The sequence below is a fragment of the Sphingobacterium sp. UBA6645 genome, from assembly GCF_002455685.1.
GTDB lineage: Bacteria > Bacteroidota > Bacteroidia > Sphingobacteriales > Sphingobacteriaceae > Sphingobacterium > Sphingobacterium hotanense.
In genome coordinates, this window is the sequence record NZ_DKLH01000052.1 from 1 (window position 1) to 115,343 (window position 115,343).

Annotated in this window: 114 protein-coding genes and 1 tRNA gene (1 of these 115 running past the window's edge); 36 read left to right on the forward strand and 79 right to left on the reverse strand. The window is 41.5% G+C overall.

Features of this window, described 5'->3' with window-relative positions; all coding sequences use genetic code 11:
• Positions 1 to 613: 613 nt before the first annotated feature.
• Genes B2400_RS10095 through spt form a run of 5 tightly spaced genes read right to left on the reverse strand, consistent with a single transcriptional unit; the run spans position 614 to position 5,060 of the window.
• Positions 614 to 1,000, reverse strand: coding sequence for a GtrA family protein (locus B2400_RS10095; protein WP_149526937.1), 387 nt, complete (start codon positions 998 to 1,000; stop codon positions 614 to 616).
• An 11-nt stretch (positions 1,001 to 1,011) separates the two neighbouring features.
• The gene (locus B2400_RS10100) at positions 1,012 to 1,707 is read right to left on the reverse strand and encodes a CDP-alcohol phosphatidyltransferase family protein (RefSeq protein ID WP_149526938.1); all 696 of its coding nucleotides are present in this window, start codon (positions 1,705 to 1,707) and stop codon (positions 1,012 to 1,014) included.
• 12 nt (positions 1,708 to 1,719) lie between these two features.
• Entirely contained in the window at positions 1,720 to 2,718 is a 999-nt protein-coding gene (locus B2400_RS10105) for an NAD-dependent epimerase/dehydratase family protein (protein WP_293933093.1), read from the reverse strand.
• Complete coding sequence (locus B2400_RS10110; RefSeq protein WP_293933095.1) at positions 2,715 to 3,836, reverse strand: hypothetical protein; 1,122 nt, start codon at positions 3,834 to 3,836, stop codon at positions 2,715 to 2,717. The genes B2400_RS10105 and B2400_RS10110 overlap by 4 nt, the downstream gene beginning before the upstream one ends.
• Before the next feature lie 15 nt (positions 3,837 to 3,851).
• On the reverse strand, positions 3,852 to 5,060 hold the full coding sequence (gene spt / locus B2400_RS10115) for a serine palmitoyltransferase (RefSeq protein ID WP_149526941.1): 1,209 nt from the start codon (positions 5,058 to 5,060) through the stop codon (positions 3,852 to 3,854).
• A gap of 298 nt (positions 5,061 to 5,358) precedes the next feature.
• On the opposite strand from spt, the gene smpB reads away from it, so the two are divergent.
• Complete coding sequence (smpB, locus tag B2400_RS10120) at positions 5,359 to 5,814, forward strand: SsrA-binding protein SmpB (RefSeq protein WP_149526942.1); 456 nt, start codon at positions 5,359 to 5,361, stop codon at positions 5,812 to 5,814.
• Here the strand turns inward: smpB and B2400_RS10125 are convergent.
• Positions 5,801 to 6,727, reverse strand: a complete 927-nt coding sequence (locus B2400_RS10125; protein ID WP_293933097.1) for a helix-turn-helix domain-containing protein — start codon at positions 6,725 to 6,727, stop codon at positions 5,801 to 5,803. The genes smpB and B2400_RS10125 overlap by 14 nt on opposite strands.
• Positions 6,728 to 6,945: 218 nt before the next feature.
• Between B2400_RS10125 and B2400_RS10130 the strand changes: the two genes are divergently transcribed.
• The 3 genes from B2400_RS10130 (at position 6,946) to B2400_RS10140 (ending at position 10,161) form a co-directional block, all read left to right on the forward strand.
• A complete protein-coding gene (locus B2400_RS10130; RefSeq protein WP_260042449.1) occupies positions 6,946 to 8,448 on the forward strand; it encodes an aldehyde dehydrogenase family protein in 1,503 nt (500 codons plus the stop codon).
• Positions 8,449 to 8,509: 61 nt separating this feature from the next.
• Entirely contained in the window at positions 8,510 to 8,881 is a 372-nt protein-coding gene (locus B2400_RS10135) for a DUF779 domain-containing protein (RefSeq protein ID WP_149526945.1), read from the forward strand.
• A 218-nt stretch (positions 8,882 to 9,099) separates the two neighbouring features.
• Positions 9,100 to 10,161 (forward strand): NADH:flavin oxidoreductase/NADH oxidase, encoded by a 1,062-nt coding sequence (locus B2400_RS10140; protein ID WP_293933100.1) that lies wholly within the window; start codon positions 9,100 to 9,102, stop codon positions 10,159 to 10,161.
• Positions 10,162 to 10,168: 7 nt separating this feature from the next.
• Here the strand turns inward: B2400_RS10140 and B2400_RS10145 are convergent, their stop codons facing one another.
• Positions 10,169 to 10,573: an acyl-CoA thioesterase gene (locus B2400_RS10145; protein WP_293933102.1), complete on the reverse strand. Its 405-nt coding sequence runs from the start codon at positions 10,571 to 10,573 to the stop codon at positions 10,169 to 10,171.
• 110 nt (positions 10,574 to 10,683) lie between these two features.
• On the opposite strand from B2400_RS10145, the gene B2400_RS10150 reads away from it, so the two are divergent.
• The 8 genes from B2400_RS10150 to B2400_RS10180 are packed head-to-tail and all read left to right on the forward strand — an operon-like array spanning position 10,684 to position 13,541.
• A complete protein-coding gene (locus tag B2400_RS10150; RefSeq protein ID WP_293933104.1) occupies positions 10,684 to 10,956 on the forward strand; it encodes a hypothetical protein in 273 nt (90 codons plus the stop codon).
• Positions 10,957 to 10,980: 24 nt separating this feature from the next.
• Complete coding sequence (locus B2400_RS10155) at positions 10,981 to 11,241, forward strand: hypothetical protein (protein WP_293933106.1); 261 nt, start codon at positions 10,981 to 10,983, stop codon at positions 11,239 to 11,241.
• Entirely contained in the window at positions 11,238 to 11,447 is a 210-nt protein-coding gene (locus B2400_RS10160) for a hypothetical protein (RefSeq protein WP_293933108.1), read from the forward strand. The genes B2400_RS10155 and B2400_RS10160 overlap by 4 nt, the downstream gene beginning before the upstream one ends.
• A gap of 10 nt (positions 11,448 to 11,457) precedes the next feature.
• On the forward strand, positions 11,458 to 11,670 hold the full coding sequence (locus tag B2400_RS10165; protein ID WP_293933110.1) for a hypothetical protein: 213 nt from the start codon (positions 11,458 to 11,460) through the stop codon (positions 11,668 to 11,670).
• 19 nt (positions 11,671 to 11,689) lie between these two features.
• Positions 11,690 to 12,505 (forward strand): methyltransferase, encoded by an 816-nt coding sequence (locus B2400_RS10170; RefSeq protein ID WP_293933112.1) that lies wholly within the window; start codon positions 11,690 to 11,692, stop codon positions 12,503 to 12,505.
• Positions 12,506 to 12,543: 38 nt separating this feature from the next.
• Complete coding sequence (locus B2400_RS17890; RefSeq protein WP_414712987.1) at positions 12,544 to 12,873, forward strand: helix-turn-helix domain-containing protein; 330 nt, start codon at positions 12,544 to 12,546, stop codon at positions 12,871 to 12,873.
• A gap of 33 nt (positions 12,874 to 12,906) precedes the next feature.
• Positions 12,907 to 13,143 carry a hypothetical protein gene (locus tag B2400_RS10175; protein ID WP_293933114.1) on the forward strand — a complete coding sequence of 79 codons (237 nt, stop codon included), beginning with the start codon at positions 12,907 to 12,909 and terminating at the stop codon, positions 13,141 to 13,143.
• Positions 13,140 to 13,541: a hypothetical protein gene (locus B2400_RS10180; RefSeq protein WP_293933116.1), complete on the forward strand. Its 402-nt coding sequence runs from the start codon at positions 13,140 to 13,142 to the stop codon at positions 13,539 to 13,541. The genes B2400_RS10175 and B2400_RS10180 overlap by 4 nt, the downstream gene beginning before the upstream one ends.
• A 366-nt stretch (positions 13,542 to 13,907) precedes the next feature.
• Here the strand turns inward: B2400_RS10180 and B2400_RS10185 are convergent, their stop codons facing one another.
• Entirely contained in the window at positions 13,908 to 14,096 is a 189-nt protein-coding gene (locus tag B2400_RS10185; protein WP_293933118.1) for a hypothetical protein, read from the reverse strand.
• 80 nt (positions 14,097 to 14,176) lie between these two features.
• Between B2400_RS10185 and B2400_RS10190 the strand changes: the two genes are divergently transcribed.
• Positions 14,177 to 14,659: a hypothetical protein gene (locus B2400_RS10190; protein WP_293933120.1), complete on the forward strand. Its 483-nt coding sequence runs from the start codon at positions 14,177 to 14,179 to the stop codon at positions 14,657 to 14,659.
• Positions 14,660 to 15,044: 385 nt separating this feature from the next.
• Here B2400_RS10190 and B2400_RS10195 read toward each other — a convergent pair whose 3' ends face one another.
• The 40 genes from B2400_RS10195 to B2400_RS10390 form a co-directional block, all read right to left on the reverse strand.
• Positions 15,045 to 16,883 carry an acyltransferase family protein gene (locus B2400_RS10195; RefSeq protein WP_293933122.1) on the reverse strand — a complete coding sequence of 613 codons (1,839 nt, stop codon included), beginning with the start codon at positions 16,881 to 16,883 and terminating at the stop codon, positions 15,045 to 15,047.
• Positions 16,884 to 16,961: 78 nt separating this feature from the next.
• A complete protein-coding gene (locus tag B2400_RS10200) occupies positions 16,962 to 17,600 on the reverse strand; it encodes a hypothetical protein (protein WP_293933124.1) in 639 nt (212 codons plus the stop codon).
• A gap of 147 nt (positions 17,601 to 17,747) precedes the next feature.
• Positions 17,748 to 18,041 carry a hypothetical protein gene (locus tag B2400_RS10205; RefSeq protein ID WP_293933126.1) on the reverse strand — a complete coding sequence of 98 codons (294 nt, stop codon included), beginning with the start codon at positions 18,039 to 18,041 and terminating at the stop codon, positions 17,748 to 17,750.
• Positions 18,042 to 18,045: 4 nt separating this feature from the next.
• On the reverse strand, positions 18,046 to 18,507 hold the full coding sequence (locus B2400_RS10210) for a lysozyme (RefSeq protein ID WP_293933128.1): 462 nt from the start codon (positions 18,505 to 18,507) through the stop codon (positions 18,046 to 18,048).
• Between the two features lie 42 nt (positions 18,508 to 18,549).
• Positions 18,550 to 21,468 carry a hypothetical protein gene (locus B2400_RS10215; RefSeq protein WP_293933130.1) on the reverse strand — a complete coding sequence of 973 codons (2,919 nt, stop codon included), beginning with the start codon at positions 21,466 to 21,468 and terminating at the stop codon, positions 18,550 to 18,552.
• Between the two features lie 13 nt (positions 21,469 to 21,481).
• Positions 21,482 to 23,722, reverse strand: coding sequence for a hypothetical protein (locus B2400_RS10220; protein ID WP_293933132.1), 2,241 nt, complete (start codon positions 23,720 to 23,722; stop codon positions 21,482 to 21,484).
• Positions 23,719 to 25,800 (reverse strand): hypothetical protein, encoded by a 2,082-nt coding sequence (locus B2400_RS10225; RefSeq protein WP_293933133.1) that lies wholly within the window; start codon positions 25,798 to 25,800, stop codon positions 23,719 to 23,721. The genes B2400_RS10220 and B2400_RS10225 overlap by 4 nt, the downstream gene beginning before the upstream one ends.
• Entirely contained in the window at positions 25,801 to 26,028 is a 228-nt protein-coding gene (locus B2400_RS10230; RefSeq protein WP_293933135.1) for a hypothetical protein, read from the reverse strand. It abuts the gene before it with no gap.
• A 32-nt stretch (positions 26,029 to 26,060) separates the two neighbouring features.
• Positions 26,061 to 26,456 (reverse strand): hypothetical protein, encoded by a 396-nt coding sequence (locus tag B2400_RS10235; protein WP_293933137.1) that lies wholly within the window; start codon positions 26,454 to 26,456, stop codon positions 26,061 to 26,063.
• A 138-nt stretch (positions 26,457 to 26,594) separates the two neighbouring features.
• Positions 26,595 to 27,056 carry a hypothetical protein gene (locus B2400_RS10240; protein WP_293933139.1) on the reverse strand — a complete coding sequence of 154 codons (462 nt, stop codon included), beginning with the start codon at positions 27,054 to 27,056 and terminating at the stop codon, positions 26,595 to 26,597.
• On the reverse strand, positions 27,044 to 27,355 hold the full coding sequence (locus tag B2400_RS10245; RefSeq protein WP_293933141.1) for a hypothetical protein: 312 nt from the start codon (positions 27,353 to 27,355) through the stop codon (positions 27,044 to 27,046). Before B2400_RS10245 ends, B2400_RS10240 begins: the two co-directional genes overlap by 13 nt.
• On the reverse strand, positions 27,343 to 27,834 hold the full coding sequence (locus B2400_RS10250) for a phage tail tube protein (RefSeq protein ID WP_293933143.1): 492 nt from the start codon (positions 27,832 to 27,834) through the stop codon (positions 27,343 to 27,345). Before B2400_RS10250 ends, B2400_RS10245 begins: the two co-directional genes overlap by 13 nt.
• Entirely contained in the window at positions 27,821 to 28,252 is a 432-nt protein-coding gene (locus B2400_RS10255; RefSeq protein ID WP_293933145.1) for a hypothetical protein, read from the reverse strand. Before B2400_RS10255 ends, B2400_RS10250 begins: the two co-directional genes overlap by 14 nt.
• On the reverse strand, positions 28,252 to 28,773 hold the full coding sequence (locus B2400_RS10260; RefSeq protein ID WP_293933147.1) for an HK97-gp10 family putative phage morphogenesis protein: 522 nt from the start codon (positions 28,771 to 28,773) through the stop codon (positions 28,252 to 28,254). The genes B2400_RS10255 and B2400_RS10260 overlap by 1 nt, the downstream gene beginning before the upstream one ends.
• The gene (locus tag B2400_RS10265) at positions 28,773 to 29,111 is read right to left on the reverse strand and encodes a phage head completion protein (RefSeq protein WP_293933149.1); all 339 of its coding nucleotides are present in this window, start codon (positions 29,109 to 29,111) and stop codon (positions 28,773 to 28,775) included. Before B2400_RS10265 ends, B2400_RS10260 begins: the two co-directional genes overlap by 1 nt.
• A 36-nt stretch (positions 29,112 to 29,147) precedes the next feature.
• Entirely contained in the window at positions 29,148 to 29,717 is a 570-nt protein-coding gene (locus B2400_RS10270; RefSeq protein ID WP_293933151.1) for a head-tail connector protein, read from the reverse strand.
• A gap of 49 nt (positions 29,718 to 29,766) precedes the next feature.
• On the reverse strand, positions 29,767 to 30,972 hold the full coding sequence (locus B2400_RS10275; RefSeq protein WP_293933153.1) for a phage major capsid protein: 1,206 nt from the start codon (positions 30,970 to 30,972) through the stop codon (positions 29,767 to 29,769).
• Positions 30,963 to 31,691: an HK97 family phage prohead protease gene (locus tag B2400_RS10280; RefSeq protein ID WP_293933155.1), complete on the reverse strand. Its 729-nt coding sequence runs from the start codon at positions 31,689 to 31,691 to the stop codon at positions 30,963 to 30,965. The genes B2400_RS10275 and B2400_RS10280 overlap by 10 nt, the downstream gene beginning before the upstream one ends.
• Positions 31,692 to 32,263: 572 nt before the next feature.
• Positions 32,264 to 32,488, reverse strand: coding sequence for a hypothetical protein (locus tag B2400_RS10285; RefSeq protein ID WP_293933157.1), 225 nt, complete (start codon positions 32,486 to 32,488; stop codon positions 32,264 to 32,266).
• A gap of 59 nt (positions 32,489 to 32,547) precedes the next feature.
• The gene (locus B2400_RS10290) at positions 32,548 to 32,814 is read right to left on the reverse strand and encodes a hypothetical protein (RefSeq protein ID WP_293933159.1); all 267 of its coding nucleotides are present in this window, start codon (positions 32,812 to 32,814) and stop codon (positions 32,548 to 32,550) included.
• Between the two features lie 35 nt (positions 32,815 to 32,849).
• On the reverse strand, positions 32,850 to 33,338 hold the full coding sequence (locus tag B2400_RS10295; RefSeq protein ID WP_293933161.1) for a hypothetical protein: 489 nt from the start codon (positions 33,336 to 33,338) through the stop codon (positions 32,850 to 32,852).
• A gap of 7 nt (positions 33,339 to 33,345) precedes the next feature.
• Entirely contained in the window at positions 33,346 to 33,621 is a 276-nt protein-coding gene (locus B2400_RS10300) for a hypothetical protein (protein ID WP_293933162.1), read from the reverse strand.
• Positions 33,622 to 33,911: 290 nt separating this feature from the next.
• Positions 33,912 to 34,145: a hypothetical protein gene (locus tag B2400_RS10305; protein ID WP_293933163.1), complete on the reverse strand. Its 234-nt coding sequence runs from the start codon at positions 34,143 to 34,145 to the stop codon at positions 33,912 to 33,914.
• A gap of 167 nt (positions 34,146 to 34,312) precedes the next feature.
• Entirely contained in the window at positions 34,313 to 35,353 is a 1,041-nt protein-coding gene (locus B2400_RS10310; protein ID WP_293933164.1) for a phage minor head protein, read from the reverse strand.
• On the reverse strand, positions 35,353 to 35,586 hold the full coding sequence (locus B2400_RS10315; protein ID WP_293933165.1) for a hypothetical protein: 234 nt from the start codon (positions 35,584 to 35,586) through the stop codon (positions 35,353 to 35,355). The genes B2400_RS10310 and B2400_RS10315 overlap by 1 nt, the downstream gene beginning before the upstream one ends.
• 480 nt (positions 35,587 to 36,066) lie before the next feature.
• The gene (locus tag B2400_RS10320) at positions 36,067 to 36,234 is read right to left on the reverse strand and encodes a hypothetical protein (RefSeq protein WP_293933166.1); all 168 of its coding nucleotides are present in this window, start codon (positions 36,232 to 36,234) and stop codon (positions 36,067 to 36,069) included.
• Positions 36,224 to 36,388, reverse strand: a complete 165-nt coding sequence (locus B2400_RS10325; protein ID WP_293933167.1) for a hypothetical protein — start codon at positions 36,386 to 36,388, stop codon at positions 36,224 to 36,226. Before B2400_RS10325 ends, B2400_RS10320 begins: the two co-directional genes overlap by 11 nt.
• A 2-nt stretch (positions 36,389 to 36,390) precedes the next feature.
• On the reverse strand, positions 36,391 to 36,711 hold the full coding sequence (locus B2400_RS10330; protein WP_293933168.1) for a hypothetical protein: 321 nt from the start codon (positions 36,709 to 36,711) through the stop codon (positions 36,391 to 36,393).
• Positions 36,712 to 36,714: 3 nt separating this feature from the next.
• A complete protein-coding gene (locus tag B2400_RS10335) occupies positions 36,715 to 38,100 on the reverse strand; it encodes a phage portal protein (RefSeq protein WP_293933169.1) in 1,386 nt (461 codons plus the stop codon).
• 14 nt (positions 38,101 to 38,114) lie between these two features.
• Complete coding sequence (locus B2400_RS10340) at positions 38,115 to 39,545, reverse strand: hypothetical protein (RefSeq protein WP_293933170.1); 1,431 nt, start codon at positions 39,543 to 39,545, stop codon at positions 38,115 to 38,117.
• Positions 39,514 to 40,065, reverse strand: a complete 552-nt coding sequence (locus tag B2400_RS10345) for a hypothetical protein (protein ID WP_293933171.1) — start codon at positions 40,063 to 40,065, stop codon at positions 39,514 to 39,516. The genes B2400_RS10340 and B2400_RS10345 overlap by 32 nt, the downstream gene beginning before the upstream one ends.
• A gap of 55 nt (positions 40,066 to 40,120) precedes the next feature.
• Complete coding sequence (locus B2400_RS10350; RefSeq protein WP_293933172.1) at positions 40,121 to 40,972, reverse strand: DUF6371 domain-containing protein; 852 nt, start codon at positions 40,970 to 40,972, stop codon at positions 40,121 to 40,123.
• Positions 40,973 to 41,266: 294 nt separating this feature from the next.
• A complete protein-coding gene (locus B2400_RS10355; protein WP_293933173.1) occupies positions 41,267 to 42,301 on the reverse strand; it encodes an AAA family ATPase in 1,035 nt (344 codons plus the stop codon).
• Positions 42,279 to 42,845 carry a hypothetical protein gene (locus B2400_RS10360; RefSeq protein WP_293933174.1) on the reverse strand — a complete coding sequence of 189 codons (567 nt, stop codon included), beginning with the start codon at positions 42,843 to 42,845 and terminating at the stop codon, positions 42,279 to 42,281. The genes B2400_RS10355 and B2400_RS10360 overlap by 23 nt, the downstream gene beginning before the upstream one ends.
• A gap of 169 nt (positions 42,846 to 43,014) precedes the next feature.
• Entirely contained in the window at positions 43,015 to 43,383 is a 369-nt protein-coding gene (locus tag B2400_RS10365; RefSeq protein ID WP_293933175.1) for a DUF3127 domain-containing protein, read from the reverse strand.
• The gene (locus B2400_RS10370) at positions 43,380 to 44,108 is read right to left on the reverse strand and encodes an AP2 domain-containing protein (RefSeq protein WP_293933176.1); all 729 of its coding nucleotides are present in this window, start codon (positions 44,106 to 44,108) and stop codon (positions 43,380 to 43,382) included. Before B2400_RS10370 ends, B2400_RS10365 begins: the two co-directional genes overlap by 4 nt.
• 101 nt (positions 44,109 to 44,209) lie before the next feature.
• Positions 44,210 to 44,914, reverse strand: coding sequence for a hypothetical protein (locus B2400_RS10375; RefSeq protein ID WP_293933177.1), 705 nt, complete (start codon positions 44,912 to 44,914; stop codon positions 44,210 to 44,212).
• On the reverse strand, positions 44,914 to 45,780 hold the full coding sequence (locus tag B2400_RS10380) for an AAA family ATPase (protein WP_293933178.1): 867 nt from the start codon (positions 45,778 to 45,780) through the stop codon (positions 44,914 to 44,916). The genes B2400_RS10375 and B2400_RS10380 overlap by 1 nt, the downstream gene beginning before the upstream one ends.
• A gap of 17 nt (positions 45,781 to 45,797) precedes the next feature.
• The gene (locus B2400_RS10385; protein ID WP_293933179.1) at positions 45,798 to 46,016 is read right to left on the reverse strand and encodes a hypothetical protein; all 219 of its coding nucleotides are present in this window, start codon (positions 46,014 to 46,016) and stop codon (positions 45,798 to 45,800) included.
• A gap of 86 nt (positions 46,017 to 46,102) precedes the next feature.
• Positions 46,103 to 46,363 (reverse strand): hypothetical protein, encoded by a 261-nt coding sequence (locus B2400_RS10390; protein ID WP_293933180.1) that lies wholly within the window; start codon positions 46,361 to 46,363, stop codon positions 46,103 to 46,105.
• A 406-nt stretch (positions 46,364 to 46,769) separates the two neighbouring features.
• On the opposite strand from B2400_RS10390, the gene B2400_RS10395 reads away from it, so the two are divergent.
• Genes B2400_RS10395 through B2400_RS10415 form a run of 5 tightly spaced genes read left to right on the forward strand, consistent with a single transcriptional unit; the run spans position 46,770 to position 48,839 of the window.
• A complete protein-coding gene (locus B2400_RS10395; RefSeq protein ID WP_293933181.1) occupies positions 46,770 to 47,495 on the forward strand; it encodes a LexA family transcriptional regulator in 726 nt (241 codons plus the stop codon).
• Between the two features lie 2 nt (positions 47,496 to 47,497).
• Complete coding sequence (locus tag B2400_RS10400; RefSeq protein WP_293933182.1) at positions 47,498 to 47,959, forward strand: hypothetical protein; 462 nt, start codon at positions 47,498 to 47,500, stop codon at positions 47,957 to 47,959.
• A gap of 5 nt (positions 47,960 to 47,964) precedes the next feature.
• Positions 47,965 to 48,315, forward strand: a complete 351-nt coding sequence (locus tag B2400_RS10405) for a hypothetical protein (protein WP_293933183.1) — start codon at positions 47,965 to 47,967, stop codon at positions 48,313 to 48,315.
• Positions 48,316 to 48,318: 3 nt separating this feature from the next.
• Positions 48,319 to 48,567: a hypothetical protein gene (locus B2400_RS10410; protein WP_293933184.1), complete on the forward strand. Its 249-nt coding sequence runs from the start codon at positions 48,319 to 48,321 to the stop codon at positions 48,565 to 48,567.
• Between the two features lie 17 nt (positions 48,568 to 48,584).
• Complete coding sequence (locus B2400_RS10415; RefSeq protein ID WP_293933185.1) at positions 48,585 to 48,839, forward strand: helix-turn-helix domain-containing protein; 255 nt, start codon at positions 48,585 to 48,587, stop codon at positions 48,837 to 48,839.
• Here the strand turns inward: B2400_RS10415 and B2400_RS10420 are convergent.
• The 3 genes from B2400_RS10420 to B2400_RS10430 form a co-directional block, all read right to left on the reverse strand.
• Positions 48,816 to 50,018, reverse strand: coding sequence for a tyrosine-type recombinase/integrase (locus B2400_RS10420; protein ID WP_293933186.1), 1,203 nt, complete (start codon positions 50,016 to 50,018; stop codon positions 48,816 to 48,818). The two genes, B2400_RS10415 and B2400_RS10420, sit on opposite strands and share 24 nt — an antisense overlap.
• Positions 50,019 to 50,220: 202 nt before the next feature.
• Positions 50,221 to 52,035, reverse strand: coding sequence for a MutS-related protein (locus B2400_RS10425; RefSeq protein ID WP_293933187.1), 1,815 nt, complete (start codon positions 52,033 to 52,035; stop codon positions 50,221 to 50,223).
• A 71-nt stretch (positions 52,036 to 52,106) separates the two neighbouring features.
• Positions 52,107 to 52,763: a protein-L-isoaspartate(D-aspartate) O-methyltransferase gene (locus B2400_RS10430; RefSeq protein WP_149526949.1), complete on the reverse strand. Its 657-nt coding sequence runs from the start codon at positions 52,761 to 52,763 to the stop codon at positions 52,107 to 52,109.
• A 253-nt stretch (positions 52,764 to 53,016) separates the two neighbouring features.
• On the opposite strand from B2400_RS10430, the gene B2400_RS10435 reads away from it, so the two are divergent.
• Both B2400_RS10435 and B2400_RS10440 read left to right on the forward strand, forming a co-directional pair.
• The gene (locus B2400_RS10435; protein ID WP_293933188.1) at positions 53,017 to 53,880 is read left to right on the forward strand and encodes a DUF4886 domain-containing protein; all 864 of its coding nucleotides are present in this window, start codon (positions 53,017 to 53,019) and stop codon (positions 53,878 to 53,880) included.
• 232 nt (positions 53,881 to 54,112) lie between these two features.
• Positions 54,113 to 54,418 carry a cupin domain-containing protein gene (locus B2400_RS10440; protein WP_293933189.1) on the forward strand — a complete coding sequence of 102 codons (306 nt, stop codon included), beginning with the start codon at positions 54,113 to 54,115 and terminating at the stop codon, positions 54,416 to 54,418.
• Positions 54,419 to 54,532: 114 nt separating this feature from the next.
• Here the strand turns inward: B2400_RS10440 and priA are convergent, their stop codons facing one another.
• Together priA and B2400_RS10450 are read right to left on the reverse strand one after the other, a co-directional pair.
• Complete coding sequence (priA, locus tag B2400_RS10445) at positions 54,533 to 57,013, reverse strand: replication restart helicase PriA (protein WP_293933190.1); 2,481 nt, start codon at positions 57,011 to 57,013, stop codon at positions 54,533 to 54,535.
• A 491-nt stretch (positions 57,014 to 57,504) separates the two neighbouring features.
• The gene (locus B2400_RS10450; RefSeq protein WP_149526952.1) at positions 57,505 to 57,894 is read right to left on the reverse strand and encodes a DUF423 domain-containing protein; all 390 of its coding nucleotides are present in this window, start codon (positions 57,892 to 57,894) and stop codon (positions 57,505 to 57,507) included.
• Positions 57,895 to 58,023: 129 nt separating this feature from the next.
• Here B2400_RS10450 and B2400_RS10455 point away from each other — a divergent pair, with 129 nt between their 5' ends.
• From B2400_RS10455 to B2400_RS10475, 5 genes are all read left to right on the forward strand, one after another.
• Entirely contained in the window at positions 58,024 to 60,648 is a 2,625-nt protein-coding gene (locus B2400_RS10455) for a hypothetical protein (RefSeq protein WP_293933191.1), read from the forward strand.
• Positions 60,649 to 60,766: 118 nt separating this feature from the next.
• Positions 60,767 to 61,774 carry a DHH family phosphoesterase gene (locus B2400_RS10460; RefSeq protein WP_149526953.1) on the forward strand — a complete coding sequence of 336 codons (1,008 nt, stop codon included), beginning with the start codon at positions 60,767 to 60,769 and terminating at the stop codon, positions 61,772 to 61,774.
• 28 nt (positions 61,775 to 61,802) lie between these two features.
• Positions 61,803 to 62,813: an FKBP-type peptidyl-prolyl cis-trans isomerase gene (locus B2400_RS10465; protein WP_260042441.1), complete on the forward strand. Its 1,011-nt coding sequence runs from the start codon at positions 61,803 to 61,805 to the stop codon at positions 62,811 to 62,813.
• Between the two features lie 110 nt (positions 62,814 to 62,923).
• Positions 62,924 to 63,718, forward strand: a complete 795-nt coding sequence (locus B2400_RS10470) for a TatD family hydrolase (RefSeq protein ID WP_293933192.1) — start codon at positions 62,924 to 62,926, stop codon at positions 63,716 to 63,718.
• A 6-nt stretch (positions 63,719 to 63,724) separates the two neighbouring features.
• Entirely contained in the window at positions 63,725 to 64,747 is a 1,023-nt protein-coding gene (locus B2400_RS10475) for an asparaginase (RefSeq protein WP_149526956.1), read from the forward strand.
• On the opposite strand, the gene B2400_RS10480 is transcribed toward B2400_RS10475, so the two are convergent.
• From B2400_RS10480 to B2400_RS10525, 10 genes are all read right to left on the reverse strand, one after another.
• Complete coding sequence (locus B2400_RS10480; RefSeq protein ID WP_293933193.1) at positions 64,734 to 66,035, reverse strand: bifunctional folylpolyglutamate synthase/dihydrofolate synthase; 1,302 nt, start codon at positions 66,033 to 66,035, stop codon at positions 64,734 to 64,736. The two genes, B2400_RS10475 and B2400_RS10480, sit on opposite strands and share 14 nt — an antisense overlap.
• A gap of 15 nt (positions 66,036 to 66,050) precedes the next feature.
• Positions 66,051 to 66,872, reverse strand: a complete 822-nt coding sequence (locus tag B2400_RS10485) for an energy transducer TonB (RefSeq protein WP_149526958.1) — start codon at positions 66,870 to 66,872, stop codon at positions 66,051 to 66,053.
• 62 nt (positions 66,873 to 66,934) lie between these two features.
• On the reverse strand, positions 66,935 to 67,342 hold the full coding sequence (locus tag B2400_RS10490; protein ID WP_149526959.1) for an ExbD/TolR family protein: 408 nt from the start codon (positions 67,340 to 67,342) through the stop codon (positions 66,935 to 66,937).
• A gap of 30 nt (positions 67,343 to 67,372) precedes the next feature.
• On the reverse strand, positions 67,373 to 68,071 hold the full coding sequence (locus tag B2400_RS10495) for a MotA/TolQ/ExbB proton channel family protein (RefSeq protein WP_293933195.1): 699 nt from the start codon (positions 68,069 to 68,071) through the stop codon (positions 67,373 to 67,375).
• A 33-nt stretch (positions 68,072 to 68,104) separates the two neighbouring features.
• A complete protein-coding gene (locus tag B2400_RS10500) occupies positions 68,105 to 69,169 on the reverse strand; it encodes a hypothetical protein (RefSeq protein ID WP_293933197.1) in 1,065 nt (354 codons plus the stop codon).
• 36 nt (positions 69,170 to 69,205) lie between these two features.
• Entirely contained in the window at positions 69,206 to 70,933 is a 1,728-nt protein-coding gene (locus tag B2400_RS10505) for a TonB-dependent receptor (protein WP_293933198.1), read from the reverse strand.
• A gap of 12 nt (positions 70,934 to 70,945) precedes the next feature.
• Positions 70,946 to 73,975, reverse strand: coding sequence for a tetratricopeptide repeat protein (locus B2400_RS10510; RefSeq protein ID WP_293933200.1), 3,030 nt, complete (start codon positions 73,973 to 73,975; stop codon positions 70,946 to 70,948).
• Positions 73,976 to 74,275: 300 nt separating this feature from the next.
• Positions 74,276 to 75,214, reverse strand: coding sequence for an aspartate carbamoyltransferase catalytic subunit (locus B2400_RS10515; RefSeq protein WP_286652249.1), 939 nt, complete (start codon positions 75,212 to 75,214; stop codon positions 74,276 to 74,278).
• A gap of 28 nt (positions 75,215 to 75,242) precedes the next feature.
• Complete coding sequence (pyrR, locus tag B2400_RS10520) at positions 75,243 to 75,788, reverse strand: bifunctional pyr operon transcriptional regulator/uracil phosphoribosyltransferase PyrR (RefSeq protein ID WP_149526964.1); 546 nt, start codon at positions 75,786 to 75,788, stop codon at positions 75,243 to 75,245.
• A 191-nt stretch (positions 75,789 to 75,979) separates the two neighbouring features.
• A complete protein-coding gene (locus tag B2400_RS10525; RefSeq protein WP_293933203.1) occupies positions 75,980 to 79,000 on the reverse strand; it encodes a DUF2723 domain-containing protein in 3,021 nt (1,006 codons plus the stop codon).
• A 258-nt stretch (positions 79,001 to 79,258) separates the two neighbouring features.
• Between B2400_RS10525 and B2400_RS10530 the strand changes: the two genes are divergently transcribed.
• From B2400_RS10530 to B2400_RS10540, 3 genes are all read left to right on the forward strand, one after another.
• Positions 79,259 to 79,329 (forward strand) — tRNA-Gln (locus tag B2400_RS10530).
• Between the two features lie 189 nt (positions 79,330 to 79,518).
• Positions 79,519 to 80,259, forward strand: a complete 741-nt coding sequence (locus B2400_RS10535) for a phospholipase (protein WP_293933205.1) — start codon at positions 79,519 to 79,521, stop codon at positions 80,257 to 80,259.
• A 153-nt stretch (positions 80,260 to 80,412) separates the two neighbouring features.
• Positions 80,413 to 83,580: a TonB-dependent receptor gene (locus tag B2400_RS10540; RefSeq protein ID WP_293933206.1), complete on the forward strand. Its 3,168-nt coding sequence runs from the start codon at positions 80,413 to 80,415 to the stop codon at positions 83,578 to 83,580.
• Between the two features lie 169 nt (positions 83,581 to 83,749).
• Here the strand turns inward: B2400_RS10540 and B2400_RS10545 are convergent, their stop codons facing one another.
• The 5 genes from B2400_RS10545 to B2400_RS10565 form a co-directional block, all read right to left on the reverse strand.
• Positions 83,750 to 84,061: a hypothetical protein gene (locus tag B2400_RS10545; RefSeq protein WP_293933207.1), complete on the reverse strand. Its 312-nt coding sequence runs from the start codon at positions 84,059 to 84,061 to the stop codon at positions 83,750 to 83,752.
• A 24-nt stretch (positions 84,062 to 84,085) separates the two neighbouring features.
• Positions 84,086 to 84,916 (reverse strand): hypothetical protein, encoded by an 831-nt coding sequence (locus B2400_RS10550; protein ID WP_293933208.1) that lies wholly within the window; start codon positions 84,914 to 84,916, stop codon positions 84,086 to 84,088.
• 117 nt (positions 84,917 to 85,033) lie between these two features.
• Positions 85,034 to 88,312, reverse strand: coding sequence for a TonB-dependent receptor (locus B2400_RS10555; RefSeq protein WP_293933209.1), 3,279 nt, complete (start codon positions 88,310 to 88,312; stop codon positions 85,034 to 85,036).
• Between the two features lie 123 nt (positions 88,313 to 88,435).
• Positions 88,436 to 89,593 carry a FecR family protein gene (locus B2400_RS10560; RefSeq protein ID WP_293933210.1) on the reverse strand — a complete coding sequence of 386 codons (1,158 nt, stop codon included), beginning with the start codon at positions 89,591 to 89,593 and terminating at the stop codon, positions 88,436 to 88,438.
• Positions 89,594 to 89,708: 115 nt separating this feature from the next.
• Positions 89,709 to 90,284, reverse strand: a complete 576-nt coding sequence (locus B2400_RS10565) for an RNA polymerase sigma factor (RefSeq protein ID WP_293933212.1) — start codon at positions 90,282 to 90,284, stop codon at positions 89,709 to 89,711.
• Positions 90,285 to 90,815: 531 nt separating this feature from the next.
• On the opposite strand from B2400_RS10565, the gene B2400_RS10570 reads away from it, so the two are divergent.
• Positions 90,816 to 91,772 (forward strand): ribose-phosphate pyrophosphokinase, encoded by a 957-nt coding sequence (locus tag B2400_RS10570; RefSeq protein ID WP_149526969.1) that lies wholly within the window; start codon positions 90,816 to 90,818, stop codon positions 91,770 to 91,772.
• Positions 91,773 to 92,171: 399 nt separating this feature from the next.
• On the forward strand, positions 92,172 to 92,768 hold the full coding sequence (locus B2400_RS10575; RefSeq protein WP_149526970.1) for a 50S ribosomal protein L25/general stress protein Ctc: 597 nt from the start codon (positions 92,172 to 92,174) through the stop codon (positions 92,766 to 92,768).
• Between the two features lie 630 nt (positions 92,769 to 93,398).
• Here the strand turns inward: B2400_RS10575 and ric are convergent.
• The 3 genes from ric to azu all read right to left on the reverse strand — a co-directional run bounded on the left by ric (position 93,399) and on the right by azu (position 96,988).
• Positions 93,399 to 94,121 (reverse strand): iron-sulfur cluster repair di-iron protein, encoded by a 723-nt coding sequence (gene ric, locus B2400_RS10580; RefSeq protein WP_293933215.1) that lies wholly within the window; start codon positions 94,119 to 94,121, stop codon positions 93,399 to 93,401.
• 1 nt (position 94,122) lies between these two features.
• Complete coding sequence (locus tag B2400_RS10585) at positions 94,123 to 96,363, reverse strand: nitric-oxide reductase large subunit (protein ID WP_293933217.1); 2,241 nt, start codon at positions 96,361 to 96,363, stop codon at positions 94,123 to 94,125.
• A gap of 73 nt (positions 96,364 to 96,436) precedes the next feature.
• Positions 96,437 to 96,988 carry an azurin gene (gene azu / locus B2400_RS10590; protein WP_260042375.1) on the reverse strand — a complete coding sequence of 184 codons (552 nt, stop codon included), beginning with the start codon at positions 96,986 to 96,988 and terminating at the stop codon, positions 96,437 to 96,439.
• 496 nt (positions 96,989 to 97,484) lie between these two features.
• Here azu and pth point away from each other — a divergent pair, with 496 nt between their 5' ends.
• Entirely contained in the window at positions 97,485 to 98,048 is a 564-nt protein-coding gene (gene pth / locus B2400_RS10595; protein ID WP_149526975.1) for an aminoacyl-tRNA hydrolase, read from the forward strand.
• Between the two features lie 93 nt (positions 98,049 to 98,141).
• Here the strand turns inward: pth and B2400_RS10600 are convergent, their stop codons facing one another.
• Together B2400_RS10600 and B2400_RS10605 are read right to left on the reverse strand one after the other, a co-directional pair.
• Positions 98,142 to 100,274, reverse strand: coding sequence for a M56 family metallopeptidase (locus tag B2400_RS10600; protein ID WP_293933219.1), 2,133 nt, complete (start codon positions 100,272 to 100,274; stop codon positions 98,142 to 98,144).
• 4 nt (positions 100,275 to 100,278) lie between these two features.
• Entirely contained in the window at positions 100,279 to 100,641 is a 363-nt protein-coding gene (locus B2400_RS10605; RefSeq protein WP_149526977.1) for a BlaI/MecI/CopY family transcriptional regulator, read from the reverse strand.
• A 300-nt stretch (positions 100,642 to 100,941) separates the two neighbouring features.
• Between B2400_RS10605 and B2400_RS10610 the strand changes: the two genes are divergently transcribed.
• Positions 100,942 to 102,228: a citrate synthase gene (locus B2400_RS10610; RefSeq protein ID WP_149526978.1), complete on the forward strand. Its 1,287-nt coding sequence runs from the start codon at positions 100,942 to 100,944 to the stop codon at positions 102,226 to 102,228.
• 285 nt (positions 102,229 to 102,513) lie between these two features.
• Here the strand turns inward: B2400_RS10610 and B2400_RS10615 are convergent, their stop codons facing one another.
• On the reverse strand, positions 102,514 to 102,969 hold the full coding sequence (locus B2400_RS10615) for a T9SS type A sorting domain-containing protein (protein ID WP_293933222.1): 456 nt from the start codon (positions 102,967 to 102,969) through the stop codon (positions 102,514 to 102,516).
• Between the two features lie 208 nt (positions 102,970 to 103,177).
• Between B2400_RS10615 and B2400_RS10620 the strand changes: the two genes are divergently transcribed.
• Positions 103,178 to 105,118, forward strand: a complete 1,941-nt coding sequence (locus tag B2400_RS10620; protein ID WP_149526980.1) for a KUP/HAK/KT family potassium transporter — start codon at positions 103,178 to 103,180, stop codon at positions 105,116 to 105,118.
• A gap of 52 nt (positions 105,119 to 105,170) precedes the next feature.
• On the opposite strand, the gene B2400_RS10625 is transcribed toward B2400_RS10620, so the two are convergent.
• A complete protein-coding gene (locus tag B2400_RS10625) occupies positions 105,171 to 106,865 on the reverse strand; it encodes an amino acid permease (protein WP_293933224.1) in 1,695 nt (564 codons plus the stop codon).
• Between the two features lie 42 nt (positions 106,866 to 106,907).
• A complete protein-coding gene (locus B2400_RS10630; RefSeq protein WP_260041087.1) occupies positions 106,908 to 107,591 on the reverse strand; it encodes an ACP phosphodiesterase in 684 nt (227 codons plus the stop codon).
• Positions 107,592 to 107,683: 92 nt separating this feature from the next.
• On the opposite strand from B2400_RS10630, the gene tyrS reads away from it, so the two are divergent.
• A complete protein-coding gene (tyrS, locus tag B2400_RS10635; protein ID WP_293933227.1) occupies positions 107,684 to 108,967 on the forward strand; it encodes a tyrosine--tRNA ligase in 1,284 nt (427 codons plus the stop codon).
• Between the two features lie 57 nt (positions 108,968 to 109,024).
• Here tyrS and B2400_RS10640 read toward each other — a convergent pair whose 3' ends face one another.
• A complete protein-coding gene (locus tag B2400_RS10640) occupies positions 109,025 to 109,735 on the reverse strand; it encodes a DUF4397 domain-containing protein (protein WP_293933229.1) in 711 nt (236 codons plus the stop codon).
• A gap of 142 nt (positions 109,736 to 109,877) precedes the next feature.
• Here B2400_RS10640 and B2400_RS10645 point away from each other — a divergent pair, with 142 nt between their 5' ends.
• On the forward strand, positions 109,878 to 112,490 hold the full coding sequence (locus tag B2400_RS10645) for an FtsK/SpoIIIE family DNA translocase (RefSeq protein ID WP_293933231.1): 2,613 nt from the start codon (positions 109,878 to 109,880) through the stop codon (positions 112,488 to 112,490).
• 2 nt (positions 112,491 to 112,492) lie between these two features.
• Positions 112,493 to 113,134, forward strand: coding sequence for a LolA family protein (locus B2400_RS10650; RefSeq protein WP_293933233.1), 642 nt, complete (start codon positions 112,493 to 112,495; stop codon positions 113,132 to 113,134).
• 535 nt (positions 113,135 to 113,669) lie between these two features.
• Here B2400_RS10650 and uxuA read toward each other — a convergent pair.
• Both uxuA and B2400_RS10660 read right to left on the reverse strand, forming a co-directional pair.
• A complete protein-coding gene (gene uxuA, locus B2400_RS10655; RefSeq protein ID WP_293933235.1) occupies positions 113,670 to 114,839 on the reverse strand; it encodes a mannonate dehydratase in 1,170 nt (389 codons plus the stop codon).
• A 13-nt stretch (positions 114,840 to 114,852) separates the two neighbouring features.
• Positions 114,853 to 115,343 carry the 3' portion of an SDR family oxidoreductase gene (locus tag B2400_RS10660; RefSeq protein WP_293933237.1) on the reverse strand. It continues 331 nt past the right edge of the window, so only the last 491 of its 822 coding nucleotides appear in the window; the start codon falls outside the window, past its right edge; its stop codon occupies positions 114,853 to 114,855.

Here is a 115,343-nt window from a genome sequence, read left to right on the forward strand (position 1 = left end):
TGCTCTCCCCTATCAGAGCCCTTGCCGTGCGGGTCTGATTGGGTTCTGTATGGGGTCTGTATTGGGAGAGCATGGGTTCTGAGCCGTCGGAGCTGTGTGGCGGGGATTGGGGAGTTGTCTTTGAAACTTTGTTTTAGAAGGGGGATTTTGATTTTTCGGGTTGGTCTTTGAAGGAGGGAAGGATGAAATTTGCTTTGAACCAGGAAAGGAAGGATTTAAGGATGATCAGGATCAGGTATGCCGGTGGATAAAGGAATCAATGATATATCTTTTAGGAAACGTATGCCCGATCCCGTCTATCCTTAAATCCTTCCTTTCCTGGTTCAAGACAAAAAAACGGGCAAGTTATAGAATGTTCCCGCCTGTATAGTTCGAAAATTGTATTAAAGCGAATTGGACGCCAATGCATAGAGACGTTTCACTAAACGTCTCCCATATATAAGTACGCCAGATCCTGCCAATCCTTAAATCCTTCCATTCCTATTTCAAGACAAATTTCCTTTCCCTCCCTGGTTCAAGACAAATGCAGAAAACAACTGATTCATCCCTAATAAAAAAAAGCTAGCAATATTAATTGCTAGCTTTTCGGATTATCTTTCAAAATATATCTATTCTATTTTCTGAACACCCAATATTTCTGTAAAGTGAAATTGAAGCCTAGGGAAACTACAATCTCTACAATTAGCTTCGAGAGCAGGAAATGCCAATGCATTAAATCGACGAATATGTGTATTCCCAATGATTTTAGCCCTATGCTTCCCAGCACTACGATGATAAACTTCCAGAGCTGGCTGCCGATAGATTGTGCGCGGCTATTGAATGACCAATAGCGATTTATGGTGAAATTGACAATTGCGCCTAAGCTACCGCTGACGACGTTTGAGAAAGGTGCCGTATATTTTAGCACAGTATAACAGAATGTGTAGATACCAAAGTCAGACAGGCCGCCGATAAAGGCAGACAGCTGAACCTTCAGAAATTCTCTAACTTTTGCTGTCATCCGCTAAGATCTTAGGCCTCTTGACCTTCCTTTAATTTTGCTGCTTTTTCTTCCGCATCTTTGATATCTCCAAGATCCAATAGTTTCTTGGTATCACCCAGATTGATGAAGAATAAGATAATACAGATTCCTAACACGCTATAATTGATCGATCCGGGGATAAAAACCTCGAGCGCGAGTACTGCTGAAATGATCACACGAATCTCTGTCGGGCCCAAAAGTCCTGCGTCAATCGTGTATTTATCAGTGATGCGATATCTTAACTGCGAAATAATCATCGCCCAGCCATACAGAGCCACCAATGTAAAGCCGAGGTATTTAAAGTCGCCAGGCGCATAAAAAACATAGCCCAATCCGATAAACACCGTACTAACCCAATCCATTACGATGTCTAGCGCGAACCCGTACCACTTTCGCGATTTATTTCGGTAGAACGCAATTCGACCATCTAACGAATCGCCGAACCATTGCACGAAAAAGCCGACAATACCTAAGAGCAGGTAGTTAATGTGAACATATTCTGCCAATAAAAAGCTGCCCAATATCATCAATGATCCAAACAAGCCTATTGCCGTCAACCCATCAGAGGATATCCAATTGGGTATGCGTGGCACTAAATAGGTTATCAGTCTTTGTTCTGGATTGCTTAAGATATTTGTGCGTTTTCTATCTTGAAACAACTTTTTATTGATTTTCTCGTCGCTCATTATTTATATTTTTTATAGCCACTTATGGCTTTTGTACCAATTTAAACTCTCTGTCAACCCTCGTTCCAAATCATATTTAGGGTTGAAACCAAGGGTTTCGACAGCGTGATTGATATTACAACCCCAGTTTTCTGCCGTTAGCTCCCCTAGCCTTTCCGGATAAATCACCGGTGTTTTGCTCGAATTCTTATAGAGCCTTTGAGACAGCTGCGCCACCAATCTAATCAGTGCCAATGGCACATGAATCCTAAACAGACGTTTCTTCAATGTCGATTTAAAGATGTCCGCCATGGCGTAGCGTGAATAAACTAAACCATCGGAGATATTGTAAAACTGCAAACCATCCTGTTTCATGATACAGCCCTGCAATAGAACCTCGCATAAGTCTTTGACATAAATGAAGCTCAACTTCTGCGGGTTTCGTCCGATATATGGATCGAGCCCCTTATTCATCGTATCAAACAAGATGAAAATATCCTTTTCGCGTGGGCCATATACTGCCGTCGGCCGAAATACAGAGACAGGCTTGTCGGCAAATTTTTCTCGAATCATCAATTCCGAAGCGCGCTTACTGCGTCCGTAAACTGTGACAGGGCGGTAAGGAAAGGATTCATCGATCAATTTTTCACTGTTGAAGGCAATGGGTCCTACCGCAGCCAGACTACTCACATACACGACACGTTCCAATGGAATCTGAGCCGTTGTAGCCGCTTCGATAATGGCTTCTGTGTAGTCCACATTCACGGTATTCATCTGCTTCTCATCCTTTGCTTTGGTCATTGCCGCGGCATGGATGATGTAGTGATACTGCTCTTCTTCGAATAACGTTTTAAGATTTTGCGCATCCCCCAGGTTTGGGTAGACGAATTTATCGACAAAAGGTGCTATTTGGTCTGTTATACTGCTAGATCTTACCGCAGCATGCACCTCAAGTCCCAAGTTTTGGGCAGCCTCTACCAGGTGAGAACCTACAAAGCCGCTCGCACCGGTAATGAAGATTTTCTTTTTCATATCGCTTTTTCGTACAGACGATACCGTTTGTAGAAATCTGCATTGATTTGCTCAATAGCGTGATTCATCATGTAATTGTGATCCAGCATCCAGGAGCATTCTGCCTCTACAATACCCGAGGGCATCGCATTTTTGATGATACGACCGTATAAACAGGCTTCAATTCCTAGCTTACGGTAGTTATCCAATACCCCTAGCATGAGCACTCTAAGCGACTTAATATTCTTTTTACCGAAGAGTAATTTGAATATTCCGGTCGGAAATAATCTACCTCGCTTGATATTGATCAAAATCTCATTGATATTTGGAACACCAAGAGCAAAGCCCACGATCTCATCTCCTTTTTGAGCGAGGATACAGTACTTTGGATCGACGATCATCTTCAAATCCTTCGCAACATAGAAAAACTCATCATCGGTCATCGGTACAAAACCCAGGTTCTTATCCCAAGCCTTGTTGTAAACCACCTTGATGCGTTCAGCCTCGTTTTTAAAATCTTTCAGATTGATCTGCCGAAGGATAATCCCCGAACGCTCTAAACGAGCTTCGAGTTTATCCAAAAGTAGCACCGAACGATGACTAGCACCGGCTTTATTAACAAGATAGGCCCTAAGGTCTTCTTTCTTTTCAAAGCCTGCGTTCGAAATCAAGTCGATGTAATAGGGGAAATTATAAGGCATCATGGCCATTGGAGGTCGGTCGAAACCTTCAACCAACAAACCACAAGTGTCGTTTGTCGATAAATTGATGGGCCCCACAATATTGGTGGCGCCTTTAGCTTTTACCCATGCTGTTGCTGTTTCAAGCAATTTATTGGCTATTTCCTGATCGTTAATGCAATCAAAAAAACCGAACTGCCCTTCATTAACATGGTTAAAGTTATTGTGATTTACGTTGTAGATAGCAAGCACGCGCCCCACGATTTTACCGTCTTGATAGGCTAAAAAGGGCTGTGCTTGTGAATGTTTGTAGAAAGGATGTTTCTTTGGATTAAGCATATCATCCTGTCCTAAGAATAACTCAGGAACGTAGTTAGGGTCAGCCTCATAGAGGTCGTGCGGGAAATCAATGAAACTCGCGCGCTGACTCTTCGTTTCTACAGGAACAATCGTAATCACAGGTTTAAAGCTTTATTATCCTATAAAAGTTTCAACTTCCAGCGCTTTGAATACCTTTGCCAACTTCTCAACAGCTTCATCAATCTGATCGAAAGTATGAGTTGCCATCAACGAGAAGCGGATTAAAGATTCTTCAGCTGGGACTGCAGGAGCAACGACTGGATTAACAAATACGCCGTCGTCTTGCAACATTTTGGTAACAATATAAGTTTTTTCGTTATTTCTAACAAAAACAGGTAGAATAGGGCTCTCAGTAGCTCCTAAGTCAAATCCGCTATCTAATAATAATTTCTTAGCGTAATTTGTATTCGCCCATAGTTTCTCGATGTGTTCCGGTTCTGTTTGGATGATTTCCAAAGCCTTAAGAGTAGAAGCGACAGAAGCCGGCGTCATACTTGCACTGAACATCAAAGAACGCGCTCTATGTTTCAAATACTCAATGGTATCTTTATCTGCGGCAACAAATCCACCAAGTGAAGCTAGGGATTTACTGAATGTTCCCATGATTAAATCAACATCTTCAGTAAGTCCGAAATGCGAAGCAGTACCTGCTCCTTTTTCACCAATTACTCCCAAACTATGTGCATCGTCACACAATATCGCAGCATCGAATTCGTTAGCTACTTGAACAAGTTCAGGTAATTTAACGATGTCACCTTCCATACTGAAGATACCGTCCGTAGCGATCAGCTTAAAGCTTTCTTCCGGAAGGCGAGACATCTTATCACGAAGATCGTCAATGTTATTATGCGCGTACTTAATTACTTTAGAGAAAGACAAACGGCTACCGTCGATGATAGATGCATGGTCGCGCTCGTCCAAAAGAATATAGTCATTACGGCCAGTCAAGCATGACAATGGGCCTAAGTTCGACTGGAATCCGGTACTGAAAAGAATAGCGGCATCTTTACCGACGTAATCTGCCAATTTCTCTTCCAGTTCCACGTGAATATCTAGGGTACCATTAAGAAATCTAGAGCCAGCACATCCCGTACCGTATTTCGCAAGAGCATCCTGCGAAGCTTGAATGATACGAGGATCAGTCGTTAAACCTAGGTAGGAATTAGATCCAAACATTAAAACTCTTTGGCCATCAATAATAACCTCAGTGTCCTGCTTAGATTGTATAGGTCTAAAATAAGCGTATAAGTTTTTAGATTTAATATCCCCTAATTCGCCATTTAGAAACCGTGCGGTTCTTTCGTTTAATTTTCCCTTGCTCATTCGTCAGGTATCTATATTCTCAATAATATTTACTTTTTGAACTTTTAACAAAAAACGTCAAAAATCCCACAAAGGTACAAAACTACTCCTAACTACAAATAATATAAGTGTAACTTTTACCTTCTGATACAAAAAATCGTCGCAAACATACAAAACTTAAACCTCAATTTAGTTTTAATTTGACATATAAATATCATAAAATTAAATTAATATTAACAGATTGTTTAGTATTAAAACAGCGATTGTTTTGCTAATTTTCCTAAATTCTTACCTTTGTGCTTCAAACGAAACGGACAAAATGGCAATTTCATCAACAGTTAATATAAAAAACAAACGCGCCTCTTTCGAATTCCACTTGTTGGATCGCTATGTCGCAGGTATTGCATTATTGGGAACTGAGATTAAATCCATACGTCAAGGTAAAGCCAATATTAACGACAGTTTTTGCGCATTTTTCGAAGACGGTCTTTACATTCGTAACATGCATATTGCCGAATATTCTTTCGGATCCTTCTATAATCACGAAGCTAAACGCGACAGGAAGCTTCTGTTGACCAAGAAAGAGCTTAAAAAGCTTCGCGAAAAGGGCGAGGAAAAAGGTTTTACGATCGTTCCTCTTCGTATTTTCGTAAATGAACGCGGTTATGCTAAGATAGAAATTGCATTGGCGCAGGGTAAAAAAGACTTCGACAAACGCGATAGCATTAAAGAACGCGAGTCCAAAAGAGAGCTCGACCGCGCTATGAAACGATAGTTTCTGCGCGACGCTGATAATTCCCAGGAGTCATATTTTCCCGCTTGCGGAATATACGTACGAAGTAATTGACGTCGGAAAATCCGCATGCATAACAGACTTCTTTCACAGAGAGTTTCGTTCGTAGTAATTCCTTCGCTTTGTTCAGACGTTCTTGAATAACCATCTCCATTGGTGTAATGCCTACCTCTTCCTTAAAGACGCGAAATAAGCTAGCCTTACTCATATTTACATGCTGGCTAAGCTGATCAATAGTTAGTTTATCGTTTATATTTGATGTAATGTAATTTCGTAAATGTGCTAGTACGCTACTCCCCTGTTCCTTCGTTGAAGCCGCTACGGTTGAAAGCTTCTGTTGCTGAATGATACGCACTAGAAGCTCCTTAAACAACAAATCCGATAAGACATCCTTTAACGGATCTGAGCTTGTCATCGTGCTGAACAATCGATCTGTAAGCGAGGCAATTTCGCTTGTATTCGCGAAATGCACATTCTCCCAAGATAGATTCCATTGGATATTCTTATTCTCTTTCGGATAGCTTTCGTTAAGATAATTTAGCGTTTGTTCGATCTTATCGGCCGACACCACCAAAGCCGTGCATTGCGTGGGATCCTGCAGTGCAGCCTCCGGGAAGTCGATCTCCATTGGCTTTGATGCCGGCAATACAATCGTCTCTCCAGGAAAATAATCGAAAGCAGGCATATCATTTACATGCATGACTTTCTTGCCCTTCAGCATATTGATAATAACCATATCACTGAACTGCAACGGCACAAGACTGCTTGCTTGATAAGTTTCGTAAATATTCAATTCGAAATTATCAAGGGTAAATGCTCGTCTGTTTTCAACCAAAGTACTCAACTCCTTTTCTTTGGAAAAGGGAAGAGCACGAATTAGATTTTTTCCGCTCATATCATACACATTTTATAATTGGCTGCTTATCAAATATATAAAATCTATCGAAATTCTAAAACCATAGCTTATCGAATACGTATTATAGTAGACAGATATGAATAATAAAACGGCATGATAGAATAATGCTATTGTCTGCGAGGATAATGCTATTGTCAAAATTTCGATTCCCTTAATTTTGGGATAGTACCAAAAAGTAAACTTGAAAAAACGATAATATGAGTGCACTAGCAAGACCATCGTTCAAAGAACGATATGACAATTACATTAATGGAAAATTTGAGGCACCCTCTCAAGGAAAGTATTTTGACAATATTTCTCCCTTAGACGGCAAGCCGTTTACACAGGTTGCTCATTCAACCAAAGAAGACATCGACAAGGCAGTTGCTGCAGCGAAAAAAGCTTTTGAAACTTGGGGTAAAACCTCTGCAACAGAGCGCAGCATCATCTTGAACAAGATTGCTGACCGTATCGAAGAGAACTTAGAGAAGATAGCAATCGTTGAGACGATTGATAACGGAAAAGCAGTTCGCGAGACGCTGAACGCGGATATCCCATTGGCCATTGATCACTTCCGCTATTTTGCGGGCGTTATCCGTGCCGAAGAGGGATCATTATCCGAATTGGATGCGAATACTGTATCGCTGATTGTTAACGAGCCGGTAGGCGTCGTTGCACAGATTATCCCTTGGAACTTCCCAATATTGATGGCGGTTTGGAAACTAGCACCAGCACTAGCAGCTGGCTGTACTGTGGTTCTAAAACCGGCAGAAAGCACCCCTACATCTATCCTCGTTTTAATGGAACTAATTGGAGACCTAATCCCTGCAGGTGTCATAAACATCGTGAATGGATTTGGCTCAGAGTTAGGTCGCCATTTAGTTACCCATCCGGATATTAACAAGGCAGCATTTACAGGATCTACGGCAACTGGCCGCCTAGTTATGCAATATGCGACAGAGAATATTATTCCTGTAACACTTGAACTGGGTGGTAAATCACCAAACATCTTTTTCTCTTCGGTCATGGATGAAGATGATTCCTATTTGGATAAAGCCATCGAGGGCGCTGTCCTCTTCGCTTTGAACCAAGGTGAAATCTGTACCTGTCCGTCGAGATTATTGATTCAGGAAGACATCTATGATAAGTTCATCGAACGCGTGGTAGAACGTGTTAATCAGATTAAAGTAGGTGATCCGTTAGATCCTACAGTAATGATGGGTGCTCAGGCTTCGAAAATCCAAAAAGATAAGATTATGTCCTACATCAAATTGGGTAAGGAAGAGGGCGCTGAGGTATTGACAGGAGGTGATGAGAATAATGTGGGCGAAGGACTGGAAGAAGGTTACTACATCAAACCAACCCTTTTCAAAGGACACAACAAGATGCGCATCTTCCAAGAAGAGATCTTCGGACCAGTGTTGGCTGTGACGACTTTTAAAGACGTAGACGAAGCGATCGCTATTGCAAACGACACAATCTACGGCTTAGGTGCCGGCGTTTGGACACGCGACGCCCATGAGCTTTATCAGGTGCCGCGCGCTATCCAAGCCGGACGTGTCTGGGTAAATCAATATCACTCCTACCCTGCAGGCGCGCCATTTGGAGGCTACAAACAGTCTGGTATAGGCCGCGAGAACCACAAAATGATGTTAGCACACTATCGTCAGGCGAAAAACATGCTGATTTCATACAGCAAAGAAAAACTAGGATTTTTTTAAAAATCAAACATACAATCGGGTAAGGGGTTATTTAGGTAACCCCTTTTTTATACTATACGATATGATTTCAAGAATAGACGCAACAGATAAAGCCAAGGAACTAATCAAGGAATTAAGTGAAAAACATGGCCCCTTAATGTTCTACCAAGCAGGGGGCTGCTGCGAAGGAACACAACCGCAGTGCTTCGAAAAAGGCGGATTCTACCCGCGCATGAACGACGCTATGATCGGACTCGTCGAAGGATATGAATTCTGGATTGATAGAGACCTCTTCGAATATTGGCAGTACTCCCACTTTACCCTCGACGTACTCGACGGATTTGGACCAGGAGGATTCTCCCTAGAAACTCCCCTTGGCAAAACTTTCAAGATCCACTACAAACTGTTCTCCGAGGAAGAACTGAAGAATTTGGAACCGGTGGTCAGATATTGAACTAGTATTTAGTAGTGAGTATTTAGTAGTTAGACCTATGGCGGCCTTCCTAAAGGCAACTAGGCATTTTCTGACTTTCAGAAAATGAATTTATCTTTCTTGATTTAAAGACTACAAACATACTGCTAATACTCTAAAACGAAATGTTATCTTAGCATTATCTGAAAAAACAACGGCCTTTTTTGGGTCTTAATACTAAATACTAACTACTAAATACTATGTTTCGCTCGTTACCCCTAAAAAACATCACAATTTCCAATCGTATTGTCGTATCGCCGATGTGTCAGTATTCTGCGGAGGATGGCTATGCTAATAACTGGCACTTAGTGCATTTAGGGCAGTTTGCTATTGGGAAGGCGGGCGCTGTTATTCAGGAGGCTACAGCAGTTAGTCCGGAGGGAAGAATTTCATACGGTGATTTAGGGATTTGGCAAGATGAACATATTGAAAAATATAGCGAGATTACGGCGTTCGTTAAAGAGCAGGGAAGTATTCCGGGGATACAACTTGCGCATGCCGGCAGAAAGGCCAGCACGGATAAGCCTTGGGTCAGTAGAAATCAGTTTGCTCCCGACGATGAGCATGGCTGGCAGACGGTCTCTTCCAGTGCAATCCCTTATCATGAAAACGATCATCCTCCGAAAGCTTTAAGCGCAGCGGAGATACAGCAGGTTGTGAAAGACTTCGCTGATGCTGCCGAACGGGCGGTGCAAGCGGGTTACCAGATTATCGAAATCCACGCAGCACATGGCTACTTGATCCATCAATTCTTATCCCCGTTGGTTAATAAACGCCATGACGAGTACGGCGGAAGTTTTGAAAACCGCATCCGATTGTTGATGGAAATTGTGGAAGCGATCAGGGTTATACTTGGCGATGAGCATTCGCTATGGGTCAGGATCTCTGCCACAGATTGGGCGGAGGGCGGTTGGGATTTAGAACAATCTACCGCATTGGCGAAGCGATTAAAAGAAGCTGGAGTGGAAGTAATCGATGTTTCTACCGGTGGAGCTGTACACTGGCAAAAGATCCCCGTGGAGGCCGGGTATCAGGTTCCCTTCGCGAGCCATATCAAAAAAGAAACCGGCCTAATAACCGGTTCCGTAGGGCTTATCAACTCTGCTCAGCAGGCAAATCGAATTATTGAAGATGAACATGCTGACTTTGTATTGATCGCGAGAGCTTTCTTAAGAGATCCGCATCTCGTATATCAATGGGCTAAAGATTTATCTATCGACTTCGCTTGGGCGCCTCAATATGAGCGCGCAAAGATTGAATAACAATAACTTAATCCGTCACATCCAGCCCTTCCAACACCGGGATAGGCTTTTTATTATCATCGAGCGCTACTAGCGTAAAACGTCCCTGAATAGCCAACTCTCGGCCGTCATGGTACATGTTTTCTACATAGATCTCTACGAAAACCTTTAAGCTGGTACGACCAATAGACTCTACTTTTGCAATCGCTTCGACAATACTTCCCGAAGGAATAGCTTTATGAAAATCGATCTTATCCGTCGAAACGGTAACTAATTGTTTACGGCAAAAGCGGGTACCACACATAAAAGTAACCTCATCCATCATTGCCAATGCTTTACCACCAAAAAGAGTGTCATGGTGGTTTGTGTGGAAAGGAAACACGGTCATCGCAATGCGTGTTTCACTTGCTTCAATACGTTCTTGAACTGTCAAAACTTATAATATTCTGTAAATTAAATACTTATACTCTTATATCACTTACTTTGTAATATAGGAGTAATACATTGTGTCAAAAAATATTTTTCACAAGTCTATTTGGATTTGTGAAATCTTGTTTATATGTTTGTGTCATCAATACCACACAGAAGATGACAACAGAAGAATTAACCATCGTCCAGGAGGACTACGATAAGCACAAGACTCAGGTCTGCGACTTATGTAGGGGCGAGTATAATCCTCAAATCCGTGTCGTCGAGGAAGAGACTCGATGGGTTCCAGCAGATACCATATTAGTATGCGGCCATTGCGGTAAGGAAACTTATCCCGATGATGAGACCCTTGAGGAGTTCGACCTCCGATATTACAATTTAGTATAAAATTTTCACCCGTTACCACACAGAATGAAAAATCAAAAAATTACTAACGTCGATATAGTATCGGCGTTAGGGCTTCGACACACCAAAGTGTCGCAAAGCGAAGAAGGTCCAACATTACAGGACTTAATCAAGATGCTTATGATGTTGCCGCGCTTGTTCGTGCGCAAATTTAAGACTCTCCCACGAGAAGAGCAAAGAGAGATTATGTTAATCATGCTTTTAATCCTCCTATTGCTTCCGTTAATGTTCCTATTGTTCTACATCCTAATTCAAGTTGAGAAATGAGATTAATCAAATTCATCGAAACACTTGCCAGCCAAGCTGTGCCGAGTGATGACGCTAAGTACTTATGGTTTGACAGCACGGGAATCACAAGCTCTCAGGACATGCTGAGCTATGAAGATGCTAAGCCGTTGATCGGATTCCTTTACGACAGTTGGTTACGTCCGGTATCATTGGACAGAAGGGAGGCGATTGATGAAGCCTGCTAAGTTGAAGTATATGCGTAAGCAGAAGGCGTCAGTTGTAGAGGGGTCGAAGATCCAAACAGGACAATGCAAAGTCAATGTAGGTCAGAAGATATTCAAAACGATAGAACGTGCTGAAACACGCACGGTGCGAATCGACTACAGAACAGAGATCCAGGTTGACGCATCGGACGAACGATCATCAGAACAAATAAGAATCGATTACCTAGCTAAAGTTGCTAGTTAAACCCTTAACGATAAGAAGAATGAAACTATCAAAGCAACAGATAAAACAACATGAAAATGCCGTAAAAATTCTACAAAAGGACAAACTGACTTTTGATGAGAAGCTACAAGTTTATCGCGATTGGATTCCTGCTTATGAGGAAAATATAGGTGTTATAGCTTCATATTTTACACCGTATGAAATGGCTAAAGAATTGTGTGTTGAAATTGTTGGAAGTAGAATCATTGATTTGTGCGCGGGGATTGGGATGCTAGGATTCACATACTACCATTGGCAGAATCAATTCGATACAGAAATTGTATGTGTAGAAAGAAATCACAAATTCGTTGAGGTCGGCAAAAAACTTTTTCCCGAGGCGACTTGGATTTGTGGTGATGTCCTTGATACTACATTATATGATGGTTTACCTACCTTCGATACTGTTATATCTAATCCTCCATTCGGAAAAATCAAAAGCACTCATACCCACGAAATGGATTACAAAGGTTCTGAATTCGAATACAAGGTAATTGAAATTGGAAATATTCTCGCAAGATATGGAGCTTTCATAATTCCTCAACTATCGTGTCCGTTCCAATATAGCGGGAAAAGAAGTGTTGAATTTGGACAGTCCGAGAAGTATAAAAAATTCAATAAAGAAACTGGTTTGGATTTAGAAATGAATTGTGGAATTGACTTATCAATTTATAAAGATGATTGGGTTGGTACTTCCATCGTTTGTGAAATCGCATGTATTGAATATCCAACAATTGAAAGCACTATGCCTCCTCCGTCAATTTCGGCAAATTCAGAGTTAAATAATCCAAATCCTCAATTAGCATTATTCGCATCATGACCCCACTAATATACGCAGGACTAGAACGGCCATTTAGAATGGCCTTCACCAACAGATACCAAGACCCTATAGTCTACACTGTATGCGAACTTTTGAATGTCACACAAGGCGAGATAGCAAGCAAATCAAGACTCCGTAAGCTGTCAGTAGCTAGGTGTCTCATCTCCTATTTTCTAAGGCGTGATACATCAATGTCATTGCTTGAGATTGGTCAGGTTTTCGGGGGTCGCGATCACAGCACAGTAATCTATCAGATTAATCAGTACAAAGACTTATACGCTACTGACAAGCATTTCCGAAGCTTAGCGGATAAGATACAATCTAGGTTAGTGCATTATGACCAAAAACGGTCAAAATACCGAATATGACAGATATAAGTCATAACATATAAGTTAGAACAGATGAAAGAAGCAGAAGAAATATTATTCAACCACATAAGTAAGGATGTGTGTGTTGGATTTCAAACCGGCATGGTCGGTTCAATTGTCAACGCCATGAAAGAATACGCCCAACAAGTTGCCCAACAAGCATTGGAGAATGCAGCGGAGACAATCAAGCACGATAATTTTAGGAGCTTTGATGGATGGAACAACTCTGTCAAAGCAATTACAAACCCTGATAATATACCAACGATATGAAACAAAACAACATTAAGCCCCAAGAGTTGAGGGCAACGGATTTGAGAATCGGTAACTACATAAAAGACACTGACACCAATAGAGTTGGTCAAGTAGTTTGGTTTTCAAAAAAGAAAATAGGTGTAAAATTAGAACATTCTACAATATGGCAAACGGTTGACGAGTATTCGCCCATCCCTCTTTCGGAGGAAGTGCTGTTGAAGTGTGGAGCAGTCCTTCATGGGATTGAATATATCATCAAAGCAAGTGCATTACCTGTTAAAATTAGATTTCATTCTGGAATCGCATATTGCGAAATGGGGAACGTTTATTTAGGCGATCGTATTAAATACTTGCATGAGTTGCAGAACTTAATATATATTCTCTGTGGAAAGGAGATTGAGGTATCATGGACTTAAAAAAGCCTAATTTTTTAATTCGTATATTTGTATTATTAAATTCTAAATGAACCAGTAGCATTTGTATGAAACCATTATTTATTAAAACAATTAACTAAATCTTATTCAGCTACTAATAAGGTGTAAAAAACAATAAATATGGCAAACAAAGCTAAATTTAGAATCCAAAAGTGGTTAAACTCCGCTTGGAAATGGTTCAGAGGTTTTAAGAGAAATCCAAAAAAGACCAACACAACGAGTGAAGAGTTCGTTTCTTTTGTAAGTCCAAGAGAGGATTTACCTGACATAGAAGATTTACAAAAAGATGTCGACATGTATTTTCGAACTCGACACTGGAAACAGTAATTATTCAAGCCTAACCCACGGTTAGGCTTTCTTAATCCTCGCCAACTCCTCATCACTCCACGTCATCAACTCCGACAGCACTAGCACTCCCGAATCGTCGTCCAGGCTATCAAGGTATTCCCAAAGATCGCCTTCCACCACTTCCGGAACTCCTCTGCGGAGGATATGATACCCTTCGTCAATAAGTCGTTGTATTTCTTCTCTTTTCATATCAAGTAAACCTAGATAGAGAAAAATAGTTTGCACCAACCTCTTGACGAATTACTAATATTTTTAGTAAACTTGCAAGAATGGAGCCGTTAATAGTCCACTATAAGAACAAAGTATTACGCATACCAATAGAACACCTCAAAGAAGGCTTTGGCCTTGATGAGTACAAGCTAACAGGTAAGGACGGTATGTCAATCTACTTGTTCCGCAACGAGGGCAATACATGGTCATGCACTTATGGTGATCTCGCGCCGGATTTGATCAATGCTATTATCGACGCACTGATACCTCGCTTCAACAGTAGGGTTGTTAAATTATTTTGGTACCATGGAGAGCGTCAGGTTGTAGAGGTGTCACATCCTGCGGGCAGTGGTGGATGGGTTGTTAACATCAATTACTACTACAAGGCAGGAATAACCTACAACCCGAATACAAAGGAATTTCAATGGTATTACCATAACCCTAGCTGGTTAAAGGATAGGCATATGCTCTACTTCATTGAGTTGATTAAGCAAGGGGTAGTTGAATCGCCAGGATGGTATGAAATAGAAAAAGCCCCGTAGATAGGGGCTTGTTCGTTATTTTCTAATGTTCATGTAACGTGAACAGGTGAACGCTTGTCACAAATTTTGTCAATAATTGTGACAGCAATCGGTTTGTTTCCGATTGCCTAAAAATAATGTGTCAACCTAGCTCCCAGTTCGTACTCATTATGATAAAATAAAGCCTACCCTAAACAGTAGGCTTGTTCATTAAATTCTCTTTAAACAATCTAATATTTCATTTTTAATCTCTCTGGGAAGCATAGAAAATACTTCTAATCTTAAGGATTCAAACTTTCCGTCTATAGTCGAGAAAACATTCCTAAAGTCTTCTAACCACTTACCGTCTTTCTTAAGATACACGGAATAATTGGTATTCAAGTTTTCTATAATTTCATCCATGATTTTATTTATTGATTACCGCACTAAATTTCTTTCCAGTTTTTATTTTATTATAAATCCATTCAGCACCATGCGCAGTTAAATGATCTGCATTAAAATAAATAGGTAGGTTTGATTCATCAAAAGGCGAAATAACTCCATCCTTCCATATTATCGAATTAAAGTCTAAAAACCCTATTTGTTTATTATCTGAGAATAAACTTATGATGCGATCGTTTGCTAATTTATAATTCTCATCAACTTTAATCTCTTTCAAATCAAGATCCGTCCCATACCTTCTTGAGAACAACCATTTTTCAAAGAAGCCCGATTCGGTAAATTTAGGCACTTGGTTAATGATAATTATCTTTTTACCTGAATTGGATAACTCGTCGAAGTAGTCTTTATATTCCTTCAAGAAAACCTCGTCTTCATAAACTACATCATATCTCTTGGCAACAATGATTGTATCAACTTTCTTAAACTCCTCTAACAATGATTCCTTAAGGCTTTCACATGGGCCACTGTAATATTTCTTGGAATAGAAACTACACCCATCAACAGCAAATAATTTTAATGGTTTTCCAATATCATTGAACCATAGCGAAAATAGATTTGAAAAATGGTTTGCATGAGAATCACCAATAAGAATAGTTTTATAATCATTGGTTTGTTTAGTTGTTATAAAGCATCCTGGGCTCAAAGATGGGCAACCTACTGTCGTGGTTACTGTAAACTTCTTTTCTACATCATACCTACTTGGCATCCCTCCTGATTTATAGATTCCTGATGAACTCAATAAAACCAACCCCATTGGGATCAATAAATACATTGTTAGAGCGCCCTTGAATTTAATATCTATTTTGAACCTAAAATAATCTTCAATATAAATTTTTGATAGAAATCCGACCCCTATAATCAATAAGAATAGAAATGCAAATTGAAGCAACGAAAACTCCTTAATTCCAAACAAAGCCTTAACAAAAATTATAATCGGCCAATGCCACATATAGATAGAATATGAAGCTGTGCCAACTGATACAACGGTTTTGTGGGATAATATCTTGCCAAACCCATTCCCACCTGACATAATAATCAACACACTACCAATGACAGGCAATAAGGTTATCAATCCCGGAAATGTACTTTGTTCACTTATCACAAACGAACTAATCACTAGCATCCCTATTCCCGCCCATGAAAATATTGCCCCAAGATTCTTATTCGGAGTGAAGGAAATATATGCTAAAATACATCCAGCCAATAATTCCCAAGCCCTTGTAGGTAATAAAAAATAGGATAATTGAGCATACTTAGGGATTGATGACATATATTCTGAAAGCAGTAGCGAGCTAACAAGGAAGATGATTAGTATTGTTAATATTCCTTTCTTGAAAAATTTATATAGAATAATAAGTAGGGTCGGCATTATGAAATAAAACTGCTCCTCAACCGCCAACGACCAAAAATGAAGTATAGGTCTTAGATTGTCCGAATCGAAATAGTTGCCGCTTACAGCAGATTTAACATTAGCAAGGAATAAAGTCGAAGCAATCACATCTCCCGAGAACTGTCTGTAAACATCAGGGAGAAGAATAAAATACCCTGCAATCATACTGAATAATACAACAGCAAAGAAAAGAGGTAATAACCTTTTAATACGCTTGGTGTAAAATTCCTTGTAGTTGAATTTCTTTTCCTCGATCTGCTTTTTTAGAATACTTGTTATTAAGTATCCTGAGATAACGAAAAAAACATCCACCCCTATAAACCCTCCTTGAAGGTAATGTGGGTTTAAATGGAAAATTAAAACAGTTAATACCGCAAAAGCCCTAAGCCCATCAATATCGGCTCTGTATTTCATAAATAATTGATTTGATAACAGCAAAAGTATGATAAAATGTTGATATGATTACCGTTCACATTCTCAATTATTTAAACTTCATCTTTTTTTAATTTTAAGGAGCCACCAAACAAGAGTTATCAGTATGATTAGAAAAGCAACCCCCAAACCTATGTTATTCATCAGGATAGCCCATACATTAGGTTTGCTTTCGCTTTGCGAGGCACTAGATGACTCCTTTCTCGACTGCTCGGCTTGTACTGCTACCTGTTTATTGGCAGTATCCTTACGTTCCTGTTGACGTTCCTTAGTTTCGTCGCGCTTCTCGGTTATCGTTTCCTTTACCGTGGTTTCTGTTCGTGAAGATGGTGTGTCAAACTCAATGGAAAGCGTCTTGTTTAACGTATCAAGGATAGCCTTAACCATCCCTACCGCACTATCACGTAAGAAGTTTTCGCCGTGCGTCAGGTCGTCTTTCTTAATAATTATTTTCCCCTTACTGCCCTCCTTAGTCGTTACGGTTGTAGTTTCTCGTTCGGTGACTGTAGTTCCTCTATCAATCTCTCGCTCCTGAACCACTACCGAGGACGCAGACTTCTCCAGCTCTGTACGCTCTATCTTTGCCCCCTCCGACACTTCTAACTTAGCTGACTGCTTACTCTTATTGCGCAGTACTCCGCATGATGTTAGGGCGCACACAACGAACGCCACTAACAATAATTTATATCCCCTTTTCATCTATTACCTTGTTTAAGCTATCTAATGACCTTGAAAGATTGTCAAGGCTGTTAATAATATCCGGCTTACTTTGCTCCACCTCATCACTCTGTACTAATGAGGTCACTATCACCCAAAGAATGAGCATCAATAGTATTACTGCCTTTTTCATTTCATTCGCTCCTTTACGTAATTGAATGTAGAATCAGCATTTGCACTAATCGTATCTACTTTCTTTGCAATAGGCTTTATCTGCTCTGTTATCTCTTCTTTCGACTGCTTGCGTACTTCTTCAATGATACGCTCATATAGCCTTGCCTCGCGCTCCATTTGCTCGTCCTTACCTCCGGTGGTGTAATACAGTACGTACCAAAACACAGATACCACTACCACAAGAGCATACGTTATCGGATGCCTAACGATTTGCATGAACGTTGGTTGCTGATTCTCCTTATTTTCCATCCCCTTACTTACTGAAATATAAATCTGCTTCCGCTTTTCTTCTCCGTGTCAACCCAGCATACACCTTACCGCCTGCCTTATTCCATCTCATGAACTGATTTCGAATATCAGCGTCACATGGATTATTGTTTACCCTCTTAGCTAGTGTGGAGCTAGCAAGGTTTGTTCCACCTAAGTTGTAAGTAAAGCTCACTAAGGCATCAAACTGATTTTGGTTTAAAGCAACCTTTATCACACGCTTAACATCATTCTCATACCTCACTAGAATATTGGCAAATAATTCCCTTGCGCGCTGTTCGGTTATCTTATCCCCTTTCTTTACTCTGCTTCCATCCTCATAGTAAGTAGAACCTATGCCGATAGTCCACACTCCCACTACATCCTGATAGGCGGTGAGGTACTTCTTTAAGTTATCCCCAACTTCGAACTCTTCTATCAGCTTTAATCCTTTTTCTCCTGTTCTCATTTCCCCTTATATTAAGCCCCCACCGAAATAGGGGCTGATTAGTTAAATAACAATTACACTTCTTGAATCCAATGCCAATACACTTTTCTTACCTAACGTTATAGTTGTACCATTTGAAATCCTTGTTCCATTTACAAGTTGACAACTTCCTGAACCAGTGACAACGATATCCAAAATGCCATTCGGTTGTAAGCCTGTAAAGGCATTAATTACAACATTGCAATCCTTGACGTGGATAGTTCTTGCGGAATGTACATATAGCTCGGAAATGGATTCGTCATCCGTCAATACGATTACTTCACTTTCCTTACTCAATTCTCTATTATTCGGCAATAGCCTATATATATCCTCACCCTTTGCTAACATCATCCCTTGGTATCGGTCATTTCTGATATAGGAATAGTAAACTTTATATTGGCCATCTACCAATAGGATTGAACCCCTATAAAGCCCTTCGTATTGACTTGGATCTCCTGGCAAGTTATTTATGGATAATATTTTTGATGCTATTAAAGGAGATACCCCATCTTCAAGCATGTAGAACATCCCTGAATTGAAATTGCTCCCCTTTCCTTCTTCCCATCCTTGAATTAGGTACTCTAGGCCTTTTGGGGTACGGATGACATCCATATGCCATGCGTAAATATTGATCGTTTTTTCCAATGGCGTAGACCATCCCGAAGGGTTTACTCCCGAACTTTCCGTGTAATAGATTTTTTTAGAAGCGTTTGGATACCATAGCTTATATTTGCCACCCTCAAATAGTATTGAAGGGGATAAAACGCCATCAATTCCAACTATATCCTCCTGCTGAGACCAATTCACCCCATCGGTTGTCATTCTCCTGACCAATTTAGCTGACGACGTCAAATTATTATAAGGCCTATACCAACATTCTAAGGTCTGGGTATCAGCTCTCCAAACTAAATGTGTATCGCTATTATAACCGTTAGGTGGCGCGTATGCTAATGGATTAATAAGCCCGGGAGGTGTTATCCAGTTTTCACCATCATTACTAACAGCAATACACGGATTTTCGTCTTGATCCCATTCGTATGGGAATGGCGTGTATGCCATCCAAAATTTAAATCCCCATAAACCACTTGCGAAATGCAATACCTTTGGGTGTATGTTTTGAAAATTCCCCTTATAGTTTAGGATTTTCACCGAATCTGGAAAGGGTTGTTTAAGTATCAGCTCTGTTTCTTTAAGGCTCAATCGTATATTGTCCGAATATTCAATTGAGTCGTTAAATGTCACCTCGACTTCAACACCTTCGACTTTTCTCCCCGTTTGAGTTGAAGTCGCTGAAGCTCTGACATATACCGCATTAGTTGGAAAACTTTCTTTCACAACCACGAATTCTATGACGCCGCCCTGATTCGAGGCGTTTACAAAAGAAATGAAATCATAATTCTCATCATAAAATGCACACAATGCAGCGGCATCGTCTCTACCCGAATAACCTGTAATTACAAGATCTTCCGTGCCTTTAAGTTTTAAAAATCTTGTACTTCGAAATGTCTCGTGCTTCTCAATAAACCCATCACTCTTTTTAACGTAACCAAGAATATTGAAATAGTCTTTTTTGCTGTCCACGAAGGAAAGATTATTAAGGTTTCCATGTATAAAATGCTGAATCTCTTGATCGGTCATGAAGTTTATTACTCCATCTACAAAAGGATATTGAGTGCTATTCCTTGTGAATCTAGCGTACACAGCATTACTAGGGATACTTTCGTGTTCGATTATGAAGTCTGACACATTTCCTGACGTCAGCGCATTACCTGAAGAAATATGATTGAAATTTTCATCGTAAAAAGAATATAAAGCGGCGGCGTCATTTACCCCAGAGTATCCTGTAACGACGATATCTTTCCCGCCATCTATCTTAAGAAATATAGATGATCGTAACGAACTATCTGCTTGAAAAGTTCCTCCATTCTTTTCAATATATCCTTTAAGATTAAAATAATTATTTTTATTACGCTCTGATAAAGTTGTGAACCCTTCTTTTAAAACCTTTATTGGTTCATCCACATATTCTTGAGAAATGTTAGGTCTTAATAGTAGGTCGACTCCTGATATAAAAGGAGGTTGAGATGGTAATTTGGTAATTCTAACATAATATGCGTTTGTTGGAATATCTCCTTCAGTAATTACAAAATCGGTAACCCAGCCATGAATAGTTGAGTTAAGATATGAAATATACTCTCTATCAGCAGTATAGAATGTGATCAACGCAGCGGCATCGTCTTTACCCGAATAACCTGAAAGTTTAATATCGGAAGCTTCCTTTATTCGTAGGAATACTGATGATCTAAGCGCAACATCAGGCACGAAGTTTCCTGTACCCTTCTCTATAAAACCTCTAAGGTTGAAAAGGTTATTCTCCACGTCAGCCAAGACCGCTACAATTTCCCAATCACCCCCCACTAGCGATGGGGGTTGAGTTGTTGAAGGCACAGAAGGTTTTACTCGAAACATGACACCATCAGCATCAACCGCAATTTCTTCTCGGACGTAAGTTTTAGAAACTAGATTTGGTATCTTATTGGTATCCGGCAACTCCCCCATGTCTTTTAAAGACCAGGTGCTACCGTTGAAAACTATTTGAGAAAACCTACCCTCGGGAGCAACGACGTTACCGCCAGCATGCGTATAAGTTCCGGGGCCTACGAACGAATAGCCTAATTCTACCGTCGGTGTAGGTAACGCATTACCAACAACCTGCACGTATTGACCTTGATCGTAGCTAATCCACCATGGAAGCTCGCTGAATTTCTTTGTGCCATCACCAATCTTAAAGTTAATCGGAGTACCCCCTCCATCGATCACGAACGCTTGCTCACCTGCCAAAATTGGTTTTGTGTTCGCTTCCCAGTTTGCTAGCGTGTCAGTCTTTTGCTGTACACGCGCTTTGATGGTCTTGCCATCTGCTTCATACTCAACGTACGCCATCTATTCTTCCCTCCTATATCTCGTTGTTATTTTGACTTCCCTTGTGGGTTACGTCCATTGTTATTTCATCGCTCCTGTCCTCAATAGCAATTAAGTAGACCTCGTTCCTGCTTGTGTTGTATGTTGGATTGAGCGGTATAAATTTCTTGCCCTCTAGCGTTGCTATCGTGTAGTTATCGAGGAAACTCCAATCCTTCCCTCGCGTTGATATGCTTCCGTTGAATATCATACTAGGCTTATATCTAGATTTCATCACCGCACGCGCATACAGCTCAGTTAATGAGCCTACATCCGTGCCGTCTGTGTACTTCCAATCAACATTACTGTAGTTGTATCTACGCATGAAGTTGGAAACTTTAAATCCACTAAAAGCAGATGATATGCTGAGTTCGATTTCTTTCTCGTTTGCGTTCTTCGTGTCAGCGTTGGTGATCGAGTAAACGTCAAAGTTATTGTCGACCTTCATCCAAATATCGTCGAATACAATACGCTGTCCTGACTTGATGAAAAACTCAATTGATAGCATCCCAACACCGGTAATCGCTGTTTCATCTAATGGCCCCGGATCAACGATGTACACGTCTAGGCTTGATGCTCCTCGGTAATTAACTGCAATAGCATCGTTTAGCTTTGCCCTATCTTGCGAGAAGTACAAATACCTGTAGTAATCGAATGTTTTCTCCGTCCAAGCCTTATTGTTAGGGCTGTTCTGCGTGTTGTTAATCTGTACGGTCCATGCGTTTGGAGTTGACATGAATCCATCTTGAATCTGACTAACAATGTAGTCTGTGCCACTGTTTACGTCCATTGTTTCGTTGAACACAACCGTAGCACCTCTTAGGACACCACCCCTCATATACTGGATAAATACCTGATCGCCCTCAAAGAAACTCTTTGTTTGGCTGAACTGAATCATAAAGGAACTTGCGCCTGTTTCCCAAGATGTAGCAACTACCTGCTGATTTGCCGGAGTGTTCTTATTGCCCCAATAACCGAACTCATTCAAGTAGTATTCAGTCACTACTCCACCGTCATTGATAGTGTATTTAACCGACGCTTTGATCTTGTTATTAGTCCAATCGATGAAACCATTCGAATCTTGTGCGAATCCCTCCACAGCCATGAAGCTAAATCCCCAGGTTAACCTGCGATACAAGATGTTAGCATCAATAGGAAGTTGGTTTGATAATCTATATCGCTTCTCGTCCACATTGATGTTCTTCACGCTTACAGCATAACCACCTTGCGCAGTTATATCTTCGTGCTGTTCCACTAATAATCCCGAATCCCACGTCCACCAAAGCGGAAACCCCAACGACCACACATCTTGACCTCCATTAGGAAGGATGTTGTCGCGCTGACCGTGCGTATAGACTACGTCGACCTTGCTAAGCGCAGGCACAACAGTCAGTACAGCATCGTTGTTGATGAATTCGTAGTCACTACCAATATGCTGAACGCTTGCTCTCGTATGCTCAGTAACTACCGGTAATCCGGTAGCATTGGCGCATTCTTTATAACTGATGACATCGGCTAAGCTCTCATTTAGTCCGATGAACCACCAAGCACCGTCAGCCTGTACAACGCGACATTGTAATGCTTGCGTAAGACCTTCCAATATGTAACCGCAGTTAGCATATATCGGATCTCCTGTTTTAATATCTGTAGCGTAGAATCCTTCGCCATTGACCGACCACGGAGCATTCATAAATGCATCGCCGGATATCTCAGCTTGAATAGCTTCAACCGTTGGCGTCCATCTGATCGGTAATTCTAACCCTAAATTGATAGAGCTACATAGAATACGTCGGAAGTAATTTAACGGCACACGCGCGCCCAAATCAGCTCCAAATCCCATGTAATCGATAGATGACAGTAAGTTTAATCCGCTTGTCGCTGATATCTGTACGTTATACGGTACCGCCCTAAACTGACGTTGCATTCTGTCAGATATCAAGTAGCCTTTAAACTTAATCTCACTGTTACGAGTAAGCGTCACGATACACTGTCTATCCTCAACGAGCTGTAATTCCTCAACATCGATTTGACCTTCGTTATACATCTCGCTAGTGAACGTGATATTGATCATAGGATTATCCCATTGATCGTCGACACCACCGTCATACATTAGTATCCCTGATGCTCCGGCTACTCCCGAAACTGTCATCGGCTCACCTGTGTAACTCGGAAGATCAATCGTTAACAGCCAATCCGCGTCATCGTAACTCTTGTATGGTAACCTGTACTTGATCATCGGTTACCTCCTGCCCTGTTTAGAACGAACATTAAATCTTGTCCGCTAACCTTCGCAACTAGCTCGCCTTTAGCGTTACGGTCTAATCCGTTTACCATTCCACTCGTTGTCATCTGTCCGATGATGTTGGATGCCCACGCAAGAGCGCTTTGACGTTCCATGATAGCTGTCTGCTTGCGCTGTTCCTTGAGCATTTCCTCCTGTTGTTTCTCGGACTTGCGAGCAGAAGATGCCGAGAATAATCCGCTGACACCGCCAATCACTGCACCTGCTAATGCTCCGTAAGGACCGAAAGCCATACCTGCAGCTGCACCGCTCAACGCGCCACCAGCCACTTGTCCGACCGTCGATGTCTTGCTTGACATTCCGGATATTAAAGATCCTGCGATACCTGCGCCGGCAACGATTCCCTTTGACATGTTATTAGACAGTTTGCCAATTTGAAAATCGTCTTGATTTATCATCTTAGCGAACTTATCCCCTAACTGCGTGGCGATCATGTCTTGAAACACTTTACCTACACTGCCAGCGAGTGAGGTAAACACGTTTGAGAATACCTCTTTAAAGTCGCTTCCTAAGTCGGTAATGTTATCTGCTATATTTGAGATACCGGTTCTGAATCCTCTCTCTACAACACGACCTAATCGCTTCTCTAAATCCTTTTCATCTTTGCTCTTTGCTAGTGGTATAGATTTGTTAAACCTTTTATTGGCAGCGGCGAATCCTGGAAGAATCGGAGCAATATCGCTATCCGACAATTCGGTTGGCTTAGTAGGTTTTAACTTCTTGATGCTATCGATATACCGATTAGCTTGCGCTTGCAGTGTTTCAAACTGCTTTGCTTGTGTAGCTAGTCCAAAGGCATCTTTACGTCTGCTGACGTCGCCAATCTCCTTTATCTTACTGAATATACCGTCATACTTAGCATTGATCTCAAATATCTTCTTATCGTAATCGCTCAGTGACGATTTGATAAGGTCCTGCATGATATCCTTAGTCTCCTTTGTAGACTGACCTGCTTTAGCAATATTTTGAGATGTTTTGCCTGTAAGGTCCGCGCCTTCTTTGACTAAGCCAATGATTGTATTTTCTAGGCTTTGATTTTGTTGTAGCGTCTTGCCATTCTCCGCGTTTAGACCTGCAATCTGCGATTTAAGGCTAAGCTCTTGCGTCAACAAAGCATTTAGCTTGCTTTGCGCATTCGCTGACAACGGATTTTCAGCGCCATATGCATTACCGCCGGTGCTGTATGATTTAGCGATCTTCTCCGCTTCAATTCTTTCTTGCTGAACCTTCGCTAACTGACGGCCGATATCATTCGCCTGTAGCGCTCTGTTTAGTATGGTGATTGAGTTTTCGGCGACCTTATTCATGTTCGCCTGCGCCTTAGCCGTAGCGATCAACGACATGGCTAAACGATTGTAAGCGTCAGCCGCTTGACCTGCGACAATAGTTTCCGAAGTATGGTTTTTGAATGTTTCCGGGTATTGATTGATAAGAGCATCAGCTTGTTTCTTTCGCTCTTCATAGGAAAGATTAACATTCTGACTAGCACGATAAAGGATATCCAGGTTGTTAGTTTCCTTGATTGCCGCTACATTAGCATCAGCAGACGCGCGTTCTAACCCCTTAAGTGTTTCGATGTATGTTTTGGTGCCATCCTCTAGGTCTTTGGTAGCCTTATCTGCTTTTTGAGCGTGACGCTCCCATAGGGTCCATCCGGTTACAACCGCACTGATACCTAACGATAATAGATTACCGCTACTTAGTAAGGAAGAAAATGTTTGTTTTAATGCCGCGCCTGTAGATCCTGTTTGCTGTTTAAGAGCTCCAAACTGTGACGTCAATTGAGTAATGTTGTTACCAATACCCATCATTCCGAAGGGTGCGTCTTGGATGATACGGTTGAACTCCATCGCTACGCCGTTGGCACTCCCTAACGAGCTAGTTAACTTCCCTGTTTGATTAGCTACCTTGTTAGCTTCGTTATTGAACTTATTCAGCCCAGCGTTTGCCTGATTCAGTGAACTGGTAAGCCCACTCGCATTTCCGTCTATTTCTACCTGTAACCTTGCCATCTACATCTTCTCAATCATATCCTTCAACTCTTCCCAACTCGTGATAGGCCTTACGCTGTCATCTTGGTATTTACGCAGATCAAATATATCTTGTGCCTGTATCGGCTCTGATACGCCCATGCCAGCGTAGTTTACCACCGCACTCATTATGTGGGCTGTGCGATCCCATTCGTCCTCTTCGCGCTCTAAGTAAGCTGTAGTGATGAGCTGAAACTGTGTTAACGTCATCACTTCAACCTCGCTGAGCTTATATCCGTACTTTAACGCCTTGACGTAGGCTTCGCCCGTTGTGAAGGCTTTTTTTTTGATTTCTCGTCAGGCTTAGGGATGCCGTAATACTCACGCATAGACTTGCCCATATAGCAGCTATCGAGGTATTGTGAAACAAGCTTGTTGCTCTCTTCTTGGTCCGCGCTATCTAAAAGTATCGTAAACTCATCTACAGATATCTGCTCGCCGCCTTTCGTGTTACAATAGACATCGTTTGCACATTTAAGCATCACAGCCCATCTGTAATTCCCTTCTACGTGATCCACTTTGTTTAGTAGCGACTCGTCGAAATGACTGATGTCATGCCCTGTAATCTCCTTGTAGCGTCTAAATGCTCCCAGTCCGAATATGTAACCCTTTTCCGATAATTTCTCTTGCTTGCTCATGCGTTAACTCTTGCTTTGTATTGTATAGTTTAATCTTGTGCTTAAGGCTACAAGGTTTGCAGTTGGGATGCCACACATCATAGTAGATATGAACATGGTTCTCATCCAACCGCTTGACCCTTGTAACCTCAAATGCCATTATGCTACCGGTAGAATCGATTGCGTTGGTTTACCATTCCCCAACAATTCTAATGTTCCGTTCGCGCGTCCTGTTGCCGGAGCTTCAAGTCCTAATGTGCTGATCACAACTGGCAATACAATCACCTGGTTGTTAGCTTCACTGTGCTGTCCCGGAGTCGTTAACCACTCAGCTTCACCATACACTTGTCCGTCAATGTTCAACTGAACTAAATCAGCTTGACCGATAGATGCACCACCTAAAGCGTCAAGAAACAAGCGGTAGTTCACCGTAATACTGTGATCCTGCGATTCCAATACACGCGTTACCCATGTGCCCTCAGCGACTTCTGTTGTTTCCTCAGGCTTACACTCGCCCTCTTCATCAAATGTGTTGGTGAAGTTCAATGATGCATCCAACTGACATTTAATGTATTTGTCGTTGAATTTTACTCTTAATAGTTTCCCTGCTAAACTTGCCATTCTAATGCCCTCCTTACTATTTCTTGATAATTATCTGTTTGCTCTTTTATCTCAATCACGCATCTAATCTCTGTGCGCGTTACTACTTTACCTTTACCACTGAGTTTTACTCCATCTTCTAAGAATGCGTACTCTACCTCGTCGCCTTCGCTTGCATCTCCGAAAGGATCTAATATCTCGACGACTTTCGTCAACCTTAGTGCTTTGCCTTGTGGAGTTTCTACAACCTCGCTGTGTTGGTCTATGATTGCATTCCTAGAACCCATCAAACCCCTTCCGATAACCGCTACGTGCCCCATTCTCTTGTGTCTACTATGTTAGGCTGATCGGCTGCCGCCGGCATTGCATTGATGATCGCGAAGTACTCTTCCCAATTAAAATCTAATGGTCCTGTACCTTGAAACACGATACTCCAATTTGCAAATCCCTGACGCGGAGCATTAGCTATACCCGACTTTATAATTGCTTTACCCGACCACACTAAAAACTGATCTACACCTATACGAGTACGGAAGTACACCGTCAATATCTCGTCATTAATGAATGCGGTGAATAATGTCTTAAAGTCCGCGCCAACTTCACGCTTCAATAGCAATCCGCTTACTGATATGCTCCAAGTCTTTTTACCATATAGAAACTCAGCCCACTTGCCCGACTCAACAGATTCCTTAGGAAGGGTTTCGCCTTCGAAGTTCAAAGTACATTCCGTCTCGCAGCTGATGAAGTTATCACCAACAGCGACACCCATCATCTTACCTAGGATCTTACTGTTGTTCATCGATTATTGCTTCAAAGGTTAATACTGCCCTAAATACATATCCCACGCCATCAATATCTAATAGCTCATTCTTGCGAACGAATACGAAATCGACTAAATGCAGGCCTGCAGGCTGTGGCATATCCACCTGGTTATGCACTCCTAGCAATTGCAATACTTGGTTTACCATTAATTCCAAACCTGAGTTATTGCCATCATCATTTCGATATACGCACTCGATCGTCATTGTGTGATCAGTGGAAAAGAACTGTTTTGCGGACGCGTTGTCGCTGTCCTGCGTTGGGAAGTATATGTACTTACCGTTATTAGATGAAGGAGCAACACGAGCGTAAATCTTCACGATCTCCCCGTCAACCATTACGTTGTTACGGAGCTTTGCAATAACTGCTGTTCTTATCGCTGATGTTACGTCCTTCATTATTTGTTTAAATATCTGTTGATGATATTGTCAATGTCTTTTTGTAAATTCTTTGTTCCCTGTTTAAAGCCCGGGTACATGAAAGGCTGAGGATTAACCCCGACACTCATAAGCTTTGCCATGATAGGCCATAAAGCCTCTTCGGGGATTCCTTTGCGTCGCATCCAATCAGCAATGGCTTCCTTGAACTTTCCTTCACTCAGCTTCTTGCCCTTAAACTGTGACGCTACGGATTGCATCTCTGCAGGTATTTCTACCTTAGTTTTGGTACCGAACTCCTGATAGGCTGCATAACCTGCGCTAGCGTAGACTATCCAAAGCATATCTTTGCCCTCTACATTGATACTGTTTCTGAGGTAACCTTGATCTACCGGTACTCTTTTGATTGCTTCGTTTCTGACCATCTGTGCAGAAATCTCAATCTCGTCTCTAATCTCTCTAAGAACTATCTCCTGACCTTGCTTCCCAAGCTTCTTTTTAAGCTCTTCAAGGCCTTTGATTTTTAAACTGATCTTAGCCATTACATCTGAGTTGTTTCGTTGTGTGTCTTAGCTATGATCGTTGTAGTGGTGCGTTTGGCATCCACTTTAAGAGAGTGGAGTTTTAAAACTCTATCTCTCCATTTAATCCTGTCACCTATCTTGTAGAATACCTCAGGATTGTATCGCAATGTGATGATGATGACCTGGGCCATCTCGTCAAGCGTAGCGATGGTATCAATACTTGCGTCTTTTTCGATTACATCGCAGAAAGGCGAGTGTATCGTCGTCCACGTCTTGCTCACGTTGCCGTCCGGCAGTTCCGTTTCGGCGTATCTTTCGACTGTTATGCGCTCTCTTAATCTCCCTGCTGTAGGCATCCTTATCCTCCTTTGTATTGTATTTAGGCTTGTACATTAGATAAATGTTACGTTCCCATGCTTCATAACGGCTTTTTCAGACTCGTCAAGCCATTGTTTTGGATCGATCGTCTTACCGTCAAACGATAGTACTACGCTTTCTCTGAACGCGTATAATGATGCCGCATAACGACAAATAGCTACCACGATATCCATCGGTAATCCTGTTGGCCATTTGGTTGTGTACTCGATCGCTACGTTTGTACCTCCTGAGTTGGTGATGATATCCTTGCCAAATTTCACATAAGGCGCAGTCACAGTATCAACAGGACCATACATAACTTTCCAATTGTCAACCATGGATAATGCAGTCATCCTCACGGTACGCTCACCGAAAGACAATTGCGCTACTTTCTCCAAGTGTTCACGAGCGGCTTTGAGATACATAGTGACCAAACGATCGTCCGTATTGTAATCTATGCGCGCATGGATCTTGAAGTCCTCAACCGTTACAGGCTCTTCTGCTAAGTCAGTGAGGAAAGTATATTCCACACCCTTAACAGGTCTACCTGTTGGTATTAGATCGCGCTCTGAGCAAATGGTATCGATGTTTTTGTAATAGTCCATTGGAATAGTATTAAGGGGAGTATCTGAACACTCCCCTTTAATTTTATAACTACGGTGTTACCGCTATAGTAACCTTGATGTTAGCTTTAGGATCAAAGTTGATGAACCCTGCTCTTTCCTCACCACGGATAGTAACCAAGTTCTTGATTACGTTGTCGCGATCTTCCTCGAAGAAACGCACCTCAGGTGACATACGGTTAACGAACATCGATTGATTAGCGTCGATCACGAATGCAGTTCCTGCAGCGAATTGAGGTAACCCGATAACTTCGATACCACCGATAGTCAATTTACCTGCGGAGTATGAAACTGTTCCTGGAGGTAAATCGTATTCACCCGAACCAGTTGCTTTGTTCAAGATTAGATCAACTACCTCACGGTTGTTCATCAAGATGTGAGTTGGATTGTAGTAGTTGTCGCGTAACTGACCGAAGGCAGCATCGTATAACTTCTCAACCAACACTGTTTTAGCTCCATCGTAAGCAGTTGAATTCGTGTTCAACGTCGATAGAATCAAAGTGTTCTCACGAACCAAGATACCGCGCTTACCGTACACTAATTGCTGAGGGATATACGAGCGTAAGAACGACACGTCATCCAATAATTCGCGTTTGATACGAACGATACCAGCAATCCAGTAAAGCTCTGCGGTTGCTTCATTGAAGTTGTAACCCACATCCGGTTTAGCCAACAATGTCGCAATCGGCGTAGAACCATCCCAAATATCAGCCGCGCCATCAGTAGCGTTAGCAGTTTCGTTCTCCTGCAAATACTTGATGCTACCACTTGTTGAACTGATCGACGGGAAAATATTGCGTAACCACATCGGTTGAAACGATTTCGCGTTGATACCTGGCAATACTTGCTCGGTCAAAGTGGTTAATGCACCTGCCGAGAAACTGTCAAAGTCAACATCTTTTAATTCGATGGTCTTGTCAAGTTTAACGTTAGATGATTTTGCCAACGTAGCAAACTCACTTGCCTGACCTTTGATTGCGTCAGCGAATGAATCTCCGAACGATTTGTTTTTCTTCTCACCTTGGTTACCCTTCTCGTTGAAGTCAGCCACAAATGTGTTGAAGTCCTTCTGTAAGGCTTCCAACTCCACTGATACACCGCCTAACTTCTCGATTTCGGTCATTTTTGCCGTTAAGGCTTCGATAGCAGTTTTCTGATCTGCGATCGTTTGATTTGCTGAGGTCTTGAAGCCTTCCAATCCCGACTTAACCTCCTGCACTAATGCTTCTAATTCCATGTTAATGATTTCTTTAAATCCTCTAATAAATTGATATTCTTAGCGTCAGAATCGGTGCTACCAACGTGCGACCCACTCTCGTGGCTACCATTAGCCGGCAAGAGAAATCCCGATATTGCTTTTTGAATTGTTTTAATGCGCAGTTCTAGTAAACCGAATGTTTCATCGGTATATGTTCCTGAGCGGAACGCTTTCAATAGGTTATCAAGCTCCTGCATCACATCAGTTGGGTTACTGATCAAAGACTTACTTACACTGACTGTATAGGTGTCCTCGTTAGCTCCCCAAAGCACAGATGATCCTTCGTATAATTGGATCTGCTTGATTAATCTATAGTCTTTGAATTGCTCAGTATCTACTGCACTGAACCCTACTGAATGTTGTTTGATGATACCGTCTTGATAGAGTTTCAAGAGGTCGTTACCTAGTGTTGTATCACTAGCTTGCTTTACTGCTTGTAAATGATTTCCAACAACGGAAAGCTCCGTTACTGATCCTGCAATGTTCTTTACTGATGGATTATGGTCAACTATCCAATAGATTAGATTCTTTCCTTTCGGTCCGCGTTCCTGTATAGTTTTATCGTATGCAGTCTTGTGAATGATGTCATTATCAAAGTCCTTGTTTCCAAGTCCTGACCAATTAGCTACAACACGTCTTGACGCTGTATCAACGTCAATAATAGCTCCTCCAAAATCCTTATACTCCAACAATCCCATACCGCACAAAAAAAAGCCCTACACTACTGCAGGGCCTTTCAATCAATGGTACAAACTAAACACACAAAATCAAACCCTACTACCTTCAAGTCAAAGATAAACAGGAACTTTCATAAATCCAAATGGATTAGTGAAATATTTTCAATTAATAACAAAAAAGCCCGCCGACCTTTGGGAGATCGTACGGGCTACCACACATATGAAATGCATTTCGTGTTTTATGTGGTTAAATTTCAACAGCATCGCAGGGTAAACAGGATGATGAATGGCACCCATGACCGAGCATTTACGATCCCTTCTCGCGCTTATAATTCACTCAACCCAAACTCGTGGGTAATGCTGTTTGAATGTGGAGCGATGGGATTCGAACCCGCACCAATACGACAGCCTAACTGTTTCCGCGTAATTCCAATACACGCATTACTTTAGCTATTCGCCCCAAGTTAAAAGCAAGGGCAGGGTTTGATACCTGCATGTCCGAATGTCTCTTCTATTGCCCAAACAATGAACCTACACATCAACCACCATATAGATTGCGTCTAATTCCGCCACCTTGCTTTATGTTTTTAACATTATTTCCAAATCAAAATGTGGGTGACTATTGTTGATGCTTCATAATGTTTACGCCCGTTAAAATCAGTGCAAAATCGACCGGTATCGCATAAATATTTCCCATTTCTAAAAGAAACAGTTCCTATATCGCTTAAAGAGTAGCATCCTTCTACCGGAGCGTTTAAACATTGGTGTGTTTGACCAATATGTTTATCACTTACCTCTTCGACTATTAGTTTTTTCATTTTAGTTATGCTTTATATCTTCAAAGAACTTGCCTAGTATATAGGCTTTTCGTCTTTCATTATTTTGGTATGTTATCAGTGTCTAAAATCGTTTGTTTATCAATCCAATCAGACGATATGGGGAAGTCCTCACAATCATGACGAAGCATAGCATTCTCACTTGCGTTTTTTAATGCAACTTTAGCTACTGCTTTACATAAAACAATCCTCATTATTTTGCTTGGTTTTCCAAAAGCCTTGATGTAATCACATTCCCATTCTTCATAGGTATTAAATCCGGATGCTTTAGCTAATTCGTTCGCAATACTTTCAATTGTCTTTTCCATCTCTTTTCGTTCTTGCTTTGCGGTGTTTGGCATGGTTAGTCTTCATTTAGTTTAATCCAACTGTATTCGATTAACTTCTCGACTGATAACCCCATCCAAGGTACAGCGTAGCCACGTGATCGGAGATAATCAATAATCGCAATACTGTTAAATATTGGTGTAATTTGATCTATTTCTACAACGCCCAAACCTCCTTTATACGTTTCCAAGTGTATAGCCCTAGATTTAAGTGGGAAAACCTGATATTTTGAATTTATAAAAGGGAGCTTAAAAACAATTGACGTTTTTCTAACCTCTAAAAGTTCATACCTCCCTGTATATGGAATTGCCATTTTACAAACTTCAATAGCATCCCCATCACTTATTGATGATATGGGTTTGAGTTCGAGGTATTGGTCATGGTAAATTTTACCCATAAATGATCTCCCTACTTTATGGATTCCTTGCACAGATGATGCTTTTAAAACGTCTTGTCCGTAGTATTGGGCAAAGAACTTCGCTTTATTTTCTAGTGTGTTTTCCATCTCTCTTCTATTTAATAGTGGTTGCTCTTGTGAGAAGCTCTTTAATCTGCTCATTTATTAAATGCCCGTTGAATCCGTGACGCTTATTTACTTCTAAAACCTTACTCAACATCTCCATCATCTCAGGCGCGTGAGCGATTAGCTGCGCATCGTAGTCATTGCCTACAAATTCAGCAACGCATTCTCCATCTTCGCCAAATTGTATTTCATTTGTTTTAGGGGCGTAATATGTCTTTTCTCGTTGGACTGCCTTCCATTTTCCATTAGTTCCTTGATAATTCATTTTATGTTAGGTTTGATTAATGATCTAAGAATTGTGTTTTTAGGAACTTCAAATGATTTGCCCAATCCAAAAGTCTCTGATTTGGCATAGTAAATTGTTTGAGTTGATGTATTACCCATAGCTCTGGAATAATATGTGCAATCAATAATATCAGATACATAGCAAATATTAATTGTTTTGCCTATTCTCCTTTCAAACCTTGTTCCTATCGTTATTTCCATAATCCTTAGTGTTTATTTCAATCCCCATCCCCCCTACGTAGGGTTAGCTCCTCGCTGGTGGGGATAATGTTAAAACTTGTGTTGACGCTTAGAATCGTTTGTGTAAACACCGGATTGGTAGTAAATAGCACCATTGATGTTGACCTTACAGCCTTCACTACAGCTTACTGAATACGTTGTGGAATGTGACACAATCTCTTTTTGCCCTGGTGACAATGTGATGCCGTTAAGAGTTGCCTGTGATAATCCCTGATTATGCAGTATATCTGCATCTTGGAATCCCTCTTTTGAACATGATGCCATAGCTACTATAGCAATCATGGTAAATAATCTTTTCATATCTTTTCTGTGTGGTATGCATCAAAGATATTATGAATAATTCACAAATCCAAATGGATGTGTGAAAATAAATAAAAAGCCCTTACATTTCTGTAAAGACTGGGCCTATCTACGCAATGAGAATAGGGATGTTAAATAACAGTGGCTAGTTCTGAATACACCGGTTTATCGTTTCTCCGCTTGGGCCTTCCTGCTTCATCCCTCACAACCTCAAAGCCCTCTGAGCAACGACAGTTGATGACGTTTTCAGCACTCAACTGCGGATCACCTGGATGCTGTGCCGGTTCGGGTAACCCGTTCTTATTGAGCAACCAATACGGCTCGTCCAATGGTCTGTATGCTTCCTGCGCAATATACCGATGACTTAACCGCGTTCTATTATCGGGAGTATCAACCCAAATCTTTTGCCATTCTAGTCCGCTTGAATACATAGCTAATCGTCTACCCTTGTTTAAAGCCTGCATCGTCTCTGTCCTAGCGATCAACAACGCTCTTTGCTTATTCACCTCACCATCTGCAGCACGTTCGATAGCCCTGCGAACATCGTCAATGCTAGTGTTCTCGCTATTGAGACTATCCTCGATAACCTTAGCGATTGCCCTTTGCGTAGTCTGCGCTATATTGGTAATCTTCGTCAGGATATTAAGGTCTAACCACTGCCTTGCAGTATCACGCCAAATGCGGATCCATTCGCCATCGCCAACACTGATACCGAGGATTGACATCAAATCATCAAAGAAATCTTTACGATCACTCGCCAACGGCTTGACGTAATGATCCCACGCTTGCTGCGCTTCCTTTGGCAACACCTCAGTATAAAGCTTTGTAAGCACCTCCCTGTAATCATCAGGATTAACAGCGTACTGACTTGGATAAGCTTCACTAGCCTGCTTATATTGCTTCTTAAGGATAGCGCGGAACAACCTTGCATACTTACGTTCGAATACTCCTGCTCTTAGCAGTAGATTACGATGCCTTGCGTCAGGTTTGAGTGCTTTGAGATCAAACTCACCAACATATTTGCCCTGAATAGTAGCATAGCCCATACCGTTAGTATCAAGGTACTGCTTAGCATCCTGCTCAGTATCGCCAATGGCAAGAGGTCCCATGTACTCGGTTTGCTCCCCTGTATCGGGGTTAATAGCTTGTATGGTGGTTGTCCATCGGTTCATTATAAATAACTTAGCAAATGTTTAATATAATCTCTTTGTTCTTGGATGCCTTTGTGATCTAACCCGTCGGTTTTTCTAATCAATAGATTAAGGATATGTTTGTCATTAGCAAAGTTCTCCGACACAACAAGCAACGCTAATGATAGTCTACCTAAATTACCCTCATTAATCATCGCCTTGATGCCAATAACTAAATCTTGGATGATCATGTGTCTTTCTCGTGATATATCCATCACACCGACTTCCTTACAATCCTAAACACCAATGCAATCACTCCGCTACCAAGACACAAGCCTATAGGAGCTTTGTAAACGTTAGGCACTATCTCAACAAGGTGATAGATGCCGATGAATACTGTAACGACTAGCGCGAAGAACGCTACTAGAATCGCTGAATCTTCTACTTTACGCATATTCTAAGAATTAACACACAAAACAATGATATAAGGCTACACCAACCACATGTAACTGTGTAACCATGTTTTTCTATAAATAATTGATTGAAAATTCGGGTGTGAGCGACCATCACTAACATCAATAAGATAAATTCTACACCATGCATAACTTTATAATTACGATCAACACTACCCACCCTATCGAATAGATCACAGCACCAGTCGCGAACTCCTTAGGTGTAATACCCTTAGTTCTCGCCTTCTGCCACGACATGAAGACGAAGAACGATAGGAATAGTATGTATGAGATGAAAAGCATTTATTTCTTCACCAACTTAGGTTTATCCTCAATCATATAGCTGCCATTCATAAACGGCACTACAATCACCTCAACATCAGGAACAGATTTGCTAATCTTATCCTTGATGATCTTCTCTTGACGGTCTGTTAGCACACCGCCAACACCGATTAATAGTTTATTTGCCATTCTTCTTAGCTTTCTTCGGTTTAACATCCCTAGGAGCTTCGACATGCTCAACCCCAACCTTACACCTCACAAGGTAATTACCCATCTTATCGGTCACCTCTACCACGTCATTAGCCTTGCCGAGTTCGTGGTCTTTAAGTAGTTTTAGTTTCATTGTTAATCGTAAATAATATCTGCTTTAATGTTCGGAACATCACCAAACCTCATAACGAGGTTGCCATCCGACAAAACGCCTCCAAAATTATAATGGATGTCACGGACTATTGAAAGCTTGTCGCGCTCAATAACTTCTCTCACGGCATCAGCATCTTTCGTATCTACCTCAGGATACTCACTGGAAAACCATGCATTAAGAGCCGTCTCGAATTGCTCTTCTCTTGAAGGAGAGTTTATTGACATTTCCTTTAATATCTGCTTAACTTTGTCGTGCCATACGCCTTCAAAGTCTAACTCAGGTAGTGTAATAGGTTGTATCATATTCTAAATCGCTTGTTCTCTATCCAACATATCCAAATCAACGTCCTGCACATCTGCAATAACGTCCTCTAGCTTACTAAATCCCATAGGTACCAGCATCACGTCACCGCCGTCTACCTCGTCGTAATCCATCGCTTTACGCTTCTCGTTAACCTTGATCCACCATGCTGAAGCTAACCACTCTGCAAGCTCTTTACGGTTCTCCTGTAGTTCCTCGAAGTACTGAGTATCTGAGATTACCACAAGGCTATCATCACCGTAGGCTTGACGTACATAGGCCGTCATCACATCATCAAACTCACGAAGCAGTGGAAGCACACACGAGGTGATAACCTTCTTGTCGCTTGTGCCTGCACTAGCTTTGTTCTCTGCTCCGATAAAGTTCTCCTTAGGATAGTTGTACAGTGCACATATCTCCTGCAGTAGATCGCCTTTAGCTTCAATGATATTCAAGTCTACTGGACTAACACCGATTGCAGTAAACTTCACATCAGCAGGAGTAACAACGAGCTTACCTCCGTTGACAAGTCCCGTATGGCGTTGCTCAAACTTATCTTGGATGGCTATTGCCTGTTCTTCGCCTAACCCCGAATCTTCACCACTGCCCGACACGATACCCAACGGCCCCATGTTCTGAAATAGCGTATTCTGCGCCACGTTAGCCTGCTTGAATCCTCCGATGGTATCTCTAGCAGAAGTTAGCTTAGAACGGCCGTATAGCCACTGATTGCCCGTCACATCAGCAACAAGGTTCATCTCTTTGAAGTGGGCCACCTGACGCGGATCGATAATGTTCTCCGAGAAGTAGTTCACCTGGTAGCCCTTCACCGGATTAACCAAGTCACCTGCTACGATGTTAACCGTTGGTGATGGAATACACCACAATCGCTGAGGTTCTAAGCCTTGCGAGTATTTCTCGCCCTTGACACTGGCATACATGTAGCTATTGCCTGTTACGAGCTTATATCCGTGAAGTTCTTTGCGCAATTGATTGCCTGTTTGAAATGTGTTAGGCTTGGTGTTGATAAGGTCCAAGAATGGATGTTGATCCACCTCATCGAATGCCTGCGCTTTCAGCACCATCGATTTGATGAAGGATTGCGATGAGAATGAAGCCTTGACAGCGTTCTGGTATTTCTTAGCCTTAGCGCCGTTCTTGATCTTGTACAAGCCAACAGGCGCAGTACTTGCCTTGGATGCGATATCCTCAACAATGGCCCTCAGGTAACTGTTGGCATCGTAAGCCTTAGTGATGTAGTTAGCACCGCTATCGGCCATCTGCACCCACATGTTACCGATAAACTGCCAATTAGGGTATGGCAACCCTCCCCTTGTATCTTTATCGCTTCTACCAAACGATGTCAACCCCTTCAACAAATCAAACCCCATATCTTACCGTTTGGTTATACTACAAACATATTATTCTTACCTAATAGCCTTTGAATCGCCTGCACAAGAGCATCCTGTAAATCGTCATGCTCGTTGTTAGGAAACTTCAAAATTCCTTGCTTTTCACAGGTGTATAAAAACTCCAACAATGAAGCTCTACAATACACTGATCCTCTTTCAGCATAAGGTGTGGCCATCTGTGCCCTCGCTACTTTATCCCCTCCGATGACCTTCACCTCTTTTGCCGATATTCCTTGATTGACTAACGTCTGCTTAGCGCTCTTTCCTGATGCTTTAGCTTCGATGTAGTGTGTTGGTTTCCTGTTCTTGATATATTCCATCAGCTTAGGAAACTCTAGCCACTCAAAGCCTAAATCAAGTATGTACATATTCTTCTCATACTCTCCTGAGGTTACATATGCACTTGCTGAGTTCTGTTCTTTGTCCGTGTAGGCTAAATCCCAATCACTACCGATCTTCTTGATCTTGTTCTCTGCTAGCATCCGGTCGAGTACATGGTCATCGATTGGCTTAATCCAACGCTTCCAAATACCACCATCAGCCGGCGAAGGGTCTTGATCGAATTGCCCTGCATAACCGTACTCACCTAAATCCAACCGCTGATCCTTTAGCACCTCATCGGATAGCCTGACAGGATCGAGCAGGTTGTTCACGTAGTAATCTGCTAACTCTTCCGGTACAGGTCTGACTTTTGAAGTGATACGCCCCGGTAGCTTAAACCACCTTAGTGCCTTTCCCTTCTTGTTAAGCCAGTTCCCTGTTGGATCTACCTCGTGCAGTCTTTGCATCACGAGAATAGTTGGAGTAACAGCTTTATTAACCTTACGGCTTGATAGCGTTGTATCCATCCACTCGTTAGCTGCTGTACGCTCAGCATCGCTACTCGCTTGCTTTGGATTTAACGGGTCGTCAATGATGATCAAGTGAGCGTGAATACCTGTGATCGTACCGCCTACAGACGTCGCGTAACGTTCGCCGTTAGCTGTAGTCTTGTACTGCGTCTTGTTATCCTGGTCCTTCTTGATCTCAACATCAGGAAACAATCTTCGATACTTCTCAGACTTGATAATATCCCTAGACTTAACCGCATGGTCAGTAGCTAGCGAAGCTGAGTAAGAACCTGTGATTATTCGTAATGTTGGATCAACAGCCCAAGCCCATGCAGGAAGCATTACCGTACATATCGTACTCTTGGTTGTTCCTGGAGGAATGTTTATGATCTCATCGAATAGCTTAGCCTCACGCCTCGATACTCGAAATACAGTTTCCTGTAACTGCTCACACAAGTACTGAATATGCCAGTTGTACACCGGTTCCTCAGGTATGATTACCGTCCAAAACTCTTTAAGGAAATAAAAGAACGAACGCCGACATAATTCGGCTTTAACTAAATCATTGCTTACCGTCAGTAGATTGCTCTCCATCCGCTAACCCCACTTTCTTCTGCAACTCGTCCAATGCAATCAATTCTTCTGTCGTTAATTTTGATAGGTCGGCTTTGGTTTCTGTTTTGATGTTTCCGTTAATCTCCGTCTTGTTTTCGGTCTTGTCAGATAATCCTAAAATTCTATTAGAAATATTTGAATTAAAAATTCCACTGATAGATCCAACCTCTAAACTAGCGTTCCTCTTCGCGCGTATACGCGTAGTGATACCCAAATAATCATCGTAAGCCCCCTTTTCGTTATCAAAATACTGGTGGACTGTAATTTCGTAAGTATCATCAACCCACGAAAAAAACTCGTTTAATGACAAAGGCCGCTCAATTGGCAAAGGAATAACACTAGCAGATTTTTGAACAACTTGGTACGACAAAACAGGATTTTCTTTAGCCCAAGAAACGAACTCTTTCCACAAATTAAATAAATCGTCAGGAGACAATTCTTTTGGTTTGCCATCCGTTTTTCTTAATTTATAAAATTCATTATTTTTTGGTGCTGCCATAACTATACACTATCGAATCAAAATTAAACAATCATTTTCACAAATCCAAATGGATTTATAAAATTAAATAATCCGCTATATCCAAGCCCATTGCGCGCTCCTCAGCGGTTGCGTTCTTCTCCATGTGGGAGTAGATACTCCATCCGTACTCCTGAGCCTTCAATCGCCAATCTTCGAACGCTCCTAGGTCAGGAAACAGCGTCACATTGCGATTCTTCAACACCTTGCACTTGTGGTAACCTAACCCCGTCTTGGAACAGCTAGCAATCCACAGATACTCCGGCATGAAGTGCGATGCGATTACAGCGGTTTTCTCCGACTCCACGATTGCGACTTTCTTCGTCGGGAACATCGGAAGCAGATGCTCACCGAAGAAACATTGCGTCACCTCAAACCCTTTGTACTTCGGATTGATCTTGTGATACCATGTCGTGCCATGGTTCTTGTCGCGATGACCGTCAGCCAGGTAGCGCATGAGCTTTCCGCTCCGACATCTCCCGTTCACATCGAACTGCCACCAAATGATCCAGTCACGAGTAGATGGAAATGTTTGATCAATCCCAATGCGATATTGCAAAATCAAATCATTCACAGCATCAACACCGAACTTTGAAACTAGAAACTTGATCAGGTTGTTATCCTCAAAGTTCGTCGAGGTAGTTGCGGCATCGTCAAAGTCGATGTACTGGATAGGCTTGATCTCCCTTGGCTTTGGTTCGACGATGGTCTTATCATTCTCCGGAATCATCAGGTATCCACAGTTCACCTCCCTATCGCAACGACCGAATTCATCAGGAGCAAAGTATCCCTTTTCGTCACGGTATTTGACGAATGTTTTCTTACCGCAATTTGGACACTCGAATTTCTTTGAGGAAGTGTCAAGCTTGTATTTGAAATCTACTGGCATGAGACCTCCTCAAATATCGATCGTGGTTTAACCAAACGCAGGTCGGGGAATATACCCCCCTTTAGGGGGGGGTATATGTCCTTAGCCCGTACCACGTTTTTACATGCGTCGCCCAAACATGGTTTAAGTAAACAAAACATATTAAACCATGATGTTAAATGTTTGATTTTCAGTGTAATTATGTTATAATGGTTCAATATGTTTTTGATGTTGAACCGTGATAATTGAACCGTGATAAAATTTATCATGGTTCGGGTAGATTTTGAGTTGAACCGTGAGACTTGAACCATGATGCTAAATATCTGATTGCTTGTTGATTAGAGAATAATACGTATGTTTCCACTCTTTTTCAGCATGAACAACGTTCTGTTGCTTTAAGTGTTCAATAAACGCCTTAGCCTTGGCAACTCCAAGCGGAATTCCGTGCGTTCCATACCCTGCAATCAGGCCATTTAGGAAGTCCGAATACGCTAGTTTTTCCTCATTGATGAACACTAATTTTAGCATCAATCTATGCTCGTCCAATGTATAGTCTGATGCCTGTATCGAACGCTTTCCGACTGTCACCTCAGAGTGCCCCATATAGTCCTCAACAAGCTGAGGCAAGGAGTAAGTATCGCGAACAAATGCGAAAGGTTTAAAAGGCTCTGAACGCGTAAACTCAGGATTAGCAACGATCATCTCTCCATCCTTATCGATGGATATAACGGTCTCCGATTTATTGATCATCTCCGTACCCAGGTGGCCGCGCGCGTTGTCGTTGCCCTTGTTGGTGTGGAGCACCGATAGTATATGACACTCAAAGGACTGCGCTAGACGCATCATATCGCCCGAACGTAGTGTTGCTTCATTGGGATCGTTAATATCGAACACAAGGTCTCTAATACCGTCTACAATGACGAGATCAGGGCTAAACATAGCAATAGACTGCTCGAGTACTGCGAATCGCTCTGTGGGCTTTAAAACGCGCACATCGACGTACTTAAGATTAGCATACAGTTCGATACCAGCAATGCTTAGAATCCAGTGTTGTGTACGCGATCCGTAATACTCTCCTTGCTCGGTGTCTAGCCATACAACGGTCATGTTCATACGGATACATTGAGCCACTAGCCATGCTGTTACCGTGGTCTTGCCGGACTTGGCTTTACCGATTAATGTGGATATTGATTTCTTGGTGAATACGGGAATGCCCGACAGCTCGAATACACTCTCGGGCTTAGGTACTTCGATACCCTGAGGGATGATGTACTGCAGGATGTCAAGACCGTTGCCACCATCGTCGCCTCCCATCTCGTCGTGTACGCTATGAACTATGTCTAATGCCATCGTGTGCTAGTTTAAGTTTGTCCAACAATGGCAATATCCACTCGTAGAACGACTGGAAATCCTTTGCAATGTAATATATACCTCCGGAGGATTCAACGGCCTGCTGATATCGTTTCTGAGCGTCAGACTGTTTGTCCGAACCTATCTTGACCTCAACCTTGATCGAGAATCCGTAAACGGTGTTTGAAATATCTGCGCTCCCAGGAGTAGTTCCTCCACGGGTCCACGTTGTTGATCCTATAATGCGAGTCTGCCCAAGGACATCAGTAACAGTCTTGCGGTTATCTCGCATCACTCCCATGGTATTGATGCGCTCGGATTGATGGCCTAATAGTTTAAAGAAGTCGCAAATTTGATTGGTTAATCGGTTTGATGGTTTCTTAGAAGTCGAATAATCCTTGGCCGTTGGGTATGGATTGCTCGGAAATTCTTTTCTTGTTTTTAGAATCCACATTTCTTTTAGGACTTTTAGCCCTTGGCCTTTGAATTGGCGGTGAAACTGTTTCAGTTCCTCGATGGATATCTGTATATTTGCCTTCATCATTTCTAATCTTCTGTGTGGTAACGGGAAATGGATTTGATAATTTTGCCACGTGCTGAACAATCAACACGTGGCCTTTTTGTGATATTACCACTACTTCGTCACCCTCTCTTCCTAATATCACTTTTGGGTCGACATACAGAACTATGTCTTGGTTAAGGTATGGCATACCCTAGAATGGTAGATCGTCGTCAGGCTCGTTTGCCGCCTGCTCTGCGATGTTGTTCGCTACTGGCTGAGACGGTACGGCTCCCTCAGCTAACTTCTGAACGCGCCAAGCTTGAAGGGTATTAAAGAACACTTTGACACCTTCTTTGTTAACCCATTCTCTACCTCTTAAATTCCAACTGATTTCTACCTCATCGCCTACCGATAGATTGTCGAATAAGCTTACCTTATCTTGCGTCGACTGAAATGATACTAACTCGGGGAAATTTGGATTGTCGGCATATTCTAAAACAATATCCCTTTTCTTGAAACTGTCGCTTACTTGTTGAACATCACCGATGTTGTAAACTCTACCTTTGGTTGTGTAACTCATATTGCTTGATTTTTAATAATATTAGTAAATGCGTTTTGACCAAAATATTCAATAGCTTTTAAGTCGTACGCTTTAGCTGCCTCCAACTCGTCACTGAAAACACCTAGATTTATTCTTTTCTTATTAACCGTGATATATGCAACCCATTTATCCCATCCCTTTGGTTTACAAACACCTTTATAAATTGAGCTGCCTATTCTCCTAAGGGTATTATGAGAGTTTTGCATAGTTGTAACTATTCTAAGGTTAATCCTTCTGTTGTCTAAACCATTGTGATTGATGTGATCTACAACCTCAGTTGAACAAGTAACCCCCATGATAAATCTATGCATGGAAATGTTAAATTTCTTGCCGCCTCGTTTTACGGTTGTTTTTGCATATTTAGTAGCTCTGCCTTCCTTAACTTGCCAGGAATATTGAGATATTATTGGATAATCTTCTTTGCTTATTAAAACCGAAAATCCTTTTGAAATAGGAATTGTGTAAGATCCGTCTCGGTTATCTATAAACCTGCCCTTAGTGGTTGATTTAGCTTTTCCACAGTAAGGGCATCCATGACCACTTGTGTGGTGAGATGGTCTTTGCTCGAATACCCCGTGAGTGAGGCATATAATTTTTACCTTATCTTTGTTTCCTGAATATTCAACAGCACTGTAATCATAACTGTCCCCATGAATAGCTAAACATTTCTCAATAAAACTTTCTTTTGTCACTATCTTTGGCATTGTACCCTCCTATCCTTTTTGTTTCTTCCAAAGTTTATACTCATACCTAGCGTAGAAGTAAACCACTACGATTAGGATTATGGTTAATACTAGTTCTTTCATTACGATACCTGCTTTAAGAATGATTGCGAATAAAACCCTGTGCTCTCAATGTAATGACGGCATTCTAAAACACGGTCCTCAATATCTTTGATGCGCTTAGGGTCGAAATCTACTTCAAACACCTTCAACCTGAGTGATGCGTGAAGGTCAGAGTATGTCATATCATCTTTAACCTTTTGGTAAACCTCAGGAGGCACTTCACCACGATACCCTTCTTTCCATGAAAGTCTTGACATTTCCTTTTTCATCAGGTCCAAAGGAGCATCCATAAGACAGTAAACCAATTGAGCATTACGATATCCTGTCAATTGCATATATCCATTAAGTTGATCTTCATAACCATCGGCAGGTATTTCAGTATCATACAATGGGAATGTGAAGCAATCCCATGAGTTTTTGATGTCCGCAATGAACTTTTGACGTTCATGGATAATGTCCGGCGTTCCCTTGAAAATATCGTCCTCAAACCATTCATCATTCTTCTCCACACGACCCCATTTAAGATTGGCCGATGCAAAAGCTATAGCGTCATTCTCGCAAGCATTACCCTTATCGAAATACTTAGATGCAAAGTCCTTTCTACGATTGTAGATTTGCTCTTTCATCCATTCGTCTAGGTAAGAATAACCTGTCTTACCTAGACCTTTGACGCCCATTATCTTACTGATACCTGAGCATCTAATTTTGAATACTGGGAATGCCATTACGCTGCTCCTTCCTTTTTGATAGGTTTAACATTGTTCTCCTGAGGTTCGCTAAGCTCACTCTTGCGCTGATCTTTGATCTTTACGAAGTCAGCATCAGTTTGCAAAGACTTATACTTAGACCAAACCGTCTTAAGGTCATCGATTGATTGTACTACTTCCATTTCGCTGATAGCTACCTGCTTCTCACTAAGCCCACTATCGCACCAATCGCGAATCATCTTACCCGTTGCTTCCGTGATCATAAATGGCTGTTGCCCTTCGAATAATTGGGTACGGTCCTTTGATGGCGTAGCGAAATGCGTATCGCGATCTATCTCTAATGAAACAGTCAATTCGTATTCCCAACCATCGCGCTGCTGATCCTTCATACCAAGCTTTTTGATCTTGCCACCTTCCTGTACGGTTTCCGTTTTACTGCGGGTACAAGTAATTATGTGTACCGGTGAGTGAAGAACAGTATTCACGAATAGGTCATGACGTAAATTGGATTTACTCCACGCGGCCCAACTGTTACCTTTGAAAGAAGTTTGAGCAAGCACATCGTTTTCTTGTACTAGTGTAGCCCATTCGTGTGATGAACTGTCTATGATGACAAGCTCCATTCCTGCATCGATACATGCGTTGATAGCCTGCACATAACGCTCAGGTGTAAATGGCGGTTCTAAATCGATAACATTGAAGTCTCCCAAATGACTGTACAATGATGCCGATCCGTTTTCGGTGTCAATAACTGCGATCTTTGTCCAGTCACCAACTAATCCGTAGCCCATCCGAAGGGCTGAGTAGGTCTTACCTGCTCCACTGGGAGCGGATAAGTTCAGTTTAAGCTTTACAGCTTTCCTGGTTGCTTTCTTTAATTGCATCTTCTGTGTGGTTTTAATTAAATATTGATTGATAATTTACTTACTCCTTTGACGTACAGGATGAACATATCGGCATATGCATTTATGAGATACTTTCCGAATGTCAATGACCTGTCTTTACTGCCATCCTCAAACGCTACTGAGGAATACTCAAATGGACCTATTTGGATGATCCTTTCCGATACTGCTCCGTCATCATTTGGACGGAAGTAAACTTTTGTTGATTTGAATGCCATGATTTTGATTGTATATGTAGTTGTACCATTTGTTGATTGCTTCCGTATCGCCAGGCTTCCACTCCTTTGGCGGATCCTGACTGAGTTTAACTTTGATCTTTGCCATTTCCCTTAAAGAATCTGTGTCTATTCTCCGCTATGATTGCGTTGTTTAGCTCGTTGACGTCAAAGTAATAGCGCCCCTTCTCTTCGCGCTGCAGCCGCTTAATAAGTTTCGCGCGCTCTAGCTTTTCAATTAATTTCCTGCCATGAACATCGACAGCTTCTTTCCTTGTTATCGTAGGTTTCACTACTCCTGCAGCGACAAGCGCTCTAGTTGCTCCAATTTGAGATGCCTCTGTAAGCATCTTTGAAAATTCAATCCGTGAAAAAGTGTAGAATTCCATATCTTCTGTGTGGTTTGTGTTATTATGTCATTTAATTAACCCTACGCACTAGCAATTTGTCAGGTAGTTGTTTATTTTTCGTAGAGGTTTCAAACTTTAAGTCCGTGTGTTGATGAATTTCGCTGATTACTTGTCGAATTCGTAGCGATTCCTTTACGTCAAACTGACACTCTTCTTTAGGATTCAGCCCTTTTAGCTGTGTTCTGATCTCCTTCCTTGTTAGCTCGAAATACATAGGCATATGTTTTGTTATGAATAATTCAGTATATTTATATCGAATTGTTCTACAAACATAATACTTGTTAGCTAACAAAACAAACATTTAACAAACAAAAGCTAACATATTTTATAAGTAATTGATAATCAAGTGGAAAAAAGTAGGATAGCAGAATTGCTAGAACGCGTTGGTATCGAGCCAATTGAATTTGCAAACGCATTAGACGTAAGTAAGGAGTATGTCTATATGCTCAGAGATGGAGCGCGCCCGGTTAGCAAAAAGTTAGCTAACAAAATAGAGAACGAGTTTAATATTAAAAGAGAATATCTGTTAGGTGAAACCGATAATTTTGACGAAGCCTACTTCGGGGATAATTTGTCGCGCCAGTGGAATTCAACTCCGGGATCGAATATTCCTACTGTTATAAATGAAACAAAAACCAAACTACCTAAAAAACAAAAGAACAAAGTGCCATTTTACGATTTAGATGTGACGGCGACGATCACTGGATCATACTTAGACCTTGGGGAAAAGCCTGAGTATTACGTGGACCTTAAGCCATTCAACGATTGCGATGCCTATGTACGCGTATATGGCGACAGTATGTACCCTAAATATCAGTCGGGCGACATAATCGCCATCAAAAAAATAAATAACCTGGGATACATGCGTTGGGGGCATGTGCATTTGGTTGTGTCTGATTCCTATTACGATGACCTGAGAACACTGAAAGAAGTTCATCCCTGCGAGGACGATCCTGAGTGTATCATATTGAAATCGTCAAATCCAAATTTTAAGGGGGAAAATAAAGTTGAAAAGAAACACATTATCGGGCTATTCCTGGTGAAAGGAAAAGTCCGCCAAGACTATATGTAATTATGAAACAAATACTTTTACTCCTAATGCTATCAACGACGCTCATAACATTCGGTCAAGACTTAAAAAATAAAGCGCCGCTTGGAACGATGTATATCGATATCGAAAAAGAGGGCACAAAAGAGGAACTCTACGATTATTTGAGCGAGTGGCTTTTGGATAATAATTTTATGATTGAATTTAGAGATCCTGAGTTATACTTGATTAGGACTGAACCTTTCGAGAGAGGAGCGCATTTGTCTTTCTACACCTTCAGAATAAAAGACGGTAGAATCACTCTTAGTGGGAACTTCAAACAATCAAGTAGCAATGTTGCTCTTTGGGGCACTGGACTAAATGCAAGAGATTCATTCAAGCAGATAAAGAAAGTTACTGGAATGGGACAGCAATCAGCTAGGAATTCATTTAATGACATGCAATTCGTTGCTGAATTGTTAGGAGACAACTTAACATTTAGAAAATAGCAGGGATGAAAAGAATAGCAATATTATTTCTAGCGCTAACAATGTTCTCTTGTTCAAAGGATGACGATAGCCAAAACGAAGTCGTAACAATCGAATATATAATCGAGAACGGCGTTTCAGACGGAGAGGTATCAGTAAACCTGCAGGGACAAACTAAGACAGAGCGTGTTGATATCGGTCCTAACTTTAAATTGGTTAGGGAAGTGAAACCTGATGAATGGTATTATCTAGGCTACGTAACTAAGACGCCGGTTCCGGACAATTTTAAAATGTATGTAAAGATAGATGGTAAGGTCGATCAAACCATTTCTACAAGTTCAGCGAATTGGGGATATACATACACAATTACACGATAAGATATGATGCCATTCGACCCAAACGAGTTATTTAAGTACGAGCTAGATCCTGAGAAAGTTCAGTTAGCTAACTTAATACTAACAATGCAGAACAATGTTATGCTAAAAATATTGATTCAAAAAGCTACGGAGAACGATTGGGCTAGCGATCATTTAGCAGAATACGAAAGTAAATTAGCCGAGGTTTGGGCTAAGCTGTATTCACAATTAGACATTGGAGATAAGGATAAAGATTTAGATATAGAGTTATGAGTGAGCACACGAACAGAATGATAGTAGATTATAGCAGCAGAAAGAATCCGGACAGGGAACGCCCTTATGGTGAAATAGCGGATCGCCTTAACGAGTGGAGAATGTCATCAAAGGTGCTCAATAAAGAATTGGCCGCTACATCAGGGGTGCCCGAGGTCACCATTTCCAGAGTATATCAAGGCATTAGATTCCCCGACCATCGATTACTTCAATTCCTACATACCAAGCATGGAGTAGACCTCAATTGGCTACTTTGCGGAGATAAGGGATAAAACACCATCTTGCACCTTGTCGATAATAGACCAATCAGTAGCTATATATCGCTCTGTGACCCTACTATTATCGACATGGTTTAATGCCATCGCTATCTCATCAGTGCTAAACCCGCAATTATTGAACGCCCAAGTAGCAAAGGTGTGCCGTGCATGGTAAAAGGTGATCCCCACAGGAAGGCCATCATAAACGGTGGACTGCATTGACCTCAGATTCTTAAACCTCTTATCAATATTTTCTTTTGAGTATTTCTCCAATAGCGGCTTTGCTACATCGGGAATCTTAACGCTAATGAAAGCGCGGTCCATACGCTTCTCTCTTGTCTTTGATCGCTCATATTCAATCCTGCCCTTCACTATCTTCCAATTATGGTCGTATATATCTTTGAGGTTCATTCCACATAGATAGAATGAGAGCATAAACAAATCTCTCCCAGTCTCCTTCTGTCCTTTTAATTCAGCGTCTCTAAGTTCTATAAACTCCTCAATAGAAATATCATTTCCCCTCTTACGCGGCTTTGGCGCCTTCGGAACTTTGTAAAAATTAAAGGGGTTATTATTAATTACAGTATTGAACTCCGTATTATATGCCTCTCTGCAGGCATTAAATATTGACTGTATTACCGAGAAGTAGAACTTAACACCGGACGGCGCTAATCCTTTAGTTGAAAGCACTTTCCCCTTTCTAGTATAATCCCAACCCTTCCTTAGGAACTTCTCATATTCTTTCAGTGTCGAGCTGGTAATATGGTGTATGCTTAATGGTTTGTTGTCCGTGAATATTTTAAAGCTTCGAAGAACTGACTCGTAAGAATGATGCGTGCTATTTCTCCCCTGCGCTTTTATAGACTTCAAGTGCGAATCCCCGAATTCGAAAAAGTCAATATCTGTAACTGACTTAGCAGTAGTGATCAGATTCAGCAAAGATTTAGCATCGTAGTAATCTATATTGTCACCAAGCCTGTTTAACGTTTTTCGGTATTCAGAAAGTTTATCACGAACCTCTTCCAATAAATCCTTGTCTTTGATCGTAAAGTTTTTCCGTATCTGATTAGGAGATACTTCAAACTCACTAGCCTTGTAGACCTGTTTACCTTTGTGAGTTAGTCTATACTTTACATTATAGGTACCTTTCTTTTTGAGGTGGTGCTCAAAAATAACGTAGTCAATAGTTGCCATTCTTCTGTGTGGTTTTTTGTAATATACTTGTAATATGTTTTATCTAATATGGTACATCGCTAAGTGTACCCTATTTTACCAAACACACTCAAATATAGGCTTATTGTTACAATTTATCGAATATCTGCGCTTAAACAAATGCCGCCAAATTCAATACGTTCTTGAACTGTCATTATCTTATTTGAGACCGCAAAGGTAGGAACTAATTTTCATTTTCGACAACTACCCCGATACCCTTTAATAGCAGGGAAGCATTAAAAATGGTACATGGACCGTCCTTCAACTTATAGTCGAACAACATCTCCGAACCCTGGACCTGTATATCAAAATGGTAGTTCTTTAAAGCATTTGGATAGTCTTTCGACATCTCCGCCAATTGCAGGTCATGCGTAGCCAACATCCCTTTACCGTTCAAGCCGATCAGCTTTTTTATAATTGCTTTCGATCCTAAGTATTTATCGACCGAGTTTGTTCCACGTAGCATTTCATCAATCAAGAAATAGCTCGCAGGAATCTGCTCCACGCGTTCCAGAATAAACTTCATGCGATCCAACTCCGCCTTGAAGGTCGAAGTACTCTCGTTCAGCGAATCTTTGATACGCATATAGGTCACCAATTCGTAGATCGGGATAGAAAACTCTGTAGCGCAAACCACCCCTCCAGCATACGCTAAAACCGCGTTTATCCCTACTGTACGCAAGAACGTGCTTTTGCCAGCCATGTTGGAGCCTGTAATCAATGCTATCTGATGATCCTCAGCACGGTAATCATTAGCAACCGCTTTCTCCGCATCGATTAAAGGATGATTCACGTCTTTTGCATTCAGTTTGTCTGCTAGAAAATCTTCTTTGATCTCCGGCTGAATCCATTCCGGGAAGTTATAGCGTAGAATCGCCAAGGAAATCAAAGCCTCGTAGGTACTGATCGCATCAAATCCTGAGATTATCGTATCCTGATAGTTATCCTTCCATTTATTGATGGCCATCACTTGCTTAAAATCCCATAGGAACAACATATTCAAGATTGCACCAACAAGCATATTGTTTCTAGCATCTAGCTTATCGATCAACTGCCCTAGCTCACGGATAACCGAAGAAAGCTTCTTATCCCCATCCTTCAATTGCAACTGTGCTTGTAATTCTTTATTGAGCTCACTCTGATATTTTCTATCTTCCATCAGCTTAATCGCATCCGCAAAAGCAATTAGCGAAACACCAATCTTGTCAACCTTATTCGAAAACTGACTCACCTTTCCGCCCTGACTCATCGTCCATAGCAAATGAACAATCGCTAAAGCGATCAAATAGGAAGCGATATTATATACAAACAAGGATACTAGGATGCCCGCAAGGAAGATCCACGGCGCAATAGGCACATAGAAGCGCATAAAAGCATTCCCAAAAGCCATTGACTTGTCATGGAAGTAACTTTGAATGTAGGTCCTTAAATTAACCTTAGAGCCCAAGTTAAAAAGCATCTTCGTTTGGAATACCTGCAAATGTTCTGGATCTTGACTTAACTCCGCTGATGCCGATTGCCGAGCCAAAATATCCTCGCGCTTTGAAGCCTTCAGCAACCAGGAAGCAAGCGAAGAAATACCATCTTTAGTAGCGCAGCGGTTGATCTTCTCAAATAAAGAATGCTGACCAAATACATCCAAATCACCAGTATAGGGATGCTTCGGATCTTCAAATTCCGACCCATTGGCATACATATTTTGATGCTCCTCAATCATTTTGATCTCATTCTCATTGATCTGTAGGAAAACCTTAGCTTCCTGCAACTTACGCTCAATCTTACTATGTCGAAAGACCAAGTAAACAAAGAGAAGAATGATCCCGATAATAGTGCCCACCACCAAGAAGATATTATTGGTCTTAAAAAGCTGGAACACTAAAATCCCTCCGCCGATTATTATGGCCAATCGCAGGAACGAATTCCGCGTTATCTGCTTCTCCAGGCTACTAATCGTTTCCCTAACTGCTTTTATGTTGTTGTGGTAAAATACTTGACTCATGCGCTAAAAATATAAAAAGCCCGGCAAAACCGAGCATTATATTTATTGAATAAAATTAATCTTGAATTTCCTTACCAGGCTTGATCGCCGACAAGCGGCACAAAACGGAAGGTATCTAGCTCGATACGCTCGAAGTCATTCTCGCCCACTCGTAGAATGGTCACCATCTTTTGAAACTTCTCATCACCGACCGGAATAACCATCAATCCGCCGAGGCGCAGTTGTTTAAGCATTTTCTCCGGCACAAAAGGCGCACCGGCCGTAACAATGATTTTATCGTAAGGACCATGTTCAGGAATCCCTTTAGAGCCATCCCCTAAGAAAAAATTAGCCTTATAGCCCATATACGGCAATACCTGTATCGTTCGTTGGTAAAGATTCTCTTGGCGTTCTATGGTGTACACGTTTGCTCCCAATTCCAATAGAATACAGGTCTGATAGCCCGAACCCGTACCTATTTCCAATACCTTATCGCCTTTATTTATATGCAACAGCTGACTTTGGTATGCTACGGTATAAGGTTGTGATATGGTCTGCCCATCGCCGATTGGAAAGGCGATATCCCGATAAGCTTGATTCCAAAAAGTCTCATCGAAAAAGAAATGTCTAGGAACTTTCCCTATTGCATTCAACACCCGCTTATCATCAATCCCCCGCTTCTCCAGGTGTCTCACCAGTTGCTTCCTAGCGCCTTGCTCCCGATAATTATCTACAAACTTGTATGCCATATCGCTCAAAAATACCCTTAATTTATTACATTTTTAATGTTTAAATGCAATTCATTAAAGGTCAGAAGCATGTCCAATTTTGGTTAAATGCAAGTAAAACAACTATTATTTTTGTAAATTAGAACATCGATTCACGCTATCTTATTGCACCGCACATTGTTGCAAAATATAGCCGATTGCGACAAGCTATTAAGGTCTATTCAAAATGAATATAAACTATATATTTCCAACACAAGCGCTAAATATTATTCCCATGAGGCAACTATTCACAATTATTCTGATCGCACTTTTCCAAATCAATCCACTAGCCGCTCAAGAGCAACAGACATCGCCCAAAGATGATGATGTTATCAAAGTCTTGGCCATAGGAAACAGCTTCTCGGAGGATGCTTTGGAAAATTACCTATATGATATGGCGAAAGCAGCCAACAAAAAGATGGTCATCGGAAACCTATATATCGGTGGAGCCCCCCTTTCTTTGCACCTTAAAAATGCCCATAACAACAATAAAGCATACAATTACCGCAAAATAAACTTGGACGGCACAAAAACGAAAACCGATAAGGTAAGTATCGAAGAAGCAATTGAAGACGAGAACTGGGACTTCGTCAGCCTACAGCAGGCAAGCCCCCTATCCGGGAAGTACAGTGTAATTATGGAAACTCTTCCAGACGTATGGACTTATGTTTTTGCACATGTCAACCCTGACACCAAACTGGTCTATCATCAGACATGGGCATACCAGGCAGATTCCAAGCACGAAGGATTTAAGAATTATAACCAAAATCAACTCGTGATGTACGATAGCATTGTAAATGCCACATCCCAGATCGATAAATCCGGCGACTTTAGCTTTATCGTACCTGCAGGAACAGCCATTCAAAATGCTAGAACAAGCAGCATCGGCGATACCTTCACCCGCGACGGATACCACCTCGACCTTGACTACGGACGCTTCACCGCAGCCGCAACATGGTACGCAAAATTATTTAATCTCGACCCCAGAAAGAACGCTTACAAACCCGAAAAACTAACTGACCTGCAAGCAAAGATTGCCAAAGAAGCAGCACAGAAGGCCGTTAAGAAGCCGTTTAAAGTATCTAAAATTAGACGTTAGATTAGAGATTTTAGACATTAGAACGTGATAGGACACAGAATCCTTTGAATAATCTAATATTCTTATTAGTTGTTTTTTTACATTTATTAGCTTAATCGCTGTATCAACAGCGATTAGTTATTCTATTTTCCTAACTTAGGTCAGTAAAATAAATTAATTATCAATTATGAGTATTATCCGTAAAAATCTGGTTGAACATTATAATTGGGGGGATAAATGCGATGGTTGGCATATGCTAAAGACGGAAGGTTTAAGTATTATTGAAGAACGGATGCCTGCAGGTACCGCCGAATCGATGCACTATCATGAACATGCACAGCAATTTTTCTTTATACTCAAAGGTGAAGCTATATTTGAGAAAGAAGGAAAACAATTCGAAGTTAAAGCGAAACAGGGCTTTGTAATTAAACCACTTGAGAAGCACCGAATACTAAATAACTCGAAGGAAGATCTGGAGTTTCTAGTAATTTCCGAACCTCGTGCACACGGCGACCGTATAGAAGTAACAGGCTCAAATCTTAACACATCAAAGAGATAGCCCTTATTATAATGCCCCAGTTCTAAATTCCGATCCATCCATATAAAACTCATCTCACTCCACCAGCAAAAGATAGCAGCTCCACTCTAATGTCTTATGTCTAATATCTAAAATCTAATAGGGATCAACATCAATCTGCACCCGAACGCCTTTATTCTTTTTGTCGAGTTCGAAGTGTAGGATTGCTTGTCGAATCAGTTCCTTCACTTTGACGATGGAGATATCTTTGCGTTCGATTTTGAGGGTAATGGTTTGGATAAAATTATTACGTACTCTAGCGACCAATGGAGGTTCGGGGCCTAGCACGCGCTGGCCGAGGGTCTGTCGCAAAAGGGACGCTAGATGACTTGCTGCGGCATGCACCAAATCTTTATCGGGATGCTTTACATCCAATTTAATTAGTCTATAGAATGGAGGATATTGATAGTTTTTACGCTCGGTAACTTCCGTCATGAACATATCCTCATAATCGTGATTTCTTACCTGCTCCAGGATACGGTGATTTGGCGTATAGGTCTGGATGATCACAGTACCTTCCGCTTGTCGGCGACCGGCGCGGCCTGCAACCTGCGAGAATAGGGAGAATGCACGTTCATAGGCTCGGAAGTCGGGGAAGTTGATCATGCCATCGGCATTGATGATACCGATCAGGCTGACATTTCCAAAATCTAAGCCCTTTGTGATCATTTGTGTTCCGATCAGCACATCAAACTCCTGATTATCAAACGCCGATATCACACGGTCGAAACCATATTTTCCTTTGGTAGAATCCAAGTCTAAACGACCGATCCTCAGATCCGGCATCAGCAATTCCAGCTCCTCTTCCACCCTTTCGGTACCGAATCCCTTGCTCTGCATATTCGGCATGCCACAGGCCGGACATACGTTCAAGGTATCTTCCGAGAAGCCACAATAATGGCAATGCAACAGATTGCTGGTCTTATGATACGTCAAGCTCACATCGCAATTGACACATTTGGCTACATACCCACAGGTACCACATTGCAGAAACGGCGTATGTCCTCTTCTATTCTGGAATAGGATAATTTGCTCTTTTCGTTCAATCGCTTCTTGGATCGCCGTCAATAGTGCCTTGCTGAAATACGAACTCATTTCATCTTTCCGAGAGGCCTCCGTAACATCGACAACTTGAATAGCAGGTAGCTTAGCATCACCAAAGCGCTCTAGCAATTTCACTAAGCCGTATTTCCCAGCCTTCGCATTATAGTAGGACTCGACAGAAGGCGTAGCAGAACCTAGTAATACCTTCGCCTGATGCTGATGGGCAAGATAAATAGCCGTATCACGCGCATGGTATCTTGGTGCCGGATCATACTGCTTGTAAGAGTTTTCGTGTTCCTCATCGACGATCAGCAAACCCAAATCTTTGAACGGAAGGAAGATTGACGAGCGCGCACCAATAATCACCTGGAACTCACCTTTACGGACTTTATGCCATACTTCAGCACGCTCATTATCATTGAACTTTGAATGATAAACCCCTAGCTTATCACCAAAGTGCAACTTCAGGCGCTCTGTAATTTGCGCCGTCAATGCAATTTCCGGCAATAAGTAAAGCGCGTTCTTACCTTGCGCAAGCGTCTCTTCGATTAATCGTATATAAAGTTGTGTTTTGCCCGAAGCCGTAACTCCATGTAATAACACCACATCTTTTTCATTGAAATAGCTTTTAATCTCATCATAAGCCCTTTGCTGTGCCTCGCTGAACTTAAAATCAGGAGATAAAAGTATATCCGTTCCTTCAAAGCGGCTAACCACTTTTTCCTCCACTTCCAGCACGCCCTTATCAATCAAGCCGGTAATCGCGGAGGTACCACAGCCACTGGCCTCCATCAAATCCTGCCGAGATATATCGGATTTGGTCTTACGAAGTTGAAAATAAGCTAAAATAGCATCCTGTTGTTTTGGCGCTCGATTCAATTCATCCAATAACGCTCGTTTACTATCATCGTCAAAGAATACCTTCGATAGCTTCAGGAAAACCTTCGTCTTGGGCTTATATTTCTCCTTGATCTCTTCCGAAATCAAGATATAACCATGCTCAAATAAACTCCGCAACAGGGGGAAAACGGACTTCTGCCCCAAAATCTTCATCACATCGTTGACCGACAGCTCCCCCGCCACGTCTAGCGCATCCAATACCATATAGCCCTTATCGGATAATAGGGATCGATCCAAATCAGGATTATCAGACGCGACAATCTTCGTCTCTGATGCCATTTTCAAGGCTGCCGGCAAAGCCGCTTGCATCACATCCCCCGTATGGCACATATAGTAATCCGCCATCCAGTCCCACAGTTGCAGTTGTCGCTCATTAACGATAGGTTCGTCATCCGCAACGTCTAAAATATATTTTGCCTCGTATTTGGAAGGTGCCTCCTCCGTTATGGATTTCACGATACCCGAATAGATCTTGTTTTTCCCGAACTGCACAATGACGCGCACACCAATCTCCACCCTCTCATTCAACTCGTAAGGAACGCGATAAGTATAGGTCTTTGCGATTGCCAATGGCAATACGACTTCAACAAAAAGTGTTTTCCGGTTTCGGGGCAACAATTCCAATTCAGACATACTACAAAAATATAGAAATAAAGGATTATAAGGCTGTATTTGTCGTATTAAATAAGTACCTGATTCAGGTTATTAATCTTTTATAGCCTTTTCATAACCCAATCAAAACCCTTCCGGAGCGGGTTTGAATTGGGAGTGAATTGGGAGTGAAAGGGGAGAGTATTGGGTTTGTCTTAGACATTAGATAATAGATATTAGACATTAGAGTATGTCTGAACCAGGAAAGGAAGGATACAAGGATTGACAGGATCGAGGGTTTACCTTTCTTTCCAATCCTGATCACCCTTGTATCCTTCCTTTCCTGGTTCAAGATAAAGTTCCCTTTCTTGTTTAAACTAAAGGTTCAACACTCCCCTCCATTAAGAAAATACAACTTGACATTGCAATGAACGAGAATAAAAACTATGCTCTAAACAAAATAACAGTCACAAAAAAAGGCGCCTAGTTGGCGCCATACTCTAATATCTAATATCTATTGTCTAATATCTAACTCACGCTCTATGCTTAATTGCAGCTACAAAGAGTGCTATCCAACCGACCATAAAGCATACGCCACCGATTGGTGTTATTGGGCCGATAACGGATAGGTTTTCTAGTCCTAGTAAATTTCTGGTGCTCAGTAGGTATAGCGATCCTGAGAACAGGAGGATACCGAGAGTAAACATGATGAAAGATACGCGTATAGACTGGCTCTTTGCTCTAGAGAATGTGGATAAGAAGAGTAGAGCTAATGTGTGGTAAAAGTGGTATTGATTTGCAGTTCCCCAAGTTTCTAATTGTTTGTCGGAGATCTTTCCTTCCAGGCCATGTGCGCCGAAAGCTCCTAATATCACGGCTAACAGACCGAAAAATGATGCTGTTAAAATGATTTGTTTGTTCATAATTAACTAAAATACCTGCTTGTAAATTTTCGTTTATAAATGTATAAAATAAATCTCAAAAGCCTTCACTTTTTACAATTTTGTCTATCTTGAAGATTTATTACCTTTGAAGTATCAGGTTTAGCGTTCATGAGAAATACAATTATTGTTTCAATACTCCTATTTATTGCGGTTGTCGTAGCGTCGGTGTTTTATTTTGGAGATTTAAATAAGGAGGAGAAGAAATCCGTTAAGCCCATCAACTATCTACCGAGTGACACGTATTTAATTACCTCCTTTGTAAACGGCGCCACCACAGACAATATCTTTAAAGATTTTGAGATATTCGAGGCCGTTTTAGGACATTCCTTCCAAGACCATATATCGCAATTGAAGCAACAACTATTGCGCAATAAAGATATCGCAAGCTACCTGACCGATCAGGAGATGTTCGTATCCTTCCATCCCGAGAAAGAGGGTATCGCAACGTTGTTCAGCATCCCTACTACCGAGAAGATCGACAAGGAAACGATCATTGAGATACTTCCCAAAATAGGCACTGATTATCAGATGCAGCAGCAGGATACCTTAGGTATGCAGCTATTTAGCTATAAAGCTGCAAAATCGGACTCAACCTTCTACGTAAGCTATTTGGACGATATATTTTTCGCTACGTACAGCAAGGAATTGCTGTTGAAAACCTTGGATAAAAAGACGCCTAAATTCGACGAAAAACAAGTTGAATTCTTCAATAAGAACAATAGTCGGAATGCTCCCTTTACTGTTTATTTAGCACAGCAAAACCTTCCGGCAATCGTTGATAAATTCAGAAGAAACAGACCCGGCGATTTCCTTCGTCAGTTTATCAATATCAAGGGACAAACCGCTTGGAACATCAATTATAAGCAGGACGCACTTATGCTGTCCGGCGAGAGCGAACTGGAAGAGACGAAGGGGCATTATATTGCCTTGTTTGCTAATCAGCGCAAAACAACGCAACGGCTCTATAACTACTTCCCTTCGAATAGCGCCATGTTCATTGAGTATTCTTTTAGTGATGCCAAGGCATGGCAGAATGATTTAAATGCATGGCATGCCATCACCGAGGACTCGAAACAATTGGAGGCACAGACCAAAGAAATTGAGAAAAACCGTGCAGATCTATTGACTACTTTTCAGGCAGCGATGGGCGGTGATTTCGCAGTGGTAGAGCAGAACAACTCGGATTATCTAGGTTTTATCAGCATTCAAGATAGCAGCAAATTTCTGGACGTGCTCAGCGATGTCGCAGAATCTGTCGGCGATAGTACTTACCGGTTCCGCTATTCCAATATCCCCTATCGTGTTTATGGCGAAGGTTTAAAAGCATTCAGCAGACCTTATTTTAAACGAATCGATGGCCTTATCGTGATGGCGAACCATCAATCTACACTTCGGGAATATGCGCAGAAATGGCGCAGAAAGGATCTGTTGATCGGTACTTTAGGGTTCAAAAACTATGAGAAAATTCAGGGGAATGAGGCTAATGTGACTGTATTTTTAAATACCAAGAACGCTAGCAGTTTTTTGATCAACAACCTGGAAACAGCATACAGCAAGAACTTTAGGAACAATAAAGAATATGGGCTGCAGGAGTTTTACTCCTGGTCGCTACAGCTGACCGGTAACTCGGGCAACTTCCTAAGCCGATTATATGCAATTTACAAGAGCAAGAATACCTTGGGCGCTACGCCAGAGTGGACATATAGCATGGGTAGCCGCTTGATTACCGGTCCATTTGTATTCGAGCATTCCGATACCTCGCAATTTATCTTCGCTCAAGAACAGGATCATACGGTGCATGCCGTACATCCGTCTGGTAATAAGTTATGGACTACGCTATTCGCGGGGCGCATCGTAGGCAAGGTTCAGCAGTTACAAGACCGCTCCCTATTGGCAGTAACCGACCGCCGCCGCTTATATCGCTTTGACAGCAACGGAAAGACCTTGCGCGGTTTTTCAACGAGCATTAAAGATGAGCCAATTAGCCATCCTACTCATGTCGACTGGGGAGGTCAGCAAATGTTGTTGATTCCTGGAAAAAACAGAGTAATGGCTTACGATATGGAGGGTGGTCCGATCGATGGTTGGGACAATGTGCAGGTTGATGGAGAGATCCTGGGGCCGGTGCAGTTTCATGATAACAAAGCCATCGTAACAACAAGCTACGGCCGTGTTTACTTCTTTGATGCCGGCGGGAACAAACTACAGGAGATCGATGTTCCCGGAGACATTAGCTTTGTGAGCAACGTAGGTATCGTTGTACGCGAAAATCAGACGCTATACTACGCGACGGATGATATTGGCGATGTATATAGAATGACCGCTGACGGACAGAGCAGCAAAGTTTTCGAAGGACGTTGGAACAATAAGTACATAGTAGATTTTGAGAATGTAAATGGTACTTCTGCGCCGGAACTCATTGTTTTAGATGGTCCACAATTACAGGTTTACCAGCTTGGCGACACCTTACAAAAAGTATATGAACATACGTTTACCCAAGACGTGGACAACAGGCCTTATTATTTCGCTTCGGGCTCTGGCGGTCTGATGAGTTTGGGAATTGCTGCGCAAGGGACCAATCTAATTTATCTCTTTGCGGAGAATGGTACGCTAGTCGATGGTTTCCCTCTCGAAGCGCAGCCGCTATTTTATTATGGAAAGATAAACTACAATTCTTCAAACTATTTAATCTGTACGCGTAGAGATTTCAAACTCTATGCCTACAGGCACTAAACAACTTATCATCAAGGCCTTCCCCACGCTACAAGCACTGTTAAAAGCTTGTTAAAGGGGGATAGTTTTTTTTCAAAAGCCAACTTTTTTTCAGTAGGTTTGCAATCACAAATTACATATGTTAAAAGGAGAAGAAAATTTACATTTATTAACCGAACCTAAAAAGATCATTATTACCACGCACCATAAACCTGATGGTGATGCATTAGGCTCATCCTTAGGCTTATATTACTGGTTGCAGAAAAACGGACACGAGGTAAACATTGTGTTATCTTCGGATTTCCCGACTTTTCTAGACTGGATGCCTGGTCGTGACTCTTTAATTATATATCCAGAACAACCGGCTATTGCACAGCAGTTATTTGATCAAGCAGATATTGTTTTCTGTTTAGATTACAGTGCGCTTTCCAGAACGAATATTCTTGAGCCGGTGATTCGCGAAGCAAAAGGACAAAAATGGATGATCGATCATCATTTGGATCCGGAGGACTTCTCGACACTTTCGTATTGGGATTCCAATGCGGCAGCCACAGCGCAGTTAGTTTATTCCTTTATTGCCGATGTATGCCACAAGCAAGATCAAGTTGACGAAAAAATTGCTACTTGTTTGTACACCGGCATCATGACCGATACGGGTTCTTTCCGCTTCCGTTCGACGACTTCAGATGTTCACCGCATCATCGCGCATTTGTTGGATGCAGGGGCTAGAAACTGGGAAATCCATGAGCATATCTACAATAGTTCCACGGAAAACAGATTGCGTTTCTTAGGCTATTGCCTGATGAATTGCCTAGAAGTAATTCCTGAATACCATACTGCATTATTCGCCCTGACAAAGGACGACTTGGAGAAATTCAACGTAACAACCGGAGACACAGAGGGTTTGGTGAATTATGCATTATCGATAAAAGGCATTCGATTGGCAGGATTATTTGTTGACAGAACTGAATTAATTAAACTATCTTTGCGTTCTATCGGCGATATCCCTTGTAATGAGATTGCTAGAAAGCATTTCAATGGTGGAGGACACTTGAATGCTGCCGGTGGGAATTCATCGGAAGATCTACACAGCGTTGTAGAAAGATTTAAGGCAGTATTGCCAGAGTATAAGAATTATTTAACATAAGCATATTTTAAGCGTTATAAATAGAAAAATGAAAAAATCAATTTTATTATTGACAGCAGTAGCGAGTTTAGCACTTGCATCATGCCAGAATTTCAAAAAAGGAGAAGGTGGTCTAGAATACAAATTCCTTAAAGATAATGGCGGAGAGAAAGCTGTTGGTGGAGATGTTATTGCGATGGACATCGTTGTTAAAACTGACCGTGATTCACTTTTAGCAAGTACATATGATTTAGGATTACCTCAAATCGCTCCTATTATGCCTGACTCATTAATGCAACAAGCAGGTGCATACCCAGGTGACAACAACACAATTTTGAAAATGTTAGGAGAAGGAGATAGCGCTGTATTTAAATTAAACTTAGATACAATGGCTGCTAGAACTGGTCAACCTAAGCCTGAGTTTGCTGATAAATACATCGAGTACACAATTAAGGTTAAGAAACTTTTCAAAAGAGGAAACTTAACAGATTCAGCTTTATTTGAGCAAGTAAACCAATACTACTTAGCGCAAATGGAAGGTTTGAAAAAAGCTGAAGAAGGTAAAATCGCTTCATACATCGAGAAAAACAAATTGCAACCTAAGAAAACTGCTTCTGGTTTACAATACGTAATCAAAGAAGAAGGTAAAGGTGCTAACCCAGTTATCGGTGATACAGTAGTAATCAACTACACTGGAGCATTAACAAACGGTAAAATCTTCGACACGAACGACGTAGAATTAGCTAAGAAAAACAACAAATTCAACGCTATGCGTCCTTACGAGCCATTACGTGTTCGCGTTGGTCATACACCGGTTATCCCAGGATGGACTGAAGGTCTTCAGTTATTGAAAAAAGGTAGCAAAGCTACTTTGATCATCCCTTCTGCTTTAGGATATGGCGAACGCCAGCAACAAAGCGAAATCCCTGCATACGCACCATTAGTGTTTGATGTAGAGATCGTTGATATCATTGCTGGACCGAAAGGTGAGCCTGCGGCTCCAACAATGCCACAAATGCAAATCCCTGGTCAAGCGCCAGCACAAGCACCTGTGAATTAAATAAGATAAAATATTAATATATTTTCAACAAAAAGCGGTTTTTATTTAAAAAACCGCTTTTTTTTATGCGTATAAGGTAGTTTAGCTGACAATATCTTAACTTAGGCCCCATGGATGGAAATAATGAAGCAAAACAGCTTATTTTAACCGACACACATACTCACATTTACTATCATCAAGGAACTGAAGTTTTAGCGCAGCAGATGCAACGTTGCCTCGCCAACGGCGTTAGTCGTTTGTTCCTGCCGAATGTGGAGGTGGAGTCTATTCCTCAAGTTATCAATACGACGATGGAATATCCAGAAAACTGTTTTGCTATGCTGGGATTGCATCCCTGCAGCGTGAAAGAGAATTACCTTGATGAGCTTGCGACGATTCGTGAGGCGATCAAGGAACACAAAATATATGCGATTGGCGAAATCGGTATTGACCTTTATTGGGATAAATCAACGTTTGCTATTCAGCAAGACGCTTTCGGGCAGCAGATTGAATGGGCTAAGGAATTAGGCTTACCAATCAGCATACATTGTCGAGAAGCATTCGACGAGGTCTTCGAAGTATTGGATAGCCATAAAGACGAGCGTCTGTTTGGCGTATTCCACTGCTTTACAGGAGACTTACAACAAGCAAACCGCGCAATTGAACTTGGCTTCAAATTAGGGATAGGTGGCGTCGTGACGTTTAAGAAGGCAGGCTTGGACCAGGTCTTGAAGAATGTTGCGCTAGAACACATTATCCTAGAAACAGATGCGCCCTATTTAGCTCCTGTTCCTTACCGCGGTAAAGAAAACGAGAGCAGCTATCTACTGCATGTTGCAGAAAAAGTCGCCGATATTTACGAGCGTCCATTGGCAGAGATTGCTGAAATCACAACACAGAATTCAAAAGATTTATTTAGTATATAATAATCCATGCATAATATCTTTATCATCTACACTGGGGGAACAATTGGTATGGTGAAAGACCCTGAATCGGGCACCTTTATTCCCTTCAATTTTGAGCTTATCGAGAAAAATCTTCCTGATTTAAGTCGCCTTAATTATAAGTTGACGGTGCATTCGTTCGAGCCTATTATCGACTCTTCCAATATGCGTCCTAGCATTTGGTTAGAAATGGCGGAGCTGATTAGAGATAATTATGAATTATATGATGGCTTTGTTATTCTGCACGGTTCGGACACGATGGCCTATTCGGCTTCGATGTTGAGCTTCTTGTTAGAAGGCCTGCAAAAACCGGTCGTTCTATCCGGATCGCAGCTACCGATTGGTGAAATCAGAACTGATGCTCGAGAGAACTTGATGACCGCTTTGGAAATCGCATCGGCAAAGAAGAACGGCCGCTCGATCATCCAAGAGGTTTGTATTCTGTTTGATAATAAGCTATTCCGTGGGAATCGATCTTTTAAATACAATTCGGATAAATTTGAGGCCTTTAGATCGCCAAACTATCCCGTACTAGCAGAAGCTGGAATCCACATTCGTTATAACGAAGAGGTGTTGCAGGATAATACCGGAAAAGAATTTATTAGCCACCATAAAATAGATGATCGCGTAGGCGTATTAAAGTTATTCCCGGGTATCAATAAGACGACAATCGAGGCTGTATTAAACTCGGATGTACGTAGCATTGTGATGGAAACCTTTGGGTCCGGCAATACCATGACCGATGAGTGGTTCTTGAATCTATTGAAAAATGCTGTCGATAGCGGCAAGAATATCCTTGATATTTCTCAATGTAAGGTAGGGTCTGTAGAATTAGGCCGTTATGAGACTTCTCAAGGCCTTCAAAGCATTGGCATACTCAATGGCTATGACATGACTTTTGAAACCGCTGTAACCAAGTTAATGTATTTACAGGGCGAATTGGAAAGTCAGGAAGAAGTTGCCTACTGGGTGCAGCAAAGTATTCGTGGTGAGCTAACTAAAAATGATTAGTTAGCACATCAGCGACTACAAAGGTACTTCCACCTATAAATATCAATTCCTTTTCTTTTGATGCTTCTTTGGCAGCTAAGAATGCTGTTGAGATACTAGCGTAGCTTTTGCCTTGCAAACCGAAGGTTGCTGCGAGCTCTTTTAGCTGATCTGCAGGCATGGCACGTGGCATATCCGGAGCGGCAAAGTAGTATATCGCATCTTTTGGTAGCTGCGGCAAGATATGGGATAAATCTTTATCCCGCATAGCACCGAATTCAAAGTGAAGTTTCGTGTAGGATAGGGTTGCTAGGTTGGCAAGCACTTCGCGGATGCCATCCTCATTGTGTCCGGTATCACAGATAATCCAAGGCTTAGTACTTAAAGTTTGCCATCTTCCACGAAGACCCGTAGACTCTTGTACATGACTTAATCCATAAGCAACCTGCTCTTCGAGCAAGTTGAAACTCATCGCGCGAAGCTGATCGATTGCACACAATACACCTAAGATATTCTTTTGCTGATATCCTCCGGCTAGGTCAAGATGCCAAGCGCTCGTACTGTTATCTTCTTTATTGTTAATGCTTATATGTAGGCCATCTGCTTTTCTTTCCAGACCGGTGACTTGGTAGCAATCATTAGCGAAATAAAGCGGAGCATTATTTTCCTCAGCCTTCTCGACAAATACATGCTGTATGGACTCTTGACGTTCGGAGATAACCACTGGCGTGTTAGGCTTAATAATACCAGCCTTCTCCCCTGCTATCTCTTCCAAGGTATCTCCCAAAATATTCATATGATCCATACCGATATTGGTGATCATACAAAACTCTGGATTGATAATATTGGTACTGTCTAGGCGGCCACCCAAACCTACCTCAATAATCGCTATATCAACTTTTTCATTCGCAAAGAAATCAAATGCCATCGCGACTGTTACCTCAAAGAATGAAGGTTTGATCTCTTCGATCAAATCTTTATGGTCATTGATAAAGTCTATCACCCTTTGCTCGGGTATCATTTGCCCATCGATACGGATTCGTTCTCTGAAATCAACGAGATGTGGGGAGGTGTATAGCCCCGTCTTATAACCTGAGGCAGCAAATACCGAAGCCATCATATGCGAAGTAGAACCCTTCCCATTTGTGCCGGCGATATGAATAGACTTAAATTGTTGATGAGGATTCCCTAGCGCCTCGCAGAATAGCAAGGTCTTATCTACATCGGGATTGATGGCAGAAGCGCCATCACGAGTAAACATAGGTAATCGAGCATATAGATACTCGATTACCTCTGCAAATGTTTTCATATAAATAATGAATTATTATCTAACTCTGAATCTGAAGGTAAGTAATCCAGTTTGAGAATTTGGAGCGTTTGGCAGCTCATTCAAACGCGCATTCTGTACGGCGTTTATACACTTCTGGATTAATCGATAATCGGCAATGGTAGTGCCCTTCGCTTGGCGCGCTCTAAGGATATTGCCTTTATTGTCTACAGTAAATTCAATCTTGACCACGCCCGTCTGCTGGCCGTTATCTTCAATCTTTGGAGGGACAGTAAATCTTCTGTTCTCTAAAGAGAGCATCATATTACCAAATCCGGATCCGCCTTCACCGTAATTGCTCGCCAATGGATCACCTAGATTAGAACCTTGGTTACCCGGCGTTGATCCTGTACCATCTCCTGTACCCTGAGCGTTATTCTTCTTGCCTTTGTACAAAGCATTTGGATTAACGGCAGGTGTTGCATTCTTCTTCTCCGCAGTAGTTTGCTCAGCCACAGCCTTTACAGGCTTCTCCGCTTTGTTTACAACAGGAGCATCTTCTACATCCTGCGTAGCAACAGCTTTGTCTGCTGTTTGTTGAGAAGGTGTCGGAATTGGAGTTGAGGTAGGATCTATTTTATCTGGACGGACATTGTTGGCATTTTCATCCATCGAAGGTTCATCTACACTCATGTAGTCATCGCCCATTCCCTCCGGAGAAGTACCATAGTTTACAATAATCCCTCCCATCCCATATTCAGGAAGGTCTTGTGTAAATACAATGAAGAATCCGATAGCGAGAAGCCCCGCCATAACCAAAGACGATATCCCTAAAGCCTTCGGTAGATTATTTTCTTCTTGATACTGATTGTAATACATATCCTTAATGCTGTCCTTTTTGACCCTTTTAAACTAGAAACGTTTAAATAGGTCGGGTTATTTTAGTCTTTCTTAGGTTCTGTCGCTAAAACCATCTTCACTTTAAGTCTGTTCGCGATATCCATAACAGAGATAACGTTCTGAATAGGCACAGTGCTATCCGCGTAAAGCATGATCGTTAATTCCTCGCCGGTTGCCATACTTGATTGTATCATCTGTTCCAAGGATTCTAACGGTACTGCTTGTTTATCAACGTGATATAATAAATCGCTCGTGATGGAGATGGTCATTGTTTTCTTCGCTACAGATTGCTCACCTGCACTTGACTTGGGTAAAAGCAATTTTACCACCTGCGGGTTAGATACTGCTGAAGCCAACAAGAAGAACAACATCAGGAAGAACATGATGTCATTCAGCGCTGCTGTATGTACTTCTGCAGAAGGTTTATTTCTTCTATTGCGTAAATTCATTTTTTGTCTTTCAAGGGTTTTCCAAAAGGATTACATACTTGGCTCATCCAATAAATCGATAAACTCGATAGCATCAGTCTCGATGCGAAGGATTAAGCGCTCCACCATCATGTTTAGGATATGGTATCCAATATAAGCTAAGATACCAATTGTTAAACCTGATGCCGATGCAATCATTTTTACATAAAGACCTCCAGATACCGAACCAATATCAATACCGCCCGCAATTTCCACATCACGGAAGATCTGGATTACCCCGAAGATCGTTCCTACGAAACCAAGCATCGGCGCGATACCTGCGATAATACCTAAGATATTGATGTTCTTTTCTAAGCGAGATACTTCAAGTTTACCTTGGTTCTCGATAGCACCTTCGATATCCTTGATCGGACGACCAACACGAGTCAAACCTTTTTGCAACATGCGAGCTAATGCCGAGTTCGATGAGCGACATACTGCCATTGCTGCATCCAATTTACCTGAAAGCACATTGCTTTTCACTTGCGCTAATAAGCCACCTTCCGACTTTCCAGCCTTTCTAATGGTGATAAAGCGTTCGAAGAAGATTACTAATCCTAAGAAGAATAGTAATATGATAGGAATCATGATCCATCCACCTTTCATCAAAAGCTGAATTAGGTTTAAATCCTCCTGAGTAGCTAAGGCTACGGTTTGTTGTTGAACTTGATTTAAGGTATCAACGGTAATAGGGTTCTGTACTAATGACATAATTAAATAGTATGTATGCTGTTTTGATTGATTTTACTTATTTATAGGTCCCGACCATGCGTCAGAAACATATCTTTTCTGCACATAACGGAGTGCAGAGTCTGCTTGTTCTTTTGTTTCGTAAGAATCCCAAATAACCTTTTTAAGGTTCTTAGCCAACTTACTTGGAATTACCCGAACAGAAGTAATCCCTGCTTTATTAAAAGATTCCGCTTGCTCATACGCTTGCGCCAAGGTTCGATGTGAACCAATTACGACTTGATAGTTATGATTTGCCGGAATCAATGGTTTATTATCTGTAGGAACAGTACGCTGTGTTGTATCAACAACAGTCGTATCTGCAACTTGATTCAATGTGTCCAAACTCTGGGTTACTGCAGTATCAATATCCGTTACAGGAGCATTCGCTATTGTATCAGTAGATGGCACCTCTGCTGTTGTTTGTCCCGCACGATTGAGATAGAACAAGCTTCCAATAATTGCTAATGCGACTATTGCGGCAACCATATACCAAGCAGTCTTATTCGAGGATTTCACTTCCGGCTCAACAAGAGTTTCTTGTTCCTCGGCTTGTATTGGCTCTTCAACAATGGGAGCTTCCACCTCCGGTACTGCTGCTTCTACAGACTCTTCTTCGACTAATTCCTCTTCGAGATTCGGTTCATCGACCACTATTTCCGCAGCGATAGGAACTTCAGCAACCTCCTCTTGTGCACCTTCTACCGGTTGCAAATGGAATCCTGAAAGATCTTCCGCCTTGAAGACTAAAGAATTCCCATGCTTGATGAATTGACCTAAATGATTCAATACACCTACGCCGTGATCCTTTATTTCTTCCAGCAGCTGAATAACCTGTTCTTCTACCTTTTGCTCTGCATCAGTACGTGATAGTTGAAGCGATTGCTGAACATAGTCTGCGAAATCAACACCCTCATTAGACTTTCCATCAAACTCCAAGTACGTAACGGGTGGAAGATACATTGCTCTCCTCTCGTCATAGACCGAAGAGGTATGAATACGCTTAAAGGTACCTAAGCCCTTCACATAGACTTCGTTCCTGCGTTTTAAAAGTTGATGAATGTATTTTCCTAAATCCATTATTGCATTAAAGCTGCAAAGTTAAAGTTTGTCTGCTTAAAACGAAAAATTAATACCGCCTAATATATTAAATCCTAGCTTTGGATAGTATAAGTAGCGAGAGTATTCTGTATTGAACATGTTATTTGCTTTCACAAAAATACCCAATTGTTTAGTCGCTTTATATTCTGCACCGGCACTTAAATCAAAGAACGATGGAATCGAAGTCTTCGAGTAAGTCGCTGATGGCGAAGTCACGTTCGTAGTCTGATCTGTTGTATATGTGTACTCACGAGCAGTAGCATTTCCATGAAAGAGCGCCTCAGCATCGATGTATAATTTCTCCGAAATATTAAATCGAGCATTCGCAGCTAATCGCATTTTTGGCAAATGCCATGCTTCTTCCTGCGACACTGTCGTGTAGTTATCGATATTTAAGCGACCTCCTAAGTTAACCAATTCTGATAAACGAACGTTGATCTCTCCTTCGATTCCTACATGTTTCAATGCCTTATCGCCATCGCCATCATATACTAAATCAAATTGGAAAGGACGATCCACATTGTTAACAAACATCGGTAATCCTTCGATCTGTCTGTAGAATGCTTTTACCTTATAACCAAATGTAGCTCCTGCATTTCCTTTGATACCACCATAGATATTCATACGTTCTACCGTATTCATGATGTTTGGCGTCAATCCTAAATATGGATTTGTTTTTGTGAAGCTACGGAATGATCCTTTCTCCACACCACCTTTCACACCTCCGAAGATATAAAAATAGCCCGGTACAAGCGAGAAGTCAATCTCCGCAACAGGGAAAATATTAAATCTTGAGCTATCACCAAATTCTGATACGATATTTGCGCCTAAGGTAATATTGTAGTTATCTCCTTTGAATTTGATATAAGGGTTCGCATTGACAAGCGAGTTATTCAAATTACCATCAGGTGTATTCACACCGCCGATGCTATTGAAATCTAAGGCCACATTGGCACCGATGTTGAAAGTACGAAGGCGCTTATTTAAGTAACCTGAAAGGGCAATCGAGTTTTCTTTGCCATCAAACTTATCTTTATAAGTATAAGCATCCGCTTTCACAGAGTAGCTTAATGCATCCTCATTAGCAGGGTCAAAGTTGCTTGTCAACTCTCCTGAGAAGTAGATATCATTAAAACGTTGTGCTTCGCGTGTTGGATTTAGATTGTTATTATCAACATCCATTGGGATTCCGTAGAAACGAGTTCCAAAGCCGTTGTATCCAATCAATCCATTCACAGTAAACATAGGGAATATGCGGCGACCGAAAACACCAACCTCTTGTCGAGAGAACTTCTGATCGTCTAAATTACCTTTCTGGTTCAGGTGTTTTACAAAACCTCCAAAACGGATATCCTCATAATCTTCCACCGCGAAATAAGCCTCGCCAAGGATAGTACCTAGATTACCCACGCCCAACTTCACATAATTACTGCTATGATCTACAATCCTAGAAAAAGGAGTTTCCATTATTTTCAACTCACTTAACCCTGTATTGATATCTAACTTCTTATCCGGAACATTGCCATAATTCAGCTTCGGCATATATTCACGTTTGTTTGCCATATCAGGGCTACGACGAATCTTCACCGCATCAGCAAGAATAGGACGATAGTCACGAACAATATCAAATGAATCCAAGGTTACTGGGCGATTCGTGGTATCACGCTGCGCATACGCTTGTGATCCCATGGCCAATAACAGGGCTAGTAGTCCAGACTGTTTTACTATAGTATTCAACTTCATCTTTTCCTATTCTTATTTAATTGTTGCTAATAGTTTCTTTGCTTCATCCAACACACCGTCCGTTGTGTTTTCGTAGTTATCAATGATACTTTCCAAGGTCGACTTCGCTTGGAATTTATCGTCCTTGCCAATATAAGCTTGGGCCATCAAGATAAATCCTTTAGCAACCCAGTAATCGTATGATGAGAAAGAATCTGAAATATCCATTGCCGACTTGATCGCACCGTCGTAGTTCTTGTTCTTCACTTGTTGTTCAGCAACAAGATAACGTGCTTCCGCGCCAGTTTCTGTCTTCGATTTTAAAGCAGCAAGATTAAGCTCCTTCATACCCTCCGAGCCTTTGCTCGTAGATAGATAAGCTTTCGCTGCATACAAATGTGCTTTGGCGATATCCTCTTCTGAAGCTTTCTCATACTTCTTAATAATATTCGCATAAGTCAAGGTCTCTGTATAATCGCCGATATTGAAATAACTAACCAGCAAGTTGTTCACTGCCCAGCCATAATTCTCTTTATATTCTGACGTCAGCTCTAACTTCTTCAATACTTGAACAGCTTCATTGTAAGCTTTATTGCGTAGGTGCAACTTCGCAACAGACACCAACGTGCGCTCCGTATAAGCCGAGGTCCAGTCGTTCATAATGATGTTGAAGTCATGCATTGCTTCCTTATCTTTCCCTAAAGCAGCATTGGACTCCGCGCGTAAGAAACGAGCATGTTTCTCTTGAATAGGCTTAGGAAACTTATCGAAATAAGCATTTACCGCCTCAACAGTCGCTTGGTGGTTTCCTCGGTCAAATAATGTACGTGCTACGGAGAATGCATGCGCATCCTGCTCCGCAGTACTTAAGTCACCAATATTTGTGCTAGTCGCATAGCGGATATATCCCGATGCATCGCCTTTATCCAAATAAATATTCTCGATAGAAGCCAATGCTTGTTTCGCCTCATCGGTTGTTGGATATTGATTAACAACGCGCTGGAATGTCGCTAGCGCGGCATCATTATCATCTTTATTGTACTGTACCAAACCGATTGTCGTCAGGGCTCTAGGCACATATGAGCTTCTAGGATATTGCTCCACCATCTTCTGAAGACCGGTGATTGCAAGGTCATGTTGACCCATTAAGAAATATGTATATGGCACTTCGAACGCCACATCATCCGCATAATTTGATTTCGGGTATTTCGACATCACCGAATTCAAGGTCTCGATCTTCCCTTGGTTGTTTCCTTGAAGGCCTAACAAGATACCTTTTTGGAATAAAGCGTAGTCCTGACTCTGTGCTTCAGACGCAATCAAACGGTCATAGTAATTCGCTGCCTTGCTGTAGTTTTTGATCGCCAAGTAGGAGTCAGCCGCACGTGCCATCGCATCATTTCTTGTATTCAAATCGATGCCATCTTTACCACCACCTGATAAGAAACGTTCGAAATAATTTGCCGCTGTGCTGTAGTTATCCGCACGGAAAGCTGCATATGCTAAAGCATAGTTTGCATAGTTGTAAACATCAGTCTTACGAGCCGCCGGCAATTGTAAGAACTTATTGAAGTTTGCAACAGCCTCTTTATACTTACGAACTTCATACATTGCTTCTGCTTTCCAATAGGTTGCTAAAGCAAAAATCTCCTCGTCGTGGCGGTTCGCCTCCGAACGCATGAACATGGAAATTGCATTCTCAAATGCGCGTTCGTTATAATATTCTAAACCGCGGTAGTATGTCACCTTTTGGTATGCTGCATTCGCTTCCTTACTTCTTCTGTCAAGGTCTTCTAAGACATCAACCGCCGCACGGTAGTTTTTCGTGCTTAACAACACCTCCGCTAAAAGTGTCTTCGCCTCTTCATTGCGTTTAGATCTTGGATATGTTTTGATATATTCCTGAACCGCATCTAATGCCACTTGGTGGAATTCCAAATCATACGAAAGCTTCGCATAGTTGAATAAACCTTCTTCTTTTAATTGCGGATCGAAATCCAATTTCGACGCACGGAAGAATGCATTTCTAGCGCTTTGCTTATTGCCCGTTTTCAAGAACGAATCACCAAGCGTAATCATCGCACTTTGGAAGTACGCATCCGGCTCTTCCAATTTCTCTAACTCTTGAATGGCCTTTTCGTAGTTACCTAACTTATAATTGATATAACCAATTTGGTAGCTATCTTGATTATTCTGCGTTTTACCTTGATCCTGCGCTTGGAACCTATCATAGTATTCTTTCGACTTTGCTAAATCACCTTTGATAAAGTAGGTCGCCGCAACAATACGGAACATCTCTGTTTCACTCTCTTGCTTCGTACTTTGCAACTTAGGAAGCGCATAAGCCAAAACATCATCATAGCGCTTATCTAAGAAATACAACGCTGTGATATAATAGGGGTAAGAATTTTCGTATGTTTTTGAACCTTCTAAACGTTCAAATTCATTTAATGCTGTCTTGTATTCCTGATCTAAGTAGCTTAAGTAAGCATAGTAATAAATCGAGGCTTCCTGATATTGCCCTGATTTATCTTTCAACTCAGTGAAAACCGGCTTGGAAGCCTCATAATCACCAGTCATAAATTTAGCGTAGGCAAGCTTAAAACGGTACTCCGTATTTTCTGCTCCAGCTAAGTTCTTGCTATCAATTTTTTCAAACCATTCAATCGCTTTAGCATAATCTTGCTTCGCGTAGTATGATTTACCGATTTGGAAATAGGCCGCTTTTGAGTTTGCCGAAGCCGGATAGTCGCGAATGTATTTTAAGAACCTGTTTTCAGCATCCGATTCACCAAGCTCTAAAGCGCAAACCGCTTGAAAGAAACGAACGTTCTCTTTCAACAAGCTTAACTCTTCGGTTTCATCCAATTGCAAGGTAGACTTCGTTCTGATTTCCTCTACTTTATCAAACTGCTTTGCCGCTGAACTGTATTTCCCGCGCTCATAAAGCTCTAAGCCCTCTTTATAAGCCTTATTCACCTCTTGCCAAGCCGAATGCTGCGCGAATACAGGTGTACTCAATAAGGTCAAAGCCACACCTACCTGGTAAATTTTTTTATACATACGATCGATTACTCCTTTTTTATATGCTTTCCAATTATAAAAACATGTGTCAAAAACCTTCGCTTTGTGATACAATATCTTCAACCTACGAAATTAAAAGATAACTTCAATGTTTTCCTCAAAAGTTGTTAACACCTGTTAATAACCACGCTATTTTAACAATGTTTAACATTATGAATATCTCAAAAATATAACAATAGAATGTTAGGCATTTATGAACCTTTTATGATATATTTTCCAACGGAAAAGGGCCGCCTAAACAGACAGCCCTTCCCTATATTTTGAACTAATGCACTTCGATTAGCTTCCTCTTTGTCCAGCTAACAAATAGAGCACCGCCATACGCACGGCTACTCCATTTTCAACCTGATCCAGGATAATGGAATGACTACTGTCGGCTACATCCGAAGTAATCTCCACCCCTCTATTAATAGGCCCCGGGTGCATGATGACAATCTCTTTATCTAGTGAGTCTAAAATCTCTTTATTCAAACCGTACAACATCGAGTATTCACGAAGAGAAGGAAAATAAGCGATATCCTGACGTTCCAACTGTATGCGAAGCATATTTGCCACATCACACCAGTTTAAAGCTTTCATCAGATCATGCTCAACTTTCACGCCCAATGAGCGGATATATTTAGGAATCAATGTCGTTGGTCCACAAACCATCACCTCCGCACCTTGCTTTTGCAAACATAGAATATTGGACAGGGCTACACGAGAGTGAAGTATATCGCCAATAATTGCAACTTTCTTTCCAGCCACATCGCCTAGGCGTTCGCGAATCGAGAAAGAATCTAATAAAGCCTGTGTCGGGTGCTCATGGGCGCCGTCGCCAGCATTTACAATCTGCGCATCCACGTGTCTGCTCAAGAAAACGCCAGCCCCTGCATACGGATGGCGCATCACGATCATATCCACCTTCATCGCCAGGATATTGTTAACCGTATCGATTAAGGTTTCACCCTTACTTACCGATGATGATGATGCCGCGAAATTGATGATATCTGCAGAAAGTCGCTTTTCTGCTAATTCGAATGATAATCGCGTACGCGTCGAGTTTTCAAAGAATACATTCGCGATGGTAATATCTCTCAAAGAAGGCACCTTTTTAATCGGGCGGTTCAATACATCTTTGAAATTTGCAGCCGTATCCAAGATCAATTGGATGTCGTTGCTATTTAAATCCTTGATACCTAACAGATGGCGGGTACTAAGTTGTTCGGATGTTGACATTTGTTAAATGTTAAACAATAAAAAATCACTATTTCTTCTCGGTGATCAGCACAATGCTATCGCTGTCATCTACTTCTTTCCAGCTTACGATCACTTTCTGCGAATCGATTGAATCGACCTGAATACCGATGTAATCCGGTTGGATAGGAATTTGTCTGGAGAATCGACGATCCACCAAAACCATCAATTCAATGCGCTTTGCTCTACCGAATGCTTGGATAGCATCCATTGCAGATCGGATGGTACGTCCAGTCCAAAGCACATCATCCACAAAGATGACATCCTTGTCGTCTACAATAAAATCAATATGCGTACTGTTCGCTAATAATGGCGATTGACCTTTCATACGGAAATCATCACGATAAAAAGTTATATCCAAAATACCGAGCGGTACTTCGACTCCAGTCATCTCCTTAATCTCCTGTATCAAGCGCTCCGCCAGATAAGTCCCGCGGGGTTGAATACCAATGATTACGGCATTACTGAAATCCCCATGATTTTCAATTAATTGTTGAGACAATCGCTTGAGCGTAATCTGAAACTTGGGTCCATCTAATAATATCGATTGTTTCATTTATGGATTTATTTAGGCAAACTTAAGGGATTTTTTCCAAAAATCGTAATCATCAGGCCCCAACTTAGCACATAAAAACTTTCATGGCTCCATTGAAACAGCAACTTGGATGAAAGTTCTTGATTGCGTTTGAAAACAAACAATTCATAAAAAAAAGCAGCTTAAAATCTAAGCTGCTTTTTATCAAATATTTAATTCCCTTCGAATAGAGGTCGGTAAACTTCGAAAATCTTGTTTACCTCATCCAGCAATTCTTTCTGGTTTGCTTCTGTTAACACACGTTGATAGTTTTGGATTGAAGCCAAGCCGAAACGCATATTCCTATATTCTAGGTTAGGCTTCTTTTCTGCAATCGCTGTATAGTACGCCATATTCTCGCGCAAATACTGCAGATTACGTTTTGTAATCTCATTGGCTTTATCCTTCTCTCCTACCTTATACATCGCGTCGATTAAGCTCGCATAGCTAAATACCTCAGCCATCTGATAAACACGCTTAGGCATATTTTCGTAAGCATTGTTCACTAATTTCTTCGCCTCCGTTGTCTTGCCCATCGCTAATAAGTTCTGTGCTGTTTCGCCAAATAATGAACCCACGTACATAGAAATATAGCGATACGAATCTGGATCTAAGTATTTGGAGTTAGCAATATTGCCCCATTGGAACTTATTCACAATATTATTGTAAGTACCTTCCACATCCGAGATAGGCTCATTGTTGCTTGCTGAGTCAGCAGCCAAGGCAACCGGCATCAAACGCAAAGCAAAACCTTCAGAAACCATATACTTATTCAAGCCGATCATATTCTCATCTGGCGTAGTCGTCGTGAAATAGATCGGGCGTTTCCAATTATTATTCGCTAAGATCGAAAGCAATGATAATTCCGCACGGCTAACAATGTTCATACTGTAATTCCATTTCATGGTATCAACGATAGCGTCTTCCCACTCTTTAGGAACAACCTTATTCGCAATAACCGCAGCTTTATCTACCGTATACTGCATTTTCTTCGTTGGCAATACGTTTGCATATTCACCACTTTGCAATTGCACCATGTTCTGTTGGTTGTCCGACAACATGATATCTAACAAAGTCTTGATTTCGATATTTTCAGGAACGTTGAAGTCGTTATAATAGATGACATCGCGTACCCCATCTTTAATTTTCTCTGGATCGATATTGATTGGCAATGCATCAGCCTCATTCACCTTATGCATCATTTGCTTCATGTACCAATCTGCGCTCAATAAACTCAAGTTTACTACTCGCACGTCTGGACGGAAGTTTTCGACCTCCTGTACATACCATAGCGGGTAAGTATCATTATCTCCATAGCTGAACAGGATGGCATTCGGTGCACAAGACTCCAAATAGTTCTTCGCCATATCACGAGCCAAGAATTTCTCGGAACGATCATGATCGTCCCAGTTCTGACTTGCCAGCAATACTGGTCCCGCTAAGAACGAAACTGCAGTAGCACCGATCGCCGCATTCTTCGCATTGATCTTGCCGCTCAGTTTCTCTGCAATCCATATCACCCCCAGACCGATCCAAATACTAAAGGCATAGAAGGAACCTACATATGCATAATCACGCTCGCGCGGCTGCATAGGCGTCTGATTCAAATATAATACGATCGCCAAACCCGTAAAGAAGAACAATAAAGCGACAACCGCAGCATCGCGATTCTGCTTCTTAAACTGCCATAAAGCTCCTAAAACTCCCAATATCAAAGGCAAGAAGAAATAGGTATTGCGACCTGCATTCTCTTTCTCGCTGGTAGGCAATACATCCTGACCACCTAATCGAATATTATCTAAAGGTTTGATTCCCGAAATCCAGTTGCCTTCGGTAAATGATCCATGCCCCTGCTGATCGTTTTGGCGACCTACAAAGTTCCACATGAAATAACGGCTATACATATGCCCGATCTGATAAGTAAAGAAGAAGTTCAGGTTATTCCCCATCGAAGGCTTATCCCCCGCTCCCATGCTTAACCAATCACGATAAAATCCTTCATGCTTATCCGAATAAACACGAGGAAATAATGTCGTATGATCAAACGTATAATCGTATTTCTTTTTAGCAACTACATATTTATTACCATCCTTACGGTAAACATTGCCTGTTTCAAAAATGTCCGTAGGTTTCGCATCGAAGTAACGACCGCTCAATAAAGGTTCATCCCCATATTGCTCACGGTTCAAATAGCTTAAGAATGTAAAAGCATTGTCCGGGTCAGAGTTGTTCAAAGTTGGGTTTGCCTTCGCACGGATCAAGATCATCGAGAATGAACTATAACCGAAAATTATGAAAGAAACACTCAACAAGGCTATATTTAGGATTGGCTTCACATGTTTAATCGAATACCACAATCCGAATAACAGTCCGCCAACAACTAATAAAGCAAAGAAAGTAACACCTGTTCCGAAGCCTAACCCTAATGTATTCACAAAGAATAAATCAGTATAAGCAGCAAACTTGATCAAGTATTGGATGATACCCCATAATACCAAACCTAAAATCACAACCCCGATAGCCAATGCTTTGAAAACACCGCCCGAAGTCACGGTTTGCGCTCTACGGAAATAAACAACTAAAGCAATAGCCGGAATAACCAATAAGTTCAATAAGTGGACTCCAATGGATAATCCCATTACATAGGCGATCAACAATAACCATTTATCGGAACCGGGTTCGTCTGCACGAACCTCCCATTTCAATATTGCCCAGAATACCACCGCCGTACATAAAGACGACATCGCGTAAACCTCTGATTCTACTGCCGAAAACCAAAATGTGTCGGTAAATGTGTAAGCTAAAGCACCTACAACACCAGCACCCATAATGTTGATTAAGGCCGTTTGAGAAACCTCTGCCGTGCGGGAAAACTTCACATAAGCCTTGCGAGCTAATGCAGTAATCGTCCAGAACAAGAACAAAATCGTCATACCGCTACATACCGCAGAACCTATATTCATCCAATAAGCTATCTGTGTTCTATCGCCCATCGCTAGGTTCGAGAACACGTTCTGGATCATTAAGAATAATGGAGCTCCCGGTTGGTGAACAATTTGCATCTTGTAAGCAGATGCAATAAACTCACCCGTATCCCACCAACTCGTGGTCTTCTCTGCCGTTAAAACATAAACCAAGGTTGCTATTATACCACAGGCCCATCCCAACAGATTATTCAGTTTCGTATAATTCATACTAAATGATAAGGTTTTCAAAAATCTGCTTCGAAAATAAGGATTCCTGAGTACATTCAAACAAATAGTTTCGCTTTTTACAAGCAGATTTTCACGATTCCATTAACAGAACGCCTAGAGCAAGATTCTTCAAAAAAAATATTACACTGAAAATCAGTATATTTAATAATAAACGTCATTTTTTATTTGCAGAATCGAAAAGTCGACGTATATTTGCATCGTCAAAAGGGAACAAAACCAGATGACAAACTGAAAGATTGCCCAATAGTATAATGGTAGTACGACGGTTTTTGGTGCCGTTTGTCTTGGTTCGAATCCAGGTTGGGCAACTCTCCAAAATAGAAGGACTGAAGAAATTCAGTCCTTTTTTTATACCCTTTTTTCAATACGAAATTGATTAATCCATGATTTCTTTTTCATTCCAGCAATCATTTCAGAATCGACAACTATTGGTAATCTTTTTGATTTGTTTACTTGCGAGTGTACAGGTTAAAGCACAGACCCATCTTCAAGACCTAATGAAAGTTGATATCATCAATTTTTTGAGTAATCGAGAAAACATACAAAAAATATCTGTTGAGGATTTTAAGAAAGGTATATTTACAATTGAAACGGATACAATCCCCTATCGATTCTTAGAACCTAAAGAAACATTCCGAAAGAAGAGATATCCATTGGTGATCGCCTTCCATAATTCCTCGAGGATTGGCAATGACAATGAAAAACAATTGGAGCACTTAACAAAAACGTGGTTAAAAACTGACATAAGAGCTACATATCCTTGCTATGTTCTCGCTCCTCAATTCAATGAACGATCTTCAAATTATTCAAAATCGGAAGAAGGCTTTTTGGAATCTCGTCCGAGCCAGCAGGCCAAACTGGTGTTGAGTTTAATAAAAGAATTGCAAAAACGTTATCCAAACATAGATGACACCAAAATCTATCTAATTGGATATTCTATGGGAGCATCTACTGCACAAAATCTAATGGCCATGGCTCCGAAAGAATTTAGAGCCCTAGTTTCCATTGCTGCACTTCCTGATTTGAGTAATTTAAAGGCTTTTAAAAGAAAACCCATCTTACTAATTCATGGACAAATGGATTTAGAAAATCCTTACGAAGGAAGTGTAGCGCAATTTGAAAGATTAAAAGGTAATAAAAGATTAATCTTGAAAACCTATGATTACCTCAATCATGCTACCATAACCATTCCTTTTTTATCGGGGGATGAAATTCCTAAATGGTTATTTAAGCATTAAAGATCAGTGTTCTAATCGTACCTGCATTAACAACACATCTCCCAACTCCCCCATTTTTTGAAATTTAAAAATTTCATAATATTTCATTAACCATTTGAAAATCCGGGTAGAATATTTTCGCAGCATAAAACATCTACGTCTTATAAAAAAATCATGCTAAGAAAACTCTCAGGTATAGTAGCCGTGCTGCTAATCAATCTACTCCTGTGCAACTCAAACCTTTTCGCACAAAGTACAGATGCAACTATTACTGGTAAAGTAATGGACGTCAATGGTCCGGTAAAAGGAACCTCCATTACCATTCACAATGAATCCACCGGTTTTAAGCAAACAACCTTAACCAATCAAAATGGTGTTTTTACCTTTCTGCAATTGCCCTTAGGTTCGCCCTATAGCGTTTCGGCTAACCATATTGGCTACACCGGACAGAAAAAAAGCGGCTACAAATTGAGCTATGGAGACGAATTGGTTATCGATTTCGAACTCGCCGATCAATCGAATGAGATCGATGAAATCGTCATTAACGGCGGCGATTTAAAAGACAAAATAAAGACGCTCGGCGCATCTACGGCAATCACGGCAAATGAATTGAAGAAAATGCCTGTCAATGGCCGCAATTTCAGTTCTTTAATCGACCTTTCCCCTGTCAGCAATGGGAACAATCTTGCCGGACAACGTGCTTCATCGACGAATTTTACCGTCGATGGGATGAACTCCCGTAGTACGGTTGCCGGTGGTAATGCTTCTGGTGCCTACGCCATATCCATGGAAGCTATTCAAGAATTTAAAGTGGTTACCAACGATTACGATGTTACCTATGGCCGAAGCGGTGGCGGAAGTGTAACGACGGTTACAAAAGCCGGTACAAACACCTTCAAGGGATCCGTATTCACCTTCGGAAGAACCGATTGGTTATCGAGCCAATATAATTTAAATGGAACCCCACGTTCACAGGAATTCTCCACCTATCAAACTGGTTTTTCATTGGGTGGTCCAATCGTAAAGGATAAAGCACATTTCTTTGTCGCATTAGACCGTCAAAGAGATGCTCGTCCATTACAAATTGCCAATATCGTAAGTCATGAGGATGTTGCCCGTTACAAGGTAACACAAGCAACATTGGATGAGTTTGCGCAGATCGCTGAACAAAAATATGGTGCTAATCCCGACAGATTATTCGGCGAATTCAACAAAAAGAAGAATACCGACGCTGCATTCGCACGTATCGACTGGCAGATAAACGATAAAAACCTATTGACCATCCGTAACAATTTTATTTACGATATGGATGATCAACAAGAGGGCGACAACTCCAACATCAATGCTTACGAGTCTTATACGAACCGTAAATACATCACCAACAGTTTGATGGCTTCCTTACGTACATCCATCAATCCCAAAATTACGAACGACTTCAAGCTGCAATACTTTTTAGAACGATCTGAAGCATTGCACAATGTTGAAGGATTCGGACAGGACCAAAGTATTCCACGTGCAATCGTTGAAGAAGTGGAATCTATCGATGGAAACGACAAATATTATCGCTCTATTCAGATCGGTGGACAGCGTTTCGCTCCGGAATGGTTCCATGGCGATATGTTTCAACTCGTTAACAACGTTTATTACAACACGGAGAAAATAAAATATACGTTCGGTATTGATGCGATGTACACCGACATGAACTTCCGCTATGGTAGTGAAATGAATGGCCGTTACTACTTTACGGGCATGAAAAACTTCGCCGACTTAAAACCGTATCGTTATGCTCGCGACGTCTATATGACCGACCAAGAGAACACCAAAGTAAACAACCTAGCCATTGGTATCTATGGACAGTTAGAAACCAAGGTTGCCAGAGGCTTAGACATGGTTTTAGGCGTACGCTTGGACAATACACAGTACCTGCGTAAAGCTAATTTCAACCAAGTGGTATATGATGAATTAGGTATCTCTACCGACAATGGGATCAATACGTTCCAGTTCCAACCACGTGTACAGTTTACCTGGGATGTTAATGAGGAGCGAAAAGACATCATCCGTTTTGGCGCTGGTATTTTCGGATCGGCACTTAACCCCTATTCGATGCTGAACAATGTGCTATTCGACGGGACAAAAATTGCCGGTGTAGATATTACCGACCCTGCGCTCATCCCTACTCCCAATTTCCCTGGATACCGAAACGACCCTAATAGCGCACCTGGCCGCGACTTGTTGAACCAACCGGGGGTCGAAAAACTAATCACGATCAACACGAACCATAAAGATGTTAAAGTGCCGACAGTTTACAAGGCAAACTTTTCAATCAACCATTTCTTCTCGCCTTCACTACGCATCGGATTGAGTGCTTATGCTACTTGGGCAAGAAACAACTACATGTATGTGGACCGCAACATGGTGGATGAGCCTTACTTCCGCTTGGCTGCAGAGGGCAATCGTGGCGTATATATCCCAGCAGACAAAATCAATGCAAACAATGGCGCTGCCAATTGGGTTCACAGTCGTAAAACTGACCAAATTGGACGCGTATTGGAAATGAACAGCGAAGGAAAGAACAATACCTACACTGTCGTGGTTGACGGAACATACCGTTATTGGAAAGATGGTCAAGTGAGCATGTCATATACTTGGAACGACGCCAAGGACAACACTTCTTATAATGGAAATGTGGCGAACTCAGCGACCTTATCCCTTATGGTGCAGGATGACCCTCGCGAGCTAAGTCGAATGACCTATTCAGATAATCAATTTCGTCATAAAGTTGTGTTTTACGGAACATTGCCATCTATCTGGGGCATCTCGATGGGATTGCGCTATAGCGGCATCGCCGGAACACGCTATTCATTATCCGTAAAAGGAAATGTGAATGGAGACTTTGTAGCTTCCAATGACCTAGCCTTTGTATATAATCCGGATGACAATAATGTCCCTCAGAATCTACGCGAAGGTATCCAGAAAATTCTCGACAATCCAAAGGCGGAACAAAGCATCAAAGATTATATCCGTAACAATGCCGGAAGAATTGCCGAGCGCAATGGCGGAGTAAATGGCTTCTATGGGGTATTCGACTTGCACCTTGCCAAGGAATTCAAATTCTACAAAACACATGGCATCGAAGCATCTGTGGATATCTTCAATGTGGCTAACCTTTTCAACAAAGATTGGGGCGTTGGCAATAATCTTGGCAAACAAGAGCTATATAGCATCAAGAGCTTTGATGCTCAGAAACTACAATACTTATATAATATGACTTCTAACGTTGGGGTATCTACCTTAAACGGAAATCCATTCCAAGTACAACTGGGATTGCGATATTCTTTCTAGAAAGTGTATCATAAATAAAAGACCTTCAGGGATGTATAAATTCTTGAAGGTCTTTTTGATTTTAACTCAGTATACGAATGCTAAAAATATCAGCTTAGTATACTGAAGAAACTGGCCCAAAGATTCACAATCTTCAGGCGCCAGTTTCATTAAACTATTTAGGGTTCGTTTAACTCAATAAATTAACGATCGAAACAATCTCCCGATGTTTTTCGACTTGCCGTTTGTCTAACTTTAACTTCCGATAAGGCTTCGCTACAAATTCCTTCTTGGTTGCATGAACTACGTGTTGGTACTCATCGATTAGAGCCATTAGGTCGCCAAGTTTTTCACGATAGGCTAAATACATCTTATCCAACACTTTCCGTCTGGCTTGTAAGCCATCGATATCCATATCGTCATGCTCCTCGCGATACAGTTGTTCGAGCGTATACAACATATGCATAAACTCCGCATGTTTAATACTATTGATTCCGCGCATATCTTCAATTTATCAAAGGCAAGTCTATTTATAGAGAACGTTGCTAACCGACGTTGCTCGAAGAAACCAGCCCCCGTCCGGACTTGGCTCATACATGGGATTATTAAAATCTTCAGTTGCTAATTGCTCGTCCGCTTTAATAATGGCTACACCACCTTCATTAAAATAAGGTAGGGAAAGATAAACCCTTTTCCCATCTATCAACAATTCTTCCTTGTTACTTTTCAAAACCTTAGCAATAATTGCCATATAGTCGGTACCAGTAGGCGTTCTTGGCATAAGTTTAGGCAACGATTTCTTATCGCCTGTTACGTTGAAGAGGGTGTCTACGGCTTTGTTTAATTGTGGCGGGAAGTACTCGTCAACGAACATAGTGAAAGGCGTGTTATATTCGAAGAAGACCAAATAAATAGGCGAGCCATCAGGCGACAGCTGCGTATTCTGATTGACAAGCTTTATATATTGCAACCCCTCCGGTGGCACATCAAAATGCGAGGGGTTCGCTTTCGTAATGACAAAAATGGAATCAATCGGGTCAAGAATATTTGAATACAAGAAATTGTCAGCTTTATTCTCGAATTTAAAATTGAGTCTCTTGCCATCCGAAAAGATCGCAACGGCATCTGTAGTACTATCGGCGGCATTGTATGGAACGATAGTCGACGTACCGAAAGCATTATATATCTTTCCGCCTACTTCTATTTTTTGAGGATAAATCATCGTTTCGGAATTAAATATAATATTTGATAGCGGAACAAAATCCTCGTCTAATTTACCCTTACTACATCCATATAGTATAATGGCAATCGACAGAATGTACAGCCCTTTAATAAGCCATGTGTTTATGATTTTCATCTTATGTAATTAAAATTTATAGCTCAGAGAAATACTATAACGACGTCCTTCTTTACTTCTATAAAGGATTACGTCGCCATCAGCCTTATTATATTTTAAGTCGCCAACACTTTCGTATTAAGGATATGGCGGAGTACTCGATTTCTTACTTTCCTCGTACTCGCCCCAACTCACATATTTCTCATTTCTATAAACGCGAGACCACTGATTAAGTAGATTCGAAGCATTTAGTTTGACTTCCATTCTTTTTTTCAAAAAACGTGCATACAACTGTAGGTCTAATTGAATCGGTGCCAATTCGAACTGCACAGCATTTTGGCGGGCAGCGGTGATGGCCGTCCGATATCCTCGATGATTATAGGATGCCGTCGCCCCAAAGCTTTCGCCCCAATAGGCGAGTCCAAAATTAACCAACCAAGGTGATTGCCCCCTTAAAGGACGATCATGTCCGGGTAATCGCTCTTTTTTACGAACAACATTTCTCAGGCTGTCCATCTTGGTGTCGTAGGGACTTAATACATTTACAGAAGATTTCAACAAGGTCCCATTTCCGAAAACAAACAAATTCGAAAGCCATTCTTTTCGGCCAATAAAGCTCATATTCTTGCGGACTTCCATTTCTAAGCCCAGATTCTTTGCCGACTCCATATTGTTGTAGACATACCTGCTGGATCCGTCGACCGCGTGCATCAATTCTATTGGCAAGTCCAAATATTTATAATAGCCGGTTATCGAAACCAATTCAGAAGCGCTCGGATACCATTCGATACGTGCATCCACATTGTCTATTACCGTCGAGAATACCTGCTCGCCAGAAACCGAAGCATCCAACTCGTTGGAGTAAAAACCGAAGAAACTCGTTTCGCGCATATCCGGACGGATCACCGTTTTGCTATAAGAGGCTCTAAAATTTATCGCATCCGTTAGAAAGACTGTTGCATTCATGGATGGAAGCCATCGCACATTTTTTTCAAATACCTTTTTATTATGCTGATACAATGGATTATCCCAGTTAATCGGATTGGAAGTCCTCTTCACATATTCTTCCTGGTTATTCGATAGGTTATAAAACTCTCTTCGTATACCGTAGACCAATCTGAGGTAGTTACCGAACTTCTGATCCAACATGAGGTATGTGGAGTGGGAAGTCATCCTTCCATCATAGACCGGTCCGCCCAAAATATCCGGATAGTAAAAAACTTGTCCAAATCCGTCGCCTATATATTTATCGGTAAATAGTTCAGCATATCGAACCATCGGGGTGGGATTCGCCATCGCATTATTTTCCTTGTCATAGGAGTGCATCATCGGAAGTATCGATTGTACATTCATATCTTTGGTCTTGATCCATCCCTGATACCCGCCCTTCAGCGTATTTTTTATAGCGCTGCCAAAATCAAAACTCTTAGTTAAACTGACTGCCCAATTTTGATCTAAGCCATTCGATTTGGTCCATAAGCGCGAGTCGCTTTTGATGCTTCTATTTCCAGCCTCCGAGCGTTTCAAGATATCTGGCCCCTGAAACAACAATTTACCGTCCACCTCAGTTACCGCACCATATTTGAGCTTCCGCTCATCCAAAATCTGCGTTTCTGTTTTATTGATAGTGTACATCCCTTCGGCTTTCAGATCCCAAGGCAACTGATATTCAGCCGTAAACTGATGTTGTAGCAACGACAAAGCTTCGGGCAATTGGTATTGCGTCATCCACGGCCTCATATCATTATCAGCCCAACCAATGGCCATACCCTGGGTGAAATTATCCGCATAAGTACGTGCGTACATATTTTTCAACGCTAGTTTAAAGCCATTGCCCTGCAAGCCCAAATTTGCTAAAAACCCGCTGCTACTGTTAAATTTAAACGTACTGCCTGCACCATTGGCCCCTAATTGCGTGCTATCAATCCAGGACTGATAATATAATGATCCACGCACATTGTTAAACTCGGTTATATTTTGGTCATTCCGGAAGTTTGCGCTTGCCACAAAGCCGAAACGCATATTGTCTTTTAGGTCATAAACGCGACCGATCGCCAATCGGATATTTTGGTTCGGCATTCCTTTATATTTATAGCGCTGCAAACTGGCAGAATTAAAACGCTTGGTCTGCTCCAGGGCATCCAGATCCCTGTAGGTCAAGTCTCGACGTGCGAAACTTAGCTCGGCGTCGATAACTCGAGGATCTGTTTTTTCGCCCAAAGGGATCAATTGATATTTCCATGCATCCTCCACCCAATACCAAGGCAATACATTATCGGGAATTTCCGCTTCCTTGCTATAGAATCCGACGTATTCCTTGGCACTGCGCTCGCCTAGGCGATAAAAATCCTTGCCCATCGTTTGGTTATTTCCACCAGAACCTATTGTAATCGTATTGAAATTCGCCTCCGGAATATCTAACGTATTGACAGAAACCTGACCGCCGGAGAACTCTGCAGAGACATCCGGAGTGGCGGTTTTATTGACGACCACCGAGCTAACCACCTCTGTAGGGATGATATCGAAGGCAAAATCGCGTTGAAATTGCGACGTGCTGGGTAAATTGACGCCATCTAATTGCGCTTGATTGTATCGATCCGACATCCCGCGCACAATGACCGAGCGGTTGTCTACGGTCGTCAAGCCTGTCACCCGCTTCAACACCTGCCCCATATCATTGTCCGGCGTGCGGGCAATTTCCTCCGCCGAAATCCCATCCGTCACACTTGCCGCATTTTTTCGCGCAGCAAGTAATCCCGAAACTGTTGCTTTCTTAAAATTCGTGGTCACGGTCACCGCTTCGATCTTCGAGCTGGCCTCTTTCATCCCGATATCCATCCGGGGCAACTCGCCAGCGCGGATGACAACCCCAGTGATGCGTTGGGTTTGGTAAGAAACATAGCTCACCTGCAACTGGTAAGTCCCCACCGGTAGATTCATCGCAAAACTACCGTCGATCCCCGATTCTGTCTGCGCATTGGTTTCCAACACGCGAATAGTCGCCTTCGCCAATGGGTTCCCGCGGCTATCGATAATTTTTCCACCTAAGCGCCCCGAGTTTTGTTTGCTGCTTTTGGCGGCAGAAAAAAGATCCCCCGGAAGCTTCGTGATAATAACAATATTGCTATGTACACTATATGTAAAAGGAAGTTCAGCAAAGCAAGCGGATAATGCTTGCTCTAAACTGGCATTTTGGATATTCACGTTCATTTTGGCGATGCCCCGAAAAATCTTTGCATCATAGAAAAAATCATAGCCCGCCTGACGCCTCATTTCATTTAAGACTTCCGGCACCGTACTCCCCGATTTGTGAATAGTTAGTTTTTGGGCATAGGATTTCGCCGAAACCTGAACTAAACAACAACATAATAATAGCATGCTGATTTTCATAACACGCATGACTTGATAAAAATTCATACTTTTGTTCTAGAATAAGAGTTTAAAAAATTTGCACAATCAAGATTTTGAAGCTCTGTTGGAGCGGTAGATGTTGGTAGCATCTCCGCTTCTTTGCTTCTTAAAGTTTTATATTGAGTACCGCTATCGCACTACAAGCCTCCTTTCTAATAAATTGACTTTTACTTTCTGGGTCGAATTCAGCATATAAACGATTGCAGAAATAGGCTGTTTGCGGGATACTGTTCCGCTAAATTGAAGACCTTTCAATTCCTGCGGACAATCGATCTCCACATTATACCAACGCGCCAGTTGTGTCAGAATATTCCCTAACGGCTCCTGCTCGAAAACAAAATCCCCGCGGTGCCATGCGCTGCGTTCCTCCGCAGTCCGACTATCCCAACTCAGTCCATTAGCAGCCACAACAGATTGCCCTGGTTTAAGGGTTAAAGCTTCTCCAGTTTCTAAATCCTTTACCAGCACCTTCCCTTCCAACAATGACACATAGTGTTTTTTCGCATCGGGATATGCCTGCACATTGAATTCTGTGCCCAAGACTTCAATTTCCTGCAGATCTGTTCTCACAATGAAAGGCACATGAATACCATTGAAATGCATTTTGCTGACATCCAGAAACACTTCGCCAGAGATACTTATTCTTCTTTCATCTTTCGCAAACTGCACCGGGAACCTGATGGATGAACCTGCATTAAGATAGACTTTAGTACCATCTGGTAGGGTTATTTTATATTCATTGGCATAGTTCGTTCGTACTTCGTGATAGCGAAAAGCCATATCAGCGCTTAACTTGCCTTGAGGGCCGGAGAAGACCAAGCCTCCATCTTCATAACGGATGTGACCTGCAGCACCCTCATCGATAATTTCGCCCTCGACCGTCCGATTCAGGCCTTCAGCCACACCATCTGGGTGAATCAATATGGCTCCGGAGGTTCCCGCAGCGATATCATGAGAAACCAAGGCTGCTGTTTGTGCTTGTCGCCCATATTTTTGGTAGATGATATATGATTCGGCTGCCCCTAAAAACAGGAAAAGGGAAGCCGCTGCCCACCAACCCCATTTTGGAAAGCGCTTAACCGGCCGGTGATTCCTACCCGATTCTTGCTGATCGATCTGTACCCAAATAGCCTGTAGTATTCGTTGGACCTGCTCATCTTTTAGCTCTGTACCTGCTTCCGATTCGCCAATGCTTAAATACCAGGCCTCCAGCTTCGCGATCTCCGCTGGATTACAAGCCGATTGGTAATACTTATCCAATAAAATATTTAGTTCCTGTTCCGTCATCTATATCGAATTATAGAAGAGATTATCCCCCTCTTATTAGAAAAGGAACCAAAAACTAAAGAATGGCTAGTCGGATTTTACGGTTTAATGATTTGATAATACGCTTAACAATTGCTTAAAGAAAGAAGTAGCTGGTTTCTCTCAGCGTCTTGACGAATCGCTTGCGTATTTCCTTTAATTGGTTGTGTACCGTATGGGGAGAACTGGACAGCAGGGATGCAATTTCAGCAACAGATTTCTTTTCCTCATAACGGAGCTTATAGACCTGTTTCATGCGGGTTGGCAAATCGGCAATTGCTTTATCCAAGAGCAACTCTAATTCGAGGGTATGCGCTTGTTTGAAAGCTGAGGATAGTTCATCTAGGCCAATCAGATCTTCGGGCATATTTTCCCATAGCTGCAACATCATCGGTTTCCGCTTATTCGTACGATAATAGTTCAGCACGCGATTGATTGCCATACCAAATAGATAAGGATAGATATCACCTTTCGGCTGGTAAATCGTTCTGCGTTCCCAAAGTGTAAGAAACATCTCCTGCAACAGATCTTCAACAACTTGCTGATCGCTGATTCGCTTGGAAATTTCAACGTAGAGTCGATGCACGTACTCATGGTAAATGGATTCAAACGCTTGACGATCGCCCTGCTTAAATGCCTCCCAAAGTAACTGCTCGTCTACCTGATTTTTCATTTAATTTAAATTAGAGCGGACTCCATTCCGCCTGATCTACGGCAACAAATATAAAAATCCAAAGGTTAAGCCTATTGTTATCATTTTGTTAACCAACTGTAAACCAACACAACAACACCTAAAAACAGCTTTCAATCTAGCTTCAAATAGGCTCTACAATGACTCCTGAGTACCAACTACTACTCAATCCCCTTTCACTCCCCTTACAAACCCAATGTGTAACCCTTTCAGTGCCGCTCCGAAAGGGCTATACATTGGGTTTGATTAAAGAGATCAAAAGCATTAAGCAGATTCAGCTCTTAAGAAGTCTTAAGCAGGTATATCTTCACTTTTATAGATTGATTTCGAAGCTATTACCAGAAATCAAAAGTTAGAACATCGACTTATGAAACAGCAGTTTATATATTGTTTTAAATTCTCAAACATTTACCTAACTTTGCGGCAACATTAGGTTAAACGCTAGCTAATGTTGGAGTAAGGAAAACAGTAATTGAAAATTCTTTAAATAAAAACCCCAAAAAATACCTCACCATGCCTTTGCAATTCAACACGGTAAAACTATTTGCTGGTTCTGGCACCCTAGAATTAGCAGACAAAATTTCGAAAGCATACGGAAAACCCCTTGGCGACAAGACTCTTTCTAAATTTTCAGACGGAGAAATCCAACCTTTCTACAACGAATCTGTTCGTGGTAGCGACGTTTTCCTTATTCAGTCTACCAATCAACCTACAGACAATCTGTTAGAGTTGTTATTGATGATTGATGCTGCAAAGCGTGCTTCCGCACACTACATCACTGCTGTAGTTCCTTATTTTGGTTTCGCACGTCAAGACCGTAAGGATAAGCCTCGCGTGGCAATCGGCGCTAAAATGATCGCTAACCTGATCACTGCTGCTGGTGCTAGCCGCATCATGACGATGGACTTACACGCTGCACAAATCCAAGGATTCTTCGATATCCCTGTTGACCACTTAGATGGTGCAATTATCTTCGTTCCTTACATCAAGTCATTGAACCTAGAAAACTTAATGATTGCTTCGCCCGATATGGGAGGTTCATACCGCGCTCGTACGTTCGCGAAGTTCTTCAATGCAGAGGTAGTTATCTGTGATAAACGCCGTAAACGTGCCAACGAAATCGAATCGATGTCGATTATCGGTGATGTAACAGGTCAGGATGTAGTATTGATCGATGATATCTGTGATACTGCAGGTACCTTATCTAAAGCTGCAGCCTTGATCATGGAAAATGGCGCTAGATCGGTACGCGCAGTTTGTACACATGCCGTGTTATCCGGAAAAGCATACGAAACAATAGAAAACTCAGTATTATCTGAAATGATCGTAACAGATACCATTCAGCTAAACCCTGAGAAAGCAGCAACATGCAGCAAAATTAGAGTGTTATCTACCGATAAACTTTTCGCTAACGCCATCAAAAACGTAAATGAACATGGTTCAATTTCGGATTTGTTTAATGTTGATTAGATATTAGACATTAGATTTAAGATATTAGAGCATGGCGGCCAATTTGGTCGCCATTTTTTTTGTAGTTTTTTTGAAAGGATGTTTTAAAGTGGTATTTTTTTGAAGAAGTAAAGGGGGAAAGTTTGTTTTGAAGACAGAAAAATTCTTGTCTTGAACCAAGAAAGGAAGGATTTAATGATTGACAGGATCCTGCTCATCTTTTTATCCTTCCTTTCTTGGTTCAAAACTAATTTTCCCTCCTTTTATAAATCAAGGTTCAGACTTCATACTATTTAGCCAGCATACTCTAATATCTAATGTCTTACATCTCATATCTATTTATAAAATATCAACAAATACTTTTTGTTGATATTTTATAAATCATTATCTTTGCACCTCAATTTATAATAAATTCATAACATGAAATCAATTGCTATTAGCGGTTCTGCAAGACAGAACGTAGGGAAAAGAGATTCGAGAGAATTGCGTTACGAGGGTCAAATCCCTGCAGTTCTTTACGGTGGTAAAGAACAAACACATCTTTCGGTATCCGCAGCTGATTTGAAATCTGTTCTATACACTCCAGAGGTGATCTTCGTAGAATTGGATATCAACGGCAAGAAAACAAAAGCTATCGTTCAAGATGCTCAATTCCACCCATTAACAGATTTAGTTACTCACGTTGACTTTTTAGAGTTATTTGATGACAAAGAAGTGTCTATCAATATCCCAGTTAAATTAACTGGTACTTCTCCAGGTGTTAAAATGGGGGGTAAATTAGTTCAAAAATTACGTAGCTTACGTGTTAAAGCATTACCTAACAACTTACCTCAAGAAGTAGAAGTTCCTATGGAAGGTTTAGAAGTTGGTAAATCATTCCGCGTAGGACAAGTGAAATTAGAAAACGCTGTTGTATTAAACAACGCTGACGATACTATCGTTTCTGTAATCATGTCTCGTGCTTTACGTCAAGCAGAGCAAGAAGCAGCTAAAGCAGCTAAAGGCGGTAAAAAATAAGGAACACACAATTCCAAGACAAAAAAGAGAGGTAATCGAAAGATTACCTCTTTTTTTGTCTTAGAGATTAGATGTGAGACATTAGATTTTAGACTTGTCTGAACCAGGAAAGGAAGGATGTAAGGATTGACAGGATCGGGTCTAAGTACTAAATACTTATTACTAACTACTATTTCTGAACCAGGAAAGGAAGGATTAAAGGATTGCCAGGATCGGGTATGGCGTTGAATGACGAGTTTGACATCGTATGTATCAGGAGACGTTTAGTGAAACGTCTCTACGCGGTTCGTCATGATTACCGCCTATATAGTTCAAAACTGCATAGACCCCAAATGGACGCCAATGCGTAGAGACGTTTCACTAAACGTCTCCAACAATACCTGACCGCTGATACTGTCCTTCATCAGACACCATACCCAATCCTGTCAATCCTTTAATCCTTTCTTTCCTGGTTCAAAACAATGTGCATCCTTCCTTTCCTTTCTTCAAAACAACGTGCATCCTTCCTTTCTTCAAAACAAACTTTCCATCATTGTCTACTTGAAAAAAACATATCTCGCCTTCCCAATAAAAGTATGGCGACCAATATTGGCCGCCATACTCTAATATCTCACATCTAAAATCTAATATCTAATTCAACGCTTGCTGCAAGGCAATAGATTTTGGGAATAAAATATTATTCTCTAAATGGATATGCTTATGCAGGTCGTCTTCAAATTCTTTCAACATCTCATAGGTTACGCGGTAGGTGCTGCAACCATCGGCAGGGACCGCATAGTTGTCGGTTAACTTGGCGATCTTTTCGAAGCGTTCGCCTTCGGCATCGTGTTCATGTTCCATCATGTGGATTGGATTCTCGATGGAGCCGAATGGGGCCGGTGCCAATTGGGTATGATCGATTTCTGAATTGATCATTTGGACGATGTAAGGGAACAAGATTTTTTCTTCTTTTACGAGGTGCTGTCCGAGTTCTTTTGCACATTCTTGAAACAGTTTGTTCACCTCTAACAGTTCGGGATGGCGCCCTCCGTGTACTTGGCACAGCTTGTTCAAGTAGGCCAATATCACTGGTGCTTTCTCGCGCACATAGCGGTGATGTGTTTTCTCAATGTACGAAGCCAGGAGGTCTGCCGGCCATGATGCATAATCAATATGCGTTTCATTAGGCTCGCTCAAAACGGCTTTAAGCTCTTCGGTTAGTTTCTCCACATCTACGGATTTCTTTGCTGCCGCTTCTTGTACGGATTTTCCGCCACCGCAACAAAAGTCTAAACCATATTTACTGAATACTGCAGCAGCATGAAAGTTCTTCGCTACAATATCCCCTATTTTTTCATTTACTAAATTTTCCATATCAGTTTTTAATTTTATTTTTCAATGTTAGATCAAATACAAACCATGCGCAGGCGAATACACCTATAGCGAAGATTACATCGCCCGGCGTACGCATCCATTTCAAGAATACCATTCCTGGTTGTTGCATTAATTCGGCAGAACGCGCATACCACATTCCCTCTTTAATACTTGCAATCGCTTGCCATACGCCTACTGGCAAGAGGCTGAGCAGTGCCATCGCCAAGAGGCCGATGTTCAAGCTCCAGAAGCCTATCTTTAAGATTTTCTCATTCCATTGCACATCGCGGTATAGACTGCGCAATACAAACAGCATAAGTCCGATTCCCAACATACCATACACTCCAAATAAGGCGGTGTGCCCGTGCAACGGTGTTGTGTTTAATCCTTGCACATAGTATAACGCGATTGGAGGGTTGATAATAAATCCGAACACCCCGGCGCCAAGAAAGTTCCAGAAGGCAACGGATATCAGATAGTAGATCGGCCATTTATAATCCTGCAACCATTTGGTCGATTTAGACAGCTTGTAGTTATGATAAGCTTCGAAACCTATGATAGTCAACGGTACGACTTCCAACGCGCTGAAGGTTGCTCCCAAAGCCATTACGGCAGTCGGTGTTCCTGAGAAATACAGGTGGTGGAATGTTCCGAGGATACCTCCCGAAAGGAAGATAATCGTCGAGAACAATACGCTTGCCGTTGCCGACTTCGGTTTCAACAGACCTAAGCGCACGAATAAGAAGGCCATAACCACTGTTGCGAACACCTCAAAAAATCCTTCTACCCATAGATGCACGACCCACCATCTCCAATATTCGGCGATAGCTAGATTCGTTTGTCTTCCCCACATCAGTCCCGCACCATAGAATAATGCAATTGCGGAGCAGGAAATCAGGAACATAATGATGAGGTTTTTCTCCTCGCCTCCTTTTTTCAACACCGGGATCAGCGGACGCACCATCAATGCCAGCCAGACAAAGAGACCAACGAACAGGAATAACTGCCAGAAGCGTCCTAGGTCTACATATTCATAGCCCTGATGTCCGAACCAGAAGTTCTGGACCAAGTCTAATTTTTGCATAACGCCAAACCATTGTCCAACCATGGAGCCCACAACGATGATGAGCAGGGCAATGAACAGGAAGTTGACACCGAAGCATTGGAATTTAGGGTCCTTTCCACCTACTGCCGGTGCAATGTAGAGTCCGGTTGCCAACCAAGCTGTGGCGATCCAGAAGATGGCAAGCTGGGTATGCCAAGTACGCGTTACGGAATAAGGGAGGAATTGATCGAGCGGAATACCATAAAGGCCATCGCCTTCGACTCCATAGTGGGCAGTAACAATCCCCAATCCGACCTGAACGAGCATCAGCAAGCTAACAATCCAGAAATACTTCTTCGTTAAGCGCATGGATGGGGTTATGCCTTGGCGTAGCAAAGGATCTTGAGCCGGGTAGAGCAGCTCGTCATCTTCGCCCGATTTTACTTGCCATAGCACTAATGCGCCCACACAGAAGATCAATAGGATAATACTTACGCCAGACCAGGCAAGCAAGTCCATCGTCATCTCATTACCGACTAGTTTTTCATTTGGCCAGTTATGGGTGTAGGATACTTGGTCGCCGGGGCGTTCAGTTACGGTTGCCCAAGTTGCCCAAAAGAAAAAGGCATTTAACTTGTGCAAACGTTCAGGATCTTTAATGGAGTTCTTTGGAATTGCGTAATCTTTACGCAATTGGTCGAACTGAGGATCGTCTGTAAAAAGACCAGCGTAATAGGCAGATAATTCGTTTACCGCCTTTACTCGGTCCACGTCTATAGTTAGGGTATTCGTCTCTTCATTGAAAGTATTCTTACGAATATTGTTTTTCAAGCGTGTTTGTAGCTTCGCTTGATCTTCATCGCTTAAGTCAGCATATGCACTGGCGAATTCCTGCTGCGCATAGCTATCGAGCATGATGAGAGCTTCGCGGTGCAGCCAGTCGGCGGTCCAATCAGGAGCCACGTACGCGCCGTGACCCCATATTGTTCCAACTTCCTGACCACCGATACTTTGCCAAACGTTCTGACCATCTTTGATCTCTTGGCCGGTGAATAATACTTTTCCATCCGCATCGACAACCTGTTCGGGTACAGGTGGCGACACTTGGTATATTTCGTAGCCATAGTACAGCAGCACGCTAAAGGAGATAGCTACTACCAGTACAAAGGACCACCATAATTTTCGTTCTCTACTCATGTGTTTTGGATTAAAGCATCGAGATCTATATCGCAGTTGATCCCGATGCCGTTTTATCTGTTATTCTTACTATTTATTGCGCAATGATTTTACCTTTCATAATACCAGCATGTCCTGGAAAAGAACAAATGAAGTCGTAGGTGCCAGGACCTGGAAGAGTAAACTCGATCGCATCTTGTTCACCGCCGCCGATCACTTTGGTATGCGCAATCACATCTTTCGATTCCGGGATATAGTCTGTATCCTTAGCATTCATTGCGGCTGTTGTAAAAGCAGCTACGTCCGCTCCTGCCTTCAATACCACAACATTGTGTCCCATGACATCCTTCTTCATGGTTCCGACATGCTTCAGTGTTAATTTAACGGGCTCAGCAGCATTGACATTGATCTCGCTCAGGTTGTACTTCATTTGGTCATTACTTTCGATGACAACCTCGTTGCTAGCAGAAGCAGCAGAACCCGCTGGCTCAGTTGCCGGAGCAGGAGCCTCACTCGTCGCAGGCGTTTCAGTTTGATGAGCACTGTGATCTACTGTTTCATTGTTAGATTGGCTTGAGTTGCCACAAGAAGCAGCGAAAAGGCCAAAAGATAAAGCTAAGATTCCGAAGGTATTTACTGTTTTCATGATTATGTGTTTCTATTTAAGACAAAAGTGTCGTAAATAGATTGCAAAAAAAATGATGGAACGCATTTTTTTAAGTGATGATATGGGGGGTTAGATGTTAGACATTAGATTTTAGACATTAGAGTATGGGGTTTTATAGTCGTTAAGAAAAGGGTTGTTTTTCTTTGGTTTGGGAAGGAGAAGTTATCTTTCTCTGGTTTCGGAATGAAAAGTTGTATGGACCAGGAAAGGAAGGATAAAAAGATTAGCAGGATCGGGTGTTATGCCGCTGTCGGAACCATTAAAGGAAAGGTTGTTTTGAATACCAGGAAAGGAAGGATAAAAAGATTAGCAAGATCCTGTTCATCCTTACATCCTTTTTTTCCTGGTTCAAAACAAAAAATCCCGTTCATCCTTACATCCTTCCTTTCCTAGTTCAAGACAATACCATCCTTCATTGCTGCAGTTCTAAAATCTAATGTCTCACATCTAAAATCTAAATACTATTTTTGCCTTTATGAATTTTTTAATTGTTGGATTAGGGAATATTGGCAAGGAATACGCCGATACACGACATAACATAGGTTTTATGGTTGCGGATGAGCTTGCTAATCAGGCTGGGACAACTTGGTCGACCTTGAAGCACGCTTATTATACGGAGTATAAGCAGCGCGGGCATAATGTTTATGTGATCAAGCCGACTACCTTTATGAACTTAAGTGGCAAGGCTGTTAACTATTGGATGCAGGAGTTAAAGGTTCCGGTTCAGAATATTCTGGTTATTGTTGATGATCTGGCGATTCCGTTTGGGTCTTTGCGCGTAAAGCCGAAGGGCTCTGCGGCAGGACATAATGGTTTGCGCTCCATCGAAGCTTCCATTGGGGGGCAGCAGTATCCTAGATTGCGCTTTGGTATTGGTGATAACTTCTCAAAAGGTCGGCAGGTGGATTATGTATTGGGGCCATTTGATAAAGAGGAACAACGTGAATTGCCGGCATTGATAGAGCATTCGGTGAAGATGGTGAATAGCTTTATCAATATTGGTATTGAACTGACGATGACCAATCTGAATACCAAATAGGTTTTTGTTGGAAACTGTAAAGATATTAAATAAGAAAAAGCATCGGAGAGATGCTTTTTCTATTATCTAAACAACAAACTTTAAAGTTTCAATTTAATCTTTGGCTTTGCGGGTCGTAATCAGTATCACACCGTTCTTACCTTTATCACCATAGTCTTTTACGGCTTTGTCTCCTTTGATAACTTTCACCGTTTTAATTTTTTCGCTTTTTAAGTTATCAACGTCCTTTTTACTGGCTTGTTTATCATCGATAAAATAAATCGCATTATTTGGAAGATCTTTTGCCGAGGTAGAGATCGTGACGTCCTTATTTGTTTTCGGACGATTGACCGCTAGCGGAGAGTCTTTTGTAATAATCTTGATGACACCTTCAACATCATCGCCGTAGGTTGCTAGCTCAGTTTTGTCTTTTACCACATAGACTGAGGAGATATTGTTTGGATCCAATTTGTCGGCTTCCTCGCTTTCTACTACTTTCTCATTTACGACCCACACAATCTTTCCTTTTTCCGCATTAGACCTGAAGGTAAGCTTTCGGTTCTCTCCATTTGGATTTGATCTAATCCTTACTCCGCTAAGACGACCTTTTAATGAATCCTGCATGGGTAGATTATGCTCCTTCGCGTAAGCCTTCGTGAAAACCTTTATGAGATTGGTTTTCTTTTCTTTTCCGTCTTCCGTTTTGCCCGTCTCTAACTTCATGTCGATCGAATGGATATCCTCATGTTTTATTTTTTTAACGTCTTCTTCGCTTACCTTCTTCCCGTCGATTTCGTAACTCATATTCTTGCCTTCATGAGATAAGCCTAATACGGATACTCCTCTCCCAGTCAATCGTAGATCATTCTTTGTTGGCGACATGCCGTTTTTTTCAATCCTCCAAACTCTAGACACGGGATCTCCTTCTTTTCTGGTTGTGATGGAGATTATTCCGTCTTTCGCTTTTGGATCAATTGCAAGAGCGTCTTTACCGGTCAAGATCTCGACGTTATCAACACGGCGATCATCAATTAAAGAGAGGTCAAAGTCCTTAGGCATTACTTTGCCGTCGATAACAATGATCTTGTCTTTATTGGTGCCCTGATCGATAAGTTGATCAAATGAGCGCGCCTTGAAGCCTCGTACTACTCTTACGTTATTAATTTTTCCTTTCAACGTATCGCTTTGCTCTGCGCTGAAGGTTAATCCAGATAATTCTTTGACGTTCGCGTTGTCAGACTGATATCCAGTGACTACAGCTTCCTCTGTCTGTTGCGTACTTGCCTTTTTCTTCGTTGTATCTTGCTGAATAATGTTTTTCGATAGTTTGTGTCCAATCTCTGAAACATTCGTTTCGGCGGCTTTAATTACAACCGTTTCGATCTTTGCTTCCGCCTTGTTCAAGGTGAAAGTTGCTCCGGCCAGAATGAAGACCGGCAATAGGAATGCATATTTGCTGAGTTCCAATTTGGATGAGCGTTTCTTGTTCATCATCATAATGCGCTTTTTTAAGGTTTTAAAATTAAACTGATTGCTGATGCCCACCGAAGCACCCTGCTTGGTGACATGCAGCAAAGAGTATTGATAAGTCTGGCGGTCGACACCTTTATCTAACACTTGTTGATCGGTCAAGTATTCAAGATTTTGACGTACGGCTTTGCGCATTAACCATACGAAAGGATTATACCAACAGCTTACCAATACTATTTCAAACAACAAGACATCCCAGGTATGATGGCCCTCAACATGGACATGTTCGTGTTTAAAAATATCGTGAAGTTCTTTTTCAAGATGTTGCTCCTTATGAACGTAGATCTTGTTGAAAAAAGAGAATGGTGCAATAGGGAAGATGACATTGCGGAAAAGGTATTCCCGCCATGCGGATGGTTCGGAATGTAAATGTATCCGCAAGAGGCTAAACAGCTGAATCAGCAATTTCGTAAAGAACGCGATTGCTCCTACAGAGGCAATCATCAGCAATAAGTCACTAAGCGAGAAATAGCTTGCCTTCTCCTCGAATACGAAGGGGATGTAGTTGAACACTTCGCCTATCGGAAGCTCGACTTGCTTCGCGAACCATGATTTGATATCTAAAAACGGGTAGATAAATGCATATAAAGTAGCTACAAGGAAATAGACACGATTAAGCATATAAAAGGTTAGCCCTTTCAATAGTAATTGATATCCCAAGAAGATGATAATGATAAGCAGGTTTACTTGCAACAAATAAGTCAGTAAGCTTTCCATAGGTCTATGATTTATTATTCCGGATCATATCCATGATCTCTTCAAGTTCATTCGGGCTAAGCTTCTCTTCTTTGACAAAAAATGAAACCATTTCTTTATAGGAATTCTTGAAATAATCGCCTACGAAAGAGTTCATGAATTTTGCCTTATACTCCTCAGAAGTGATTAGAGGTTCGTAGCGTTTCGCGTTAGCATACTTGACCGCTTTCACATAGCCTTTCTTTTCTAAATTACGGATGGTTGATGCCAATGTCGTATAAGGCATATCATCGGATTTTAGGTTGTCTAGGATGTCGCGAATAAAGCCACCCCCTAATTGCCAAATAGATAGCATTGCTTCTTCTTCCTGTATTGTTAACTTCTCCATACATCTACTGATTTTTCACTAATTTACGAGTTTTTCGTAGATGTCAAAATATTTTAACATTTTTTGTTGATTTTGTTAGGTTAAATGGCTCGTTTTATGATAGATAATAGCCTCTATATTTTCCAAAAAAGAAAACATTTAAATTGAAATGACTTTTTGCGTGAATAAGTCAATAAATCGTTCCTAAAATGACGAGATTGTGTCATTTTGATACCCTAGTCAGTTAGATTTTATAAATCAATTTCATACATTTGTGTATACGACTTTTAGTAATACTACAATTAATACAAGAAATTGACTATGTCTGAAACAGCATCTATTAACTTAAATGGCTCTTCTTATGAGTTCCCAGTAATTACGGGGACTGAAAATGAGAAAGCAATTGATATTTCAAAATTAAGAGATCAATCGGGTTACATCACATTAGACCCAGGTTATAAAAATACAGGCGCGACGAAGAGCGCCATTACCTTCTTAGATGGTGAAAAAGGTATCCTTCATTATAGAGGATATGCTATTGAAGAATTAGCAGAAAAGTCAACTTTCCTAGAGGTTGCCTATTTATTGATTTACGGCGAACTTCCTTCGAAAGACGTATTAGAGAAATTCCGCGCTGATATCCGTGCGCAAATGATGATCCATGAAGATATGAAAAACTTCTTCACCGGATTTCCATCAAAATCTCACCCAATGGGTCAGTTGTCATGTTTAGTGGGTGTTTTATCATCTTTCTATCCGGAATCTCTAAACCCGAACCAATCTGATGAAGAAGAGGATAAAATGATCATCAATTTATTGGCTAAAATGCCAACGATCGTTTCTTGGATTCAAAAGAAATCTTTAGGTCATCCAGTTGTTTATCCTAAAAACAACTTCGGTTATATTGAGAACTTCTTGAACATGATTTTTGGAGAAGTTAATCAAGAGAAAACATTCGATCCATTAGTAATCGAAGCAATGCACAAATTATTGATTCTACACGCAGACCACGAGCAGAACTGTTCGACATCAACTGTCCGTATCGTAGGATCATCAAATGCGAATATGTATGCTTCTATCTCAGCTGGTATCAATGCATTGTGGGGACCTCTTCACGGTGGTGCTAACCAAGCAGTAATCGAAATGTTGGAAGCAATTAAAGAGGATGGCGGTGATGCTGAGAAATACTTAGCAAAAGCAAAAGACAAAAATGATCCTTTCCGTTTAATGGGATTCGGTCACCGTGTATACAAGAACTTCGACCCACGTGCGAAAATCATCAAGAAAGCTTGTGATGACGTATTAGAGAAGTTAGGAGTTAATGATCCTGTTTTAGATATCGCTAAGAAATTAGAAGAAGCAGCATTGAACGACCAATACTTTATCGACCGTAAATTATATCCAAACGTTGACTTCTACTCAGGTATTATCTACCGCGCATTAGGATTCAACTCTGATATGTTTACTGTATTGTTCGCACTAGGACGTCTTCCAGGATGGATTGCACAATGGAAAGAGATGCGCGATAATAAAGAACCTATCGGTCGTCCAAGACAAGTATACACCGGCGAAACATTACGCCCATACGTAAGTATCAAAGACAGATAAGAAAACACTTTTCAATTTTATAAGGAAAGGGATAGTCGAGTAACATTGGCTATCCCTTTTTTAGTAGTTAGTATTTAGTACTTAGTAGTTAGAACTATGATGCTTTTAGTACTTAGTAGTTAGTACTTAGTAGTTAGACCTATGATGGAATCATAAGTCTATTAAGAGAGGTTCTTTACCTATTACCTTCAAGAGTGATAATCGAAGAAAACATTACGCACAAAAAAAGGCGTCCATTTATTGGCGCCCAGGGTCTTTATACTAAATACTAACTACTAAATACTACTATCTAACAGATATTCGCTTCACGACTGTTTCCGAGCCGCTCATTACTCTTACGAAGTATATGCCTTCTTTTAGTTTGGCACTGGAGTCGAAGTTTAGGTTTTGTGTTCCTGCGTCTAAATCACCGTTATGTAATGCTAATACTTCATTACCAAGTGCGTCCATAACCTTGATTGATACATGGCTGTTTTTGCTTAATTTGAAGTTTACTGTGACTTGAGCTGCGATAGGATTGTAAAAAACTTTAACGTTATTGATTAATTTATCCGACTCTTCGGCAATAACTGCTACACGATTAGCGTTTCTATTCTTAGCAGAGATTAAACTTTGCTTACTTGCGCTAGCTTTAGTCGTATCGGCTTGGAATGTGTTTGCTTGGGCAAAGCCAATAAACATCCATAATACCAGGGTATTCATGATGCTAATACGTGCTATTTTAGTCCATTCAAACTTCATTCTATCCTTTGGATTATTAACGCTAGGTTATGGTTTAATCAAATGTAATAATTAATTCCATACTTCCTATTACAAAAGTACATCTTTTTTCATTTTTTGACAGTCGAAAACTACAGCGTTTAACAATTTTTAACAGGAAATTACGTTGTCGCTTAAAAAGTTGTAATTTCGAACGTTTTTTAATCATTAGATCACATAAATAAAAGCTATGTCCACAGATCACAAACACGCCCTTCACAGGGTCAGCATGGGCGGTTTATTAATAAGTTTAGGGATCATATTCGGCGACATCGGGACCTCTCCTCTTTACGTTTTCAAGGCAATTTTCAATAAAGGTGAAGTCCAAGAACTAATGGTTTATGGGGGGCTTTCTTGTATTTTCTGGACCCTGACGTTACAAACGACAATCAAATATGTATTGATTGTGTTAAATGCAGATAACAAAGGTGAGGGAGGTATCCTTTCTCTGTTTTCGCTTGTTCGAAAAAGAGCGAAATGGCTCATCATCCCTGCCATTATTGGAGCGAGTACTCTACTCGCCGATGGTATGATCACCCCGGCAATTACCATATCTTCGGCTGTCGAAGGATTAGCTATTAAGAACCCAGGCTTGCCGACTATCCCCATCGTTGTATTGATTATCTCATTGCTGTTCCTTATTCAACGTTTTGGAACAAACATCGTGGGTCGTGTATTCGGACCATTGATGTTTATTTGGTTCAGCACCATAGGAATTTTAGGACTCTCCTATTTGGGACATTCGCCTGAAATCTGGAAATCTTTAAATCCGTACTATGCCTATCAGCTATTAGCAAACTACCCGAATGCATGGTTTATTGTGGGTGCAATCTTCCTTTGTACAACCGGTGCGGAGGCCTTGTATTCTGACATGGGGCATTGTGGAAAGAACAACATCCGCATCAGTTGGATCTTTGTTAAACTGATGTTGATTTTCAATTACTTCGGACAGGGTGCGTGGTTGTTAGAAAACAAGGGGCTTGTTCTAGGCGAGATCAACCCTTTCTATGCGATTATGCCAGATTGGTTTGTCGTTTGGGGAGTAACGATCGCTACGATTGCGGCGGTTATTGCCAGTCAGGCGATGATCTCAGGTTCATTTACCCTAATTGCAGAGGCTGTTCGCTTGAATATATGGCCGAAGGTTACTATTCGTTATCCTAGCGATCATAAGGGACAAATTTACGTTCCATCAGTCAACCTGATCCTCTATCTCGGCTGTATGCTTATCATCGTAATATTCCGGGAATCGAGCAACATGGAGGCCGCCTACGGATTAGCGATCAATATGACGTTCATCATGACGACTATTCTAATGGCTGTTTTCATGCTCCGCAAAAAAATCAACGTTGCTCTAGTCGCGTTGTTTACCGGCGTTTATATGATCATAGAGTTTGCATTCCTGATCGGTAATATCAGTAAGATTGCACATGGGGGTTGGTTGACTCTATTATTGGCAGCATCGTTATTTATTGTTATGTATGCTTGGTTTGGCGCTAGGAAGATCAAGAATCGCTTTGTTAAGTTTGTCAATGTAAAAGATTACTACGATATCCTTGCTGAGCTTAGCGAAGATAAATCTGTTCCGCAGTTTTCATCGCATCTTGTTTATTTAACTTCGGCGAATAATATACATGAGGTGGAGTCGAAGATTACCTACTCCATCATCAATAAGAAGCCTAAGCGTGCTGATGTGTATTGGTTAGCACACGTTGATGTAATGGACAATCCGCATACGCGAGAATATAAAGTAACGCAATTGATACCGGGGAAATTGATCCGTATCGACTTTCATTTAGGGTTCCGCGTGGAACAGAAGATCAGTCTGCTATTCCGCAAAGTAGTCGAAGAGATGGTTAAAAACGGAGAAATCGATATCACCAGCCATTACGATACATTAAGAAAACATAATATTCCTGGCGACTTCAACTTTGTCGTACTGGAGAAAGTGATTTCCAAAACACACTTCCTGAAGTGGAATGAAAAAGTAATTCTAGAAATCTATAAGATCTTGAAGAAATTCAGTCTATCTGAAGAGAAAGGTTTTGGACTAGACAGCAGTTTCGTCACCTTGGAACGCGTCCCGCTGACGATTCCAAATACAGAGGATGTCAAGCTAAAACGACTATAACAACAATAAAAAAAGCCCTATCACGAAGGGCTTTTTTATTATCATATCGAGATTAACTTTCCGTGGCTCTCTTGTTCAATTTCGAGTGCTTATAGCCATAAGCAAAGTAAATAATCAAACCTATTAGCAACCAAATTACAAAGATAATCCAGTTACTTGCGCCCAGTTCGGACATCAGGTAAAGATTGATTAAAACGCCTATAACAGGCAGTAAGGAGAAATTATACTTAAAGCTCATCACGCTCATTACCGCCCATGTTAGCCAAAAGATGATAACAAGGGATTTATGAATCAAGATCTTTGCCGAACCCATTTCTAACCAATGCGACAGGTTTTCATCGCTGTATTTATAGGTCAAAATCAATGCGACAATCATCCCCAACCCTACTATGTACTTCCCATTGATGTATGTCACTTTGAATTTCGACTTCTTTGAGATTCCCGAGTGGTCCATGTACAATACACCGGCACAAACCAGAATAAACGCAAAGAATGTACCCACACTAGTCAAGTCCACGAAGAAGTCCATCTTGAAGAATAAAGCTGGGATAGCCACCACAAAACCTGTTACAATGGTCGCAAAGGAAGGCGTCTTGTATTTTGGGTGTATCGTAGAAAACTTCTTCCACAACAAACCGTCTCTACTCATGGTCATCCAAATTCGTGGTTGAGCTAATTGGAAAACCAACAGCGCGGAAGTAATCGCAATAACCGAAGTTACGGAGATAATACCCGCCATATGATCAAATCCTACATAAGAAAACACATAAGCCAAAGGATCTTTAACATTTAGTTCTTTGTAATTCACCATCCCTGTCAACACCAAAGTAATCGCCACATAAAGCACCGCACAGATGACCAAACAATAGATCATTGCACGAGGAAGATCGCGTTGTGGATTCTTACACTCCTCCGCTGTTGTTGAGATGGAGTCAAAACCAATGAACGCAAAGAACACGGCAGCGACGCCGCTCATGACACCTGCCAAGCCATTCGGCGCAAAAGGTGTCCAGTTCTCTGGTTTAACAAAGAAAATACCACCAAAGATTACAGCAAGAATAATCCCCACCTTAATCATCACCATGATATTACTAGCGCGCTGTGACTCCTTGATCCCAATATAAACCAGAGCCGTCACTAATACCGTGATCAAGCCTGCCGGCATATCAAAAATGATAGGAATATCTAAGATCCGTGGAGCTGTTTCGTATGCCTGTAGGGCTACTTTCTCAATATTTTCCAACTGAGCTGCCCCTATTTCAAGGGATTTCGCATGCGCATCCAGGGCATAGCCCGGCGCCATCGTCATCCATTTGGGGAGATGCACCCCAAATCCTTCCAGCATAGAAACAAAATACTGCGACCAGGAAATGGCCACTACCATGTTAGAAACCGCATATTCGAGCACCAACGCCCAGCCTATAATCCAAGCGAAAAGCTCGCCGAAAGCAACATAAGCATAGGTGTAAGCACTACCAGATACGGGAACTGTACTCGCAAATTGTGCATAAGACAATGCTGTAAAAACACATGCAAATGCAACGAATACAAAAAGAAGAGAGACCGCAGGGCCTCCGTTATAACTTGCTAAGCCGATAGTAGAGAAGATTCCAGCTCCTACTATCGCCGCAATGCCTAAAGAAATTAAATCTCGAACGCCTAGTATTTTCGCTAGGCCTGAACCGCCATGTTCAGCATCGGAAAGAATCTGATCTACGCTTTTCTTGCGGAACAGTCTATTTGCCATATTTAGTAAATTATTGGAGTGAGAAAACAAAAGTCTAAAAAATTATGATAAATATGTCATATTATCCTGAATATATACATAGATATCTCTAAAGTTCTGAAGATGATCAGCCTCGTATTCCATTAGCACTTTGCTCAAATTCTGATGATATTCAGGTGTGGTTTGAAAATCCCAAACGCGCTTAGAAATATTAAAAAGCGGCTTGGAGATATGCTCTATATATTTGTAGTCGAAAATATAGCGTGATTCTATAAATCGATCGTAAAAATGATAAAAGCCCTCAATGTCGGTTACACCGATAGTCAATAGATAATTCTTCAGAACAGCTCTATTCACATGTTCTAAATGCTCATACAAGCGCCCTACATTGACCAAGTTATGCTTGATCAACAAATGGTCGAGTAAGAGCTCTATTGCTATATGCGCTAGGAAAGAAGCTCGGATTGGAAGGCCCTCCAGCACAGGCTCCAGCTTCTTGCGCAAAATATGACAATGCTCCAGAAAGAACTCACTACTATGGAAAAGCTTATCTACTTCAACATGCCGATACCAACCTTCGGATATCGCCATACTAAGCGGGTGTATAAAAAGCTCTTCTTCGAAACGCTGCGGATGGAATACATATGTTTTATCAACATTCTTCAGTAAATCTGGAAGCAAAGATCCCAGCACACGTTCCGATTGAGTGGCATATCGTTCGAAATAGAAATGAGAAAGAAAGTTCATCCTATCCTGGTCATTATCCTATAAATTATCCGTAAGATACAGTAATATCTCGTATCTTTGCAACTTAATTAAAAAATATTAAGGGCTAAACTATGAGCTTTGTAGAAGAATTACGTTGGAGAGGCATGCTCCAAGACATCATGCCAGGCACAGAGGAATTGTTGAATAAAGAAACAGTTTCTGGCTATATAGGATTCGATCCTACAGGAGATTCACTACACGTAGGCCATTTAACCCAAATCATGACCTTAATCCACTTCCAACATGCTGGACACAAACCAGTAGCGCTTGTTGGTGGTGCAACGGGTATGATTGGCGACCCTTCATTTAAATCAGCTGAAAGAAATCTTTTAGACGAAGCAACACTGAATCACAACGTAGCATGTTTGAAAAAACAGCTCGCGAAGTTCTTAAACTTCGGAGACGGTGAAACCGACGCAAAGATGGTAAACAACTACGACTGGTTTAAGGATTTCAAATTCTTAGATTTTATTCGTGATGTTGGTAAGCTGATTACCGTGAATTACATGATGTCCAAAGATTCTGTAAAGAAACGTTTGGAGGGTGACAATGGTCTATCTTTTACCGAATTTACCTATCAACTAATTCAAGGTTATGATTTCTATTATCTATGGAAACACCACAATTGTAAAATCCAAATGGGTGGTTCCGATCAATGGGGTAATATTGTAACAGGTAGCGAAATGATCCGTCGTCAGGATCAGGGAACTGCCTTTGCATTGACTACGCAATTGATCAAGAAAGCAGATGGTCAGAAGTTTGGTAAAACAGAATCGGGTGCTGTGTGGTTAGATGCTAAGAAAACATCACCATACAAGTATTATCAATTCTGGTTGAACACATCTGATGATGATGCTAAAAACTGGATCAAGATCTTTACTTTACTTCCTAAGGAAGAAATCGATGCAATCATTACAGAGCACGATGCTGCTCCGCACCTACGTGTTGTTCAGAAAGCATTAGCGAAAGATATCACGATCAGAACGCACTCGGAGAAAGACTATGAAACTGCTGTGAAAACTTCAGAATTCTTATTCGGAAACGGATCATTAGAATTCCTAGCAGACCTAGATCATGAGGCTGTATTAGAAGTATTCGACGGAGTTCCTCAGTTCGATCTAGCGAAAGACAAATTAGCTGCAGGCATCAATGTATTAGATCTGTTAGCTGTAGATACGGCTGTATTCCCTTCAAAAGGAGAGGCTCGTAAAATGCTACAGGGCGGTGGAGTATCTTTGAACAGAGAAAAACTTAGCGATATCGAGCAAGTTATCAATGAGTCAAACTTGATTAATAACAAGTATTTGGTTATACAACGTGGTAAGAAAAACTACTACTTGGTAACTGTTGCTTAGTCAACATAAAGCAAATAGAAAAGGGCCGATCGATGATCGGCCCTTTCTTATATCTGTTTAATTATGCTCAATGACCTGGATTTCATAATCCGGCATCGATATTCCTTCCACATTGGAGACGATTCTTGGTATTAAAAACACCGTATAAACACCTCTATCTTTGGGTTTGAATTCGATTGACATTTGTGAGAATTCACTTTCATTTTCAAACTGAAATCTCACCTTTTCTGCGTTGAATTCATAGAAAGTAGTAACCTCCTGCGCAGAAAGCACCTTATCTCCTGCTGTTGCCGTCTGCCCCTCTTTCACTTTGAAGTCGATACGACGATTATTCGCGAAATTTGCTATTCTTATCTTTGCTTTCCCTGCTGATGGCGCGATCATATTATCTTCCACTACTTTCATCTGCACATTATCCTTCCCATAGAAAAACGCGGAATATACCTTTCCGGGATCAACCAGATGCTCACCGCGGAATAGTTCCACTTTTTTATCCTTATCATACAGGCTGATGGTTCTTCTGCCCGGAAAAACGCTCTTATGCTTCACAGCGCCCCCCATATCAAAATATTCATCGGAATTGATTACCCGATCGTCGATCTTCAAATCCAGCCCCAAGCTGCGATAGACCGCATTAAATCCTGCAATACCCGAAAATGACGGCGTATCCAGTGCAAGGTCTCCCACGCTATCTTTCTGACAACTGATCAGGAAGAATGCCGACAATAGAGCGACGGAAAATAGCTTTGCGTTTCTTAGAAAATTCATATCAACAAAAAAGAATTATTATTTATTCTATCTAACGAGTTTGGAAAGCTTATTGCTACAAGGATAGATAAATCAAATCATTCAACACAAACAATTCTGTCATTTTTTTTTAAGTTTGTAGAAGAAAAATAGCGTCATTTACATGGCTAAATTAAATACATTTAAAAACGGTAGTGGATCGACAGGGACAAAGAAGGCTAAGAATACTACTTTATCCTATCAAAAACGAAGCGCACGAAAATCATTTGACCAAATAAACTTCTCTGAGGGACAGCGTAAAGCGTTGAAAATCCTAGGATTATTTCTTTTGTTACTTGCTGGACTTTTCGCAGTCGCTTTTATATCCTATTTATTTACTTGGAAAGCAGACCAAAGCTACATCGCTGCCACCAATGGCGGTTGGAGCACACTCCTCAATACGGCAGATGAACTCCACGATGAAAATACAGAAATACCTTTGGTAGAAAATAAACTTGGAAAGTTTGGTGCCCTATTGGCAAACCAGTTTATCTACGAATGGTTTGGCGTAGCATCCTTCCTTTTTATCGTCGTGTTATTCGTTATCGGCTACAAATTCCTATACAAAACATCTATCCTTCCCGTATGGAAGACCCTGTTGTACTCAGCGGTGGCTATTTTATTCTTATCGGTGACCTTCGGATTTATCCAAGACTTCATATACGATACTCCACATATCTTGGAAGGTAAATTTGGCTTCTGGACCAATCAAATCTTAAAATCGCAAATTGGTGTTGTAGGAACTGCCGGCTTATTGATTTTCATCCTTTTAACCGCTTTGGTACTTATCTACAACTTGGACCTGAAATGGTCTTTCCAAAGCAATAAAGGCGAAATGGAAGAAGATGAGGAGGAGGACGAAGAATTTATCGAAGACAGCCTAGTTAGCCACAGCAATACGATCAATAAGCAAAAAACAAACGAAGTTGCGACGCATACCTATTCGCATCCCGTTGAAGAGACAAGCACTCGCAATACTTTAACGGAGAAGGAAGAGATCGAACAACCGGAAGACTTAACCGTATCCCTACCTCTTTCTGTCAACACGCCTAAGCCGACGCCAGTTGCTCCGGTCGTAAATTCTGATGAAATCGAGTTCAGTATCGAAGAGCCGGAATTTGAAGAGCCGGAGGAAACCGTAGTTGGGCCTGACCTGACGGTAGCCAAAGTAGTGGAGGAAAAAGCTATATCTGCCAATGATCTGGTCGAAAAATTCGGAGAATACGACCCTAAGCTCGATCTTTCGGGCTATAAATACCCGACTTTAGACTTACTGAAAGAATACGGCACTGGAAAGATCACCATCAACCAGCAAGAGCTAGAGGCGAACAAAAACAGAATTGTCGAAACGCTTCGTAACTATAGCATCGAAATCGAACATATCAAAGCGACTATCGGTCCGACCGTAACGCTTTACGAGATCATCCCGAAACCGGGTGTTCGTATTTCGAAGATCAAGAATCTGGAAGACGATATCGCCTTAAGCTTAGCAGCTTTAGGTATCCGTATCATTGCCCCAATGCCGGGTAAAGGTACGATTGGTATCGAAGTACCGAACAGTAGCCCGGAAATGGTATCCATGCGCTCTATTTTGGCGACAGAGAAGTTCCAAAAGACAGAGATGGATTTGCCTATCGCTTTAGGTAAAACAATCTCTAACGAGGTATATATAGCCGATTTAGCGAAAATGCCGCACTTACTCGTGGCAGGTGCTACCGGACAGGGTAAATCAGTCGGAATCAATGCCATCCTGACCTCTCTCCTATTCAAGAAACACCCGGCAGAGCTAAAATTCGTATTGGTCGATCCGAAAAAAGTGGAGCTCTCGCTATTTAAGAAAATCGAAAGACACTTCTTAGCGAAATTGCCGAATGAGGACGAAGCAATTATCACCGACACTAAAAAAGTAATCAATACCCTCAATTCCCTATGTATCGAGATGGATCAGCGTTATGATCTATTGAAGAACGCCCAGGTAAGGAATTTGAAGGAATATAATGCAAAATTTATCAATCGTCGATTAAACCCTGAGGAGGGTCATCGATTCTTACCGTTTATAGTTCTTATTATTGATGAGTTTGCCGATTTGATGATGACGGCAGGGAAAGAAGTAGAAACTCCGATTGCTCGTTTGGCGCAGTTAGCCCGTGCGGTAGGTATTCACTTGGTTATTGCCACGCAAAGACCTTCAGTAAATATCATTACCGGTACGATCAAAGCTAACTTCCCGGCGCGACTAGCATTCCGCGTATTGTCTAAGGTCGATTCACGAACGATCCTCGACAGCGGTGGTGCAGACCAGTTAATTGGTCGCGGAGATATGCTACTTGCCACAGGATCTGACCTAATTCGTATCCAATGTGCGTTTGTGGATACACCGGAGGTCGATGAGGTTTCTGAATTTATTGGCTCCCAACGCGGATACCCGTCTGCCCATTACCTACCGGAGTATGTAGATCCGAATGGCGATGGTGAAGGAATATCCGACTTCGACCCGGCTGACAGAGATCAGCTATTCGAAGAGGCTGCACGCCTGATCGTTATGCATCAACAAGGCTCAACATCTTTAATACAGCGCAAGTTAAAATTAGGTTATAACCGCGCTGGACGAATTATCGATCAACTGGAAGCTGCGGGTATCGTAGGTCCATTTGAAGGCAGTAAAGCACGCGAGGTGCTATACCCTGATGATTATTCGTTGGAACAGTATTTGGAAACGTTAAGAAAAGACAATTAAAGATGATTAGATTTTTGTATGTATTATTAGCATTCCTCTCGGTGAGCACAGCTTTTGCGCAAGACCGTTATGCTAAATCAATATTAGACGAGGTATCAAAAAAATACGATAGCTACAGAACAATCCAGTCCAATTTTACTTTTAAAGCCGTGCAGGCAAAAGGCGAAAACTATTCGGACAAGGGCGAGATGTTTATGAACAAACCTGCTCAGCAATACAAAATCGTATTGCCAGAACAAGATTTGATTTCCGACGGTAAATCCGTATGGTCGGTTTTAAAAGAAGACAAGGAGGTGCAAGTATCGGAAGCCGATAACAGCAATGAATCCATCGGCCCCAACAATATCTTCACTTTCTATCGCACCGGATTTAAATACATCAGCATGGACGATGAAAGTGTATCAGGCGCCGGTAAACTAAAAGTAATTGAGCTATCTCCTGAAGATACAAAACGCAATTACTTTAAGATCAAATTGCGCATCAACAAGAATAACCACATCCATGATGTGACGATTTTCGACAAATCAGGATCTCGTTATACCTATACCATCAATACGCTGTATGTTAACAATCCTATCCCTGCAAGCACCTTCCAATTCCAGAAAGCCAATTACGCCGGCTTCGAAGTGGTGGATTTGAGATAGGGGTTTAGATTTTAGACATAAGACATTAGATTTTAGAATTGGAGAAGCTGTCCCGAAAAGGACAGCTTCTTTTTTATCGCACTCTATTTGAGTACCGTAATTTCATGTTTAAGACTAGCTTGGCTTAAAGCCCTTTCAAACCCAATACAAACCCAATATAAAGCCCTATCATAACCCTTTCCAATTGGGATTGATAGGGGTTTATATTGGGAGAGCATTTGGTTTGTATGGAGAGACACATTACTGAGCTCTGTTTCGCATCTTTACTTAAAGAAAGAATGGTGGTTTTGAACCGTTGCAAAGTTTGTTTTGAACCAGGAAAGGAAGGATAAAAGGATTTGCAGGATCATGTTGAAAGAAAAAAGAGGGGCTGTTTCTTAACCAGGAAAGAAGGCGTGTTGTCTTGAACCAGGAAAGGAAGGATGGAAAGATTAGCAGGATCCTGTCCATCCTTTTATCATTTTTTTCTTGGTTCAAAACAACAATAAAAAAGGCGCCTTTCCGGCGCCATACTCTAATATCTAATGTCTAATATCTAAAATCTATTCGAACGGATAATCCCCAGCTCTAGTCCGCGAAGTTCTGCCAGGCCTCTCAAGCGTCCGATGGCAGAATATCCAGGGTTGGTCACTTTATTCAAATCGTCTAACATTTGGTGGCCATGATCTGGACGGAAAGGAATAGGTTGCTCTCTTTTTTGATTTTCTGCAACTAAAGCTTCCATCACTTTAAACATATCCACATCGCCATCCAAGTGGTCGGCTTCATAGAAACTTCCTATCTCGTCGCGCTTCACGTTGCGTAGATGCACAAAGTTGACACGATGTTTCACCTGATCAAATATCGCGGGAAGATCGTTCTTTGGCCCCGCTCCTAGCGAACCTGTACAGAAACAAATTCCGTTGAATTGTTTTTCTTGTTCGCTGATAATGTAGTTCAGATCTTCGGCGTTGCTTACAATACGCGGAAGTCCTAAAATCGGGTAAGGAGGATCGTCGGGGTGAATGGTCATCAAAATGCCGTTTTCCTCACAAACCTCAGCAATGCTATTTAAGAAGTAAAGCAAGTTTTTGCGCAAGCCATCAAAGCCAATTTCTTTGTAAACTGAAATACTGTTTTGCAAAGAATCCAGCGTAATATCGCTTTCGCCCGGAATACCCATCAATACCACACGCTCCAATTCGTTCAATGCATCCTGATCTAAGGTTCCAAACTTCACTTCTGCCGCTTGTTGAACGTTTGCCGGATAATCAGCTTTCGCATCCTGACGCTTAAGAATATAAATATCAAAAATCGCCAAGTCGATCCAATCAAAATATAAGGCCTTGGAGCCATCCTTCATGGTTAAATCCAATTGCGTACGCGTCCAATCCAAAACAGGCATAAAATTATAACATACCGTTTTGATGCCGCATGCTGCCAGATTTTTCAGCGACTCTTTATAGCGTTCTAAATATTCGTCGGCGTTTGCTGCTCCTGTCTTGATTGCCTCATGAACGGGCACACTTTCCACAACCGACCAAGTCAGTCCTGCTTCCTCAATAATGCGCTTGCGTTCTTGAATATCTTCCAACGGCCATACTTCGCCATGTGCTATATGATGTAGTGCCGAAACAATGCCCGTCGCACCAGCCTGTTTTACGTCTTGTAAGGACACCGAATCATTCGGGCCATACCATCTCCATGTTTGTTCTAAAAATTGCATATACGCCTTTAAATTAAACGCCACACCATGTATTAAATCCTCCATCCACAAATACGGTCTCTCCAGACACAAATGCAGACGCATCGCTAAGCAGATACACCAAGGTACCTTCCAGTTCGCTAGGATCGCCTAGACGCTGGTAAGGTGTTCCGTTGATGAATTTCTGTGCCCGTGGGCTATAGCTGCCATCAGGGTTGGTCAACAAAGTTCTATTTTGTTCGGTCAGGAATACGCCCGGTGCAATCGCATTCACGCGCACCTTATCGCCATAACGAAGCGCCAACTCGGTAGACATCCATTTGGTAAATCCATCGATACCATGTTTTGCTACCGTATAGCCTAGCACGCGGGTCAATGGGCGACTCGCAGCTAGTGAAGAGATGTTGATAATCGCTCCTGCACCTTTCTCAGCAATCACCTGACCTAGTATCATGGTCGGGATAATCGTGCCATATAGGTTCAACTCGATCGCTTTGATCGTGTCTTGAATCTTATTGTCAAATA

Coding starts and splice junctions, on each gene's coding strand:
- B2400_RS10360 (WP_293933174.1), bottom strand. CDS start 42,845: ATGATGAAGGCAAATATACAGATATCCATCGAGGAACTGAAACAGTTT.
- B2400_RS10135 (WP_149526945.1), top strand. CDS start 8,510: ATGATTTCAAGAATAGACGCAACAGATAAAGCCAAGGAACTAATCAAG.
- B2400_RS10205 (WP_293933126.1), bottom strand. CDS start 18,041: ATGGAAAATAAGGAGAATCAGCAACCAACGTTCATGCAAATCGTTAGG.
- B2400_RS10405 (WP_293933183.1), top strand. CDS start 47,965: ATGAAAAGAATAGCAATATTATTTCTAGCGCTAACAATGTTCTCTTGT.
- B2400_RS10475 (WP_149526956.1), top strand. CDS start 63,725: ATGCATAATATCTTTATCATCTACACTGGGGGAACAATTGGTATGGTG.
- B2400_RS10315 (WP_293933165.1), bottom strand. CDS start 35,586: ATGGATATATCACGAGAAAGACACATGATCATCCAAGATTTAGTTATT.
- B2400_RS10535 (WP_293933205.1), top strand. CDS start 79,519: ATGAAAGTTGATATCATCAATTTTTTGAGTAATCGAGAAAACATACAA.
- B2400_RS10630 (WP_260041087.1), bottom strand. CDS start 107,591: ATGAACTTTCTTTCTCATTTCTATTTCGAACGATATGCCACTCAATCG.
- B2400_RS10370 (WP_293933176.1), bottom strand. CDS start 44,108: ATGCCAAAGATAGTGACAAAAGAAAGTTTTATTGAGAAATGTTTAGCT.
- B2400_RS10625 (WP_293933224.1), bottom strand. CDS start 106,865: ATGGCAAATAGACTGTTCCGCAAGAAAAGCGTAGATCAGATTCTTTCC.
- B2400_RS10330 (WP_293933168.1), bottom strand. CDS start 36,711: ATGATACAACCTATTACACTACCTGAGTTAGACTTTGAAGGCGTATGG.
- B2400_RS10215 (WP_293933130.1), bottom strand. CDS start 21,468: ATGGCGTACGTTGAGTATGAAGCAGATGGCAAGACCATCAAAGCGCGT.
- smpB (WP_149526942.1), top strand. CDS start 5,359: ATGGCAATTTCATCAACAGTTAATATAAAAAACAAACGCGCCTCTTTC.
- B2400_RS10570 (WP_149526969.1), top strand. CDS start 90,816: ATGCCTTTGCAATTCAACACGGTAAAACTATTTGCTGGTTCTGGCACC.
- B2400_RS10545 (WP_293933207.1), bottom strand. CDS start 84,061: ATGCGCGGAATCAATAGTATTAAACATGCGGAGTTTATGCATATGTTG.
- B2400_RS10430 (WP_149526949.1), bottom strand. CDS start 52,763: ATGGCATACAAGTTTGTAGATAATTATCGGGAGCAAGGCGCTAGGAAG.
- B2400_RS10280 (WP_293933155.1), bottom strand. CDS start 31,691: ATGGGATTGTTGGAGTATAAGGATTTTGGAGGAGCTATTATTGACGTT.
- B2400_RS10125 (WP_293933097.1), bottom strand. CDS start 6,727: ATGAGCGGAAAAAATCTAATTCGTGCTCTTCCCTTTTCCAAAGAAAAG.
- B2400_RS10485 (WP_149526958.1), bottom strand. CDS start 66,872: ATGTATTACAATCAGTATCAAGAAGAAAATAATCTACCGAAGGCTTTA.
- B2400_RS10270 (WP_293933151.1), bottom strand. CDS start 29,717: ATGGACTATTACAAAAACATCGATACCATTTGCTCAGAGCGCGATCTA.
- B2400_RS10425 (WP_293933187.1), bottom strand. CDS start 52,035: ATGAGTCAAGTATTTTACCACAACAACATAAAAGCAGTTAGGGAAACG.
- B2400_RS10500 (WP_293933197.1), bottom strand. CDS start 69,169: ATGGATTTAGGAAAATACATTCATCAACTTTTAAAACGCAGGAACGAA.
- B2400_RS10610 (WP_149526978.1), top strand. CDS start 100,942: ATGTCTGAAACAGCATCTATTAACTTAAATGGCTCTTCTTATGAGTTC.
- B2400_RS10275 (WP_293933153.1), bottom strand. CDS start 30,972: ATGGAATTAGAAGCATTAGTGCAGGAGGTTAAGTCGGGATTGGAAGGC.
- B2400_RS10325 (WP_293933167.1), bottom strand. CDS start 36,388: ATGAAACTAAAACTACTTAAAGACCACGAACTCGGCAAGGCTAATGAC.
- B2400_RS10515 (WP_286652249.1), bottom strand. CDS start 75,214: ATGTCAACATCCGAACAACTTAGTACCCGCCATCTGTTAGGTATCAAG.
- B2400_RS10140 (WP_293933100.1), top strand. CDS start 9,100: ATGTTTCGCTCGTTACCCCTAAAAAACATCACAATTTCCAATCGTATT.
- tyrS (WP_293933227.1), top strand. CDS start 107,684: ATGAGCTTTGTAGAAGAATTACGTTGGAGAGGCATGCTCCAAGACATC.
- B2400_RS10155 (WP_293933106.1), top strand. CDS start 10,981: ATGAAAAATCAAAAAATTACTAACGTCGATATAGTATCGGCGTTAGGG.
- B2400_RS10295 (WP_293933161.1), bottom strand. CDS start 33,338: ATGGAAAACACACTAGAAAATAAAGCGAAGTTCTTTGCCCAATACTAC.
- B2400_RS10560 (WP_293933210.1), bottom strand. CDS start 89,593: ATGACGGAACAGGAACTAAATATTTTATTGGATAAGTATTACCAATCG.
- azu (WP_260042375.1), bottom strand. CDS start 96,988: ATGAAAACAGTAAATACCTTCGGAATCTTAGCTTTATCTTTTGGCCTT.
- B2400_RS10470 (WP_293933192.1), top strand. CDS start 62,924: ATGGATGGAAATAATGAAGCAAAACAGCTTATTTTAACCGACACACAT.
- spt (WP_149526941.1), bottom strand. CDS start 5,060: ATGAGCAAGGGAAAATTAAACGAAAGAACCGCACGGTTTCTAAATGGC.
- B2400_RS10170 (WP_293933112.1), top strand. CDS start 11,690: ATGAAACTATCAAAGCAACAGATAAAACAACATGAAAATGCCGTAAAA.
- uxuA (WP_293933235.1), bottom strand. CDS start 114,839: ATGCAATTTTTAGAACAAACATGGAGATGGTATGGCCCGAATGATTCG.
- B2400_RS10230 (WP_293933135.1), bottom strand. CDS start 26,028: ATGACGTTAACACAGTTTCAGCTCATCACTACAGCTTACTTAGAGCGC.
- B2400_RS10565 (WP_293933212.1), bottom strand. CDS start 90,284: ATGAAAAATCAGGTAGACGAGCAGTTACTTTGGGAGGCATTTAAGCAG.
- B2400_RS10550 (WP_293933208.1), bottom strand. CDS start 84,916: ATGAAAATCATAAACACATGGCTTATTAAAGGGCTGTACATTCTGTCG.
- B2400_RS10410 (WP_293933184.1), top strand. CDS start 48,319: ATGATGCCATTCGACCCAAACGAGTTATTTAAGTACGAGCTAGATCCT.
- B2400_RS10165 (WP_293933110.1), top strand. CDS start 11,458: ATGCGTAAGCAGAAGGCGTCAGTTGTAGAGGGGTCGAAGATCCAAACA.
- B2400_RS10350 (WP_293933172.1), bottom strand. CDS start 40,972: ATGCCAGTAGATTTCAAATACAAGCTTGACACTTCCTCAAAGAAATTC.
- B2400_RS10460 (WP_149526953.1), top strand. CDS start 60,767: ATGTTAAAAGGAGAAGAAAATTTACATTTATTAACCGAACCTAAAAAG.
- B2400_RS10420 (WP_293933186.1), bottom strand. CDS start 50,018: ATGGCAACTATTGACTACGTTATTTTTGAGCACCACCTCAAAAAGAAA.
- B2400_RS10640 (WP_293933229.1), bottom strand. CDS start 109,735: ATGAATTTTCTAAGAAACGCAAAGCTATTTTCCGTCGCTCTATTGTCG.
- B2400_RS10440 (WP_293933189.1), top strand. CDS start 54,113: ATGCTAAAGACGGAAGGTTTAAGTATTATTGAAGAACGGATGCCTGCA.
- B2400_RS10095 (WP_149526937.1), bottom strand. CDS start 1,000: ATGACAGCAAAAGTTAGAGAATTTCTGAAGGTTCAGCTGTCTGCCTTT.
- B2400_RS10185 (WP_293933118.1), bottom strand. CDS start 14,096: ATGAAAAGAGAAGAAATACAACGACTTATTGACGAAGGGTATCATATC.
- B2400_RS10160 (WP_293933108.1), top strand. CDS start 11,238: ATGAGATTAATCAAATTCATCGAAACACTTGCCAGCCAAGCTGTGCCG.
- B2400_RS10260 (WP_293933147.1), bottom strand. CDS start 28,773: ATGGCTAAGATCAGTTTAAAAATCAAAGGCCTTGAAGAGCTTAAAAAG.
- B2400_RS10375 (WP_293933177.1), bottom strand. CDS start 44,914: ATGGCATTCCCAGTATTCAAAATTAGATGCTCAGGTATCAGTAAGATA.
- B2400_RS10605 (WP_149526977.1), bottom strand. CDS start 100,641: ATGGAGAAGTTAACAATACAGGAAGAAGAAGCAATGCTATCTATTTGG.
- B2400_RS10385 (WP_293933179.1), bottom strand. CDS start 46,016: ATGGCATTCAAATCAACAAAAGTTTACTTCCGTCCAAATGATGACGGA.
- B2400_RS10600 (WP_293933219.1), bottom strand. CDS start 100,274: ATGGAAAGCTTACTGACTTATTTGTTGCAAGTAAACCTGCTTATCATT.
- B2400_RS10255 (WP_293933145.1), bottom strand. CDS start 28,252: ATGAAGGACGTAACATCAGCGATAAGAACAGCAGTTATTGCAAAGCTC.
- B2400_RS10220 (WP_293933132.1), bottom strand. CDS start 23,722: ATGATCAAGTACAGGTTACCATACAAGAGTTACGATGACGCGGATTGG.
- B2400_RS10380 (WP_293933178.1), bottom strand. CDS start 45,780: ATGCAATTAAAGAAAGCAACCAGGAAAGCTGTAAAGCTTAAACTGAAC.
- B2400_RS10190 (WP_293933120.1), top strand. CDS start 14,177: ATGGAGCCGTTAATAGTCCACTATAAGAACAAAGTATTACGCATACCA.
- B2400_RS10355 (WP_293933173.1), bottom strand. CDS start 42,301: ATGGCATTAGACATAGTTCATAGCGTACACGACGAGATGGGAGGCGAC.
- ric (WP_293933215.1), bottom strand. CDS start 94,121: ATGGAAAATTTAGTAAATGAAAAAATAGGGGATATTGTAGCGAAGAAC.
- B2400_RS10245 (WP_293933141.1), bottom strand. CDS start 27,355: ATGGGGCACGTAGCGGTTATCGGAAGGGGTTTGATGGGTTCTAGGAAT.
- B2400_RS10525 (WP_293933203.1), bottom strand. CDS start 79,000: ATGAATTATACGAAACTGAATAATCTGTTGGGATGGGCCTGTGGTATA.
- B2400_RS10465 (WP_260042441.1), top strand. CDS start 61,803: ATGAAAAAATCAATTTTATTATTGACAGCAGTAGCGAGTTTAGCACTT.
- B2400_RS10415 (WP_293933185.1), top strand. CDS start 48,585: ATGATAGTAGATTATAGCAGCAGAAAGAATCCGGACAGGGAACGCCCT.
- B2400_RS10235 (WP_293933137.1), bottom strand. CDS start 26,456: ATGAGCAAGCAAGAGAAATTATCGGAAAAGGGTTACATATTCGGACTG.
- B2400_RS10240 (WP_293933139.1), bottom strand. CDS start 27,056: ATGGCAAGTTTAGCAGGGAAACTATTAAGAGTAAAATTCAACGACAAA.
- B2400_RS10320 (WP_293933166.1), bottom strand. CDS start 36,234: ATGGCAAATAAACTATTAATCGGTGTTGGCGGTGTGCTAACAGACCGT.
- B2400_RS10505 (WP_293933198.1), bottom strand. CDS start 70,933: ATGAAGTTGAATACTATAGTAAAACAGTCTGGACTACTAGCCCTGTTA.
- B2400_RS10575 (WP_149526970.1), top strand. CDS start 92,172: ATGAAATCAATTGCTATTAGCGGTTCTGCAAGACAGAACGTAGGGAAA.
- B2400_RS10340 (WP_293933170.1), bottom strand. CDS start 39,545: ATGGAGAGCAATCTACTGACGGTAAGCAATGATTTAGTTAAAGCCGAA.
- pyrR (WP_149526964.1), bottom strand. CDS start 75,788: ATGAAACAATCGATATTATTAGATGGACCCAAGTTTCAGATTACGCTC.
- B2400_RS10620 (WP_149526980.1), top strand. CDS start 103,178: ATGTCCACAGATCACAAACACGCCCTTCACAGGGTCAGCATGGGCGGT.
- B2400_RS10480 (WP_293933193.1), bottom strand. CDS start 66,035: ATGAAAACATTTGCAGAGGTAATCGAGTATCTATATGCTCGATTACCT.
- B2400_RS10305 (WP_293933163.1), bottom strand. CDS start 34,145: ATGGCATCATGTTCAAAAGAGGGATTCCAAGATGCAGATATACTGCAT.
- B2400_RS10195 (WP_293933122.1), bottom strand. CDS start 16,883: ATGAAATACAGAGCCGATATTGATGGGCTTAGGGCTTTTGCGGTATTA.
- B2400_RS10310 (WP_293933164.1), bottom strand. CDS start 35,353: ATGAACCGATGGACAACCACCATACAAGCTATTAACCCCGATACAGGG.
- B2400_RS10130 (WP_260042449.1), top strand. CDS start 6,946: ATGAGTGCACTAGCAAGACCATCGTTCAAAGAACGATATGACAATTAC.
- B2400_RS10345 (WP_293933171.1), bottom strand. CDS start 40,065: ATGGCAGCACCAAAAAATAATGAATTTTATAAATTAAGAAAAACGGAT.
- B2400_RS10495 (WP_293933195.1), bottom strand. CDS start 68,071: ATGTCATTAGTACAGAACCCTATTACCGTTGATACCTTAAATCAAGTT.
- B2400_RS10285 (WP_293933157.1), bottom strand. CDS start 32,488: ATGAAAAAACTAATAGTCGAAGAGGTAAGTGATAAACATATTGGTCAA.
- B2400_RS10290 (WP_293933159.1), bottom strand. CDS start 32,814: ATGGAAAAGACAATTGAAAGTATTGCGAACGAATTAGCTAAAGCATCC.
- B2400_RS10100 (WP_149526938.1), bottom strand. CDS start 1,707: ATGAGCGACGAGAAAATCAATAAAAAGTTGTTTCAAGATAGAAAACGC.
- B2400_RS10650 (WP_293933233.1), top strand. CDS start 112,493: ATGATTAGATTTTTGTATGTATTATTAGCATTCCTCTCGGTGAGCACA.
- B2400_RS10365 (WP_293933175.1), bottom strand. CDS start 43,383: ATGAGTTACACAACCAAAGGTAGAGTTTACAACATCGGTGATGTTCAA.
- pth (WP_149526975.1), top strand. CDS start 97,485: ATGAATTTTTTAATTGTTGGATTAGGGAATATTGGCAAGGAATACGCC.
- B2400_RS10200 (WP_293933124.1), bottom strand. CDS start 17,600: ATGAAAAGGGGATATAAATTATTGTTAGTGGCGTTCGTTGTGTGCGCC.
- B2400_RS10210 (WP_293933128.1), bottom strand. CDS start 18,507: ATGAGAACAGGAGAAAAAGGATTAAAGCTGATAGAAGAGTTCGAAGTT.
- B2400_RS10450 (WP_149526952.1), bottom strand. CDS start 57,894: ATGAACAAACAAATCATTTTAACAGCATCATTTTTCGGTCTGTTAGCC.
- B2400_RS10400 (WP_293933182.1), top strand. CDS start 47,498: ATGAAACAAATACTTTTACTCCTAATGCTATCAACGACGCTCATAACA.
- B2400_RS10585 (WP_293933217.1), bottom strand. CDS start 96,363: ATGAGTAGAGAACGAAAATTATGGTGGTCCTTTGTACTGGTAGTAGCT.
- B2400_RS10645 (WP_293933231.1), top strand. CDS start 109,878: ATGGCTAAATTAAATACATTTAAAAACGGTAGTGGATCGACAGGGACA.
- B2400_RS10175 (WP_293933114.1), top strand. CDS start 12,907: ATGAAAGAAGCAGAAGAAATATTATTCAACCACATAAGTAAGGATGTG.
- B2400_RS10615 (WP_293933222.1), bottom strand. CDS start 102,969: ATGAAGTTTGAATGGACTAAAATAGCACGTATTAGCATCATGAATACC.
- B2400_RS10490 (WP_149526959.1), bottom strand. CDS start 67,342: ATGAATTTACGCAATAGAAGAAATAAACCTTCTGCAGAAGTACATACA.
- B2400_RS10510 (WP_293933200.1), bottom strand. CDS start 73,975: ATGTATAAAAAAATTTACCAGGTAGGTGTGGCTTTGACCTTATTGAGT.
- B2400_RS10335 (WP_293933169.1), bottom strand. CDS start 38,100: ATGGGGTTTGATTTGTTGAAGGGGTTGACATCGTTTGGTAGAAGCGAT.
- B2400_RS10390 (WP_293933180.1), bottom strand. CDS start 46,363: ATGCTTACAGAGGCATCTCAAATTGGAGCAACTAGAGCGCTTGTCGCT.
- B2400_RS10265 (WP_293933149.1), bottom strand. CDS start 29,111: ATGCCTACAGCAGGGAGATTAAGAGAGCGCATAACAGTCGAAAGATAC.
- B2400_RS10225 (WP_293933133.1), bottom strand. CDS start 25,800: ATGGCAAGGTTACAGGTAGAAATAGACGGAAATGCGAGTGGGCTTACC.
- B2400_RS10555 (WP_293933209.1), bottom strand. CDS start 88,312: ATGAATTTTTATCAAGTCATGCGTGTTATGAAAATCAGCATGCTATTA.
- B2400_RS10105 (WP_293933093.1), bottom strand. CDS start 2,718: ATGAAAAAGAAAATCTTCATTACCGGTGCGAGCGGCTTTGTAGGTTCT.
- B2400_RS10455 (WP_293933191.1), top strand. CDS start 58,024: ATGAGAAATACAATTATTGTTTCAATACTCCTATTTATTGCGGTTGTC.
- B2400_RS10540 (WP_293933206.1), top strand. CDS start 80,413: ATGCTAAGAAAACTCTCAGGTATAGTAGCCGTGCTGCTAATCAATCTA.
- B2400_RS17890 (WP_414712987.1), top strand. CDS start 12,544: ATGGCCTTCACCAACAGATACCAAGACCCTATAGTCTACACTGTATGC.
- B2400_RS10250 (WP_293933143.1), bottom strand. CDS start 27,834: ATGAACAACAGTAAGATCCTAGGTAAGATGATGGGTGTCGCTGTTGGT.
- B2400_RS10180 (WP_293933116.1), top strand. CDS start 13,140: ATGAAACAAAACAACATTAAGCCCCAAGAGTTGAGGGCAACGGATTTG.
- priA (WP_293933190.1), bottom strand. CDS start 57,013: ATGTCTGAATTGGAATTGTTGCCCCGAAACCGGAAAACACTTTTTGTT.
- B2400_RS10435 (WP_293933188.1), top strand. CDS start 53,017: ATGAGGCAACTATTCACAATTATTCTGATCGCACTTTTCCAAATCAAT.
- B2400_RS10300 (WP_293933162.1), bottom strand. CDS start 33,621: ATGAATTATCAAGGAACTAATGGAAAATGGAAGGCAGTCCAACGAGAA.